The 112,310-nt window shown below is 62.9% G+C and carries 106 protein-coding genes, 4 tRNA genes and 1 pseudogene (1 of these 111 running past the window's edge); 54 read left to right on the forward strand and 57 right to left on the reverse strand.

All coding sequences use genetic code 11. The features are described from left to right. The first annotated feature begins 87 nt into the window (after positions 1-87). From glpX to HYN69_RS04155, 3 genes are all read left to right on the forward strand, one after another. Positions 88-1,053: a class II fructose-bisphosphatase gene (glpX, locus tag HYN69_RS04145; RefSeq protein WP_108434633.1), complete on the forward strand. Its 966-nt coding sequence runs from the start codon at positions 88-90 to the stop codon at positions 1,051-1,053. 276 nt (positions 1,054-1,329) lie between these two features. Continuing rightward, positions 1,330-3,081 carry a single-stranded-DNA-specific exonuclease RecJ gene (recJ, locus tag HYN69_RS04150; protein WP_108434634.1) on the forward strand — a complete coding sequence of 584 codons (1,752 nt, stop codon included), beginning with the start codon at positions 1,330-1,332 and terminating at the stop codon, positions 3,079-3,081. A 124-nt stretch (positions 3,082-3,205) separates the two neighbouring features. Next, positions 3,206-3,280: transfer RNA gene (locus HYN69_RS04155), tRNA-Glu, on the forward strand. A 358-nt stretch (positions 3,281-3,638) separates the two neighbouring features. Here the strand turns inward: HYN69_RS04155 and HYN69_RS04160 are convergent. From HYN69_RS04160 to HYN69_RS04180, 5 genes are read right to left on the reverse strand one after another with little or no spacing between them, the layout of a single operon-like run. Then, complete coding sequence (locus HYN69_RS04160; RefSeq protein ID WP_108434635.1) at positions 3,639-4,403, reverse strand: SDR family NAD(P)-dependent oxidoreductase; 765 nt, start codon at positions 4,401-4,403, stop codon at positions 3,639-3,641. 13 nt (positions 4,404-4,416) lie between these two features. Then, positions 4,417-5,223: an ABC transporter permease gene (locus tag HYN69_RS04165; RefSeq protein ID WP_108434636.1), complete on the reverse strand. Its 807-nt coding sequence runs from the start codon at positions 5,221-5,223 to the stop codon at positions 4,417-4,419. 9 nt (positions 5,224-5,232) lie between these two features. Beyond that, on the reverse strand, positions 5,233-6,090 hold the full coding sequence (locus tag HYN69_RS04170; protein WP_108434637.1) for an ABC transporter permease: 858 nt from the start codon (positions 6,088-6,090) through the stop codon (positions 5,233-5,235). Between the two features lie 19 nt (positions 6,091-6,109). After that, complete coding sequence (locus HYN69_RS04175; RefSeq protein WP_108434638.1) at positions 6,110-7,258, reverse strand: ABC transporter substrate-binding protein; 1,149 nt, start codon at positions 7,256-7,258, stop codon at positions 6,110-6,112. 24 nt (positions 7,259-7,282) lie between these two features. Further along, on the reverse strand, positions 7,283-8,416 hold the full coding sequence (locus HYN69_RS04180; RefSeq protein ID WP_108434639.1) for an ABC transporter ATP-binding protein: 1,134 nt from the start codon (positions 8,414-8,416) through the stop codon (positions 7,283-7,285). Positions 8,417-8,540: 124 nt separating this feature from the next. Between HYN69_RS04180 and HYN69_RS04185 the strand changes: the two genes are divergently transcribed. After that, positions 8,541-9,332 (forward strand): helix-turn-helix transcriptional regulator, encoded by a 792-nt coding sequence (locus HYN69_RS04185; RefSeq protein WP_108434640.1) that lies wholly within the window; start codon positions 8,541-8,543, stop codon positions 9,330-9,332. Positions 9,333-9,553: 221 nt separating this feature from the next. Here the strand turns inward: HYN69_RS04185 and HYN69_RS04190 are convergent, their stop codons facing one another. The 3 genes from HYN69_RS04190 to HYN69_RS04200 form a co-directional block, all read right to left on the reverse strand. Beyond that, complete coding sequence (locus HYN69_RS04190) at positions 9,554-10,489, reverse strand: glycosyltransferase (RefSeq protein ID WP_159082353.1); 936 nt, start codon at positions 10,487-10,489, stop codon at positions 9,554-9,556. A gap of 107 nt (positions 10,490-10,596) precedes the next feature. Continuing rightward, on the reverse strand, positions 10,597-10,809 hold the full coding sequence (locus HYN69_RS04195; protein ID WP_108434642.1) for a hypothetical protein: 213 nt from the start codon (positions 10,807-10,809) through the stop codon (positions 10,597-10,599). Between the two features lie 151 nt (positions 10,810-10,960). Next, positions 10,961-11,878 (reverse strand): LysR substrate-binding domain-containing protein, encoded by a 918-nt coding sequence (locus HYN69_RS04200; RefSeq protein WP_230426480.1) that lies wholly within the window; start codon positions 11,876-11,878, stop codon positions 10,961-10,963. A gap of 110 nt (positions 11,879-11,988) precedes the next feature. On the opposite strand from HYN69_RS04200, the gene HYN69_RS04205 reads away from it, so the two are divergent. Continuing rightward, positions 11,989-13,221 carry an aminopeptidase P family protein gene (locus HYN69_RS04205; protein ID WP_108434644.1) on the forward strand — a complete coding sequence of 411 codons (1,233 nt, stop codon included), beginning with the start codon at positions 11,989-11,991 and terminating at the stop codon, positions 13,219-13,221. Between the two features lie 543 nt (positions 13,222-13,764). Continuing rightward, entirely contained in the window at positions 13,765-14,190 is a 426-nt protein-coding gene (locus HYN69_RS04210) for a CoA-binding protein (RefSeq protein ID WP_108434645.1), read from the forward strand. A gap of 12 nt (positions 14,191-14,202) precedes the next feature. On the opposite strand, the gene HYN69_RS04215 is transcribed toward HYN69_RS04210, so the two are convergent. The 5 genes from HYN69_RS04215 to HYN69_RS04235 all read right to left on the reverse strand — a co-directional run bounded on the left by HYN69_RS04215 (position 14,203) and on the right by HYN69_RS04235 (position 16,941). Continuing rightward, positions 14,203-15,123 carry a DUF4231 domain-containing protein gene (locus tag HYN69_RS04215; RefSeq protein ID WP_216824646.1) on the reverse strand — a complete coding sequence of 307 codons (921 nt, stop codon included), beginning with the start codon at positions 15,121-15,123 and terminating at the stop codon, positions 14,203-14,205. After that, positions 15,075-15,485 (reverse strand): TIR domain-containing protein, encoded by a 411-nt coding sequence (locus HYN69_RS21880; RefSeq protein WP_108434646.1) that lies wholly within the window; start codon positions 15,483-15,485, stop codon positions 15,075-15,077. The genes HYN69_RS04215 and HYN69_RS21880 overlap by 49 nt, the downstream gene beginning before the upstream one ends. An 86-nt stretch (positions 15,486-15,571) precedes the next feature. Next, positions 15,572-15,880 (reverse strand): phosphoribosyl-ATP diphosphatase, encoded by a 309-nt coding sequence (locus HYN69_RS04225; RefSeq protein WP_108434647.1) that lies wholly within the window; start codon positions 15,878-15,880, stop codon positions 15,572-15,574. Continuing rightward, the gene (gene hisF / locus HYN69_RS04230; protein WP_108434648.1) at positions 15,877-16,638 is read right to left on the reverse strand and encodes an imidazole glycerol phosphate synthase subunit HisF; all 762 of its coding nucleotides are present in this window, start codon (positions 16,636-16,638) and stop codon (positions 15,877-15,879) included. The genes HYN69_RS04225 and hisF overlap by 4 nt, the downstream gene beginning before the upstream one ends. A gap of 3 nt (positions 16,639-16,641) precedes the next feature. Then, complete coding sequence (locus HYN69_RS04235; protein WP_108434649.1) at positions 16,642-16,941, reverse strand: hypothetical protein; 300 nt, start codon at positions 16,939-16,941, stop codon at positions 16,642-16,644. Between the two features lie 133 nt (positions 16,942-17,074). Between HYN69_RS04235 and HYN69_RS04240 the strand changes: the two genes are divergently transcribed. Continuing rightward, a complete protein-coding gene (locus HYN69_RS04240; RefSeq protein ID WP_108434650.1) occupies positions 17,075-17,992 on the forward strand; it encodes an HNH endonuclease in 918 nt (305 codons plus the stop codon). A gap of 1,083 nt (positions 17,993-19,075) precedes the next feature. On the opposite strand, the gene hisA is transcribed toward HYN69_RS04240, so the two are convergent. Further along, positions 19,076-19,795, reverse strand: coding sequence for a 1-(5-phosphoribosyl)-5-[(5-phosphoribosylamino)methylideneamino]imidazole-4-carboxamide isomerase (hisA, locus tag HYN69_RS04250; RefSeq protein ID WP_108434651.1), 720 nt, complete (start codon positions 19,793-19,795; stop codon positions 19,076-19,078). 136 nt (positions 19,796-19,931) lie between these two features. Between hisA and HYN69_RS04255 the strand changes: the two genes are divergently transcribed. Continuing rightward, a complete protein-coding gene (locus tag HYN69_RS04255; RefSeq protein ID WP_108437029.1) occupies positions 19,932-20,327 on the forward strand; it encodes a DUF2147 domain-containing protein in 396 nt (131 codons plus the stop codon). A gap of 80 nt (positions 20,328-20,407) precedes the next feature. After that, positions 20,408-21,301 carry a DMT family transporter gene (locus HYN69_RS04260; protein WP_108434652.1) on the forward strand — a complete coding sequence of 298 codons (894 nt, stop codon included), beginning with the start codon at positions 20,408-20,410 and terminating at the stop codon, positions 21,299-21,301. Positions 21,302-21,412: 111 nt separating this feature from the next. On the opposite strand, the gene hisH is transcribed toward HYN69_RS04260, so the two are convergent. The 6 genes from hisH to HYN69_RS04290 form a co-directional block, all read right to left on the reverse strand. Further along, positions 21,413-22,051 (reverse strand): imidazole glycerol phosphate synthase subunit HisH, encoded by a 639-nt coding sequence (gene hisH / locus HYN69_RS04265; RefSeq protein ID WP_108434653.1) that lies wholly within the window; start codon positions 22,049-22,051, stop codon positions 21,413-21,415. 74 nt (positions 22,052-22,125) lie between these two features. Continuing rightward, positions 22,126-22,713: an imidazoleglycerol-phosphate dehydratase HisB gene (hisB, locus tag HYN69_RS04270; protein WP_108434654.1), complete on the reverse strand. Its 588-nt coding sequence runs from the start codon at positions 22,711-22,713 to the stop codon at positions 22,126-22,128. An 82-nt stretch (positions 22,714-22,795) separates the two neighbouring features. Beyond that, positions 22,796-23,719 carry a metal ABC transporter permease gene (locus HYN69_RS04275; RefSeq protein WP_108434655.1) on the reverse strand — a complete coding sequence of 308 codons (924 nt, stop codon included), beginning with the start codon at positions 23,717-23,719 and terminating at the stop codon, positions 22,796-22,798. Between the two features lie 60 nt (positions 23,720-23,779). Further along, entirely contained in the window at positions 23,780-24,688 is a 909-nt protein-coding gene (locus tag HYN69_RS04280; RefSeq protein WP_108434656.1) for a metal ABC transporter permease, read from the reverse strand. Positions 24,689-25,104: 416 nt separating this feature from the next. Further along, on the reverse strand, positions 25,105-25,860 hold the full coding sequence (locus HYN69_RS04285) for a metal ABC transporter ATP-binding protein (RefSeq protein WP_230426481.1): 756 nt from the start codon (positions 25,858-25,860) through the stop codon (positions 25,105-25,107). Between the two features lie 105 nt (positions 25,861-25,965). Further along, positions 25,966-26,970, reverse strand: a complete 1,005-nt coding sequence (locus HYN69_RS04290) for a metal ABC transporter solute-binding protein, Zn/Mn family (RefSeq protein WP_108434658.1) — start codon at positions 26,968-26,970, stop codon at positions 25,966-25,968. Between the two features lie 431 nt (positions 26,971-27,401). Here HYN69_RS04290 and HYN69_RS04300 point away from each other — a divergent pair, with 431 nt between their 5' ends. Continuing rightward, a complete protein-coding gene (locus tag HYN69_RS04300) occupies positions 27,402-28,121 on the forward strand; it encodes a helix-turn-helix domain-containing protein (protein ID WP_108434660.1) in 720 nt (239 codons plus the stop codon). An 88-nt stretch (positions 28,122-28,209) separates the two neighbouring features. Beyond that, complete coding sequence (locus tag HYN69_RS04305) at positions 28,210-28,467, forward strand: hypothetical protein (RefSeq protein ID WP_216824647.1); 258 nt, start codon at positions 28,210-28,212, stop codon at positions 28,465-28,467. 1,129 nt (positions 28,468-29,596) lie between these two features. Here the strand turns inward: HYN69_RS04305 and HYN69_RS04310 are convergent. The 3 genes from HYN69_RS04310 to HYN69_RS04320 all read right to left on the reverse strand — a co-directional run bounded on the left by HYN69_RS04310 (position 29,597) and on the right by HYN69_RS04320 (position 30,689). Further along, positions 29,597-29,671 (reverse strand) — tRNA-Gly (locus tag HYN69_RS04310). 188 nt (positions 29,672-29,859) lie between these two features. Further along, on the reverse strand, positions 29,860-30,489 hold the full coding sequence (locus HYN69_RS04315) for an FMN-binding negative transcriptional regulator (protein WP_108434662.1): 630 nt from the start codon (positions 30,487-30,489) through the stop codon (positions 29,860-29,862). A gap of 125 nt (positions 30,490-30,614) precedes the next feature. Then, positions 30,615-30,689 (reverse strand) — tRNA-Gly (locus tag HYN69_RS04320). Between the two features lie 125 nt (positions 30,690-30,814). Here HYN69_RS04320 and HYN69_RS04325 point away from each other — a divergent pair. Then, positions 30,815-31,357, forward strand: a complete 543-nt coding sequence (locus HYN69_RS04325) for an alkylphosphonate utilization protein (RefSeq protein ID WP_108434663.1) — start codon at positions 30,815-30,817, stop codon at positions 31,355-31,357. A 98-nt stretch (positions 31,358-31,455) separates the two neighbouring features. Here HYN69_RS04325 and HYN69_RS04330 read toward each other — a convergent pair whose 3' ends face one another. Next, a complete protein-coding gene (locus HYN69_RS04330) occupies positions 31,456-31,926 on the reverse strand; it encodes a BLUF domain-containing protein (protein WP_108434664.1) in 471 nt (156 codons plus the stop codon). 174 nt (positions 31,927-32,100) lie between these two features. After that, positions 32,101-35,544, reverse strand: a complete 3,444-nt coding sequence (locus HYN69_RS04335; RefSeq protein WP_108434665.1) for a pyruvate carboxylase — start codon at positions 35,542-35,544, stop codon at positions 32,101-32,103. Positions 35,545-35,807: 263 nt separating this feature from the next. On the opposite strand from HYN69_RS04335, the gene HYN69_RS04340 reads away from it, so the two are divergent. Continuing rightward, complete coding sequence (locus HYN69_RS04340) at positions 35,808-38,246, forward strand: ATP-dependent helicase (protein ID WP_108434666.1); 2,439 nt, start codon at positions 35,808-35,810, stop codon at positions 38,244-38,246. Positions 38,247-38,350: 104 nt separating this feature from the next. Here HYN69_RS04340 and HYN69_RS04345 read toward each other — a convergent pair whose 3' ends face one another. After that, positions 38,351-39,499 carry a benzoate/H(+) symporter BenE family transporter gene (locus tag HYN69_RS04345; protein ID WP_108434667.1) on the reverse strand — a complete coding sequence of 383 codons (1,149 nt, stop codon included), beginning with the start codon at positions 39,497-39,499 and terminating at the stop codon, positions 38,351-38,353. 631 nt (positions 39,500-40,130) lie between these two features. Continuing rightward, positions 40,131-40,349 carry a DUF1127 domain-containing protein gene (locus HYN69_RS04350; protein WP_174213647.1) on the reverse strand — a complete coding sequence of 73 codons (219 nt, stop codon included), beginning with the start codon at positions 40,347-40,349 and terminating at the stop codon, positions 40,131-40,133. A 269-nt stretch (positions 40,350-40,618) separates the two neighbouring features. Between HYN69_RS04350 and HYN69_RS04355 the strand changes: the two genes are divergently transcribed. The 14 genes from HYN69_RS04355 (at position 40,619) to murD (ending at position 53,674) form a co-directional block, all read left to right on the forward strand. Next, complete coding sequence (locus HYN69_RS04355) at positions 40,619-41,692, forward strand: Mrp/NBP35 family ATP-binding protein (protein ID WP_108434668.1); 1,074 nt, start codon at positions 40,619-40,621, stop codon at positions 41,690-41,692. Positions 41,693-42,361: 669 nt separating this feature from the next. Beyond that, positions 42,362-42,877: a division/cell wall cluster transcriptional repressor MraZ gene (mraZ, locus tag HYN69_RS04365; RefSeq protein ID WP_108434669.1), complete on the forward strand. Its 516-nt coding sequence runs from the start codon at positions 42,362-42,364 to the stop codon at positions 42,875-42,877. Positions 42,878-42,880: 3 nt separating this feature from the next. Continuing rightward, complete coding sequence (rsmH, locus tag HYN69_RS04370; protein ID WP_108434670.1) at positions 42,881-43,882, forward strand: 16S rRNA (cytosine(1402)-N(4))-methyltransferase RsmH; 1,002 nt, start codon at positions 42,881-42,883, stop codon at positions 43,880-43,882. Then, positions 43,882-44,301 carry a cell division protein FtsL gene (gene ftsL / locus HYN69_RS04375; RefSeq protein ID WP_108434671.1) on the forward strand — a complete coding sequence of 140 codons (420 nt, stop codon included), beginning with the start codon at positions 43,882-43,884 and terminating at the stop codon, positions 44,299-44,301. Before rsmH ends, ftsL begins: the two co-directional genes overlap by 1 nt. Beyond that, positions 44,298-46,085 carry a peptidoglycan D,D-transpeptidase FtsI family protein gene (locus tag HYN69_RS04380; protein ID WP_108434672.1) on the forward strand — a complete coding sequence of 596 codons (1,788 nt, stop codon included), beginning with the start codon at positions 44,298-44,300 and terminating at the stop codon, positions 46,083-46,085. Before ftsL ends, HYN69_RS04380 begins: the two co-directional genes overlap by 4 nt. Before the next feature lie 12 nt (positions 46,086-46,097). Then, the gene (locus HYN69_RS04385) at positions 46,098-47,591 is read left to right on the forward strand and encodes a UDP-N-acetylmuramoyl-L-alanyl-D-glutamate--2,6-diaminopimelate ligase (RefSeq protein WP_108434673.1); all 1,494 of its coding nucleotides are present in this window, start codon (positions 46,098-46,100) and stop codon (positions 47,589-47,591) included. Further along, positions 47,591-49,060: a UDP-N-acetylmuramoyl-tripeptide--D-alanyl-D-alanine ligase gene (locus HYN69_RS04390; RefSeq protein WP_108434674.1), complete on the forward strand. Its 1,470-nt coding sequence runs from the start codon at positions 47,591-47,593 to the stop codon at positions 49,058-49,060. Before HYN69_RS04385 ends, HYN69_RS04390 begins: the two co-directional genes overlap by 1 nt. 1 nt (position 49,061) lies before the next feature. Continuing rightward, positions 49,062-50,144, forward strand: a complete 1,083-nt coding sequence (gene mraY / locus HYN69_RS04395; protein WP_108434675.1) for a phospho-N-acetylmuramoyl-pentapeptide-transferase — start codon at positions 49,062-49,064, stop codon at positions 50,142-50,144. A 74-nt stretch (positions 50,145-50,218) separates the two neighbouring features. Continuing rightward, positions 50,219-50,776 (forward strand): DedA family protein, encoded by a 558-nt coding sequence (locus HYN69_RS04400; RefSeq protein ID WP_108434676.1) that lies wholly within the window; start codon positions 50,219-50,221, stop codon positions 50,774-50,776. 33 nt (positions 50,777-50,809) lie between these two features. Further along, a complete protein-coding gene (locus tag HYN69_RS21135; RefSeq protein ID WP_216824648.1) occupies positions 50,810-50,980 on the forward strand; it encodes a hypothetical protein in 171 nt (56 codons plus the stop codon). A 232-nt stretch (positions 50,981-51,212) separates the two neighbouring features. Next, positions 51,213-51,347: a hypothetical protein gene (locus HYN69_RS21665; protein WP_268902875.1), complete on the forward strand. Its 135-nt coding sequence runs from the start codon at positions 51,213-51,215 to the stop codon at positions 51,345-51,347. 178 nt (positions 51,348-51,525) lie between these two features. Continuing rightward, positions 51,526-51,987: an SDR family NAD(P)-dependent oxidoreductase gene (locus HYN69_RS04405; protein WP_216824649.1), complete on the forward strand. Its 462-nt coding sequence runs from the start codon at positions 51,526-51,528 to the stop codon at positions 51,985-51,987. Continuing rightward, positions 51,969-52,196 carry an SDR family oxidoreductase gene (locus tag HYN69_RS21670; RefSeq protein ID WP_216824650.1) on the forward strand — a complete coding sequence of 76 codons (228 nt, stop codon included), beginning with the start codon at positions 51,969-51,971 and terminating at the stop codon, positions 52,194-52,196. Before HYN69_RS04405 ends, HYN69_RS21670 begins: the two co-directional genes overlap by 19 nt. A 74-nt stretch (positions 52,197-52,270) precedes the next feature. Next, positions 52,271-53,674, forward strand: a complete 1,404-nt coding sequence (gene murD / locus HYN69_RS04410; protein ID WP_108434677.1) for a UDP-N-acetylmuramoyl-L-alanine--D-glutamate ligase — start codon at positions 52,271-52,273, stop codon at positions 53,672-53,674. Positions 53,675-53,908: 234 nt separating this feature from the next. Here the strand turns inward: murD and purD are convergent, their stop codons facing one another. Next, positions 53,909-55,171: a phosphoribosylamine--glycine ligase gene (gene purD / locus HYN69_RS04415; RefSeq protein WP_108434678.1), complete on the reverse strand. Its 1,263-nt coding sequence runs from the start codon at positions 55,169-55,171 to the stop codon at positions 53,909-53,911. 253 nt (positions 55,172-55,424) lie between these two features. Here purD and xseA point away from each other — a divergent pair, with 253 nt between their 5' ends. Beyond that, on the forward strand, positions 55,425-56,984 hold the full coding sequence (gene xseA, locus HYN69_RS04420) for an exodeoxyribonuclease VII large subunit (RefSeq protein ID WP_108434679.1): 1,560 nt from the start codon (positions 55,425-55,427) through the stop codon (positions 56,982-56,984). Positions 56,985-57,004: 20 nt separating this feature from the next. On the opposite strand, the gene HYN69_RS04425 is transcribed toward xseA, so the two are convergent. The 5 genes from HYN69_RS04425 to HYN69_RS04445 form a co-directional block, all read right to left on the reverse strand. Continuing rightward, a complete protein-coding gene (locus HYN69_RS04425) occupies positions 57,005-57,433 on the reverse strand; it encodes a hypothetical protein (protein WP_108434680.1) in 429 nt (142 codons plus the stop codon). 121 nt (positions 57,434-57,554) lie between these two features. Beyond that, a complete protein-coding gene (locus HYN69_RS04430; RefSeq protein ID WP_108434681.1) occupies positions 57,555-58,583 on the reverse strand; it encodes an alkane 1-monooxygenase in 1,029 nt (342 codons plus the stop codon). Beyond that, the gene (locus tag HYN69_RS21145) at positions 58,580-58,744 is read right to left on the reverse strand and encodes a hypothetical protein (RefSeq protein WP_216824651.1); all 165 of its coding nucleotides are present in this window, start codon (positions 58,742-58,744) and stop codon (positions 58,580-58,582) included. Before HYN69_RS21145 ends, HYN69_RS04430 begins: the two co-directional genes overlap by 4 nt. A 336-nt stretch (positions 58,745-59,080) precedes the next feature. Continuing rightward, the gene (locus HYN69_RS04440) at positions 59,081-60,013 is read right to left on the reverse strand and encodes a glycoside hydrolase family protein (protein ID WP_108434683.1); all 933 of its coding nucleotides are present in this window, start codon (positions 60,011-60,013) and stop codon (positions 59,081-59,083) included. A gap of 197 nt (positions 60,014-60,210) precedes the next feature. Beyond that, positions 60,211-60,636, reverse strand: a complete 426-nt coding sequence (locus HYN69_RS04445) for an SRPBCC domain-containing protein (protein WP_216824652.1) — start codon at positions 60,634-60,636, stop codon at positions 60,211-60,213. Between the two features lie 260 nt (positions 60,637-60,896). Between HYN69_RS04445 and ftsW the strand changes: the two genes are divergently transcribed. The 13 genes and pseudogenes from ftsW to HYN69_RS04510 all read left to right on the forward strand — a co-directional run bounded on the left by ftsW (position 60,897) and on the right by HYN69_RS04510 (position 75,149). Then, positions 60,897-62,063 (forward strand): putative lipid II flippase FtsW, encoded by a 1,167-nt coding sequence (gene ftsW / locus HYN69_RS04450; protein ID WP_108434685.1) that lies wholly within the window; start codon positions 60,897-60,899, stop codon positions 62,061-62,063. Then, the gene (locus tag HYN69_RS04455) at positions 62,063-63,160 is read left to right on the forward strand and encodes a UDP-N-acetylglucosamine--N-acetylmuramyl-(pentapeptide) pyrophosphoryl-undecaprenol N-acetylglucosamine transferase (RefSeq protein WP_108434686.1); all 1,098 of its coding nucleotides are present in this window, start codon (positions 62,063-62,065) and stop codon (positions 63,158-63,160) included. Before ftsW ends, HYN69_RS04455 begins: the two co-directional genes overlap by 1 nt. Further along, complete coding sequence (murC, locus tag HYN69_RS04460) at positions 63,157-64,581, forward strand: UDP-N-acetylmuramate--L-alanine ligase (protein WP_108434687.1); 1,425 nt, start codon at positions 63,157-63,159, stop codon at positions 64,579-64,581. The genes HYN69_RS04455 and murC overlap by 4 nt, the downstream gene beginning before the upstream one ends. Positions 64,582-64,708: 127 nt before the next feature. Beyond that, on the forward strand, positions 64,709-64,963 hold the full coding sequence (locus HYN69_RS04465; protein WP_108434688.1) for a DUF2484 family protein: 255 nt from the start codon (positions 64,709-64,711) through the stop codon (positions 64,961-64,963). Next, positions 64,960-65,889: a UDP-N-acetylmuramate dehydrogenase gene (gene murB, locus HYN69_RS04470; protein WP_108434689.1), complete on the forward strand. Its 930-nt coding sequence runs from the start codon at positions 64,960-64,962 to the stop codon at positions 65,887-65,889. Before HYN69_RS04465 ends, murB begins: the two co-directional genes overlap by 4 nt. 38 nt (positions 65,890-65,927) lie before the next feature. Beyond that, a pseudogene (locus HYN69_RS04475) lies at positions 65,928-66,847 on the forward strand (D-alanine--D-alanine ligase). Further along, on the forward strand, positions 66,835-67,773 hold the full coding sequence (locus HYN69_RS04480; RefSeq protein WP_230426483.1) for a cell division protein FtsQ/DivIB: 939 nt from the start codon (positions 66,835-66,837) through the stop codon (positions 67,771-67,773). Before HYN69_RS04475 ends, HYN69_RS04480 begins: the two are co-directional and overlap by 13 nt. Then, positions 67,770-69,104 (forward strand): cell division protein FtsA, encoded by a 1,335-nt coding sequence (ftsA, locus tag HYN69_RS04485; protein ID WP_108434691.1) that lies wholly within the window; start codon positions 67,770-67,772, stop codon positions 69,102-69,104. Before HYN69_RS04480 ends, ftsA begins: the two co-directional genes overlap by 4 nt. 208 nt (positions 69,105-69,312) lie before the next feature. After that, the gene (ftsZ, locus tag HYN69_RS04490; RefSeq protein WP_108434692.1) at positions 69,313-70,950 is read left to right on the forward strand and encodes a cell division protein FtsZ; all 1,638 of its coding nucleotides are present in this window, start codon (positions 69,313-69,315) and stop codon (positions 70,948-70,950) included. 227 nt (positions 70,951-71,177) lie between these two features. Continuing rightward, positions 71,178-72,086 carry a UDP-3-O-acyl-N-acetylglucosamine deacetylase gene (gene lpxC / locus HYN69_RS04495; protein ID WP_108434693.1) on the forward strand — a complete coding sequence of 303 codons (909 nt, stop codon included), beginning with the start codon at positions 71,178-71,180 and terminating at the stop codon, positions 72,084-72,086. 118 nt (positions 72,087-72,204) lie between these two features. After that, the gene (locus HYN69_RS04500; protein ID WP_108434694.1) at positions 72,205-73,050 is read left to right on the forward strand and encodes an outer membrane protein assembly factor BamD; all 846 of its coding nucleotides are present in this window, start codon (positions 72,205-72,207) and stop codon (positions 73,048-73,050) included. Positions 73,051-73,080: 30 nt separating this feature from the next. Beyond that, complete coding sequence (recN, locus tag HYN69_RS04505; protein ID WP_108434695.1) at positions 73,081-74,724, forward strand: DNA repair protein RecN; 1,644 nt, start codon at positions 73,081-73,083, stop codon at positions 74,722-74,724. Between the two features lie 275 nt (positions 74,725-74,999). Then, positions 75,000-75,149: a DUF3563 family protein gene (locus HYN69_RS04510; protein ID WP_108434696.1), complete on the forward strand. Its 150-nt coding sequence runs from the start codon at positions 75,000-75,002 to the stop codon at positions 75,147-75,149. A gap of 5 nt (positions 75,150-75,154) precedes the next feature. On the opposite strand, the gene HYN69_RS04515 is transcribed toward HYN69_RS04510, so the two are convergent. The 4 genes from HYN69_RS04515 to HYN69_RS04525 form a co-directional block, all read right to left on the reverse strand. Beyond that, on the reverse strand, positions 75,155-75,535 hold the full coding sequence (locus tag HYN69_RS04515) for a nuclear transport factor 2 family protein (RefSeq protein ID WP_159082355.1): 381 nt from the start codon (positions 75,533-75,535) through the stop codon (positions 75,155-75,157). Beyond that, on the reverse strand, positions 75,532-76,206 hold the full coding sequence (locus HYN69_RS04520; RefSeq protein ID WP_407925247.1) for a DUF1638 domain-containing protein: 675 nt from the start codon (positions 76,204-76,206) through the stop codon (positions 75,532-75,534). Before HYN69_RS04520 ends, HYN69_RS04515 begins: the two co-directional genes overlap by 4 nt. Continuing rightward, positions 76,197-76,352: a hypothetical protein gene (locus HYN69_RS20955; RefSeq protein ID WP_174213598.1), complete on the reverse strand. Its 156-nt coding sequence runs from the start codon at positions 76,350-76,352 to the stop codon at positions 76,197-76,199. Before HYN69_RS20955 ends, HYN69_RS04520 begins: the two co-directional genes overlap by 10 nt. 111 nt (positions 76,353-76,463) lie before the next feature. Then, the gene (locus HYN69_RS04525) at positions 76,464-77,162 is read right to left on the reverse strand and encodes a corrinoid protein (protein WP_108434698.1); all 699 of its coding nucleotides are present in this window, start codon (positions 77,160-77,162) and stop codon (positions 76,464-76,466) included. A gap of 140 nt (positions 77,163-77,302) precedes the next feature. On the opposite strand from HYN69_RS04525, the gene HYN69_RS04530 reads away from it, so the two are divergent. Continuing rightward, positions 77,303-78,412, forward strand: coding sequence for a PA0069 family radical SAM protein (locus HYN69_RS04530; protein WP_108434699.1), 1,110 nt, complete (start codon positions 77,303-77,305; stop codon positions 78,410-78,412). A 115-nt stretch (positions 78,413-78,527) separates the two neighbouring features. On the opposite strand, the gene bmt is transcribed toward HYN69_RS04530, so the two are convergent. The 3 genes from bmt to HYN69_RS04545 all read right to left on the reverse strand — a co-directional run bounded on the left by bmt (position 78,528) and on the right by HYN69_RS04545 (position 82,006). Further along, positions 78,528-79,541: a betaine--homocysteine S-methyltransferase gene (bmt, locus tag HYN69_RS04535; protein WP_108434700.1), complete on the reverse strand. Its 1,014-nt coding sequence runs from the start codon at positions 79,539-79,541 to the stop codon at positions 78,528-78,530. A 25-nt stretch (positions 79,542-79,566) separates the two neighbouring features. Continuing rightward, positions 79,567-81,438: a phosphatidylglycerol lysyltransferase domain-containing protein gene (locus HYN69_RS04540; RefSeq protein WP_108434701.1), complete on the reverse strand. Its 1,872-nt coding sequence runs from the start codon at positions 81,436-81,438 to the stop codon at positions 79,567-79,569. 253 nt (positions 81,439-81,691) lie between these two features. Next, positions 81,692-82,006: a DUF1476 domain-containing protein gene (locus tag HYN69_RS04545; protein WP_108434702.1), complete on the reverse strand. Its 315-nt coding sequence runs from the start codon at positions 82,004-82,006 to the stop codon at positions 81,692-81,694. Positions 82,007-82,258: 252 nt separating this feature from the next. Here HYN69_RS04545 and HYN69_RS04550 point away from each other — a divergent pair, with 252 nt between their 5' ends. The 6 genes from HYN69_RS04550 (at position 82,259) to HYN69_RS04575 (ending at position 87,220) form a co-directional block, all read left to right on the forward strand. After that, complete coding sequence (locus HYN69_RS04550; protein WP_108437033.1) at positions 82,259-83,026, forward strand: phosphoribosylaminoimidazolesuccinocarboxamide synthase; 768 nt, start codon at positions 82,259-82,261, stop codon at positions 83,024-83,026. Between the two features lie 182 nt (positions 83,027-83,208). Then, a complete protein-coding gene (purS, locus tag HYN69_RS04555) occupies positions 83,209-83,448 on the forward strand; it encodes a phosphoribosylformylglycinamidine synthase subunit PurS (protein WP_108434703.1) in 240 nt (79 codons plus the stop codon). Positions 83,449-83,698: 250 nt separating this feature from the next. Then, a complete protein-coding gene (locus tag HYN69_RS04560; protein WP_108434704.1) occupies positions 83,699-84,736 on the forward strand; it encodes an alcohol dehydrogenase catalytic domain-containing protein in 1,038 nt (345 codons plus the stop codon). A 253-nt stretch (positions 84,737-84,989) separates the two neighbouring features. Beyond that, positions 84,990-86,255, forward strand: coding sequence for a site-specific integrase (locus HYN69_RS04565; RefSeq protein ID WP_108434705.1), 1,266 nt, complete (start codon positions 84,990-84,992; stop codon positions 86,253-86,255). A 76-nt stretch (positions 86,256-86,331) separates the two neighbouring features. Beyond that, positions 86,332-86,407 (forward strand) — tRNA-Thr (locus HYN69_RS04570). A gap of 24 nt (positions 86,408-86,431) precedes the next feature. After that, positions 86,432-87,220 carry an AbiJ-NTD4 domain-containing protein gene (locus tag HYN69_RS04575; protein ID WP_230426484.1) on the forward strand — a complete coding sequence of 263 codons (789 nt, stop codon included), beginning with the start codon at positions 86,432-86,434 and terminating at the stop codon, positions 87,218-87,220. 234 nt (positions 87,221-87,454) lie between these two features. On the opposite strand, the gene HYN69_RS04580 is transcribed toward HYN69_RS04575, so the two are convergent. From HYN69_RS04580 to HYN69_RS21885, 3 genes are all read right to left on the reverse strand, one after another. Next, a complete protein-coding gene (locus HYN69_RS04580) occupies positions 87,455-88,303 on the reverse strand; it encodes a hypothetical protein (protein WP_108434707.1) in 849 nt (282 codons plus the stop codon). 345 nt (positions 88,304-88,648) lie between these two features. Then, a complete protein-coding gene (locus HYN69_RS04585) occupies positions 88,649-89,227 on the reverse strand; it encodes a tyrosine-type recombinase/integrase (RefSeq protein ID WP_108434708.1) in 579 nt (192 codons plus the stop codon). A 188-nt stretch (positions 89,228-89,415) separates the two neighbouring features. Further along, the gene (locus HYN69_RS21885) at positions 89,416-89,745 is read right to left on the reverse strand and encodes a MarR family transcriptional regulator (protein ID WP_108434709.1); all 330 of its coding nucleotides are present in this window, start codon (positions 89,743-89,745) and stop codon (positions 89,416-89,418) included. Between the two features lie 147 nt (positions 89,746-89,892). Here HYN69_RS21885 and HYN69_RS20455 point away from each other — a divergent pair, with 147 nt between their 5' ends. Next, entirely contained in the window at positions 89,893-90,324 is a 432-nt protein-coding gene (locus HYN69_RS20455) for a hypothetical protein (protein ID WP_159082357.1), read from the forward strand. A 99-nt stretch (positions 90,325-90,423) separates the two neighbouring features. Further along, positions 90,424-90,744, forward strand: coding sequence for a DUF3768 domain-containing protein (locus tag HYN69_RS04595; protein WP_108434710.1), 321 nt, complete (start codon positions 90,424-90,426; stop codon positions 90,742-90,744). Between the two features lie 2 nt (positions 90,745-90,746). Here the strand turns inward: HYN69_RS04595 and HYN69_RS04600 are convergent, their stop codons facing one another. The 9 genes from HYN69_RS04600 to HYN69_RS04640 all read right to left on the reverse strand — a co-directional run bounded on the left by HYN69_RS04600 (position 90,747) and on the right by HYN69_RS04640 (position 104,527). After that, positions 90,747-93,584, reverse strand: coding sequence for a DEAD/DEAH box helicase family protein (locus tag HYN69_RS04600; RefSeq protein WP_108437034.1), 2,838 nt, complete (start codon positions 93,582-93,584; stop codon positions 90,747-90,749). Between the two features lie 2 nt (positions 93,585-93,586). Next, complete coding sequence (locus HYN69_RS04605) at positions 93,587-95,254, reverse strand: site-specific DNA-methyltransferase (protein WP_108434711.1); 1,668 nt, start codon at positions 95,252-95,254, stop codon at positions 93,587-93,589. Next, complete coding sequence (locus HYN69_RS04610) at positions 95,254-98,175, reverse strand: SNF2-related protein (protein WP_216824653.1); 2,922 nt, start codon at positions 98,173-98,175, stop codon at positions 95,254-95,256. Before HYN69_RS04610 ends, HYN69_RS04605 begins: the two co-directional genes overlap by 1 nt. 156 nt (positions 98,176-98,331) lie before the next feature. Further along, on the reverse strand, positions 98,332-99,684 hold the full coding sequence (locus HYN69_RS04615; RefSeq protein ID WP_108434712.1) for a hypothetical protein: 1,353 nt from the start codon (positions 99,682-99,684) through the stop codon (positions 98,332-98,334). A gap of 63 nt (positions 99,685-99,747) precedes the next feature. After that, entirely contained in the window at positions 99,748-100,299 is a 552-nt protein-coding gene (locus HYN69_RS04620; protein ID WP_108434713.1) for a hypothetical protein, read from the reverse strand. A 39-nt stretch (positions 100,300-100,338) separates the two neighbouring features. Beyond that, complete coding sequence (istB, locus tag HYN69_RS04625; protein WP_108434714.1) at positions 100,339-101,097, reverse strand: IS21-like element helper ATPase IstB; 759 nt, start codon at positions 101,095-101,097, stop codon at positions 100,339-100,341. A gap of 14 nt (positions 101,098-101,111) precedes the next feature. Beyond that, a complete protein-coding gene (istA, locus tag HYN69_RS04630; protein WP_108434414.1) occupies positions 101,112-102,650 on the reverse strand; it encodes an IS21 family transposase in 1,539 nt (512 codons plus the stop codon). A gap of 156 nt (positions 102,651-102,806) precedes the next feature. After that, on the reverse strand, positions 102,807-103,829 hold the full coding sequence (locus HYN69_RS04635) for a hypothetical protein (RefSeq protein WP_108434715.1): 1,023 nt from the start codon (positions 103,827-103,829) through the stop codon (positions 102,807-102,809). After that, the gene (locus HYN69_RS04640; protein WP_108434716.1) at positions 103,730-104,527 is read right to left on the reverse strand and encodes a hypothetical protein; all 798 of its coding nucleotides are present in this window, start codon (positions 104,525-104,527) and stop codon (positions 103,730-103,732) included. Before HYN69_RS04640 ends, HYN69_RS04635 begins: the two co-directional genes overlap by 100 nt. A gap of 147 nt (positions 104,528-104,674) precedes the next feature. Between HYN69_RS04640 and HYN69_RS20460 the strand changes: the two genes are divergently transcribed. Further along, positions 104,675-105,691, forward strand: coding sequence for a hypothetical protein (locus tag HYN69_RS20460; RefSeq protein ID WP_159082359.1), 1,017 nt, complete (start codon positions 104,675-104,677; stop codon positions 105,689-105,691). 674 nt (positions 105,692-106,365) lie between these two features. Here HYN69_RS20460 and HYN69_RS20465 read toward each other — a convergent pair. Beyond that, positions 106,366-106,569, reverse strand: a complete 204-nt coding sequence (locus HYN69_RS20465) for a hypothetical protein (protein ID WP_159082360.1) — start codon at positions 106,567-106,569, stop codon at positions 106,366-106,368. Between the two features lie 108 nt (positions 106,570-106,677). Between HYN69_RS20465 and HYN69_RS04655 the strand changes: the two genes are divergently transcribed. Continuing rightward, entirely contained in the window at positions 106,678-107,124 is a 447-nt protein-coding gene (locus tag HYN69_RS04655) for a DUF6626 family protein (RefSeq protein ID WP_108434719.1), read from the forward strand. A gap of 179 nt (positions 107,125-107,303) precedes the next feature. Further along, positions 107,304-108,362: an alginate lyase family protein gene (locus HYN69_RS04660; RefSeq protein WP_108434720.1), complete on the forward strand. Its 1,059-nt coding sequence runs from the start codon at positions 107,304-107,306 to the stop codon at positions 108,360-108,362. 146 nt (positions 108,363-108,508) lie between these two features. On the opposite strand, the gene HYN69_RS20470 is transcribed toward HYN69_RS04660, so the two are convergent. The 3 genes from HYN69_RS20470 to HYN69_RS20475 form a co-directional block, all read right to left on the reverse strand. Next, positions 108,509-109,624 (reverse strand): ankyrin repeat domain-containing protein, encoded by a 1,116-nt coding sequence (locus HYN69_RS20470; protein WP_159082362.1) that lies wholly within the window; start codon positions 109,622-109,624, stop codon positions 108,509-108,511. Between the two features lie 62 nt (positions 109,625-109,686). Then, positions 109,687-110,514, reverse strand: a complete 828-nt coding sequence (locus HYN69_RS04665; protein ID WP_108434721.1) for a tetratricopeptide repeat protein — start codon at positions 110,512-110,514, stop codon at positions 109,687-109,689. Next, complete coding sequence (locus HYN69_RS20475) at positions 110,511-111,023, reverse strand: hypothetical protein (RefSeq protein WP_216824654.1); 513 nt, start codon at positions 111,021-111,023, stop codon at positions 110,511-110,513. The genes HYN69_RS04665 and HYN69_RS20475 overlap by 4 nt, the downstream gene beginning before the upstream one ends. A gap of 67 nt (positions 111,024-111,090) precedes the next feature. Between HYN69_RS20475 and HYN69_RS04670 the strand changes: the two genes are divergently transcribed. Further along, positions 111,091-111,537, forward strand: coding sequence for a DUF6641 family protein (locus HYN69_RS04670; protein ID WP_108434722.1), 447 nt, complete (start codon positions 111,091-111,093; stop codon positions 111,535-111,537). A 326-nt stretch (positions 111,538-111,863) separates the two neighbouring features. Here HYN69_RS04670 and HYN69_RS04675 read toward each other — a convergent pair whose 3' ends face one another. Beyond that, positions 111,864-112,310, reverse strand: the 3' portion of a protein-coding gene (locus HYN69_RS04675; protein WP_108434723.1) for a hypothetical protein. 156 nt of this gene lie beyond the right edge of the window; 447 of the gene's 603 nt are visible here — the last part of the coding sequence; its start codon lies off the right edge, out of view; its stop codon occupies positions 111,864-111,866.

The following is a 112,310-nucleotide window of genomic DNA, read 5'->3' on the forward strand; positions in this document are numbered from 1 at the left end:
GAGGGGCTGTTAGCGCCAACAAACTTGCCGCCCCGATGGCCCTTGGCTAAGGGGGCTGCAACCGAACCCAAAGGACAAGCACCGATCATGGCCGACAAGCAGGAATTTCAGGACCGTCTTCTTTCGCTGGGCCTTGCCCGTGTGTCCGAGGCGGCGGCGCTGGCATCGGCGCGGTTGATCGGGCGTGGCGACGAGAAGGCGGCCGATCAGGCGGCGGTGAATGCGATGCGCGACCAGTTGAACCTGCTGGAGATCGCCGGAGTGGTGGTGATCGGCGAGGGCGAGCGCGACGAGGCGCCGATGCTGTTCATCGGCGAGGAGGTCGGCACGGGGCAGGGGCCTGCGGTGGACATAGCACTCGACCCCTTGGAGGGGACGACGCTGACCGCCAAAGACATGCCCAACGCGCTGACCGTGATCGCCATGGCGCCGCGCGGCACGCTGCTGCATGCGCCGGATGTGTATATGGAGAAGCTGGCGATCGGGCCGGGGTTCAAGACGGGGACGGTGACGCTGGCGATGACGCCTTCGGAGCGGGTGAACGCGCTGGCGGCGGCCAAGGGCTGCTCGACGACCGATATCACGGTGTGCGTGCTGGAGCGCCCGCGCCACGAGGAGATGATCGCCGAATTGCGCGCCACGGGGGCGGCGATCCGGCTGATCACCGATGGCGATGTGGCGGGTGTGATGCATTGCGCCGAGCCCGAGGTGACGGGGATCGACATGTATATGGGATCGGGGGGTGCGCCCGAGGGGGTGCTGGCCGCCGCCGCGCTGAAATGCATGGGCGGGCAGTTCTACGGCAAGCTGTTGTTCCGCAACGACGACGAACGCGCCCGCGCCCGCAAGGCGGGGATCACCAACTTTGACCGTGTCTATACCCGCGACGATCTGGTGCGCGGCGACGTGATCTTTGCCGCGACCGGCGTGACCGATGGGTCGCTGCTTGCTGGCATCAAGCGCGAGCCGGGCTGGATCACCACGGAAACCATCCTGATGCGCTCGAAAACCGGATCGGTGCGCCGGATGAGCTATCGCAGCCCTGCCAAGTGACCCCCACCCCGACCCTCCCCCGAGGCGGGGGAGGGAGTGCGGCAGCCTTGCACCGCAGCAGCTGACGCAGGCGTTGCAGGAGGGCTGTCTGCCCTCCTCGCCGCAAGCGGCTCACCTCCCGAGGATATTTGGACGAGTGTGAAAGCAGCGCCGTTTTGGCCTTTCATGCTCGTTCAAATATCCTCGGGGTGAGGCGCGCAGCGCCGAGGGGGTGAAACCCCCTTGCAGCACTTCCGCCCTTGCGACGCGCGCCGCTTTGCGCCATCCCATTGCGCCATGACGGGACGCGCTTTTCTGAATGTCGAAGCCTCGCTGACCGGACGCCGCTGGATCGGCCCGTCCGAGGATGAGGCGCGTCTGGCCGAGGCCATGGCGCAGCAGACGCGCCTTCCGATGGCGCTGTGTCATACGCTGGTCAAGCGCGGGGTAGCACCTGCCGATGCGGCGGCCTATCTGGCGCCCGCGCTGCGCGATCTTTTGCCGGACCCGCTGTCGTTGCGCGATATGGCCAAGGCTGCGGCGCGGTTTCTCGCGGCGCTGAAGGCGCGGCAAAGGGTTGCCGTCTTTGCCGATTACGATGTCGACGGGGGCACTTCGGCTGCTTTGGTGATCCTGTGGCTGCGGGCGATGGGGCATGATGCCACGCTGTATATCCCTGACCGGATCGATGAGGGGTATGGTCCGAACGTGCCTGCGATGCGGGCGCTTGCGGGGACGCATGATCTGGTCATCTGCGTCGATTGCGGCACCCTTTCGCATGAACCGATTGCCGCCGCCGTGGCTGCGGGGGCGGATGTGGTGGTGCTGGACCATCACCTTGGCGCCGACACGCTGCCGCCCGCTTTGGCCGTGGTGAACCCCAACCGGCAGGACGAGGATGGCGCGCTGGGCCATTTATGCGCGGCCTCGGTGGTGTTTTTGATGCTGGTCGAGGCCAACCGGCTGTTGCGGGGCGAGGGCGTGACGGGGCCTGACCTGATGGGGATGCTCGATCTGGTGGCGCTGGCGACGGTGGCGGATGTGGCGCCGTTGGTCGGGGTGAACCGGGCGCTGGTGCGGCAAGGGCTTAAGGTGATGGCGCGGCGCGAGCGCGTGGGGTTGCGGGCGCTGGCCGATATCTCGCGGCTCGACACTGCGCCGACCTGCCATTCGCTGGGGTTTCTACTGGGTCCGCGGGTCAATGCAGGCGGGCGGATCGGGCAGGCGGATCTGGGCGCGCGGCTTTTGTGCTGCGGCGACGAGCACGAGGCCAAGGCGCTGGCCGAGCGGCTGGACGAGTTGAACACCGAGCGCCGCGATATCGAGGCCCGCGTGCGCGAGGAAGCCATGGCGCAGGCCGAAGCGCGGGGCTTTGATGCGCCCTTGGTCTGGGCGGCGGCCGAGGGGTGGCACCCCGGTGTCGTCGGCATCGTCGCGAGCCGCCTGAAAGAGGCGACGAACCGCCCCGCGATTGTCATCGGGTTCGAAGGCGGCATCGGCAAAGGGTCGGGGCGATCGGTTTCCGGTGTCGATCTGGGCGCGTCGATCCACCGGCTGGCCGAGGAGGGGTTGCTGGTCAAGGGCGGCGGGCACCGCATGGCGGCAGGGCTGACCGTGGCGCAAGACAAGGTGGAGGCCGCGATGGCGCGCCTGTCGGAATTGCTTGCCCGTCAGGGTGCGGGGGCAGGCGGGCCTGCGGACCTGAAGCTTGACGGGTTGTTGATGCCTTCCGGCGCAGACCTTGCGCTGGTCGAGCGGTTGGAGGAGGCCGGACCCTTTGGCGCATCGTCGCCCGCGCCGCGCTTTGCCTTTGCCGACATGGCAGTGACTGCGCGTCGCATCGGCGAAAGCCACCTGCGGCTGACGATCAAGGACGGCATGGGCGGGAGCCTTGAAGGGGTGGCCTTCGGGGCGTTCGATACGGCGCTTGGGCCTGCGCTGTTCGAGGGGGGGCATACCCGGTTTCACATTGCCGGGCGGCTGGAGTTGAACACCTGGAACGGCCGGACCAAGGTGCAGTTGCGCGTCGAGGACGCCGCCCGCGCCTGACCTGTGGCGGGCTGCCGTGCCGAGGCAAGCCTTTGGTCCGGTTTCGAAACCCGCGCGTGCTGTCCGGTGCATTTTTCCTCTTGCGAGTCACCCCGCCGCCGATTAGACACCGCCCACCAACCGCGGCCCGTTCGTCTATCGGTTAGGACACCTGGTTTTCAACCAGGTAAGAGGGGTTCGACTCCCCTACGGGCTGCCAAAATTTCTTATGAAATCGTCGGAGACTGACAGCTTGTCTGCAAGGTTCGACGCCGCTGTTGGTCGGGTTGGTCAAACGGGGTGCAGGCAATGTTTGCGGGCTTGGGCATTTTGTTTGTCGCCACTATCGCCCTGTTAGCCCCTGTCACATAGGGTTCGGCGGTCTTGGTGGTGCGGTGTGCGGGGAGGCTTGCGCTCTCGCACAGGGTCGCGCCCGCTTCGGCAAGGCGTTTCGTGCCGGCCTTTCGACGGATCAATCCGTCCGTCACCACCGCAGAAAGCGATAGCCGCGCCATGCGCCGATGACGGAGATTTCAAGCCCATACCACGCCCGATCGACATGGGGGATTTCTGCGCGGTCAGAGGATCTCGCCGCCGTCGATCACCAAGGCGAGGCCGGTGACGAAGGACGATCTGTCGGAGGCGAGGAAGACGATCCCGTCGGCCACTTCTTCGGGCGTGGCCCAACGGCCCATCGGGATGGTGTCGCGCACGTAGCTTTCGAGTTGGCTGCGCCCGCCCATCTGGCGTTCGAAGCCTGCGTTGAAGGGGGTGTCGACGAAGCCGGGGCAAAGCGCGTTGAAACGGATATTCTCGCGCGCGTAGTCGGCGGCCATCTGGCGGACCATGGCGACGGCGGCATGTTTGGTGGTGGCATAGGAGATCATGCCGCGGTCATACTGGCAGCCCGAATTCGAGGCGGTCACGATGACAGAACCGCCCCCCTGCGACCGCATGGCGGGCAGCACGGCGCGGGCAAGCACGAAATGCGCCCTTACGTTCAACTGCCATGCAAGGTCCATCTGGTCGGGTGTCACGTCTTCGAGGCGGCCAGCGATCTGGATGCCGGCGTGCGAGTGCAGAACGTCGATCCGGCCGTGCCGTGCAAGGGTTGCTGCGACACAGGCGGCCATGGCCGCATCGTCGCGCACGTCGAGCGCGAGGGGTTGGGCCTTGCCGCCCGAGGCGAAGATCGCATCACAGGTTGCCTGTGACAGGGCGGGGTCTAGGTCGGTTGCGACCACGGTGGCACCTTCGCGGGCCATGGCGATTGCGCCTGCCCGCCCGATGCCGGAGCCTGCGCCGGTTACCAGCACGATCCTGCCGTCGAGACAGCCTGTCATCGCATCCCCCGCTTCATGTCCGTTCTGCCTTGGTCGAGCGGCGCAACAGAACCTGCGCCATGACGAGCAGCAGGAGAGATGCCCCCATGACCATGGTTCCGATGGCGTTGATTTCCGGCGTCACGCCGCGCCGGATGGAAGAGAAGATGTAGATCGGCAGGGTCGTTTCGGAGCCTGCGACGAAGAAGGCGATGATGAAATCGTCAAAGCTGAAGGTGAAGCTGAGAAGGAAGCCTGCAAGGATCGCCGGGGCGAGCAGGGGGAGCGTCACCTGCCAGAAGGTGGCCAGCGGTCCTGCGCCCAGATCGCCGGACGCTTCGATCAGGGTGCGGTCCAGCGCCTCGATCCGGGCGCGGACAATGACGATGACGAGCGACATGGTGAAAAGGACATGCGCCGCGGTCAGGCTGGCAAAGCCCATCGACAGCCGGTAGCCGGTCAGGGATTCGAGCCACGGGTTGACGGTGTCAAACAGGGTGACGAGCGCGATCAGCGTGGCGATGCCGATGACGATGCCGGGGATCATGATCGCGACATAGACCATCGCATCGAAGAGCACGCGGATGCGTCCGGTCATGCCGGTCAGGGCGAGTGCGGCCATGGTGCCGAAGACCGAGGCCAGCACGGCCGAGACGAAGGCGACCGAGGCCGAGGTTTGCAGCGCATCGACCACGAAGGGGTTTGAGAGAGCCTTGCCATACCATTGCAGGGAAAAGCCCTGCATCTGGCTGGCCGAGCGCCCCGCCGAAAAGCTGAACAGCGCGATGATCCCGATGGGGAGATAGAGGAAGATATAGACGAGCGTGGCGTAGATGCGCATTCCGGCCCCCTACATCAGGCCGACATCGTCGCGTGCCGCCCCGATGCGACGCAAGAACCGCATGTAGAGCGTGACAACGACAAGCATCGTGGCGACCAGTGTCACCGCCATGGCCGAGCCAAAGGCCCAGTTGCGCGATTGCAGGAAAAGATCGACCAGCGCGTTGCCGACGAAGAACACCTTTCCGCCGCCGAGCATCTGCGGGATCAGGTATTCGCCCATCAGCAGGATCAGGACGAGCATCGACCCCGTGGCAATTCCGGGCAGGGACAGCGGCAGGGTGATCTGCATGAAGCGCCGCCATGGCGGGGCGCCAAGATCGGAGGCGGCCTCGAGCAGGCGTTTGTCGAGCTTTTCCAGACTGACGTAGATGGGAAAGACCATCAGCGGAAGGTAGCCGTAGACGATGCCCAAGAGCACGGCGAAGGGTGTGTTGATCAGCCGCAAGTCGCCCAGACCGAGGTCGGCCAGCAGTTGCGGTATGCCGCGCCCGCCCAAGAGGAAGATCCACGCATAGGAGCGGATCAGGATCGAGGTCCAGAACGGCACGATCACGAGGACCAGAAGCACGGTGCGCCATCGGGCGGTGACGCGGACGGCGAGGAAATAGGCCAGCGGATAGGCGATCAGCAGGGCCGCGAGCGTTCCGGCGGGGGCCAGCATGAAGGTGTTCTTGAACGCTGCCCAGCGGCTGCCCAGATTGGCGTATTGGGCAAGGGTGAAGGCGGGGGCGTAACCGCCCGCCGCCGCGCGTTCGCCGAAGGAATAGACGAGGACGACGGCCAAGGGCAGCACCAGAAGCGCCGCATACCAGAGCCCCGCAGGACCCAACAGCAGATAGCGCGTCTTTTGCCGCGTCATGGCCATCGTCCGGTCCGTTCCCGCCTTATGCCGACTTGAACCGTGCCATGACCTCGGCGCGGTTCGGGTCGGTCAGGGTTACCGCCGCGCCGAATTCCTGCGCGTTCAGAAGGTCTGCCGCAGGATAGAGGATCGGGTCGGACAGCACTTCGGGTGGCAAGAGGGCGTTCACGCGGGAATCCGCGACGGGGAAGCCGTGGGCCATCGCCTCGCGCGCGTTGACCTCGGGGGTGATCAGGTAGTTGATCAGGGCGTAGGCGGCTTCGCGGTTCGGCGCGTTTTTCGGGATGGCGTAGTAGTCGGACCAGATCTCGCCGCCATCCTTGCCAAGGGCGAAGTGGATTTCGGGGATGTCGCGGTTCATCTGCTTGCCTTCGCCGGTCCAGCACATGGTCAGCCAAGCATCGCCGTTTCGCATGGCGGGCTGGTAATCGGAGGTGATCGCGAAGAGGTGGGGCTTTACCTCGATCAGCAGCTTTTCGGCATCGGCGAGTTCGGCCGGATCGACCGAATTGAAGGAATGGCCGAAGTATTTCAGCGCGCTGCCGATGGTGGTCAGCTGGTAGTCATGCACCATGGTCCGGCCCGAGAAATCGGTCTTGGTGATGTCGAAGAAGTCCTTCCAGCTGGTGAAGGGCGCCTTTGCCTTGGTGCTGTCCCATGCCATGCCGGTGGTGCCCCAGTTCTTGGGCACGGCATAGAGTTTGCCGCGGACGCTGCCTGCTTCGGCAAAGCGTGCCTCGAATGTCGTGGCGTCGTAATTGGGCAGCTTGGACAGGTCGAGCGGTTCGATCAGGTCGGCTTCGACATAGGTGGTGATGGTATAGTTCGTGGGCACGAACACATCCCAGCCCGAGCCGCCCGCCTGCAACTTGGCCAGCATCTCTTCGTTGGAGCCGAAGACATTGACCTGCACCGCCGCACCGGTTTCGGCGGCGAATGTGTCGAAGTTGGCCGGATCGTGATAGTTCGGCCATGTCGCCAGAACCACCTGATCGCCGATGCCTTGGGCAAAGGCGCGCGACGGGCGCAGGAGCGGCACGCCCATCACGGCCATGGCGGTGCCAAGCCCCGTCACGCCCAGAAAGTGGCGGCGGCTGACCGAGCCTTTCTTGTAACGTAGCAACTCTTCGATAAACTTCTGCCGAGTGATCGGAGCCTTGTCGTCTTGCATGGATCCATTCCCTTGTTGGAGGTGTCAGTCTTGACCGAGGATCAGGCCTTCGCCGTGATCCCACAGAACGTGGACGGTCGTCCCCACGTCGGCACCCGACAGGCTTCTTTCGGCCTGTCTGGGCAAAGTCACCTGCACCTGCCCCAGAAGGGGATGGTGCAGCAGGCATTCGATATGTTCGCCGAGAAACGTCTTGTGCGTGATCTGCGCGGCGATCGCGAGGCCAGAGGCATCTGCGGGCGGGATGGCCGAGAGGCGCAGCGCCTCGGGGCGGATCGAGATGTGGACCTGCTGGCCCGCCGTTACGGCAAAGGGGGCTTGTACCGTCACATCTAGCCCGTCGCCCAGCGATACCTGCGCGTCCTGTCCGGTTTGCGACCGCACCTTTGCGGGCAGGATGTTCGCGCGACCGACGAAACCCGCGACGTAGCGGTTGGCGGGGCGGTCGTAGAGTTCGCGCGGCGTGCCGATCTGGGCGATGCGCCCCTGACCCATGATGCAGATGCGATCGGACATCGACAGTGCTTCCTGCTGGTCATGCGTGACCAGAACGAAAGTGATGCCGAGCGAGCGTTGCAGCGAAAGCAGTTCCATTTGCATCTCGGCGCGGAGTTTGGCGTCGAGGGCTGCCATGGGTTCGTCGAGGAGCAGCATCTTGGGTTCGTTCACGATGGCCCGAGCCAGCGCCACGCGCTGTTGCTGGCCGCCCGACATCTGCCAGATGCGGCGCGGCCCGAATTCGGGCAAGCGGACCGTTTCAAGTGCGCGATCCACGCGGCGCGCGATTTCAGCCGCGGCAAGGCGCGGGCGGCGCTGGCGCAGGCCGTAGCCGACATTTTCGGCCGCTGTCATATGCGGGAACAGGGCGTATTGCTGGAACACCATGTTGACGGGGCGCTGGTGCGCGGGCGAGCCGGACATATCCTGCCCGTCGATCAGGATGCGGCCTTCGGTCGGGGACTCGAGCCCTGCGAGCATGCGTAGCGCGGTCGTCTTGCCGCAGCCGGACGGGCCGAGGAAGGACAGGAACTCGCCCCGCCGGATTTGCAGGTTCAGGCGGTCTGCGGCCAGAACGGTCCCGTAGCGTTTCGTGGTCGCCACGAATTCCGCGATGATCGGGGCTGTCTGCAAGTGCTGGCTTTGGGGCGGGCCCGACATCTGATCCCTGCGGTTGCTGCGCGGTGCTTTCCGTTCCGATTATGCCTGTAGCCTATGAAGGGGGGGAAAGACTGTATATATCCCAAAAGGCATAGAGGACGGCAAAAGGGGGCAAGCGCGGGGGATGGGCTGGCACAAGGCAAGCGCCGGTGTGGTCGACGCGCTGCACGGGCCGGAGTTCGCGCCTGCGCTGATTGCGGCGTTGCGGACGCTTGCGCCGTTCGAACATAGCGTGACCTTTGCCTATCATGGCGATCGGCGGCCTTTGGCGCTGCATGACGAGTTTCCCGACTGGAAGCGCAAGGTGATGGTGGCCGATTATCAGGCCGGGCCCTATCTGCTCGATCCGTTCTACCTGCATGCCACGGTGCAGCCCCTGACCGTGCCGCGTCTGGTGCGTCTGCGCGACCTTGCGCCCGACCGGTTCTATCAGGGCGAGTATTTCCGCAATTACTATGTTCGCACCGAACTGGCCGAAGAGATCGGTTTCATGGTCGATGCGGGGCAGGGCGTGCGCGTGGTGATTTCGGCAATGCGCAGCCTGCGGGTGTTTTCAGCGCGGGAATTCCGCGATCTGGAGGCGGCGCTGCCCTTTGTGGCGGCTGTGGTGCGGCGGAACTGGGGGGATCTGCTGGCGCAGTTTGGCGAGGTGCCGCGCGAGGGGCAAGGGCCGGCGCTGACATCGCTGATCGACCGCGCTTTCCGCAGCGTGGGGCGCAACCTGCTGACCGCGCGCGAGACGGAAGTGGTGGAGTATACGTTGAAAGGCTATTCCGCCGAGGCGACGGGTCAGGCCATGGGCATTACGCCCGGCACGGTGCGTATCCACAAGCGCAACATCTACGCCAAGCTGCAGATCGGGTCGCAGGGCGAGTTGTTCTCGCGGTTCATTTCGACCCTGTCGGCAATAAAATAGCTTCGGGATGCTTGCGGCGGAGCGGGATGATGCGGTCTGGCACGCCACGGCACGGCACGGGCTGCGGCGCATACCGGGACCATCGACACCATCGCGACGAGGCCGGGCCTGTGACAGGACCAGTCGCTTGGAGGGGCGCAGTCTGATGGGCGCAGTCTGGGGGGGCGCAGTCTGGCACCCTTTGGCCCCGAGGTGGCGCCGTGCTTTAGCCGACCGGACGTTCAGAAGGGGTAGCCGACCCAGGCGTCCTGAAGTCTCAGGCGTTTTCCGACCCAGTTCACCAGTGCATCCAGCCGGTTCGTCGCCCCGATGCGGACGCCGTAGTCGCTTAGTCGCCGCAGGTGCAGCGCGCGGACGTCTGCCGGCCATGTCAGCATCCGCCGGACGTAATGGCGCAGGTATGTCCGGCGGAGTTCGCGGAAGCGGTCGGGGGGATAGACGTTCGGCCCGTAGCGGTCCATGTAGATCAGCCATTCGAGGAAGTGCAGTTTCCGCCTCGAAATGACGTCGCGGCTGATGGCGGCGTCGTGTTCGCGGGTGAAACCGAGCGGTTCGGGATCGAAGGCGAAGGCCGCATCCTGCAACACGCGCAGGCACATGTCATTGTCGGCGAGGACCAGCGTTTCGTCGAAGGGGCGGCCCTTGGCGTAGACGAGATCGCGCCGGACGAGCATGTGGGGCCCCATCAGGCTGCCCTGGTATTCGAAATATCTGCGGCAGGCTTCGTGGCCGTCGAGAACGAGCGGTTCTGCGCCCCAGCGCATGTTCTCGATGGTCTCGTTGCGGAACTGGCCGCATCCGACCAAGCCGATTGCAGGATTGCTTTCGCCCAAGGCTGTGGCGCGGGCGATGGTGTCGGGGCGGATGCGGTCATCGGCGCAGAGCAACCTGACCCACCGCGCCTGATGTGGCGCAAGGTCCAGCGCGCGGTTCCAGTTGGCCATCTGCGGCAGCACGACAGCCGCGCGCGAGGTCACGACCGGGACGCGGGCGTTGCGGTAACGGGCGAGGATTTCGGCGGTTTCGTCGGTCGAGGCGTTGTCGCTGACGACGTGGACGAGGTTCGGGTAGGTCTGTGCCTGCACGGAGTCGAGTGCTTCCTTTAGATATTGGGCACCGTTGAGGACCGGTGTGCAGATCGCCACGAGAATATACAAGGCAGACCTCTTCCGGATTAGGTCGGCATAAACTTGCCAGAGACCGGGTGGATGTTGCGCGGGAAACTGCCGTCGGCGGAGATTTGTTCCCTTGGCATGAAGGGCGGTCAGCGGGCCTGCGGGGCGCGTCGGGATCGGGGGATCGTCACCTTGCCGGATGTTTGGTCTACAGACACGCCCAGTTCGGCCAGTTCGTCGTTGAGCTGGGCGATCCCGCGCGACGACAGGGTGCGGAGCGCTGCGGCAAGGGCGGCCGAGGGGGCCACTTCGGGTGTGGCCGCGTAAGCGATCCTTAGCGAATGAAGCGTGTCGACCGGCACAGGCTTTCTCCTACGTTTGGCCGAATTTGCGCGCTTTGATGGATGGTTCCAACCTGTCCTATGGTCTGACCGACCCATTCCGAGACGCACAGGAGGCGGGGGGTGCCTTTGGCTGGGGAAGGCGGCCCCGGGGTCGGGCGGTTGCCCTGTCCTATCGGGATTGATCGGTCTGCCAGTCTTGCAGCGAGCGTTCGGCGAAGGCCCAGTCGCGAAAGGCGCGGGCCTGTTCGAGCAGGGCGGCCGAGCCGAGGGGCCCCCAGAGCAGGTAGTAGCCGGTATCGTCGAGTACGGTAACGTCGGAAAGGCGCGTCAGGCGGTTGGCCTCGATATCGGGGCGGACCATGGCGAGTGGGCAGAGGGCGACGCCCTGACCGGAGAGCGCGGCGGCGCGCAGGAGGTTGAAATCTTCGAAGATCGGGCCTGCGGCGGCAGGGCGGTGGGCGGCGCCCGCGCGGTCGAACCATTCCTGCCAGCCCGTGTGGTCGGTGTCGTGCAGGAGGGGGAGGGAGAGGATCGTTTCGACCGGCGGGGCGGCGGGGTCGATCGTCGCGGCGAGGGCGGGGCTGCAGACGGGGACCGAATGGCCGGGCAGGAAGGGTTCGATCCGCGATCCGGGAAGCGAGACGCTGCCACGCGAGAAGACGAAGGCGAGGTGGACATTGGCAAAGTCGATGTCGCGGCCGTGCATGGCGTAGATGATGCGTATGTCGATGTCGGGCCTTGCTGCGCGGAAGCCGGCGAGGCGGGGGATCAGCCAGCAAATGGCGACCGAAGGGATCGCCGCGATCACGAGGGTTTGCCGTGTGGAGGCATCGCGGGCGCGCTGGCAGGCGGTGGCGATCTGGCCGAAGGAGAGCGAGAGGTTGCGGGCCAGTTCCTCGGCGAAGGGAAGGGGTTTGGGGCGGTTGCCTTCACGCAGGAAGAGGGGGGTGCCGAACCAGTCCTCGAGGTGCTTGATCTGGTGGCTGACGGCGCTTTGCGTGACGAAGAGCTGGTCTGCGGCAGCGGTGAACGAGCCGGTGCGGACGACGGCCTCGAAGGCGCGAAGGGCGTTGAGGGGGAGGAGCACGGGGCGGGCCTTTGTATGAGTTTTTCTAATGTTTTTATGAGAAAGGCTCTTTTGACAAGGGCTTTCGTCTTGATGGATCATGAACGCAGATCAGGACAGGAGTGCGCCCCATGCAACGCGAGAGACTTCAGAACTATGTCGGCAACGGCACGCCCGTTGCGCCCACGTTTTCGGCGACCGAGATGCAGCGGCGTCTGGATGCGATCCGGGGTGTGATGGCCAGGGAAGGCATCGATGCGGCGCTGTTCACCAGCTACCATTGCATCAACTACTACTCGGATTTCATGTTCTGCCAGTTCGGGCGGCGCTACGGGTTTCTGGTGGACCATTCGGTCGCCACGTCGATTTCTGCGGGCATCGACGGCGGGCAGCCGTGGCGGCGGACCTTCGGTGGCAAGAATGTCACCTATACCGACTGGCAAAAGGACAACTATTTCCACGCGATCCGCCAGCTGACCGGCGGCGTCAAGCGGCTGGGGATCGAGTTCGACCACATCACCATCGACACGCTGAACCTGCTCAAGTCCGAATTCCCCGGCGTGGAATTCGTCGACATCGCAGGCCATTCGATGAAGCTGCGGATGATCAAATCGGCCGAGGAAATCGCCCATATCGAAAAGATGACCCGCATCGCCGATATCGGCGGCGGCGCCGTGGTGGAAGCCATCGCGGTCGGCGCCCCCGAGCACGAGGTCGCGCTGCATTCCACCGCCACCATGGTGCGCGAGATCGCCCGCATCTGGCCGCAGGGCGAGCTTTTGGACACCTGGACGTGGTTCCAGTCGGGCATCAACACCGACGGCGCGCATAACCCGGTGACCAGCCGCAAGATCGAGGCGGGCGACATCCTGTCGCTCAACTGCTTCCCGATGGTGGCCGGCTACTATGTGGCGCTGGAGCGCACGCTGTTTGCGGAACACGCGAGTGACGAGCATATCCGGCTGTGGGACTTCAACTGCAAGGTCCATGACAAGGGCAAGGAGCTGCTGGTTCCGGGCAACAAGTGCAGCGATATCGCCAAGGAATTGAACGAGATGTATGCGGCCGAGAACCTGCTGCAATACCGCTCGTTCGGCTATGGCCATTCGTTCGGCGTGCTGTGCCACTACTACGGCCGCGAGGCGGGGCTTGAGCTGCGCGAGGATTGCGACACGGTTCTGGAGCCGGGCATGGTGGTGTCGATGGAGCCGATGATCACCATTCCGGACCACATGGCAGGCGCGGGCGGCTACCGCGAGCATGACATCCTGGTGATCACCGACAAGGGCAACCGCAATATCACCGGCTTCCCCTACGGACCCGAGCACCTGATCGTCAAAGGCAAGCGCAAGGCCGCGCAGTAACACCACCCTTGCCGCAGCGTTCCGGCGCTGCGGCAAGCGTTCGAGGCGCAGAATAAAGCAGACCATCACCTGAGCGTCGGGCGGAATCTTGAAGGTCAAAGCGTCCCCCCCGACCTTGGCGGCCACATCACCGCCCACCTGACCGCTGCACCTTGGCTGGTTCTTGTTCCCTGGTCGAAGGCTTGCGCTGTCTCAGCGTCAATCTCAAACCGGATGAGGCGAAGGGGGCAACGCCAGCGCGGTTCACCCCAAAGTCAGCTGCAAGGTCGGTCGCAGGGATGGTGCAACTGCGCTTTGCCCCTGTCCTGATCGTCGGTCTGTCGGGGTTTGGTTGCTGCCCGTTTGCGGTCACGTTCCGTTGATGGGAACTTTAATTCGGCTTTGCGGTTTCTAAGTCACAGCAGAGGGGCGGGCCCGGAACTCCCGTCCTTTCTATTCACTGTCCCTCGTTCCGCGACTGGCGCCCGGCCCGCAAGGCTCGGGCGTCTTTTTCTTTTGCGGGTGGGGCGCTAGGCTGCGGACGGCTGGATAAGGGGATCTGCGATGGATGGCAGCGACGGGGATGCGGTGATCCGCGATGTGCTGGGGCGGGTGAAGACGATTGCCGTGGTCGGCTGGTCGCCCAAGCCCGAGCGGGCAAGCCACGGGGTGGCGGCGTTTTTGCACCGGCGCGGGTACCGGGTTGTTCCGGTCAACCCCGGACAGGCCGGGCAGGTGGCGCTGGGCGAGGTGGTGCGGGCGTCACTGTCCGAAATCGATGGGCCGGTGGATATGGTCGACATCTTCCGCCGGTCCGAGGAGGCAGGCGCGGTGGTGGACGAGGCGCTGCGCGTGCTGCCGGGGCTGGTGGCGGTCTGGATGCAGCTTGGCGTGGTGGACGAGGCGGCTGCGGCGCGGGCACGGGCGGCGGGGGTGGCGGTGGTGATGGACCGCTGTCCGGCGATAGAGATGGGGAGGTTGGGGTTGTGAGGGGGGGGGCGGCTATTGAAACGATTGACGAGCGACCCATTGCGTATGCTCGCGAGAGAAAGCTTGTTCAGCTTCTAATACAAATTTGGCGAGTTGCTCTTCATTCTTAACTTGTCTTAATGGGCCGAATGTAAGGCCGATTTCGTGTGCGGTTAAAGTATACGATGAGGCTAATTCATTAAATTTCTTGATTTGTGTCCAGCCAACTATAGTTGATGCGGCAAGAATAAACGTGTCGACTGGAATAATGCCGATTTCAAGGTGCGCAATGCGCATGAGGCTTGCAGCGATGGCGAACAAATAAATTATGATTGCTGTTCCTACCCAGAGCGTGCTCCTGTTCTTGTTCTCTTCGGCGCGCTTTGTGTACCATCTAAGCTGTTCATTAACTCGATGCTCCCGATAAAACTTTAATCTTTCCATCCAGTCCGAGGCGCGAATCTCTCCCATTCGAGAGGTAATTTGATCTTCTGCCGCTCTGTCAGCAGGTATCTTGTCGCCAATGGACCTATTGGCATCCAAAATCAGTCGTAAATGCTGCTGAAACTCTTCGCGGGTCTCGGCTTCGTCGTTCTCGTTCCCAAAAGGAGCGGAGCGCATGGCATACCGCCAAGAAGAAGTCTTTATCGATTCCGCAAGAGCCCTCCCCTTGTACCAATCTTGCTCAGGTTTTAACCAGTTGCGCGTAGCAGCGACCATCATGGTAATAAGGAAAATGAGGGCTGAACCTGCATAATACGTTCGGTCTTCATAAGCATTCGCTGAGACGAATGACGCAACTATCAACAAGGCATATTCAAGGATTATGAGTCTAAAATAACGTTGCTGCGATTTATCTGAAAAGTCTCCAGCTGCATGGTAAATTGGGGGGTAGGAAAAACTTTTCACGGTACAAGCCTTCTTATGGCCGACACAATTGATGCGGAATTCCAAGAAACCATTTCATCTGCCGCTGTTTCAACTGCAACTGGCGTACGTTGTTCGCCCCACCTTCGAATGCCCAATATGGGTTTCCCCAGATCCTTAGCGAAATCCATTTCGAACTGGATCCAATCACTATGGTTTACATACATTCCAGAAACAATAACGACGCACTGTACAGGTCTAATTTGGTTCCGTATTGCTTCGGTGAGTTGTGCAGAACTCATCCTCGGGAATGCGTCATCAACAGGTACAGAGTAGTTAGACCATCTAAAATTGGGCGCTTCATTTAGGAAACGCACAGCTCGGTTGTATCTTTCACTGTATGACCAAGCATGGCTGATGAACAGGCGATAATTGTGCAATGCCGGCATCTGCTTTGGCTCACTCTTAAAATTACAACCTTAAGAAGTAGACACTAATTGGGCTTGTAGAGTCAACACTCTTGTTAGGACATCCCCTACCGCCCCGCCTTCTCCGCAATCCCTGATACCCCTTCCCGCCGCTCCAATTCCGCCAGCACCTCGTCGAGCGTCACGTCGCGGGACGTGAGCATGACGAGGAGGTGGTAGAGGACGTCGGCGGCCTCTGCCGTCAGTTTGGTGCGGTCGCCTTTGACGGCTTCGATGATCGCCTCGACGGCTTCCTCGCCGAATTTCTCGGCGCATTTTTCCGGGCCTTTGGACAGGAGTTTGGCGGTCCAGCTGCTGTCGGGGTCGGCGGTCTTGCGGGCTTCTATCGTGGCGGCGAGGCGGTGGAGGGGTGTCATGCGAGCCTCATGGGGATGCCGGCGGCGGCCATGTGGGCCTTTGCCTGTTCAATCGTGAATTCGCCGAAGTGGAAGATCGAGGCGGCAAGGACGGCGGAGGCGCCGCCTTTGGTGACGCCTTGGACGAGGTGGTCGAGGGTGCCGACACCGCCCGATGCGATGACGGGGACCGAGACGGCGTCACTGACCGCGCGGGTGAGGGGCAGGTTGTAGCCGCCCTTGGTGCCGTCACGGTCCATCGAGGTGAGCAGGATCTCGCCCGCGCCTTTGGCGGCGACGGTGCGGGCGAAGTCGATGGCGTCTATGCCGGTGGCTTTGCGCCCCCCGTGGGTGAAGATCTCCCATTTGCCGGGGGATACGGTCTTGGCGTCGATGGCCACGACGATGCATTGCGAGCCGAAGCGGTCGGCGGCGCGGGCCACGACATCGGGGTCGGCCACGGCTGCGGAGTTGAACGAGACCTTGTCGGCCCCCGCCAGAAGCAGGGCGCGTACGTCTTCGGGGGTGCGGACGCCGCCGCCCACGGTGAGCGGCATGAAGCATTGTTCGGCGGTGCGGGTGACGAGGTCGAACATGGTGCCACGGTTTTCGTGGGTAGCGTGGATGTCGAGAAAGCACAGCTCGTCTGCGCCTGCCGCGTCATAGGCGCGGGCGGCTTCGACCGGATCGCCCGCGTCGCGCAGAGAGACGAAGTTCACGCCCTTGACCACGCGGCCATCGGCCACGTCGAGGCAGGGGATGAGGCGGGTTTTGAGCATGGATCACCTGTGGCGGGTTCGGCGCCAGAGGTAACGGATCAGGTCGGAAAGTGCCAGAAGCGAGATGAGCAGGCCGGAGAGGGCCGCGGCGGGCAGGGTGGCGAGGGCGAGCCAGCCCAGCATGGCGGCGGTGTAGAGGGCCGGGCCGATGTCGGTTCCGAAGGCGGGGCAGGGGTGGATGGAGCCTTCGTCGAGTTGGCAGCCGAGGGTTGAGGCGGTGGCGTAGGCGGCGAGCGTCGACAGGACGGGGAGGAGACAGACGGCGATGATCGCGGCGAGGATGATATAGGCGGCGCGTTTCATCGGCGCGGGACGGGGGGCTGGAACATGGGGCACCTTGGACTGTCGGACAGGGGAAAGCTGAACCTGCGGGGGGACGGGCGTCAAGCCCGATGTGGCGGTTGCAAAGCGGTGCGGGACGGGCTTTTCTGGTGCAATGGCAAAGCTGGTTTTACTCCATAAGGCGGGTTCGATCTACGATGACGAGCCGGACCGCGTTTACGACTTTCCGAAAGCCTATCTGAAGGCGGTTCGGGAAGGGGTCGGGGATTGGGCGATCTATTACGAACCCGCCAAGGCGGGGCAGCGGGGGTATTTCGCCGTGGCGCGGATCGGCGAGGTGGTGCCCAAGCCGGATGTGCCCGACCGCTATCTGGCGCGGATCGTGCCGGGCAGTTTCCTGCCCTTTGACCGCGAGGTGCCGCGATTGCTGGACGGGCGCGTGCTGGAGGCGGCCTTGGCCGGGGCGGATGGCAGCCCCAAGAAGGGCGGCGCGGTGCAACTGGCCGTGCGGCGCGTGACCGAGGCCGATTTCGCGCGGATCGTCGGGCTGGGCCTGCCGCAGGATCTGGAGGCCGAGGAGGCGCGGCGGTACGATCCCGCAGTCGAAATTGATGACGGGGCCGGGGTTTTCGAGCGGCCTGTGATCGAGCGGTTGACGAGCAGGCCCTACCGCGACGTGGCATTCCGGCGGAAGGTGCGCGCGGCCTATGACTACCGCTGCGCCATTTCGGGGTTACGGCTGCGCAACGGTGGCGGGCGGCCCGAGGTGCAGGCGGCCCATATCCGCCCCGTCGAGAGACTGGGAAGCGATTCCGTGAGGAACGGGCTGGCGCTTTCGGGCACGCTGCACTGGATGTTCGACCGCGGATTGCTGTCGGTGGCGGATGACATGAGCATCCTCGTGTCTCGCAACAAGGTGCCGCACGAGGTGTCGGACCGGCTGATCGCAGCGGAGGGGAGGTTGCGCCTGCCCGCCGATGCGCGGGACTGGCCACATCCCGAGAACCTGCGCTGGCACCGCGAGAACGTCTTTGGCCAGATGGCATTCGACGAGCCCGCGCCCTGGGGGTGACGTGTCGGTTTTGCGCAAAGCGCCGGGGGGCTTGGCGCCCCCCGGACCCCCTGCGGGATATTCGGGCGCGTGTGAAAGCGGGAGGGACGGTGCGTTTCGGGCGTCTTCGTGGAGCGTGGCTGTAGCAAGAGCAGGGGAGCGCAAGCGGCGGGATTGCGCGGCGGGGGCTGGTGGCCGGAGGCTATCCTTTGGTGGGTTCGGGGATCACGGTGGCGTGCCTTGTCCGATCTTTGCGGGGCGTTCGGCCAAGGGGGCGGGAAGGGGCGTTCTGCTGCGGATTGCGGATGGGGAAGCGTAGCGGGGGGCTTCGCGCCCCCCGGACCCCCTGCGGGATATTTGGGCGAGTGTGAAAGCGGGAGGGACGGTGCGTTTCGGCATTTCAGGGCTGTTGCAGGCGGTGGGGAGCGCTGGCCAAGGGTTTGCGGCTGGGGCTGCTGTCTGGACTTGGGGGAGGTGTCGTGGGTCGTCCGGGGCAAGGTGCGGGCAGTGGCAAGGCTGGCGGGTCGGGGCGGAGGAGGTTGGGACGGGGGAGGTTGGGACGGGGGAGGTTGGGGGAGGTGCCGGGGTGGGGCGGCTGGTGGGCGGTGTGCTTTGGTCTGGTCTTTGGCTGGTCGCGTGGGGCCGGTGGCGGGGGTGCTTGGTTGCGTCAGGCTGTGGCAGTGCAAGTTGGAGGTCGGGTGTGATGGTGGCTGGCTTGGGTCGGATCGTTATCTGTACAAATAAGATCGACGAGATGGCGGCGTTTTAACTGTGCCATTTCGGCTTTTCCGTCAGACGCGGGACCGGTGACCGCATCGTGGAACTGGTGCCTGCCACCTTTGGCGTGACGATACTTTTGCACCCTGCGGCCGTGTCGCAGAGGGAAGGGCAGGTGTTGGTCAAGCTGGTCTTCGATGTCGAGGATGTCGAAGCGTTCTGCGCCAGGGCGAGGGCGGAGGGCTGGAGTTCGGGACCGTCCAGCGCGGTGAAGGGTATGTCTTTGCCAATGCGAAAGACCCGTCTCAGAACCCAATCCAGGTGTCGGGGGCCGGTGTTTTCCCGCGGGTGAGGACGTCGGGGCCGGTCTGGTGAGGGGCGTCGACCTTAGATGTCCAGCGTCTTGATCGCCGCGGCGAGGTCGATTGCGCCGTCGTAGAGGGCGCGGCCTGATATGGCGCCTGCGATGACGCCGGTGGCCTTGAGCGCGATCAGGTCTTGCATACGGCTGACCCCTCCGCTTGCGATGACGGGGATGGTGACGGCGCGGGCGAGGGATTCTGTTGCCTCGATGTTGGGGCCGGCCATTGCGCCGTCGCGGTCGATGTCGGTGTAGATGATTGCGGCGACGCCTGCATCTTCGAAGCTGCGGGCAAGGTCGGTGGCCTGCACGGTGGTCTCATGCGCCCAGCCTTTGGTCGCGACGAACCCCTTGCGGGCGTCGATGCCGACGGCCACCTTGCCGGGGAAGGCGCGGGCGGCTTGGCGCACGAGGGCCGGGTTTTCGACGGCGACGGTGCCGAGGATCACGCGGGCGAGGCCCTTTTCGAGCCACATCGCGATGGTCGCCATATCACGTATGCCGCCGCCGAGCTGGGCGGGGACGGTGACGGCTTTCAGGATCGCCTCGACCGCTGCGGCGTTGACGGGCGCGCCCGCAAAGGCACCGTTCAGGTCGACGAGGTGGAGCCACTGGCAGCCCGCGCTCTGGAACTTTAGTGCCTGTGCCGCCGGATCGTCGCCGAAGACGGTGGCGGCGGACATCTCGCCACGCAACAGGCGCACGCATTGGCCGTCTTTGAGGTCGATCGCGGGATAGAGGATCATGGGCTGCATCCGGCTGGTTGGGATGGGTGCGCTTTGCCATGCGGGCAAAGGGCGGGCAAGGGCGGAACGTGGCGTCAGGCTTGAACGGGGGCGCGGATCGGGGGAAGGTGGCGGTAACGACACGGGAGGTGATGTCATGGTGCGGTTAACCACAGTGGTGCTGGCAGGAATTTTTGCAGCTGGAGCGGCCTTTGCGGCCGATCCGGTCGAAGGGGTGTGGAAGACATCCCCGGATGACAACGGGCATTATGGCCAAATCGAGGTCAAGCCGTGCGGTGCGGCCTTTTGCGGCACGCTGGTGCGGGCCTTTGACCAGACGGGGGCCGAGGTCGAAAGCCCTAACATCGGCAAACAGATCATCTGGGATATGGTGGCCGAGGGTGACGGATTCTACGATGGCGGCATGATCTGGTCGCCGGACCGCGACAAGACTTACAAGTCGAAGATGACGCTGACAGGTGACGGGCTGGCGGTCGAGGGTTGCGTGCTGTTCGTCTGCCGCGATGGCGGGGCCTGGGCAAGGGTGAAGTGAAAAACGCAGGATTCGGGTTGCGGCGGGCGGCGTAGCGACCGAGACAAGGGCAGGCCTGCACAACTCCGGAGAGCCGCCCGATGTCGAAAGCCGATTGGCTGCGCCTGATCGTCCTGTCCCTGCTTTGGGGCGGGTCGTTTCTTTTCGTCAGTATCGCCCTTGCCGGCGGGGTACCGCCGCTGGTGCTTGTCTGGTGCCGTGTCGGATTCGGCGCGGCGGTGCTGGCAGCCGTGCTCATGCTGATGCGGACGGGGTTTCCGCACCGGAACCTTTGGCCTGCGCTTGTCGTGATGGGGCTTTTGAACAATGTCATCCCGTTTACGCTGTTCGCCTTTGCCCAAGGCCAGATCGGGGCGGGTCTGGCGGCCATCCTGAACGCGATGACCCCGCTTTTCACCGTTCTCGTCGGGCATCTGCTGCTGGCCGAAGAGCGGATGACGGGGCCGCGTGTGACAGGTGTGGTGCTTGGCTTTGCGGGCGTGATGGTGATGATGCGGGGCGAGGGGTTCGGCGGCACGGTGCTGGCAAAGCTCGCCTGTCTGGGGGCGGCGCTGTCCTATGCCTTTGCCGGGGTCTGGGGGCGGCGGTTCAAGCGGTCGGGGCTGCCACCGATGGCCGTTGCCTTCGGGCAATGCGCCTCGGCTGCGGTGATCCTCGGGCCGGTGATGCTGGTGGTGGACCGGCCCTGGCTGTTGCCGGTACCGGAGACGGGTGCGGTTGTCGCCATTGCGGGGCTGGTGTTCCTGTCTACCGCGCTGGCGTATCTGTTGTTTTTCGGGCTGCTGGCTTCGGCGGGCGCACTGAACGTGCAGCTTGTGACCTTTCTCATCCCGGTCAGCGCAGTGCTGCTGGGCGTGCTGTTTCTGGGCGAGGTGCTTGAGACAAAGCATCTGGCCGGTGCCGCGCTGATTGCGGCGGGGCTGGTTGCGATCGACGGGCGGTTCTGGCAGCGGTTGCGCGCGGGCGCCCGATAATTTTCGACGAAAATTATCGGGCGGGGCGCGGAAATCTTTCTGCGAAAGATTTCCGTGCGGCGGGGGTGGCGCCAAGAATTTTCTGGGAAAATTCTTGGCGCGGCGGGGCGGTCAGGGGGCCCAGCGCAGGAAGTTCGCGATCAGGCGCAGGCCGGTGGCTTGCGATTTCTCGGGGTGGAACTGGGTGCCGATCACGCTGCCCTGGCCGACGATGGCGGTAACGGGGCCAGCGTAATCCACATGGGCCAGCAGGTGGTCGGGGTCGCTGACCCTGAAATGGTAGGAATGGACGAAATAGGCGTGATCGCCGGTTTCTATTCCTTCGAGCACGGGGTGCGCCTGATCGATCACCAGATCGTTCCAGCCCATATGCGGTACTTTCAGCGCGGGGTCGGCGGGGGTGATACGAACCACCTCGCCCCCGATCCAGTCAAAGCCCCGCGTGTCGTGATATTCGCGCCCCCATGTCGCAAGCATCTGCATGCCCACGCAAATGCCGAGGAAGGGTTTTCCTTGGGCCACGCCTTCCGAAATCGCCTCGAACAGGCCGCCGTAAGCCCCGAGCGCAAGGCGGCAGGCGGGGAAAGCGCCGTCACCGGGCAGCACGATGCGAGTGGCACGGGCGACGTCTTCGGGGTGCGAGGAGACCAGCACTTCGCCCGCGCCGGTTTCGGCTGCCATGCGCTGAAAGGCCTTTTCGGCGGAATGCAGGTTGCCGCTGTCATAATCGACGAGGACGGTGAGGGACATGGCGGCGGCTCCGGTCGGGTAGGGCCAAGGATTTTGACCAAAATCCTTGGCAAATTTCTTTTCGAGAAATTTGGTCAGAGCGCGCCTTTGGTCGAGGGCAGGACGCCTGCCATGCGCGGGTCGGGTTCAGCCGCCTGGCGCAGGGCGCGGGCGACCGATTTGAAGGCGGCTTCCGCGATGTGGTGGCTGTTGATGCCGTGGACCATGTCGACATGGAGCGTGATGCCGCCATGGGTCGCCAAGGCCTGGAAGAATTCGCGCACCAGTTCGGTGTCGAAACTGCCGATCTTCTGGGTGGGGAAGGTCACGTTCCACACAAGGAACGGCCGCCCCGACAGGTCGAGCGCGCAGGCGACCTGTGCGTCGTCCATGGCAAGGTTGAAATGGCCGTAGCGGCGGATGCCCTTCTTGTCGCCCAGCGCGCGGGTCAGGGCTTGTCCGAGCGCGATGCCGCAATCCTCAACCGTGTGGTGGTCGTCGATATGCAGGTCGCCGTCGGCCTTTACGGTAATGTCGATCAGGGAATGGCGGGCCAGTTGGTCGAGCATGTGGTCAAAGAAGCCGACGCCGGTGTGATTGTCGTAAGCGCCCGTGCCGTCGAGGTTGACGGTTACGGCGATCTCGGTCTCGGACGTGCTGCGGTGGATTTCGGCCTGACGCATGGGGCGGCTCCTGTCTGACGGGGGCGTTATAGGCGCGGGGGGGCTGCTTGGGAAGGGGCGGTTGGATTGTTGAATAGGGGGGTCAGACCCTTGGCGCGTGGCCGTGGCGGCGGGGCGACAGAGTGGCGGCGAGGGCGAGAAAAACGCCCGAGACGGTTGCGATCATCCCCGAGGCCGAGACGGTGAACGAAAGGCCCAAGAGCGGCGGGCCGTAGCCTGCGGCCAGTGTGCCGAGGGTCGCTGCGGCGGTGGCGATGCCGAGGGACAAGCGGATTTGCCTGCCCAGATCATCGGTCAGCAGGCGGGCGGTGGCGGGCGGGCAAATCAGCATGGCGATGGTCAGGATCGAGCCGACCGCCGAAAAGGCCGCGACCGCCGCCAGCGCCGTGAGGGCCACCAGACCGGCCGAGATCAGCCGCACCGGCAGGCCGAGGCTGCACGCGAAGCCTTCGTCGAAGGTGGCGATGGCAAGCGGGCGGCTTGCCAGTTTCAGCGCAAGCAGGATCGCCAGCGCGACCAACCCGAGGGCGGGCAGTTCCGGCGGCAGGCCTGCCAGTGCTGCGGGGTCGAGCAGCGAGGCCCAGCCGGTTGCGTCGATCCAGATCAATCCTTCCAGATTGCCGTAAAGCGCGTGTTCCACATCCAGATGCACCGAAGCAGCGCCCGAGAGTTCGAGCATCAGCACCCCTGCGGCGAACATGGCGGTGAAGGTGATGCCCATCGCCGCCCCCGGATCGGTGCCGCCAAGGCGGCGGATCACCTCGATCAGCCCTGCCGACAGCGCAGCGGCACAAAGCGCCCCGGCCAGCAGGATCGGAGGCGCGGCACTCCCCGACAGAAGGAAGGCCGCGACGATGCCGGGCAGGACGACATGGCTCATGGCGTCCCCGAGCATGGCCTGCCGCCGCAGGATCAGGTAATTGCCCGGCCCCGCGCAGGCCAGTGCGGCAAGGATCGCGATGACAAGGGGCGGCAGCGTCAGGGGGACGAATTCAGAGCCGTACATGGCTGGACCTGTGGCGTTGTTCTTGGCGGACATACCCGGGGGCGGGAAAGGGGCTGGCCATCACCGCGCCATCCGGTGGCGCAGGCCGCGGCGCATCAGGCTGCGGGACACGATGCCCCGCTGTGGCGCAAACAGCGCCGAGGCGAGGAAGGCGGCAAAGGCCAGCAGCACGATGACCGGACCGGTCGGCACATCGGGCAGCGAGGCCGAGATCGCGGCCCCTACATAACCGCAGACCGCGCCGATCCCGCCGCCGACCAGCGCGACGAGGCCGGCGCGGTCGGTCCAGTAGCGGGCGGCGGTGGCAGGGGTGATCAAGAGCGCCACGATCAGGATCAGCCCCACCACGCGCAGGCCCAGAAGCACGACCGCCAGCGTCAAGAGCATCAGGAGCGCGTCGAGCAGGCGGGGCGAGAGGCCCATCATGCGGGCATGGCCGGGGTCGAAGGCAGTGATTGTGAGCGGGCGGCGCAGCGCCCAGAGCAGAGCAAGCACGACCGCCCCGCCCGCCGCGATCAGGATCGCATCGGCGCGCAACATGCCTGCGGTCGAGCCGAGCAGGAAGCCTTCCAGCCCCGCAGGGCGGCCAAGCGACAGGTTCTGGATCACGGTCAGGATCACGATCCCCGCCCCGTAGAAGGTGGAAAGCACCGCGCCGATGGCGGTGTCTTCGGGCAGGCGCGTGCGGATCAGGCGTTGCACCGCCCAGAGGCCGAGGGCTGCGGAAACGGCGGCCCCGGCGAGCAGCCCTGCGAGATTGCGCCCCTCGCCCCCCAGTGCGGCCATGACGAGGAAGGCCAGTCCGACGCCCGGCAGGGTTGCATGGGCCATGGCATCCGACACGAGGGCGCGGCGGCGCAGGTTGACGAAGGCCCCCACGCATCCGGCCGCAAAGCCGAGCAGCCCCGCGCCGACCGAAACGAGGGCCGCGTTGTATCCGGCTTGCAGGGTCAGGGCGGTCAGGAACATAGGGCGTTGCCTTTGGGTGCGGCGGCTTGTGGTGCATCACCCCGTGTCGCATCGCCCCGTATCGTATAGTCCAGTGCCGCGCTGCGGGCATGGGGCGCGCTGCCGGTCGGGGGCGGGGTGGTGGTTCGGGCTGCGGGTCGTGCCGGTCGAGCCTTTGCCCCACGCGCCGAGAATGCCGTGGATGCGGCGGGCGGCGCAGAGGGGAGCGCGTAGCCGGGTGGGTTTGTGCGTCCTGCGCGGAGGCAACGGGGCTTTCGGGGGTATGTCATCGGGTCGCGCAGCCCTGTTTGGCGGCCTTGGCGTCCGGACGCAGCGGGCGGGGCGTGCAGGGTGCGGGGGCGCTGGCCTGTGCCGGACGCGCAAGGGGGGCGGTCTTGCCCCCCGGACGAGTTGCAGGATCGCGGCAGAGGGGTGCATCATGCGGGGATCGCGCCGGGAAGGGTGCTGCCGTAAGTGCGGGCCACGATCTCGCGGCGGAAGGTGGTGGCGACCGGGCCTGCGGCGATGACGCTGCGGTTGAGGAGGAGCACATGATCGAAATAGGCGGGCACGGTTGCAAGGTCGTGGTGGACGGCGACGATGCTGCGGCCTTCGTCGCGGAGGGACTTGAGGACCGCGATGATTGCGCTTTCGGTCGCCGCATCGACGCCTGCGAAGGGTTCGTCGAGCAGGTATAGATCGGCCCCTTGGGCAAGGGCGCGGGCGAGGAAGACGCGTTGTTGCTGGCCGCCGGAGAGGGCGCCGATCTGGCGCTGGGCAAAGGGTTCCATGCCGACGCGGGCGAGGCAATCGCGGGCCAGCGCTGTTTCGGCGGTGCCGATGCGCCTGAACAGGCCGGTCTGGCGGAAGCGGCCCATCAGCACGACATCTATAGCGCGGGCGGGGAAATCCCAGTCGACCGAGGCGCGTTGCGGGACATAGGCGATGCGGGGCAAGGCCTTGGCGAGGGGCTGGCCGAACACCCGCACCTCGCCCTGTACGGGCGGGATCAGGCCGAGGGCGGCTTTCAGCAGGGTGGATTTGCCCGCGCCGTTCGGGCCGATGATCGCGGTCATCGCGCCTGTGGCGAAGCGGGCGGTCACGTTCTCGACCGCCGGTGCGCCGCTGTAGGCCACGGTCAGGCCGGTGACGGCGAGGGCGGTTTCGGGCAGGATCGGGGTCGGGTCAACCATGGGGGTCATCCTGCGGCGAAGGGGCGGGGAACAGGCACGGTCTGGCGTGCCGCGCGGGCGTTGTGGCGGGGGCCGGTCCGTGACGGTCGGGGTGCGGGGGCTGCATCAGCCTGCCACCATCAGTTTTCCGGCCATGCCACGGTCGGGCACTGTGCCGCCGAGGGCGCGGGCGATGGTGGTGATGTTGTGGTCGAGCATGCCGAGGTAGGTGCCTTCATAGCTGCCATCGGCGCCCATCGCGTCGGAATAGAGCTCGCCGCCGATGGTGACTTCGTGGCCCTGTGCCGCAGCACCCTCGATCAGGGCGCGGATCGAGCGGTCGGAGACCGAGCTTTCGACAAAGACCGCGCCGATGTTGCGGCTGACGAGCAGGTTGACCAGATCGCCCACGCGGGCAAGGCCGGCTTCGGATTCGGTCGAGATGCCCTGTATGCCCTGCACCTCGAACCCGTAGGCGCGGCCGAAATAGCTGAAGGCATCATGCGCGGTGAAAAGCACGCGCGACGAGGGCGGCACGGTGGAAAGCACCGATTGGCCATAGCTGTCGAGTGCCGCGAGTTCGGCAAGATAGGCCGGCAGGGTGGCCGAGGTGTCGAGACCTGCCGCTGCAAGGGGGGCAGCCATGCCCGCGACCACCTCGGCCCAGAGCGAGGGGACCATCCACACGTGCGGATCGGGGCGGTCGGGATAATCGGGATGGAAGATGAGACGGTCGTGCGGCAGGGTTTCGGCCACGGCGATGACCGTCTTCTTGCGGGCGAGGTCTTCGAGCACCTCGGCAAATTGCGCTTCGAGATGCAGGCCGTGCCACAGGATGATGTCGGCCCGCGACAGGGCGAGGATGTCGCCCCTGGTCGGGCGGTAGGTGTGCGGGTCAATGCCCGGACCCATCAGCGCCTGCGCCTGACCTGCGGTCAACACGCGCGCGGCATCGGCGATCATGCCGGTGGTGGCAATGACCGAAGGCGTCGCGGCGCGGGCCGCCGTGGCCATAAAAGGCGTGGCCATAAGAGACGTGGCCAGAAAAGACGTGGCCAGAAAGGGTGATGCGGCAACGAGGCCGAGGAGACGGCGGCGGGCGAGGGTCGGCGGATCGTCAGGGTCGGACATCGGACACGAGCCTTTCATACTGGCCTTTGGCGGGATGCGCTTTTGCGGCATCGGACCGTATTGTGCGGCCGGAAGGAGGGTGGTGCGAATGGTTCTCAATGTCAAATGGAATGAGAATGGGTCGCAAAACTGTGAGGGTGTGGGGGAGGTGGTGGTGATCGCACAGTCGATGTGTGCGCGGGCCACGCCAAGTCTGCGGGCCAGTTCGCATCGAACCACGACATCACCCGCTGATAGGTCCGCAGGGTGCAGCCGCCACCCGTCCGAAGCGTTGCGAACAGCCGCGCCTGTCCGGCGGCACGCGCCGAAATGGTCGCTTCAGCCCGCTGGACGTGGGCGCAGTAGATCGTGGCAAGGGTGATGATGTCGGCGCTGGTCATGCCTCTTTATGAGCAATTTACACCGACTATGCAATATCATTTTACACTGAAATGGAAACAGACCCTATCCAAATCGTTAACTTGTGCCCGCATGGGGTTTTGGTGCAAATTTACACCGTGATGAGGACCGATCAGATTTATGAGCTATTGGAGGCGCGACGCCTCGAACTGGGGCTGTCGCAGCTTCAGGTCGGTCAGCTTGCGTTCGGTCGTGCCGACAGTTCGGCGATACAGAACCTGAAGCGCGGTTCATCGCCAACATTCGATCGATTGCAGGCGATAGCCAGCGCCCTCGGCTTAGAGCTTTACCTCGGCCCAAAAAGGGTCGACGGCACCGGCTTCAGCGAGGTGCCACCAGTCGCGACAATCAACGCCCCAAGTAAAGGGATTTATCTCCCTTTGCCTTGGCACCCGATGACAAGAAAGCCCGGCGCGACGCCTGTTGCGTTTCATGGTGAATGGCTGGAAACTGCAAAGCTCGATCCGGAGCGTCTCGCCCTGGTCGATCCTGTCCATATCTATCTCGATCGAAAAGACACGCGAGACCTGCTTTTGGTCGTCGATGTCCACTCAAGACGGTCAGCCCAGCCCGAGCCATGGGCGTTCATAGATCATGGTCAAGTTGCCGTCGGCCTCGTCCAGTTTAGCAAAGAAGTGGCACTGCTTCTGCCCTCGACGATTGGTAGCGCGGCTAGAGTAATTTCCGGCAAAGATCAAGACGAGCTGGTGTTTCTGGGCCGCGTCGTTTGGCAATGCTACAGGCAGAAGTGAACGGAACAGTTTTCACCAGTAAGAGGAGTTTGTCGTGTCTAAGAAATCTCTCTCCGCTATTTTCGTATGCGCCCTTCTCGATGGAGGCATGGCGCGGGCCGAAGACATCGACTGCAAGAAGATCGCGTGGCATGCCCAGCTCGTCATGTCGGCTCGACAGATGAACGCGGACATTAACAAGGCCATGGAGATGACGATCAAGCGGGACTGGCCGTTTGGGCGCAGCATGGTGCTGGAAGCATACGAGCTGCCTTTAGCCCCAAAGGATGGCCGGTCAGGCACCGCGGCGTCCGTCGGTTTCGCGAACGAATGGGGCCGCCGTTGCCTCGCTGGCGAGCTGGACTAGCAAAAATCAGTTCCATGTTCGCGGCGCTCCGCCGCTGCCGCCGCGACAGGCAATCCTACATCTTTTCAGGCACTTATGCCGAACATGGAACTGGCGTATGAACTTTACGCACGATTTCCATGTTCCGCCTTCACGCGCAGCTCGGTTTTGCCCGCCAAACGACCGATAAGTCGGCCTTTAAACCCTGTTTTACTTGGCTTTAAAGGCCTCTTTTGGCGCGGCTGGAAAAGCTTCATGCAGCCGCCCGCCCAGCACGCCTCGGCCCCTTATGCAATTTATGCACCCATCGTCTCACACGCCGCGCAAACCCGCCCAACCCCTTGAAGTCACGCGCGTTTTCACACGTTCCCACCCATTACCGCTTATTCCCGCTTACTGCAGATATGTCTGTCAACGCACAATGCGTGTGGCTCGCCACGCAAATCTGCAGTGATTGACAGCCATATTTGCAGCAGAACGTTTCGGAAGCTCACATCGCTTCCCGACTACAGTTTCCGCCTTTGTGCCTGTGCTGGGTGAACAAGCGTGTATGCAGCACTTTCTAAAGCAGTGCTGCGGTATGGTTCAGCCTAACTGCTTTCAGTTTGAAAAGCTCCGCCGGTGCAAGCTGTGTCGAAGCGATTTATCGCAACATGCATCACTCTCAGGCAGTCAACATTCGGCTCGTACAATACGTCAACCGTCAAGCTGAGGAACTGCAGCCGACCAAGGATAGAACCTTCGTCCGTCTCCCGACGGCCGGCCGAATTGCTTGTCCCCATGTCGGCCTCCTAGCCTCAAAGTTAGGGGGCAAAGCGTCTACAAATCCAGGGGCACCTCAGTCGTCGATCTGGTGAACCGGCTCGAGACCGAGACCCGTGGCGGCAGAGGGCTGACCCGCCTACACTCTGTGATCAGTTCCGTCGGCTCAGGCCCTGACTTCGATGTCGCAAGGGGGGGTCAATTCTGGACGCCGATAGGGGGTCGGTCTTGCGTGCCCATTGGCACTGCACAGGGGCGTTGGCCTGCCTGGAGGGCCACTGAACGAGACTTTTCAGGCCACGCCAAATGAGGCCTTCAAGCCAAGGTAAAACGAGGGTTTCGAAGGCGCGGAATGACAAAGGGCGCCCTCGGGCGCCCTTTGGTCGACTGGAGCGGGCGATGAGATTCGAACTCACGACCCTAACCTTGGCAAGGTTATGCTCTACCCCTGAGCTACGCCCGCACTCCGTGAAGCGGGTATTAGTGCGCCTCACGGCGGGGCGCAAGGGGATTTTTCGCGGGATGTCGAGGATGGTTGCGACGGGGTGATGGCCCGCGCAATCCGGATAGGCGGGTGCGGCGGGTCGGCCTTCTGCGGCAGCCCGGTCGAGCGGGGGCTCGATGCCCCCCGAGGGCGGGGCGGTCGGCTGGTCAGCCTTGCGGGGGGAGGCTTCGTGCCATTTTCGCGGCGATGCCGGTCCGGCCCTGTGCGTTCAAGCCGTCGACGGCGCCTTGCAGGTCGCCGGGGGTGCGGTTCTGGCCCAGTTTGGATTTGGCGAGCACGGCTGTCACGGCGATCCGGAAGGCTACGATGTTTTGCAGCATCGTCTCCATGTAATCGGCGGGCGCGTCGGCCATTTTCCAGGCGGCACCGCCGTTGACGCGGCGTTCGTGCAGGCGGGTGAGCAGGCCCACGGCGGCGCGTTTGGCATGGGTGTCGTGCTGGAAGGTGATCGTGCCGTGGATATGGACCGCCTGATAGTTCCATGTCGGCACATGGCGGTGATGCTCGGCCTTGGACGGGTAGGTGTTGGGCGAGATATAGGCATCCTCTGCGCGGAAGATGGCGAGCACGGGATGCCCGTCGGGGACCATGCGGTGCAAGTCGTTGGCAAGGGCTGCGTGGCCGATCAGGCTGCAATCGGGGGCGGCGAGAAGCGGGATATGGTTGGCCAGCAGACCTTGTGACGTGTGCACGACGAGGCAGGCGAGCGGGGCTTCGGTCAGGATCGCCGCGATTTCGGCCTTGTCGGTTTCGTGGAAATGCGGCGGGATGTACATGGCGCGGGTCCGGGTGGCTGTGCGGCGTCGTCGGGCGAGGATGGCAGCGCAGGTAAAGCAGGGCAAGCGGGGCCTGAAATGCGAAACGGCCGCCCGTTGCAGAGGCGGCCGTTCGGCGATCCGGTTGGAGCGGGCGAGGCGATTCGAACGCCCGACCCTAACCTTGGCAAGGTTATGCTCTACCCCTGAGCTACGCCCGCACCGTCCGGATGGGGCGGATGTATAAAAGCCTTGCGCGGGCCGCAAGGGGGGCAAAGCAAAAAAGCGCGGGATTTTGCGTTTGGCGGGGGAAGGGGTTAGGGGAAGGCGAGAACATAAGGAAACGATGATGGATGACGATCGGCTGCGGGCGGTGACGGCTTGCGAGTTTTGCGGGACGGTGGCGGAGTTTGGGGCGGAGTTTGGGGCGGGGCTGGAGGCGGTCGGTGTGCCGCCTGCAGGGGATGTGGCGCTGTGTGCGGCCTGTCGGGGCGATGCGCCGGCGGGCGAGGGCCATTGGCGTTGCCTAGAGGGGGCGGCGTGGTCGGATGTGCCTGCGGTGCAGCTTGCCGTCTGGCGTAAACTGGGGACGCTCGATGCGCCATGGGCTGTCGAGGCGCGGGAAAACATGGTGCTGGAGGGGGCGGTGCTGGGCTGGACCGAGGTCTTGGCAGGCGTGGTCCATCGCGACAGCAACGGGGCGGTTCTCGCGCAGGGCGATACGGTCGTGCTGATCAAGGACCTTGTGGTGAAGGGCGCGAACTTTACCGCCAAACGCGGGACTGCGGTGCGCGGTATCGCCTTGGTTGCCGACAACGCCGCCCAGATCGAAGGGCGGGTCGAGGGGCAGCGGATCGTGATCCTGACGGAATTCGTGAAGAAACGCTGAGGGTAGCGGGTGGCGCGTCTGTCGCCGAAAGGGCGGGACGGACGCGCGGCTTGGACGGGCCGCAATTCCGCAGATGACGGCGTGCTGCGGCGGTCGGGTCAGGCCGCGGTTTCGGCGACCGCTTCGTCGGCTGGTTCGCCCATACGGAACAGGCCGTTGCGGAAGGCCGCGATCAGCAGCGTGGCGCGGCCTGCATCGATGGCGGTGAAATCGGCGGCGCGGTCGAAGGCATCGGTCAGGCCCGGCTGGCGGGTGATATCGTCGATGGTGACGCCGGAAAAGCCCATGGACCAGTCGGCAAAGGCGCGGTCATCGACCGCTGCCGTCAGGATGCGGAGGACGCTGCCGTGACGGGTGTCGGCGGCGATGCGCGAGAAGGTGGCCTCGACCGCGTCGGCGGGGCCTTCCAGCACCTGAAAATACGAGCCTTTGTCATGCAGCAAGAGGCCGGTGATGCCCTTGGCGGCGTTGGCGCTGCGCGAATGGGCAAGGATGCGGTCCAGCATTTCGGGCGTCGCCGGATCGCTGGCTGCGCTGGCATAGACGAGCTGGATAAGATTGCAGGACATTGGCACCCCTGAACGCAGCGCGCTGTTTTTCGCGCCTGCGCACAAGCAGTAACGGCAGGGTCCGCGCGATTTTAGCCGTGCGTCGGGCTGCGGCCATGCGAGGAAAGGCAGGGTGTCATCCCCGCTTTCGCGGAGATGACGGGACGAGGTGGCCCCGCGCAGGCGGGGACCGGGTCATTCCAGTTCGATGAGCAGGTCTTTCGCCTCGATCTGGCTGCCGGGGTGGATGTGGACGGCTTTCACGGTCGCCTCGCGGTCGGCGTGGAGGCCGGTTTCCATCTTCATCGCCTCGATGGTCAGCAAAAGGTCGCCGGCGCGGACCTTTTGGCCGACCGAGACGGCGACCGAGGCGATGGAACCGGGCATGGGCGCGCCGATATGGGCGGGGTTGCCATCGGCGGCTTTGGGTTTCACCGCCGCTTTGGCCTTGATCGCACGGTTGGCGACGCGGATCACGCGGGGTTGGCCGTTGAGTTCGAAGAACACTTTGACGTCGCCGTCTTCGGAGGTCTCGCCCACGGCTTGCAGGCGGATTTCGAGCTGCTTGCCGGGGTCGATTTCGGGGGTGATCTCTTCGCCCGGTTCCATGCCGTAGAAGAAGGTCTTGGTCGGCAGGGCGCGGACGGGGCCGTAAAGCCGGTGGCGGCCCATGTAGTCGAGGAAGACGCGTGGATACATCAGGTAGCCGTTGAGGTCTTCGTCATCCACCGTGTAGCCGCTGAGTTCGGCGGAAAGCTTGGCGCGGGTGTCTTCGATATCGACGGGCGGCAGGGTGGCACCCGGGCGTTCGGTGAGCGGGGTGTCGCCCTTGAGCACCTTTTGCTGGATGCCTGCGGGCCAGCCGCCGTGGGGGTGGCCGAGGTTGCCGCGCAGCATGTCGACGACCGAATCGGGGAAGGCCACGTCCATGTTGGGGTCTTCGACTTCGGCGCGCGTCAGGCCTTGGGCCACCATCATCAGGGCCATGTCGCCCACGACTTTGGACGAGGGCGTGACCTTGACGATATCGCCGAACATCTGGTTGGCATCGGCATAGGCTTGGGCGACTTCGGGCCAGCGGTCTTCGAGGCCGAGCGAGCGGGCTTGCGCCTTGAGGTTGGTGAACTGGCCGCCGGGCATTTCGTGGAGATAGACTTCGGACGCGGGGGCGGGCAGGCCGGATTCGAAGGCCGCGTATTGGCGGCGGACGGCTTCCCAGTAGTTCGAGATGTCGCGGATCGCGGCGATGTCGAGACCGGTGTCGCGGTCGGTGTGGCGCAGGGCTTCGACGATGGAGCCGAGGCAGGGCTGCGAGGTGCCGCCCGAGAAAGCGTCCATCGCGGCGTCTACCGCGTCGACGCCAGCGTCGCAGGCGGCGAGGATGGTGGCGGCCCCTGCGCCCGATGTGTCATGCGTGTGGAAGTGGATCGGCAGGCCGATTTCCTGCTTCAAGGTCTTGACCAGAAGGCGGGCGCCTGCGGGTTTCAGGAGGCCCGCCATATCCTTGAGGCCGAGGACGTGGGCACCTGCGGCTTTGAGTTCTTTCGCGCGGTCGACGTAATATTTCAGGTCATATTTGGCGCGGGCGGGGTCGAGGATGTCGCCGGTGTAGCAGATCGTGCCTTCGCAGACCTTGTTGGCTTCCAGAACTGCATCCATGGCGACGCGCATGTTTTCGACCCAGTTGAGGCTGTCGAACACGCGGAAGACGTCGACGCCGGTTTCGGCCGCCTGTTTGACGAAGAATTTGACCACGTTGTCGGGGTAGTTGGTGTAGCCGACGCCGTTGGAAGCGCGCAGCAGCATCTGCGTCATCACGTTGGGCATATGGGCGCGCAGGTCGCGCAGGCGTTGCCACGGACATTCCTGCAAGAAGCGGTAGGCGACGTCGAAGGTGGCCCCGCCCCAGCATTCGACGCTGAACAGTTGCGGCAAGTTCGCCGCATAGGCGGGGGCGACGCGGATCATGTCGACCGAGCGCATGCGGGTGGCCAGAAGCGACTGGTGACCGTCACGCATCGTGGTGTCGGTCAGCAGCACCTTTTTCTGGGCCTTCATCCAGTCGGCGACGGCTTGGGGGCCTTTTTGTTCCAGAAGGTTGCGGGTGCCGGTGCCGGGCTGTTCGGTCAACAGGCGCGGCGGCTTGGGTTGCCGTGCCTCGGCCGGGGGTTTCGGGCGGCCTGCGGTTTCGGGGTGACCGTTGACCGTGATGTCGGCGATGTAGGTGAGGATTTTCGTGGCGCGGTCGCGGCGCTTTTTGAACACGAAAAGGTCGGGCGTCGTGTCGATGAATTTGGTGGTGTAGGTGTCATCAAGGAAGGTGGGGTGTTTCAGTAGGTTGATGACGAAATCGATGTTGGTCGCAACGCCACGGATGCGGAATTCGCGCAAGGCGCGGTCCATGCGGGCGATGGCCTTTTCGGGCGTTTGCGCGTGGGCGGTGACCTTGACCAGAAGCGAGTCGTAATAGCGGGTGATGACGCCGCCCGCGTAAGCCGTGCCGCCGTCGAGCCGGATGCCGTTGCCGGTGGCCGAGCGGTAGGCGGTGAGGCGGCCGTAATCGGGGATGAAATTGTTGAGCGGGTCTTCGGTCGTCACGCGGCATTGCAGGGCGTGGCCGTTCAGCTTGACGCCTTCCTGGCTGGCGATGCCGGTGGCTTCGGCAAGGGTCTTGCCTTCCTCGATCAGGATTTGCGCCTGCACGATGTCGATGCCGGTGACTTCTTCGGTCACGGTGTGTTCGACCTGCACGCGGGGGTTCACCTCGATGAAGTAGAACTTGCCAGAGTCCATATCCATGAGGAATTCGACGGTGCCCGCACATTCGTAATCGACATGGGCGCAGATGCGGCGGCCCATTTCGCAGACTTCGGCGCGCTGTTCGGGGGTCAGGTAGGGGGCAGGGGCGCGTTCGACGACTTTCTGGTTGCGGCGCTGCACGGTGCAGTCGCGTTCCCAGAGGTGGTAGATGTTGCCGTGCTTGTCGCCCAGTATCTGCACCTCGACGTGGCGGGCGCGGATGATCATCTTTTCAAGGTAGCCCTCGCCGTTGCCAAAGGCGGCTTCGGCTTCGCGGCGGCCTTCGCGGACCTTTGCCTCAAGCTCGTCTTCCGACAGGATCGGGCGCATGCCGCGACCGCCGCCGCCCCATGACGCTTTCAGCATCAGGGGATAGCCGACTTCGGCGGCCTGTTTCTTGATCAGCGCCATGTCGTCGCCCAAAACCTCGGTCGCGGGGATGACGGGGACGCCTGCGGCCATGGCCACGTGGCGGGCGCTGGCTTTGTCGCCCAAGGCGCGCATGGTTTCGGCGCGGGGACCGATGAAGGTGATGCCCGCATTGTCGCAGGCTTCGACGAAATCGGGGTTTTCGGACAAGAGGCCGTAACCGGGGTGGATGGCATCGGCGCCGGCCATCTTGGCGACGCGGATGATTTCGGGGATGGAGAGGTAGGCGCCGACGGGCGAGAGCCCTTCGCCGATGCGGTAGGCTTCGTCTGCCTTGAAGCGGTGGAGCGAGAGTTTGTCTTCCTCGGCGAAGACCGCCACGGTTTTCTTGCCCATCTCGTTTGCGGCCCGCATCACGCGGATGGCGATCTCGCCACGGTTGGCGACGAGGATCTTGCGGAATTCGGGCATGGGCATGTCCTTTGGACCGAGAGGGCAGACTGCGTAAACTTGACGCACTGTAGGGATGCCGCAACGCAGCGCAAGGGGCGGATGCGCTATGATACGAAGGATTTGCGACAGGGCGGGTTTGTGGAAACGGACGGGCGAAGCGGCGGTTGCCGGCCATTGTGGCGGGCGGTTTGCGGGGCGGGCGGGAATCGGGGGTTGCACTTTGCGAACATTAGGGGAACATCGGGCTTTTCCTTTGGGAGCGCCCGCGCTAGGATGGCTCTATGAGCCAATTCGACGAACATGACGCTTTCGAGGCTGCGGCCGTTCCCCCGACGATCCCCCTGTCGCAACGGGCGGTGGCGGCGCGGCCTGCGCCCTATATGGACGACCTGAACCCCGCGCAGCGGGCGGCGGTCGAGGCGTTGGACGGACCCGTGCTGATGCTGGCCGGTGCGGGGACGGGCAAGACCAAGGCGCTGACGTCACGCATCGTGCATCTGATGCGGATGGGGCGGGCGCGGCCGAACGAGATCTTGGCGGTGACTTTTACCAACAAGGCCGCCCGCGAGATGAAGGAGCGGGTGGGGCGCTTGCTGGGCGAAGCGGCCGAGGGGATGCCGTGGATGGGCACCTTTCATTCGCTTTCCGTCAAGATATTGCGTCGGCATGCGGAACTGGCGGGGCTGAAGTCGAACTTTACCATTCTGGATACGGATGACCAGATCCGGTTGCTAAAGCAGTTGATCGTGGCAGCCAACATCGACGAGAAGCGATGGCCCGCGCGGATGCTGGCCGGAATGATCGACGGCTGGAAGAACCGCGCGCTGACGCCCGACCGCGTGCCTGCCGCCGAGGCGGGGGGCTACAACAACCGCGGGACCGAGATTTACGAGCAGTATCAAGAGCGGCTTCGCACGCTGAACGCGGTCGATTTCGGCGATCTGCTGCTGCATGTGGTGACGATCTTCCAGAAGCACGGCGATGTTCTGGCGCAGTATCAGCGCTGGCTGAAATACATTCTGGTGGACGAGTACCAAGACACCAATATCTGCCAGTATCTGTGGCTGCGCCTGCTGGCGCAGGGGCACCGCAACATCTGCTGCGTGGGCGATGACGACCAGTCGATCTATGGCTGGCGGGGGGCCGAGGTCGGCAACATCCTGCGGTTCGAGAAGGATTTTCCCGGCGCGGTGGTGATCAAGCTGGAGCAGAATTACCGCAGCACGCCGCATATTCTGGCCGCCGCTTCGGGGGTGATCGCGGGGAACGCGGGGCGCTTGGGCAAGACGCTGTGGACCGAGGCCGAGGTGGGCGAGAAGGTGCGGCTGATCGGCCATTGGGACGGCGACGAGGAAGCGCGCTGGACCGGTGAGGAGATCGAGGCCTTGCAGCGCGGCACGCGGGGGATGCGGAAATACGGGCCGGAGGATATGGCCATACTGGTGCGGGCCAGCCACCAGATGCGGGCGTTCGAGGACCGGTTTCTGACGATCGGGATGCCGTATCGCGTGATCGGGGGGCCTCGGTTCTATGAGCGGCAGGAAATCCGCGATGCGATGGCCTATTTCCGGCTGGCGGTTTCGCCCGAGGATGATCTGGCCTTTGAACGGGTGGTGAACCTGCCCAAGCGCGGGCTTGGCGACAAAGCGCAGGCCGATATCCAGCGCATGGCGCGGCTGTCGGGGATGAGCTTGCTTGAGGGCGCGCGCGAGTTGGTCGCATCGGGCGGGATCGGCGGCAAGGGCGCGGGGCAGTTGCGCGGCTTTGTCGAGGGGATCGACCGTTGGCACGGGCTGACGTTGCAGACGGTGCCGGTGATTGGCGATGATGATGTGATCGAAGGTGTCGCTGCCTTTGGCACGGCACCCAAGACCATGGACCATGTGCGGCTGGCCGAGACGATCCTGGAAGAATCGGGCTACACGGCCATGTGGCAGAACGACAAGACGCCCGAGGCTCCGGGGCGCCTGGAGAACCTGAAGGAACTGGTCAAGGCGCTGGAACAGTTCGACAATTTGCAGGGGTTTCTGGAACACGTCTCGCTGATCATGGAGAACGAGACGGAAGAGGCGCTGGAAAAGGTGTCGATCATGACGCTGCATGCGGCCAAGGGACTGGAGTTTCCGGTGGTGTTCCTGCCGGGCTGGGAGGACGGGCTGTTCCCGAGCCAGCGCAGCATGGACGAGAGCGGGCTGAAGGGGCTGGAGGAGGAGCGGCGGCTGGCCTATGTGGGGATCACGCGGGCCGAGGAGGTCTGCACGGTGTCTTTTGCGTCGAACCGGCGGGTTTACGGGCAGTGGCAAAGCCAATTGCCCAGTCGCTTCATCGATGAGCTGCCGCCCGCGCATGTCGAGGTGCTGACGCCGCCGGGGTTGTATGGCGGCGGATACGGGGCTGCGGCGACGTTTGGCGCTTCGGCTTTCGACGAGAGGGTGGGCAAGGCGGATGTCTACAACTCGCCCGGCTGGCGGCGGATGCAGGACCGTTCGGCGACCCGCCCCGTGGCCCAGCCGCGCGAGGCGCGGGGGGTGGTGATCGACGCGACCGCTGTTTCGGCCTTTGCCGAAGGGGACCGCGTTTTCCACCAGAAGTTCGGCTATGGTCTGGTGATCGGGATCGAGGGCGACAAGCTGGAGGTCGATTTCAGCAAGGCGGGCGTCAAGCGCGTGGTGGCGGGGTTCGTGGTGGACGCCGACGCTGTGGATGACGTGCCGTTCTGAAGGACCAAAGAAGGGGGGCTTTCCGCCCCCCTCGGCTTCGCCTCACCCCCCGAGGATATTTGGGCCAGCGTGAATGGGATTGCGGTTCACCCTTGCTCAAATACTCAAATCCGCGCCTTGAGGCGGTCGAGGCCGTAGACGAGGAGTCCCGCCAGAAGGCCCCAGAAGGCGGCACCTATGCCGAAGAAAGCGGTGCCCGAGGCGGTGGTGGCCAGCGTGATGGTGGCGGCGAATCGCTGGTCGGGGGTGGCGAAGGCGCCAGTTAGCGCGCCCATCAGCGGGCCGAGCAGGGCGAGGGCTACGAGGGCGGTCATCAGCGCGGGGGGCAGGGCCGTGAGCAGCGCGATGATGACGGGGCCGGTGAGGCCCAGTACCACCCAGACGGCGGCGTAGGCGAGGCCGACCTTCCAGCGTTGGCTGCGGTCGGGGTGGACATCATCGCCCATGCAGATCGCGGCTGTGATGGCGGCCATGTTGACGGTATGGGCGCCGAACAGCGCGGCGAGGGCCGAGATGGCTCCGGTCAGGCCGAGGGCAGAGCGGACGGGGGGAGTGTAGCCTGCGGCGCGCATGGTGGCGAAACCGGGCAGGTTTTGCGAGGCCATGGTGACGAGGTAGAGCGGCAGGCCGAGCCCGATGAGCGCGGGCCAGTGGAAGGCAGGCGCGATCACGACCGGCGCGGGGGGGATAGGCGGCAGCGGGGGCAGCGTGGCGGCGCCCGTGGCGAAGGCCAGCGCGAGGCCGAGGGCGAGGGCGGCCAGCACGGCCATGGCGGGGTTTTTCAGCCGGACCGCGAGGAAGACGGCGATCATCGGGAAGATCAGGGCGGGGGCGCTTTGCGCGGCGCCTGCGCCCTTGAGGCAGAAGGGCAGAAGGACGCCTGCGAGCATTGCGCCTGCGATGCCGTCGGGGATGCGGGCGACCAGCGCGTTGAGCGGCTTTAACGCTCCGGTCGCGGCGATGAGGAGGGCGGCGAGGAGGAAGGCGCCGACACCTTCGGACATGGTGAAGCCCGAGGAGGCGGCGATCAGGGCGGCGCCGGGGGTGCTCCACGCCAGAACGACGGGGACGCGGTGCCATGTGGAGAGGATCGCGGTGCCTGCGGCCTTGGCAAAGCAGACGGCCATGACCCAGCTTGCGGTTGCGGCCGGTGACGCGCCGAGGGCGGCGGCGGCGGCAAGCACGAGGGCGATGGTCGAGCCGTAGCCGACGAGTGCCGCGACAAGGGCTGCGGACAGAAGCGATGCACGCATGACGACCCCTTTGCTTGCAAGCGGGGCGGACTATCGGGGCTGGGCCGCGCAGGCGCAAGCCTTTGGTCCTTCTCCTTGGCGCAAATATCCTCAGGGGGGAGTCGCGGGAACCGCGACGGGGGGCGGAACGCCCCCGCCCGAGCCGGAGCGCGCAGGCGCGCAGGCGAGACAAGGGAATGCGGCGGCACGCCGCGCGATTTGGCAAAGAAAAGGGAAGGGTGCGGCGACGCCAGGGAGGAGGTTGGCAGCGCCGCCTTCACGATCGGCCCCGGGAGGAGGAGGGGCCGCTCGGTCCGTTTGGCCTGCGCTGTGCGCTGGCCTGAGAGGGTCGCGGCGGACGCGGGGAGGAGGTCGCGCCCGCCGCTTTCACGATCAGCCCAGGGAGGAGGAAGGGGCCTTTCGGTTCGGTTTGGCCCTGTGTGCGGGCCGTAAAGGGTCGCGGCGGTTGCAGGGAGGAGGTTGCAGCCGCCGCTTTCACGATCGGCCCCAGGGAGGAGGAGGGGGCCTTTCGGTTCGTCTCCGCCGGGGCATCAGCCTTGGGGCGGTATAAAGTGCGGCGACGTCAGGGAGGAGGAGGACGCCGCCGCTTTTGCTATGGACCCCGGGAGGAGGTGGGGTCGAGCAAAGGCCCTTACTTGCCGTAGGCCGCTTCGCGGGCCACGGTTTCGATGTCATAGCGCGACAGGCCCAGATCGGCGAGTTCGCGGTTGGTCAGGACGTTCAGCTCGCGCACGGTCTGGTTATAGACGGCGCGGCGGGCGATCATCGTTTTGACCTGGGCCAGAAGGCCGGAAAAACGGTCTGCCAGCGTCACGTTGGCGGCACGGGAGGTAAGGTTTACATAAGCCATTTCATCAGCCTCAGTTTGCGGTTCCATTGAACGACGTTCTTGGTTGCGTCGCTGTTCGGGGTAACATGGGGCAAATGCTGCAGTTGCACAATGGAGCACGGCCGCAATGCTGCCATGCAGCAAGTGCATGGCTGGGGCGCATAAAAATGTCATGATTAACAAGGGTATCGCTGAAAATATATGCGTTTGGCGAAGGCTGACTTGCACTTTCCGCCCAAGATGCGGACTTAGGCACGGTAACGTTCACACATCCGACCCCGAGGTGGCCCATGACCCTGACCCGTGACGACATCCTGCGCCAGCTTTCGGGCGTTGCCTTGCCCGGTGGTGGCGATCTTGTGTCGCGCGATCTGATTCGTGCCGTGGGAATCGACGGCGGCACGGTGCGGTTCGTCATCGAGGCTGCGACGCCCGAGGAGGCGCGCGTGCTGGCACCCTATCAGGCCGAGGCCGAGGCGGCGGTCAAGCGTCTGGCCGGGGTCGATGCGGTGCAGGTGGTGCTGACGGCGCATGGTCCGGCGGCAAAGCCCGCCGCGCCCAGTTTGAAGATCGGCCAGCATCCCACGCCGCAGGCGGGCGGGCCGCAAAAGGTTTCGGGTGTGGACCGGATCATCGTGGTGGCCAGCGGCAAGGGCGGGGTGGGCAAATCGACGGTGTCGTCGAACCTTGCGGTGGCTTTGGCGCGGCAGGGGCGGAAGGTGGGGCTGCTGGATGCCGATATATATGGTCCTAGCCAGCCGCGCATGATGGGGGTGAACCGCCGCCCTGCCAGCCCTGATGGCAAGATCATCGAGCCTATCGTCGCGCATGGGGTCACCATGATGTCGATCGGGCTGATGCTGAAAGAGGACGAGGCGGTGATCTGGCGCGGGCCGATGATCATGGGGGCGTTGCAGCAGTTGTTGACGCAGGTGGCCTGGGGCAAGCTTGACGTGCTGATCGTCGATTTGCCGCCGGGGACGGGGGATATCCAGTTGACGCTGTGCCAGCGGACGCAGTTGACGGGGGCGATCGTGGTTTCTACGCCGCAGGATGTGGCGCTGCTCGATGCGCGGAAGGCTTTGGATATGTTCCAGAAGCTGAAGACGCCGGTGCTGGGGCTGGTCGAGAACATGTCGACCTATATCTGCCCCAACTGCGGGCACGAGGCGCATATCTTCGGCCATGGCGGGGTGGCCGAGGAGGCGCGCAAGCTGGACCTGCCGTTCCTTGGGGAATTGCCGCTGTCTCTGGACGTGCGGGTCGCCGGTGATGCCGGAACGCCCATCGCGGCGGGCGAAGGGCCGATGGCTGACGCCTATGCGCGGTTGGCGCACCGGCTGGTTGCGGGCGGGATGGCCTGACCGGGTGGCCCGTAGGGTGGGTGCTTTGCACCCACCTTCGGGGCGGCGATCACGGCGAATCACTTTGACGGGAAAAGGTGGGAAATCCGGGGCGCTGCCCCGGATTTTTGCGTTCCCGGGTCTGGAGTGGCTACCTTTGGCAGGTTTTCCCGGCCTCCAAAGGGATGGGTAAAAGAATATTGGGATAATATGGGATCGAAAGGTCACCTGTCGCAATCACAAGATATTGTGTGCATGGCGGGCTGCGCTTCCATATCTGTGCGGCCACATGGGTCTTGGTTGGTCGGGCGTTGTTTGAGAGGGTGCCTCTCTATTGGTTTGCGGAGGGTTGACCCAAAAATTTCCGTTGCTTCCCACGATTTCCCATGGCATCCCTTGGTCATTCGATGACGGCGTGACAAACAAAGCTGGGGCGGCTTCAAGACCCCGAACAGGCGATAGTCAGGCTCATACAGGCACCCGCTTTCATCGAACCAAAAGAGATCCGGCGCGCGAGCGAGCAGACATCTCCCCCAGGTGGCACGCGTAGCTGGACGCCCAGCGATGGGACAGGCGGCGGATCGAGCAGTGGCAGCAGCTCGGTCCGCCGTTCCCGTTTCTTGCCCCCGTATCGGGGTCAGGACGGGGCGAGAATCTTCACCGCTGCCATGTAGAGGGAACGGACGAGCGATGTCCGAGGCGTTCAGAGGCGAGTTCACCCAAAGGGTGGATGGCAAGGCGCGGGTCTCGATCCCGGCAGCCTTTCGCCGTGTCCTCGAGGCTGGCGATCCCGAAGGCCCCCGCAAGCGCATTGTCATGGTTTACGGCGACACGCGGCGCAAATACACAGAATGTTACACAATGGCGGGCGCGGCTGCGCTGGAGGCGAAGATCAAACTTCTGCCGCTGGGGTCGGACCGCCGCCGCATCCTCGAGCGCAACATGATCACGCTGTCGGTCACGGTCGAGATCGATGACGACGGGCGGATCGTGCTGCCGCCCAAGGTGCGCGAGAAGGTCGGGATCACGCCTGACGATGTGACCAAGGGTGCCGAGGCGGTGTTTGCCGGTGCGCTGGATACGTTCCAGATCTGGAAGTCGGACGTTTACGATGCCGAGATCCTGCGGGCTGCCGAGGAAGATATGGCAAGCCTGCCCGAAGGCGTGGATATCCTGTCGCTGCTGAGCGACGACGCAGGGGTCTGAGCCTTGGCCCCCAGCGATCAGAGTACCGGTCGCGCCCCCCATGTTCCGGTGCTGTTGCGGCCTTTGCTGGCCGCTGTTGCGCCCGTGGCGGGCATCTGGCTGGACGGCACCTTTGGCGCGGGCGGTTATGCGCGGGGCTTGCTGGAGGCCGGGGCCGAACGGGTGATCGGGGTGGACCGTGACCCGTTGGCGTTGCAGATGGCGGCTGCTTGGGCGGGGGAATATGGCGACCGGCTGGCGCTGGTCGCGGGCGAGTTTTCCGCGTTGGACGTGCATGCGGGCGTGCCCTTGGACGGGGTGGTGCTGGACCTTGGCGTGTCGTCGATGCAGCTTGACCAAGCGGAGCGGGGGTTTTCGTTCCAGAAGGACGGGCCGCTCGACATGCGGATGAGCCAGTCGGGCGAGAGTGCCGCCGATCTGGTCAATGGCGCCTCGGAAGAGGTGATCGCCGATATCCTGTATCATTACGGCGAGGAGCGGGCGTCGCGGCGCATCGCGCGGGCGATTGTCGCGCAGCGCGAGGTGGAGCCGATCACCACCACGCTGCGCTTGGCCGAGATCGTGTCGAAATGCCTGCCGCGGCCGAAACCGGGGCAAAGCCATCCGGCAACGCGGAGTTTTCAGGCGATACGGATCGCGGTGAATACGGAATTCGACCAGTTGGCCGAGGGGTTGGCTGCGGCCGAGCGGGCGTTGAAACCCGGCGGGATGCTGGCGGTGGTGACGTTCCATTCGCTGGAGGACCGGATCGTGAAGCGGTACTTGCAGCTTGCCAGCGGGGCCGAGGCCAACACCAACCGCTACGTGCCCGCGCGGGCCGAGGTGACGGCGCGGTTCGAGTTGGTGACGAAAAAGGCCGTGGGGCCGGATGCGGAGGAGCTTGAGGCGAATCCGAGATCGCGCAGTGCCAAGTTGCGGGTGGCGCGGCGGACGTCTGTGCCTGCCGCACGGATCGACGGGGCGGCACTTGGCTTGCCGGAATTCAAGAAGAAAGGACGCCGCTGATGCGCCCTGTGCTTTACGTGCTGAGCTTTGTCGCCGTGATGGGTCTGGCATTCTGGGCATACCGCGAGAATTACGCCACGCAGCACCAGTTGAAGGACATGGCGCGGCTGCAGGACGAGATCGCGTCCTTGCGCGAGGCGCTGGTGTTGCAGCGGGCGGAATGGGCCTATCTGAACCGGCCCGAGCGGCTGCGTGACCTTGCCACGGCGAATTTTGACCGGCTGGGGCTGTTGCCGCTGGAGCCCACGCAATTCGGGGCGGCGGCGGAAGTGACCTATCCGATGACCGCTCCGCTTCCCGAGGTCGGGGCGGACGGACTGCCCGTGATAACCGATCCGGTCGAGGTGTCGGGGCAGGTGTCGGTTAATCCTGACGGCGAGGGCATCGCCACGAAACCGGAGGATAAGGAGTTTCCGTGATCCGCACGCCGCTTCGCCCGCTTGCCCGAATCCTGTCGGCCCGCCAGAAGGGCGAGAACCCCGACAGCATCGAACGAGAAAACCTGCGCCTGCGGCACGAGGCGATCCGCGACAAGAGCCGGATGCGGGCCGAGGGGCGGTTGCTGATTCTCGGGCTCGGGTTTCTGGCGGCCTTTTCGACCATCGGGGCGCGGATGGGGCTTTTGGCCGCGACCGAGCCGATGGAGCCGAGGGCAGCGGCGTTAGGCACCGCGATCACCGCCCAGCGGGCCGATATCACCGATCGCAACGGCCGGATACTGGCGACCAACATGCAGACCTATGCGCTTTACGCGCAGCCCAAGGACATGGTCGATCCGGCCCGCGTGTCCAAGGAATTGGCGGCGATCTTTCCCGAGATCGAGCCTGTCGCACTGGAGCGGCGGTTGACGGACGGACGGTCTTTCCTGTGGATCAGGAAGGTGATGAGCCCCGAGCAGATGCAGAAGGTGCATGAAATCGGCGATCCGGGGCTGTTGTTTGGGCCGCGCGAGATGCGCTTGTATCCCAACGGGACGTTGGCCGCGCATGTGCTGGGCGGCGCGAGTTTCGGGGCCGAGGGCGTGCAATCGGCCGAAGTGATCGGCACGGCGGGGATCGAGAAGGCGCTGGATGTGCGCTTGCGCGACCCCGCGCAGGCGGGCACGCCGTTGCAGCTTTCGATCGATCTGACCTTGCAGGCGGCGATCGAGGAAATCCTCGGGACCGGGATGAACATGCTGAACGCCAAGGGCGCGGCGGCGATCCTGATGGATGTGCATACGGGCGAGATCCTGTCGCTGGCGAGTTTGCCTGCGTTCGATCCGAACGACCGGCCCAATCCGCTGGTAAAGGGGGATGCGGGGGATAGCCCGCTGTTCAACCGTGCGGTGCAGGGGGTTTACGAGCTTGGCTCGACCTTCAAGATTTTTACCGTGGCCAATGCGATGAACCTGGGGCTTGTGACGCCCGAGACGCTGATCGATGCCAATGCGCCGATGCGGGTGGGGCGGTTCCTGATCAAGGAGTTCCGCAATCACAATTACGGACCGCAGCTGTCGGTCGAGCAGGTGATCGTGAAATCGTCGAACGTGGGGACGGCCAATCTGGCGATGATCGTCGGGGCCGAGCGGCAGGCGGCGTTCATGAAGGCCCTGGGGCTGTTCGATCCGACGCCGGTGGAACTGGTCGAGGCGCCGGGGGCCAGGCCCATCGTGCCGAAGAAATGGCCCGAGATCACGGTGATGACGACAAGCTACGGGCATGGCATCGCGGCGAGCCCGATGCATCTGGCGGCGGCCTATGCGACGATTGCCAATGGCGGGGTGAAGGTGACGCCGACGCTGCTGCATGGCGGCGTGCCGCAGAACGGGCCGCGCATCATGAGCGAGCAGGTCGCGCATGATGCGATCCGGATGTTGCGCGGTGTGGTTTCCGAAGGCACCGCCACGCTGGCCGATGTGCCGGGCTATCAGGTGGCGGGCAAGACGGGGACGGCGGAAAAGCCGAACAAGGCGGGCGGTTACGACACGGACAAGGTGGTGAACACCTTTGCCAGCATGTTCCCGGCGGACAACCCGAAATACGTGCTGGTGGTGACGCTGGACGAGCCTGTCGAGACGACGGGGCCGACGCCGCGCCGCACCGCGGGCTGGACGGCGGTTCCTGTCGCAGCCGAGGTGATCCGGCGGGTCGCGCCCTTGCTCGGGATGCGCCCCGTGGTTGAACCTGCCCCCGTGGATGAGCTAACAGCCGTCTCGAACTGAGGGAGACGGGCAATGGCGGGATCGGTCGAGACGGGACGGGGGCGGCTGTCGGCGCTTGGGCTTTCGGGGCGGGGCGGGCGCGATCCGGTTTTGACGGGGATCACGGCGGACAGTCGGGCGGTGCGGGCGGGAATGCTGTTTGCGGCCTTGCCCGGGGTGGCGGCGCATGGCGCGGCTTTCGTGGAGCAGGCTTTGGCGGCTGGGGCGGCGGCGGTGTTGACCGATGCCGAAGGGGCGAAGATTTGCGCCGGTGTCATGGCGGGGTCGGAGGCGGCTTTGGTCGTGGCCGAAGACCCGCGTGCGGCTTTGGCGGGCGCTGCGGCGCTGTGGTTCGGGGCGCAGCCCGAGGTGATGGTTGCGGTGACCGGGACCAACGGCAAGACATCCGTCGCGACCTTTGCGCGGCAGATCTGGATGGCGCTGGGCCATGCTGCCATCAATATCGGCACCACGGGTGTCGAGGGGGCATGGGCCGCGCCGTCGAGCCATACGACGCCGGATGCGATCACGCTGCACCGGATGCTTTCGCAGGCGGCGGTTGCGGGGGTAAGCCATGCGGCGATGGAGGCATCATCCCACGGGTTGGACCAGCGGCGGCTGGACGGGGTGCGGCTGGCGGCTGCGGGGTTCACCAATTTCACGCAGGACCATCTGGATTATCACGGTACGATGGAGGCCTATTTCGCGGCCAAGATGGCGCTGTTTGACCGTGTGTTGCCCGGCGACGGGGTGGCGGTGGTCAATCTGAACGATGCCTACGGCGCGCGGGTGGCCGAAATTGCGCGGGCGCGCGGGTGCCGTGTGCTGACCGTGGGCCATGGTGCGGGCTGTGACCTGCGCTTGCTGGGGCAGCGCTATGATGCGACGGGGCAAGAGGTGCGGTTTTCGTGGGGCGGGCAGCCCTATCAGGTGCGGCTGGGTCTGATCGGGGGGTTTCAGGCCGAGAACGTGGCGCTGGCGGCGGGGCTGGTGATCGGCGCGGGCGAGGATGCGGGGACGGTGTTTCGCGCCTTGCCGGAGCTGACAGGCGTGCGCGGGCGGATGCAACTTGCTGCGACGCGGACGAATGGGGCTGCGGTTTTCGTCGATTACGCGCATACGCCCGATGCGATTGCGACGGCTTTGAAGGCCTTGCGCCCGCATGTGATGGGGCGGCTGGTGGTGGTGTTCGGCGCGGGGGGAGACCGTGACCGGACGAAGCGCCCCTTGATGGGGGCTGCGGCGGCTGAACATGCGGATGTCGTGTTTGTGACGGATGACAACCCGAGATCCGAGGTGCCGGCGGCCATTCGTGCAGAAATATTGCAAGCCTGCCCCGAGGCGACCGAGGTGGGCGACCGCGCCGAGGCGATCTTGCGCGGGGTCGATGCGCTGGGGCCGGGGGATGCCTTGCTGATTGCGGGCAAGGGGCACGAGACGGGGCAGACCATCGGGGGGCAGGTGTTTCCCTTTGACGATGTGGAACAGGCGAGCATTGCGGTTGCCGCGCTCGACGGGGTGATCTGATGGCTCAAGGAAACAAACCCCTTTGGACAAGGGACGAGGCGGTTGCCGCGACGGGCGGCGTCTGTGCTGCCGATTGGGCGGCGGATGGGGTTTCCATCGACACGCGGACGATTGCGGCGGGTGATCTGTTCGTGGCGTTGAAGGACGTGCGCGACGGGCATGATTTCGTGGCGCAGGCGCTGGCCAAGGGGGCGGCTGCCGCTTTGGTGAGCCGTGTGCCCGAGGGCGTGCCTGCGGATGCGCCGCTTTTGGTGGTGCCCGATGTGCTGGCGGCCTTGGAGCGGTTGGGTGTTGCTGCGCGGGCGCGGACACGGGCGCGGGTCGTGGGGGTGACGGGATCGGTCGGCAAAACCTCGACCAAGGAGATGCTGCGGGCAATCTTGGGCGGGCAGGGGCGGGTTCATGCCGCCGAGGCGAGCTATAACAACCATTGGGGCGTGCCGCTGACGCTGGCGCGCATGCCTGCGGATGCCGATTTCGCGGTGATCGAGATCGGGATGAACCATCCCGGCGAGATCGCGCCACTTGCCCGCATGGCGCGGCTGGATGTGGCGATGGTGACGACCGTGGCGCCCGCGCATCTGGAGGCTTTCGAGAGTGTCGAGGGGATCGCGCAGGAGAAGGCGTCGATCATGGACGGGCTGGTTTCGGGCGGCGTGGCCGTGCTGAACGCCGATGTGGCGACAAGCGGCATATTGCGGGCGCGGGCAGATGCGGCGGGGGCGCGTGCGGTGATGTTCGGGGCCGATGCGGGGGCCGACTGGCGCCTGCAATCGGTCACGATCCGTGACGAGGCGACCGTGGTTCAGGCGGTGCGGAACGGTGCGCCGCTGCTGTTCAAGGTGCTGTCGCCGGGGCGGCATTTCGCGGCCAATGCGCTGGGGGCGCTGGCGGTGGCGGAAGCCATGGGCTGTGACGCTGCGATTGCGGCCTGCGATATCGGGCGCTGGTCGCCCCCCACGGGGCGCGGCACGCGCGAGCGGATCGAGATGGACCCGCTGGAGGACCGTGGCTTCGACCTGATCGACGATGCCTTCAACGCCAATCCGGCGAGCATGGCGGCGGCGCTCGATCTGTTGATCGGGGCGGTGCCCGAAAACGGTGTGGGCCGTGTGGCCAAGGGGCGGCGGATCGCCATTTTGGGCGACATGCTGGAACTGGGGCCGACGGAAAGTGCGCTGCATGCGGCGATTGCTGCCCATCCGGGGCTGGAGGCGGTGGACCGTATCCATTGCGTGGGGCCAAGGATGCAGGCGCTGTGGCAGGCGCTGCCACGGGCGCAGCGTGGCGAATGGGCACTGACGGCGACCGAGTTGCTGCCACGGGTGCGCGGGCTGATCGATCCGGGGGATGTGATCCTTGTGAAAGGATCGAAAGGCATAAAGGTCAGCGCAATCGTTGACGCCTTGCGCAAATTGGGGCAGTCGGGCCCGACGAAAGCCGCGACAAAGCACATGGGGACAGAGTGACATGTTTTACTGGCTGACCGCCTTTTCGGACGGGGGCGACGTGTTCAACCTGTTCCGCTACATCACATTCCGCGCGGGGGCTGCTTTCGTCACCGCGCTGGTCTTCGGTTTCGTCTTCGGGCGGCCCTTGATCGACCTTTTGCGCCGCAAGCAGAAGAAGGGTCAGCCGATCCGCGAGGATGGCCCGCAGACGCATTTCGTCAAGGCGGGAACCCCGACGATGGGGGGGCTTCTGATCCTGTCGGCGCTCGTCGTGTCGACCCTGCTCTGGGCGCGGCTGGACAACCCCTATGTCTGGATCGTGCTGCTGGTGACGCTGGCATTCGGACTGATCGGCTTTGCCGATGACTATGCCAAGGTGACCAAGCAGAACACCAAGGGCGTGTCGGGCAAGGTTCGTTTTGGCGCCGGGTTGGCTATCGCGGCGCTGGCGAGTTTTGCGGCGGCGAGTTTCCATCCGGCGGAATTGACCAACCAGTTGGCGCTGCCGTTCTTCAAGGATGCGCTGATCAACCTTGGCATCCTGTTCGTGCCCTTTGGCATGATCGTGATCGTGGGGGCGGCCAATGCGGTGAACCTGACGGACGGTCTGGACGGGCTGGCGATCATGCCCGTGATGATCGCGGCGGGGACGTTGGGGGTGATTTCCTATGTGGTGGGCAACTACAATTTCACCGAATATCTGGGCGTGCATTTCGTGCCCGGTACGGGGGAGTTGCTGATCTTTGCCGCGGCCCTGTTCGGCGGGGGCTTGGGGTTCTTGTGGTATAACGCGCCGCCTGCTGCCGTGTTTATGGGGGATACCGGGTCGCTGGCGTTGGGCGGGGCACTGGGGGCGATTGCGGTCTGCACCAAGCACGAGATCGTGCTGGCCATCGTGGGCGGGCTGTTCGTGGTCGAGGCGCTGTCGGTCATCATACAGGTGCTTTACTTCAAGCGCACGGGGCGGCGGGTGTTCCTGATGGCGCCGATCCACCACCACTTTGAAAAGAAGGGCTGGGCCGAGCCGCAGATCGTGATCCGGTTCTGGATCATCTCGCTCATTCTGGCGCTGGCAGGCTTGGCAACGCTGAAGGTGCGCTGAGGCGCGCGGGGAAGGTTTCGGGGCCGGACTGCCGGAGGGCGGTCCGGCTTCGTGTTTGAGGGGATGGGAAAGCCATGACGATGGAAGCGCTGATCGCGGCCTGGGGGCTGCCTGCGCTGACGCTGGGGTCGCTGTTCGAGGGCGACGCTGTGGCCTTTATCGGCGGGCTGATGGCGCATCGCGGGCTGATTTCGGCCGTGGGCGCCTGGGCTGCGGTGACGGTGGGGGCAATGGGAGTGGACAACGTGCTGTTCCATCTGGGGCGCCATTCGGGGCGGGTGCCTTTGGTGGCGCGGCTTTTGCGCAACCCGGTCGCGGTGCGGGTGACGGCTGCGGCTGCGGCGCATCCGGTGAAGATCATCCTCGGGTTCCGCTTCGTCTGGGGGACACGGACCTTTACGCCGCCGGTGCTGGGCGCGGCGGGGGTGAACGGGCTTTTGTTCCTTGCGCTGGACGCGGTTTCGGTGTCGCTTTGGGCGGCGCTTTACGTCGGCCTCGGCTTCGGGTTGGGGTTGACGGTCGAGCGGCTTTGGGGCGCGCTGAGCTGGGGGCAGCATGTGGCGCTGTCGGTCGGGGCGGGCGTGCTGCTGGCGGGCGGGCTTTACGCGCTGTGGCGGCGGCGGGCGCGGTAGCGGAATTTTGCAGAAAAATTCCGCGCAAATTTCTTGAGGAAGAAATTTGGGTTGCGCCTGTGCCAAATGGCGCAAGGAACGGTCCGGCGGGTGGTCGCGTCTGGTATGTGCCAAAGGAATGACGCACTGACGCGGCCTTTGCATCCGACCGTGCTGGTGACGGGTGGCAGCCGTGGCATCGGTCTTGCGATCTGCATCGCATGAGCCGTTCGTGAGTGAGTGATCATCCGCGCGCGATGTCGAGGGTTCACCATGGCTTGGGCCATGACGCTGGACAACGGCTTGGGGGATCGTTTCCCGAAGGAAGTTTTTCACGGCGGAATAGAGCGACCCAGACGCGTCGGGACAGGCGGACTACAAGAACTTTCTAGTTTCTGCGCGGCGCGGCGTCCGAGAGTTTTTCAGACACCGCTTTTGACGCCAAGGTGATCGGTGCATGACATCTCTGGCGGAGCGAAAGCTGCTTACCATCGGTCATTTTCTGTCCGGCACGCTCTGGTCGCGGATCGATGCGGCAAAGCTGCGACTTCCCAAATCGCGCAGGATCGAAGTCTTGCGCCAGGGGTTTTAGGTGTTTACTCCCGCAGTTTGAGGGTGCCTGAGGTGCGCTTGGGCCGGAATGAACGAGCGTGGCGTCTTGCCGGGGCCAGTGAATTTTCTGCGAAAATTCAGGCCCAAGGGTTTGGCTGCGGGATTTGGCGGCTGTCGGGGAGGGTATCGGGAATGGTCTGGTCGGGAGAGTTCGGAACATGACGCGGCCTTTGCATCCGACGGCGCTGGTGACGGGTGGCAACCGTGGCATAGGGCTTGCGATCTGCAAGGCGCTGGTGGCGCGGGGGTGCCGTGTCACGCTTGGCGCGCGGGACGAGGAGCGCGGGCGCAGGGCGGCGGCCGAGGCGGGTTGTGCCTATGCGCGGCTGGATCTTGCTGACCCCGATACATGCTTTGACGCCGTAGTGCAGGCAGGCGGGTTCGACATTCTGGTCAACAATGCGGGGGTTCTGAACGAGGTGTCGCTTTTGTCGCCGAAGTCGGATTTTGCGGAAGCCATGGAGGTGATGGTGCAGGCGCCGCTCGATCTGATCCGGCTGAACCTGCCGCATTGGCGCGAGACGGGTTGGGGCCGGATCGTCAACCTGTCGTCGGGGCTGGGTGCCCATGCCGAGGGGTTGGGGGGCCGGGCGCTTACGGGGTGGCCAAGGCGGCGCTGAACGCGCTGACGCGGGCGCTGCCGCGCGATCTGCCCAAGGGGGTGAAGGTGAACGCCTGTTGTCCGGGCTGGGTTGCCACGCGGATGGGCGGGGCGGGTGCGCCTTTGACGGTGGAGGAAGGTGCGGATACGCCGGTGTGGCTGGCGCTGCTGCCCGAGGACGGGCCGACGGGCGGGTTCTTCCGCCAGCGCCAGCCGATTGGCTGGTAGGGGCGGATGGTTGGGGCTATTCGGGCGGGGCGGGATCGCCTATCCGCTTGGTCAGGGTTTCGGGGGGCTGCGGGATGATACCGGTTCGGGGATATGCGGGGGCGAAGGTGGCGGTGCTGGGTTTGGGCCGGTCGGGTCTGGCCACGGCGCGGGCGCTGGTTGCGGGCGGGGCCGAGGCGTTGCTTTGGGATGACAGCCCCGAGGCGCGGGCAGCGGCCGAGGCCGAGGGTTTTGTGCTGACCGATCTGGGCCGCGCCGGCGCGCTGGAGGGCGTGGTGGTGCTGGTCACGTCTCCGGGTATTCCGCATCTTTACCCCGCGCCGCATCGCATCATCAGGGCGGCGATGGAGGCGGGCGTGCCGGTCGACAATGACATCGGGTTGTTCTTCCGCAGTTTCGCCGCCGAGGATTGGGACGGGTTCGACGTGACGCCGCGTGTCATCGCGGTGACGGGGTCGAACGGGAAATCGACCACCACCGCGCTGATCGCGCATATTCTGGCCGAGGCGGGGCGACCCGTGCAAATGGCGGGCAATATCGGGCGCGGGGTTCTCGACATCGATCCTGCGGTGGATGGCGAGGTGGTGGTGCTGGAGTTGTCGTCCTATCAGACGGAACTCGCGCGGGCGCTGACGCCGGATGTGGCGGTGTTCACCAACCTGTCGCCCGACCACCTTGATCGCCACAACGGGATGGGCGGCTATTTCGCGGCCAAGCGGCGGCTTTTTGCCGAGGGCGGGCCGGACCGTGCGGTGATCGGGGTCGACGAGGTGGAGGGCGTGTTTCTGGCGGGGCAGCTTGCCGAGGGGGCTGCGGATGACCGCGTGATCCGCATCTCGTCGGGGCAGAAGCTGGACGGGTTCGGCTGGTCGGTCTTTGCGCGCAAGGGGTTTCTGGCGGAATGGCGCAAGGGGCGGCAGGTGGCGTCGATCGACCTGCGCGAGGTGGCGGGCCTGCCGGGCGCGCATAACCACCAGAATGCCTGTGCCGCCTATGCCGCTTGCCGGACGCTGGGTTTGGCCCCGCGCGAGATCGAGGCGGGTTTGCGCAGTTTTGCAGGGCTGCCGCACCGGAGCCAGCTGGTGGGCGAACGTGGCGGGGTGCGGTTCGTGAACGACAGCAAGGCGACGAACGTGGATTCGGCGGCCAAGGCCTTGCAGGCATTTGCGCGCATCCGCTGGATTGCGGGGGGTATGGGCAAGGAGGGCGGGATCGCGGCCTTGCAGCCCTTGCTCGGGTCGGTGGCGAAGGCCTATCTGATCGGTCATTCGGCGCGGGATTTCGCGCTGCAACTGGGCGACACGCCGTACGAGATTTGCGAGACGATGGCGCGGGCGGTCGAGCGGGCGGCCGCCGAGGCCGAGGCGGGGGATGTGGTGCTGCTGGCCCCTGCCGCGGCGAGTTTCGACCAGTATCCGAATTTCGAAAAGCGCGGCGAGGATTTCACCGCGCGGGTTCAGGCCCTAGCTATCGCGTGACCGTGGCTGGCGCCGGGGAGGGTTTTCCACCCTCCCCGGACCCCTCCCGAGGATATTTGAGCGAGTGTGAAAGAGACACCGGGTTGTCAGCCGTGACGGGTGCGTCGGGCTGACTGCGTTCTTTCCATTCACGCTGGCCCAAATATCCTCGGGGGAGGGGGAGGGGTCGGGGGAGGGGCAGAAGGGCCCCTCCCCGGGGCGGGCGTGATCGCAGCGGCGGGGCCTATGCGCTTGTCAGAGGGCGCGCCAGCCGATGTCGCGGCGGCAGAAGCCTTGGGGCCAGTCGAGGGCGTCGACCATGGCATAGGCGCGGGCGCGGGCCTCGGCCAGGGTCGTGCCACGGGCGGTGACGTTCAGCACGCGGCCGCCGTTGGCGGTTAGGGTGCCGTTGGTGGTGGTGGTTCCGGCGTGGAACACCATCTGCGACGAGGTTTCGGGCAGGGCGTCGATGCCCTTGATGGGGGTGCCTTTTTCGTAGGCGGCGGGGTAGCCCTTTGCTGCCATGACCACGGTCAGGGCGTGGTCGTCGGCCCATGTGACCTGCGCCTGATCGAGGCGGGTTTCGGCACAGGCGAGCAGAAGGTCGAGCGCCTGTGCGCCGAGGCGCATCATGAGCACCTGCGTTTCGGGGTCGCCGAAGCGGGCGTTGTATTCGACAAGGCGGCCCTGGCCATTTTCGATCATCAGGCCGGCGTAGAGCACGCCTTGGTAGGGCGTGCCGCGGCGGGCCATTTCGCGGATGGTGGGCAGGACGATTTCACGCATGGCGCGGTCGGCGATTTCGTCGGTCAGCACGGGGGCGGGCGAATAGGCGCCCATGCCGCCGGTGTTGGGGCCGGTGTCGCCATCGCCCACGCGCTTGTGGTCTTGGGCCGTGCCGATGGGCAGGGCGTTCACGCCGTCGGTGAGGATGAAGAACGAGGCTTCCTCGCCGGTCATGAATTCCTCGATCACCACCTCGGCGCCTGCCGCGCCGAATTCGCCGCCGAACATGTCGTCGATGGCGGCGAGGGCTTCGTCAAGGGTCATGGCGACGATGACGCCTTTGCCTGCGGCGAGGCCATCGGCTTTCACCACGATGGGGGCGCCCATGGCGTGCACATAGGCGCGGGCGGGTTCTGCGGCGGTGAAGCGGGCATAGGCGGCGGTGGGGGCGGCGCAGGCGTCGCAGATTTCCTTGGTGAAGGCTTTGGAGGCTTCGAGTTTGGCGGCTGCTGCCGAGGGGCCGAAGGTGAGGATGCCTGCGGCGCGGGTGGCATCGGCCACGCCTGCGGCCAGCGGGGCTTCGGGGCCTATGATGACGAAGTCGATGGCGTTTTCTTCGCAGAAGGCGACGACCGTGCTGCCAGACAGGATGTCTATGTCGGCGGTTTCTGCAAGCCGGGCGATGCCCGCATTGCCGGGGGCCACGATCAGGCGGTCGGTTTTCGGGTTTTGCTTGACGGCCCATGCGAGGGCATGTTCGCGGCCGCCTGCGCCGAGGATGAGGATGTTCATGGGCCGGTGTCCCCCTTTGGTTGCCGTTCGGCTATAGGGGCGGAACAGGGGGGCGTGCAAGCGGGGCGGGCACAGGGAGCGAAATCTGACGCAGATTTCGCGGCGATTTCTGACGCAGAAATCGGGGGCGCGCCTGTCGGGGCGGGCGCGGAATTTGCGTCAAATTCCGGCGCGGTTTCTTTGTGAGAAACCGCTTTGCGGTTTTCCTTTGGCGTCGGGCGGCTTACCATCGATGGGCACCACGGAGAGCACGATGGACCTGTTCGAAGACGCAGCCCCTGCGCCGCAAGGCAACCAGCCGGAATACACCGTGTCGGAACTGTCCGGCGCGGTGAAGCGGGTGATCGAGGGCGAGTTCGGGCTTGTCCGCGTGCGGGGCGAGGTGGGGCGGGTGTCGCGTCCGGCCTCGGGGCATCTGTATTTCGACCTCAAGGATGATCGCAGCGTCATTGCGGCGATCAGCTGGAAGGGGCAGGTCGCCAAGATGCAGGTGCGCCCCGAAGAGGGGATGGAAGTGATCGCCACGGGGCGGATGACCACCTTTCCGGGGCAGTCGAAATACCAGTTGATCGTCGAGGATGTGGCCCCTGCGGGGGCGGGTGCCTTGATGGCGATGCTGGAAAAGCGCCGTGCGGCGTTGGCTGCGGAAGGGTTGTTCGATGCGGGGCGCAAGCAGGCGATTCCGTTTTTGCCGGAGGTGATCGGGGTTGTCACCTCGCCTTCGGGGGCGGTGATACGGGACATCTTGCACCGCGTGCGCGACCGTTTTCCGCGCCATGTGCTGATATGGCCGGTGGCAGTGCAGGGGCAGGCTTGTGCCGCCGAGGTGGCGGCGGCCATTCGCGGGTTCAACGCGATCGAGCCGGGCGGGACTGTGCCGCGGCCCGATGTGATCATCGTGGCGCGGGGGGGCGGGTCGCTGGAAGACCTGTGGGGGTTCAACGAGGAGATCGTGGTTCGGGCGGCAGCAGAGAGCCGGATTCCGCTGATCTCGGCGGTGGGGCACGAGACGGATACGACGCTGATCGATTACGCATCCGACAGGCGGGCGCCCACCCCCACGGCGGCTGCCGAAATGGCGGTGCCGGTGCGGCTGGAGTTGCTGGCGGCGGTCGACGGCTTAGGCGCGCGGTCGGTTCGGGCGGTCGTGGCCGGCGTTGGCGCGCGGGGGCAGCGGTTGCGCGATATGGGCCGCGCCTTGCCACGGCTGGAGGCATTGACGGGTGGTGCGGCGCAGCGGCTGGACCTGTGGGCGGGCAAGCTGGGGGCGGCGCTGGGCATGGCTGCGGCCAAGAAGCGGCAGGTGTTCGGGGCGCGGGCGGGGCTGGTGCGGCCCGAGTTGCTGCTGGGGCTTGTGGCGCATCGACGGCGCGATGTGGCCGAGCGGGCGCGGGGGCTGGATATCGCTTTCGAGCGGCGGCGCGAGCGGGTGGGGGTGCGGGTCGAGGCGCTGGCGGCGCGGCTGGTTCCGGCGCTAGAGCGGCTGTTGGGCGATGCCGAGCGGGACGTGGTGCGCGGGCGCGAGAAGCTGGCAGGGCTTGAGGGGCGGCTGGAAGGCGCTGCGGCGCAGCGGTTCGTGCAGCTTGGCCAGCGGCTTGACGCGCTGGACCGCACGCGGGCGACGCTGGGCTATGCCGAGACGCTGAAGCGCGGTTTTGCCGTGGTGCGGGGCGACGGGGCTGTCGTTACGACAAAGGCGGGTGCCGAGAGGGCTGGCGTGCTGGAGATAGAATTTGCCGACGGGCGCATCGTGGCGGGCGGGCGCAAGCCGAAGAAGGGCGAAAGCGGGAACGGGCAAGGGTCGCTGTTCTGAGCTTTTCTTGGGGATAATTATCAGACGCCGACGTCGGGGCCTTTGCATTGCAAGGGGTCTGCGCTTTGGCTGACCTCGGACAATTTGGTGCCTGCGGGGTCTTCGACCAGTTCGGCGCGCAGGCCTGCGCTTTCCCTGAAAAAGCGCCAGCATTGCGGGACTGGATCGTTGTCGTAGACGAAGCAGATGTTGCCCGCATCCTCGAACCAGATGCCGTATTGGCAATCGGTCTTGTCGAAGGCCCAGATCACCTGACGGTTTTCCAGATACTGTTCGGCTCCCCAGAGGGTGGACCCCATGGCGTAGGACAGGGTCTTGCCGGTGGCGTAGGCTTCGAATTCGGCCGCGGTCATGGGGGTTTCTGCGGGGGCGGCGATGCCCGGGACCGAAATGAGCGCAAGCCCGAGCGAGAGGGTGAGGAACAGGGCAGATCGGGGGGGCAGGGTCATGGAAAGCCTCGGACTATCGGGGGAGGGTGGCAGAGGCGGGCGCTAAAGGCCAGTCATCCGGAAAGGCCAGTCGTCCGGAAAGGCCAGTCATCCGGAAAGGCCAGTCATCCGGAAAGACCAGTCATCCGGCTGGGGGCAGGCGCGAGAGGTGGCGGGACAGTTCTGGAGCCATGAGGCGGCGCCAGAGCGGCGGGACCAGAGCGATCAGCGCGGCGAGAGGGAGCGGCCATGGCAGGCGGGGGGCCGTATCGGGCAAGCGCAAGCCGGGATAGGGGCGCTGCGGGTTGGTGTGGTGATCGGAATGGCGCGGTGCGTTCAAGAGGAGCGCCGATGTTGCCCAATGCGCCGAGTTCCACGAATGGGCGGGGCCGACGGGTTCGGGCTTGCCGTCGGGCAGGATGCGGCGGGTCAGGCCGTAGTGCTGGACATAGTCGGACAGGTGGATTTGCAGTTGCGCGTGGCAGGCGAGAAGCACCCACAGGGCTGCGCCCATGGGGCCTGCGACCAGTGCGGCAGCGGTCAGCGTTGCGGCAGAGAGGGCGGTGTAGACGGCGTAGGGATGGATGCGGCGGGAGCGGGCGGATTCGGCGGCGAAGCCCGCGCGGTAGCCTTGCCAGCTTGCGCGCAAGAGAAAGCGCCAGAAGCCTTCGCCCCTGCGGGCGGTGGCGGGGTCGTCGGGGGTGGCGACGAAGCGGTGATGGATCAGGCGATGGCTGCTTGCGTGGTGGCCCACGAGGAGGGCGGAGTAGACCGCGACGCCCAGCCAGTAGAGGCGGCGGTCGGTGCGGTGGATCAGCTCGTGCGCGGCGGGGTGGGCGATCTGGCCGAGCCAGAGGCCGGTTGCGATGAGGAGCGCTGCTTTATGTGCGGGGCCGGTGGAGGGGCTGGTGGCGCCGTGGATCGCGGCGAGCGGCAGGGCAAAGGCTGTGAGCGCGAGGAGGACGAGGAGACCGTTTCCGGCGGGGAATTCCGCGCCCTGCGGATCGGCGGCACGGGCGAGGAGGTGGTCGAGGGCGATCGGCAGCAGGAAGAGAGTAACAAGCGCTATGGCGGGCCACGGGCCTGCAAGCGCCGCGCCTGTGGCGATCAGGGCTGCGGGCAGCAGCGAGGCGGCTGCAAAGGCGGAAAGGGGGATCGGGCGCGCTGTCATGACCGGGGCAGGATAGCAGGGCTGTTGCGGGCGGTCGACGGGGGTTTCGCGGGTGCCAGTGCCAGTGCCGGTGCCAGTGCCGGTGCCAGTGCCGGTGCCAGTGCCAGTGCCGGTGCGGGTGCGGGGGTGGGGGGCTTGCGGGACGAGAGAGTGGCCGCCATGGGGCGCGGTGGGGTTCGAAGGTCAACAGGGGGCACGAGGCGGTCGGGATTGGCGCAGCCGTGCGGGGAGCGCGTGGACGGTAGCGGGTTGGCGCGGTGGCCGGTTGTTGGCGGACCTGTGCGGGCGCAAGACATCATTCGCGGTCGGCGCGGGCAAAGGTGCAGGATTGGTGGCCGTTTGCGGTGGGAGCTATCGCCGGAAAAGCCCCTCTGGCGGACCCGAGCAAGGAACGCGGCATGTTTCGCGGCCGGTGCGCGGGGGCGGGTGTGGCGGCCCGTGTTGCTGCGGGCCGGCCTGCGAGGTTTGGTGGGCTTGGTGGTCGGGTCTGGTAAACTTCAGAGCGACACACGCGGGGCGGGGGCCGTAAAGGCGTCCATCAGCATACGCAGGATGCCGTAGCGCCAGCGGTGGCCGGTGGTGGCGACCCGGCTTTGGTAAAAGAGCGTCAACTCGTTGCCTTGCACCATCACTGTGGAATGGCCGTTTTCGCCGGGTTCGGTCGGGTCCATCACGGGGCCGAGGCTGCGGTAGGGGCCTTGGATGCTGTCGGCGATAGCGAAGAACACGCGCTGGCGGCTGCCGCGGGGGCCACTTGGCAGGAAGCAGGTGGCATTCAGAAGCACCTTGCCGTCGTCGAGTTGCACGAGCTGCGGGCCTTCGAGCCCCCATTCGTAATCGGGGTGATGGCGCGGGTTGTGGTGGGGGATGTCCTCGTGGTCGAGGATCTTGCCCAGACGCTCCCACGGGCCGAACCATGTGCCGCCGGTCGAACGTGCAAGGTAGACATCGGGCTGCGGCACGCGCTGGAAATCGGGCATGGCGGAGTAGACGATGTATTTTTGGCCCTGCACCTCGGCGGGGTGGGGGTCGTAGATGCCGTGTTCGGCGGTGCCGGTGATCGCCGCAAAGCAGGTGGTGGCATGGGTCCAGCCGTAGCCGTCATGGCTGGTGAGGTGTTCGACCTTGCCGCCCGGTTTCATGAACTCGGTCTGGATGAACATGTGGAACAGACCATCCGCAAACACCACGCCGGGGGCTGCGACGCCCGATCCGGTGAGCGGCAGGTCGATCAGGGGGGCCTGGGTCCACGGGCCTTCGAGCGCGGGGGCGGTGGCGTGGTAGACCTGCCACGTCTCGGAGGTGACGGTGCCGCCCGAGCCATACATATGCCAGACGCAGCCATCGAAGACGGGGCAGGGGTCTTTCACGTCGTCCAGACCTGTCGGCTGGAACATCGGGAACTGGTTCGAGGCGATGGAAAGTTTCATGGTTCTACTGCCCGTGGGTTGTTGGCCGCGACCCCGTGTGTTCGGAGCCGTGAAGCGTCTTGGGCAGCTTCTTCACATATAGTACGGTCTGGCCGCAATTGCTACTTTTGGTTGTAATATCCCCATCCGTTACCAATTAAATCAACGTCTTGCGAGGCGAGCCGCAGCGGTCAGGAAGGGGGGGCAAAGCGGGGCGGTCAGTCTTGCAAAAGCGCGTCGAGGCGGCTGTAGGCGCGGTCCAGCGTCGCGGCGAGCGAACCGTTCAGGGCGGCGTCGCGGGTGGTGCGGTCGGCAAAGCGGAGCGAGAGCGTAAGGCGGGTGCCATGCGCCTCGGCTTCGATTTCGAGGGTGATCTGGACCGGACGCGGGGCGATGCCCGCGAAGATGCCGGTATCAAGGCGGGCTTCGAGGCGGATGCGGGTTTCGGCGAGGTCGACGAACTGGCCCGAGGCGACGCTGCGGGGGCCTTCGGGAAAACGGGCCTCGATGTCGAAGCGGCCACCGGGACGGGGGTCGACATGGCCGACAGACAGGGACAGGTCGGGGGTGCCGAGCCAGCGGGGCAGGATGTCGGGGTCGATATGCGCGCGCAACAGACGCTGGCCGGGACTGGCGAATCCCATCGTGACGGTCACGCTGCGGTCGCCCGTTTTGGCGAGGTGGAAAGGGCTGGGATCGGGGTCCATCGAGGTCTTTCGGCTTAGGGACCGGCGCCCTGCGGCGCGGGGCAGAAAGGGCGCGAAGGGGCGGCGGGTTCCTGCCTGTCCGTTGCGGTGGAAGGTCCGGTTTATACTGGCACGAACGGGGAAATCCGGTTAGAGTTCCGCTCAAGCCCGGTCGATAAGCGGGCAATGGCAGAGCAAGGCGACAGGCGGATACACCCATGACCGAGATGGTTTATGGCTCGATGCCCTCACGGGTGAGCGAGCCTGTTCTTCCCCGTTGGTGGCGGACGATCGACAAATGGTCGATGAGTTGCGTCATGGTGCTGTTCGGGATCGGGCTGCTTCTGGGGCTTGCGGCTTCGGTGCCCTTGGCCACGAGGAACGGGCTGGACCCGTTCTATTACGTGCAGCGGCAGGCGTTTTTCGGCGGGCTGGGGATCGTCGCGATGCTGGGCGTGTCGATGATGTCGCCCTATACGGTGCGGCGTGTCGGCGTGGTCGGTTTCGTGCTGGCGATGGTGGCCCTGTGCCTGTTGCCGGTCTTTGGTACCGATTTCGGCAAGGGCGCCGTGCGCTGGTTCTCGTTCGGCTTTGCGTCCTTCCAGCCGTCGGAATTCCTGAAGCCGGGGTTCATCGTGGTCTGCGCCTGGATGATGGCGGCGAGCTTCGATCTGAACGGGCCGCCCGGAAAGCTGGTGTCGTTCCTGTTGTCCTTTGCTGTGGTGATGATTCTGGCGATGCAGCCCGATTTCGGTCAGGCGGCGCTGGTGCTGTTCGGCTGGGGGGTGATGTATTTCGTGGCTGGTGCGCCGATGATGCTGATTGCGGGGATCATCGGGATCGTGACCGTGGGCGGTTTTCTGGCCTATGAGAGTTCCGAGCATTTTGCCCGCCGGATCGACGGGTTCATGACGCCCGACATCGACCCGCGCACGCAGCTTGGCTATGCGACGAACGCCATTCAGGAAGGCGGGTTCTTCGGGGTCGGCGTGGGCGAGGGGCAGGTGAAGTGGTCGCTGCCGGACGCGCATACCGATTTCATCATCGCGGTGGCAGCCGAGGAATACGGGCTGATTCTGGTGCTGGTCATCATCGCGCTTTACACCACTGTGGTGGTGCGCTCGCTGTTTCGGCTGATGAAGGAGCGTGATCCGTTCATCCGGCTGGCGGGGACGGGGCTGGCCTGTATCTTTGGCGTGCAGGCGATGATCAACATGGGGGTGGCGGTGCGGCTGCTGCCATCGAAGGGGATGACCTTGCCCTTTGTCAGCTATGGCGGGTCGTCGGTGATCGCCGCCGGAATCACGGCGGGGGCACTGCTGGCGATGACGCGGGCGCGTCCGCAGGGGACCATGGGCGACATCTTCCAGCGGCGGGGGCGCTGATGGCTGCGCCGCTGCTCTTGATCGCGGCAGGTGGCACGGGGGGGCATATGTTCCCCGCGCAGGCGCTGGCCGAGGTGATGGTGCGCAAGGGCTGGCGGGTGAAGCTGTCGACCGACGCGCGCGGTGCGCGTTATGCGGGGGGATTTCCGCATGTGGTGAAGGTCGAGCAGGTGAGTTCGGCCACCTTCGCGCGGGGCGGGGCGCTGGCCAAGGTGTTGGTGCCGCTGCGGATTGCGGGCGGCGTGCTGGCGGCGGTGGCAGGGATGCTGCGCGACCGGCCTGCGGTGGTGGTGGGGTTCGGCGGCTATCCGACGATTCCGGCGCTGGGGGCGGCGTGGCTGCTGCGTCGGCCGCGGATGATCCATGAACAAAACGGCGTGCTGGGCCGCGTCAACCGGCTTTTCGCGCCGCGTGTGGACAAGGTGGCTTGCGGCACCTGGCCCACCGCGTTGCCCGACGGGGTGACGGGCTATCACACGGGAAACCCCGTGCGGGGCGCGGTGTTGGAACGGTCGGGGGCGGGGTATATTCCGCCCGGAGATTACCCGATGAGCGTGGTGGTGATCGGCGGAAGCCAAGGCGCGCGTATCCTGTCGGATGTGGTGCCTGCGGCGATGGCCGCGCTGCCCGAAGGGCTGCGGCTGCGGTTGCGCGTGGCGCAGCAGGCGCGGGACGAGGATATGGCGCGGGTGGTTGCGGCCTATGACGCGGCGGGGATGCTGGCCGAGGTCAAGCCGTTCTTTGCCGACATCCCCAAACGGCTGGCCGAGGCGCAGCTTGTCATTTCACGCTCGGGCGCGTCTTCGGTGGCCGATATATCGGTGATCGGGCGGCCGTCGATCCTGATCCCCTTTGCGGCGGCGACGGGGGACCATCAGACCGCGAATGCGCGCGGGCTGGTCGATGCGGGGGCGGCGGTGCTGATCCCGGAAAAGGCGCTTGACGCTGCCAGCCTTGCCGCGCAATTGGAGGCGGTGTTGACGCAAAGCGATGCCGCCATGACCATGGCGCGGCATGCTCTGGGGCAGGCGCGGCCCGATGCGACAGAGCGTCTGGTGGCGCTGGTCGAGGAACTGGCAAAGGAAAAGACGGCATGAATGCTGCGACGAAACTGCCCGGAGAGTTGGGGCCGATCCATTTCGTGGGGATCGGCGGGATCGGCATGTCGGGGATCGCCGAAGTGCTGATGACGCTGGGCTATAGCGTGCAGGGGTCGGATGCCAAGGCATCCAGGATCACCGACCGGCTGGTGTCGCTGGGTGCGACGGTGTTCGAGGGGCAGAGCGCCGCGAACATCGGGGACGCGGCGGTGGTGGTGATTTCCAGCGCCATCAAGAAGGGCAATCCGGAACTGGAAGAGGCGCGGCGGCGCAAGCTGCCGGTGGTGCGGCGGGCCGAGATGCTGGCCGAGTTGATGCGGCTGAAATCGAACATCGCCATTGCCGGAACCCATGGCAAGACGACGACGACGACGATGGTGGCGACGCTGCTCGACAAGGGCGGGTTCGACCCTACGGTGATCAACGGGGGCGTGATCCACGCCTACGGATCGAACGCGCGGGCGGGGGCTGGCGAGTGGATGGTGGTCGAGGCGGATGAGTCGGACGGGTCGTTCAACCGTCTGCCCGCGACGATTGCCATCGTGACCAATATCGACCCCGAGCATATGGAGCATTGGGGAACCTTTGACGCGCTGCGGAAGGGGTTCTTCGATTTCGTGTCGAACATCCCGTTCTACGGGCTGGCGGTGTGCTGCACCGACCACGCGGAAGTGCAGGCGCTGGTGGGGCGGGTGACCGACCGGCGGTTCGTGACCTTCGGTTTCAACGCGCAGGCCGATGTGCGGGCGGTCAACCTGCGCTTCGAGGGTGGCAAGGCGCATTTCGACGTGGCCTTGCAGGGCGAAGGTGACGGCGCGGTGATCGAGGGTTGCGTGCTGCCGATGCCGGGGGATCACAATGTGTCGAACGCCTTGGCGGCGGTTGCAGTGGCGCGGCATCTGGGCATGAAGAAAGACGAAATCCGCGAGGCCTTGGCAGGCTTTGCCGGCGTGAACCGGCGGTTTACCAAGGTGGCCGAGGTGAACGGTGTCACCATCATCGACGATTACGGCCATCATCCGGTGGAAATCGCCGCCGTGCTGAAGGCGGCGCGGCAGGCGATTGCGGGCAAGCCGGGGGCGCGTGTGATCGCGGTGCACCAGCCGCACCGCTTCACGCGGCTGTCGAGCCTGTTCGAGGATTTCTGCACCTGCTTCAACGAGGCCGATGTGGTCGGCATCGCCGATATCTATGCCGCGGGGGAGGACCCCATCGCGGGTGCCAGCCGCGACGATCTGGTTGCGGGGCTGATCGCCCATGGTCACCGCCACGCCCGTGCCGTGCAGGACGAGGCCGATCTTGCACGTCTGGTGCGCGAGCAGGCGCGGCCGGGGGATATGGTCGTCTGTCTGGGGGCAGGATCGATCAGCGCCTGGGCCAATGCGCTGCCTGCAAAGCTGATGGGGGCTGCGGCGTGACGGAACCGGAATTTTTCGACGAAAAATTCCGGGGCCGGGGACGGCGAATTTTCGGCGAAAATTCGGCGGCCGGCGCGGTGGGAAGAGGATTTTTTGTGGAAAAATCCTCGGGCCGTGGGGTGGGCGCATGAACTGGGCGCTGGTGGCGGCTTTCGGGTGGCTGATCGTGGCCAATGTGATGGCCATGCTGCCGACGCGGGATCAGCACTGGACTGCAGCCTATGTGCTGATTGCGGCGGGTATCCCGATCCTCGGCTGGGTGACATGGGCCAACGGGCCGGTCTGGGGGATTGCGATCTTGCTTATGGGATGCAGTGTGCTGCGCTGGCCGCTCGTGTTCCTGTTCCGCTGGCTGCGACGCAAGGCGGCGGGAACGCCATGAGTCGCGATCTGCCCATGCTGCGCGGCACGCTTACCCCGCATCGCCCGCTGGCCGAGTTGACATGGCTGCGCGTGGGCGGGCCTGCCGATCTGTTTTTCCAGCCTGCGGACGAGGCCGATCTGGTGGCGTTTCTGACGGCGCTCGATCCGGCCGAGACGGTGTTTCCAATGGGGGTCGGGTCGAACCTGATCGTGCGGGACGGCGGGATACGGGCTGTCGTGATCCGCTTGGGGCGTGGGTTCAACGGGATTTCGGCGCAAGACGGGCTTGTGGTGGCCGGGGCTGCGGCACTGGATGCCCATGTGGCGCGGCGGGCGGCAGAGGCTGGGTTGGACCTGACCTTTCTTCGCACGATACCGGGCAGTATCGGCGGCGCGGTTCGGATGAACGCGGGCTGCTACGGCAGCTATGTGGCCGATCATCTGGTATCGGTGCGGGCGGTGACGCGGGCGGGCGACGTGGTGACGCTTCCGGCGGCGGATTTGCGGCTGGCTTACCGCCAATCGCATCTGCCCGAGGGTTGGGTGATTGTCGACGCGACCTTTCGGGCCGAGGCGGGCGATCCGGCAAAGCTCGAGGCGAAGATGGCCGAGCAGATCGCCAAACGCGATGCGAGCCAGCCGACCAAGGAGCGGTCGGCGGGGTCGACGTTCCGCAATCCGGTGGGTCATTCCTCGACCGGAAAAGCCGATGACAGGCACGACTTGAAGGCGTGGAAGGTCATAGACGAGGCCGGAATGCGCGGGGCGAGCCGTGGCGGGGCGCAGATGTCGCCGATGCATTCCAATTTCCTCATCAACACCGGAGGGGCGACTGCCGCCGATCTGGAAGGATTGGGGGAAGATGTGCGAAAAAGGGTTTTCCAAGCGAGCGGGATCACGCTAGAGTGGGAAATTATGCGCGTCGGTGAACCGGCGGCAAAATAACTACAAAAACGGGCAGCAGACCCGGTTTGAGGCGGAACATGGCGGGCGGTTCGGGCAGAAGCGTCCCCCTCGTGGCGGTGTTGATGGGGGGCCTTCCGCAGAGCGGGAGGTGTCTCTTGTCACAGGGCGGGCTTGTGCCCGTGCGTTGACCGAGGCGGGATATGACGTTGTCGAGGTCGATTGCGGCCCCGATCTTCCTGCACGCTTGACCGAAATCGCGCCCGACATCTGCTTCAACGCGCTGCATGGTCGCTGGGGCGAGGATGGCTGCGTGCAGGGCATTCTTGAATGGATGCGGATTCCCTATACCCATTCCGGCGTGCTGGCGTCTTCGCTTGCGATGGACAAGAGCCGGGCCAAGGACGTGTATCGCGCCGCCGGTCTGCCTGTGGTGGACAGCGTGATCGCCACGCGCGAGGCCGTCGAGGCGGGGCATGTGTTGCCGCTGCCCTATGTGGTCAAGCCCAACAACGAAGGCTCGTCGGTGGGTGTCTATATCGTGCGCGCGGGCGGCAATGCGCCGCGCCTTTCCGCCGAGATGCCCGCGAGCGTGATGGTCGAGACCTATGCGCCGGGGCGCGAGTTGACGGTTTCGGTGATGGGCGACCGCGCTTTGTGCGTCACCGATATCGTGACCGATGGCTGGTACGATTATGACGCGAAATACAAGGCCGGTGGCAGCCGCCATGTGGTGCCTGCAGCCCTGCCAGACGAGATAACCGCCGCCTGTCTGGACTATGCCTTGCGGGCGCATCGGGCGCTGGGGTGCCGGGGGCTAAGCCGGACCGATCTGCGCTGGGACGAGGCGCGGGGGCTGGACGGGCTGGTGCTTCTGGAGACGAACACGCAGCCGGGGATGACGCCGACCTCGCTTTCGCCGGAACAGGCGGGGCATCTGGGTATCAGCTTTCCCGAGCTCTGCCGCTGGATCGTGGAGGATGCATCGTGCAATCGGTAGGCAGGCAGGGCGCGCTGGGCAGGCAGGGGGCGCTGGGCGGCCATCGCGTCTATCAGCGCGGCCTGCGGCGCGATCCGGCGCCGTCGCGCTGGCAATACCGGATGCAGCGGCTGTGGCTGACGCCGCTGTTCCGCGTGCTGTTCCGCGTTGGTCTGCCGCTTCTGGTGATCGGCGGGGTGACGGCGGTCTATGTGGCGAACGATGCGCGTCGGGCGGCGCTGGTGCAGGGCTATGCCGATCTGAAGGAAAAGTTCCAGAACCGGCCCGAGTTCATGGTCGGCCTGATTTCGGTTGAAGGCGCTTCGCCCGAACTGGCCGAGGCGATCCGCGGTCGGGCCGGGTTGACTCTGCCTGCGTCTTCCTTCGACCTCGACCTCGATCTGGCGCGGCAGCGGATCGAGGATCTGGACGCGGTGGCCTCGGCCGAGTTGCGGGTGCGGTCTGGCGGGGTGCTGCAGATGCTGATCACCGAGCGGATGCCGGTGATGGTGTGGCGCACCGGCGAGCGGATCGAGATGCTGGACGAGACGGGGCACCGCGTGGCGAGCCTGTCGTCGCGCACCGACCGCGCCGATTTGCCGCTGGTGGCGGGTGACGGGGCCGATCTGGTGGCGGGCGAGGCTTTGGAGATTTTCGCGGCGGCGCAACCGATATTGCCGCGGGTGCGCGGGCTGGTGCGGATGGGCGAGCGGCGGTGGGATCTGGTTCTGGACCGGAACCAGAAGATCATGCTGCCCGAACACAATGCCGTTTCGGCGCTGGAGCGGTTGATCGCGCTGGATCGGGCCGAGGATTTGCTGGCGCGTGATCTGTTGACGGTGGATTTGAGAAACGAAGAACGACCCGTGCTGCGGCTTGCTCCGAACGCCATGAACGAACGCCGCAAAGCACAGGGCATCGATGTGAGCGAGGGCAACAACCTATGACCGACCTTTACCAATCGCAAAGAGCGATGCGCCATATGCGCCGGGCCGCGATGCAGCGGGGTGTCATCGCCATTCTGGACGTGGGCACCAGCAAGATCGCCTGCCTGATCCTGCGCTTCGACGGGCCCGAGCGCCTGCGCGAGGCTGACGGGGTGGGGCCGATGGCGGGGCAGTCTTCGTTCCGCGTCATCGGGGCCGCGACGACGCGGTCGCGTGGGGTGAAGTTCGGTGAAATCGCCCAGATGAACGAGACCGAGCGGGCGATCCGCACCGCCGTGCAGGCGGCGCAGAAGATGGCCAATGTGCGGGTCGATCATGTGATCGCGAGCTTCAGCGGCGCCGAGCCGCGCAGCTATGGCCTTGCGGGCGAGTGGGAATTGCAGGATTCGGTCGTGACCGAGCAGGATGTGGCCCGCGCTCTGGCATCGTGTGACGTGCCCGATATCGGCGTGGGGCGCGAGGTGTTGCACGCGCATCCGGTGAACTTTGCGCTGGACCATCGCACGGGGCTGGGTGATCCGCGCGGGCAGATCGGCAACCGGCTGGCCTGCGACATGCATCTTTTGTCGGTCGACGGGTCGGTGGTGCAGAACCTGCTGTACTGCATCAAGCGCTGTGATCTGGAACTGGCGGGGATTGCGTCATCGGCTTACGTGTCGGGCGTGTCATCACTGGTGGAAGACGAGCAAGAGTTGGGGGCCGCCTGCATCGACATGGGCGGCGGGACCACGGGCATTTCGATCTTCATGAAAAAGCACATGATCTATGCGGATTCGGTTCGCATGGGCGGGGATCATGTCACCTCGGACATCTCGAAGGGGTTGCAGATTCCGCTGGCGGTGGCCGAGAAGATCAAGACGAAGCATGGCGGCGTCTATGCCACCGGCATGGATGACCGCGAGATGATCGAGACCGGCGGCGAGAGCGGCGATTGGGAAAAGGACCGTCGCCAGATCAGCCGGACCGAGTTGATCGGGATCATGCGGCCGCGGGTCGAGGAGATTCTGGAAGAGGCGCGGTCGCGTCTGGATGCGGCGGGCTTTGACAGCCTGCCGAGCCAGTCGATCGTGCTGACGGGCGGGGCGAGCCAGATTCCGGGGCTTGACGGGTTGGCCGCGCGTATTCTTGGGCAGCAGGTCCGGTTGGGCCGTCCGCTGCGTGTTCAGGGCCTGCCGCAAGCCGCGACGGGTGCCGCTTTTGCCAGTGCCGTGGGCCTTTGCCTGTTTGCCGCGCATCCTCAGGACGAATGGTGGGATTTCGAAATACCTTCGGAGCGATACCCTGCACGTTCGATAAAGCGGGCCTTCAAATGGTTCAAAGATAACTGGTAACCGCTATATCCTGCCAAAACGGCAAAATACCGCTGATCGACGCGCTTATCGGCCCATATTTTGTGGGCTGGTGACGTTTTTTACGTGACCTCTGACCTCCTTTGTGGATAGAATCGTGGATAAATTCGGATTCCTGCGCCCGGGACCGGCGCGAAAGCAAGCCGATCAGCAAAAGACGGCACAACGAACAGCAGCAGGCGGAGTGGCTATGACCCTGAACCTTTCGATGACCTCGCAGCGCGAAGAGCTGAAGCCGCGTATCACCGTCTTCGGTGTTGGCGGCGCGGGCGGCAATGCTGTCAACAACATGATCGACAAGCAGCTTGAGGGGGTCGAGTTCGTCGTGGCGAACACCGACGCGCAGGCCTTGCAGCAGTCGAAGGCGCATTCGCGGATCCAGATGGGTCTGAAGGTCACGGAAGGCTTGGGCGCAGGGGCGCGTCCGGCGGTTGGCGCTGCGGCGGCGGAAGAGACGATCGAGGAGATCGTCGATCATCTGGCCGGCGCGCATATGTGTTTCATCACCGCTGGCATGGGGGGCGGCACGGGCACGGGGGCAGCACCCATCATCGCGCAGGCGGCGCGTGAGCTGGGTGTGCTGACCGTTGGCGTGGTCACCAAGCCGTTCCAGTTCGAGGGCGGCAAGCGGATGAAGCAGGCCGAGGAGGGCATCGAGGCCCTGCAAAAGGTCGTCGATACGCTGATCATCATTCCCAACCAGAACCTTTTCCGGCTGGCCAACGAGCGCACGACTTTCACCGAAGCCTTCGCGATGGCCGACGACGTGCTGTATCAGGGTGTCAAGGGCGTGACCGACCTGATGGTGCGCCCCGGCCTGATCAACCTCGACTTTGCCGACGTGCGCGCGGTGATGGACGAGATGGGCAAGGCGATGATGGGCACGGGCGAGGCTTCGGGAGAAGACCGCGCGGTGCAGGCGGCTGAAAAGGCGATTGCCAACCCGCTGCTGGACGAGATCAGCCTGAACGGCGCGCGCGGCGTGCTGATCAACATCACCGGCGGCTATGACCTGACGCTGTTCGAGTTGGACGAGGCCGCGAATATCATCCGCGAAAAGGTCGATCCCGATGCGAATATCATCGTGGGGTCAACGCTGGATACCAGCATGGAAGGGGCTATCCGCGTGTCGGTCGTGGCGACCGGTATCGATGTGAGCCAGTCCAACCGTGCGTCCGATCCGGTGGCGCGGCGTCCGATGTCGGCGCCGTTGCAGCCTGCGCCGCAGACAGCCCCGCAGACTGGGCCGTTGACGGTGCAGGTGGTGCAGCCCGCCTATCAGCCCGCACCGCCGCCGGCCTATAAGCAGCCGGTGCAGCAGCCCGCAGCGCAGGCCTATGCGCCGCAGCCGCAGCAGGCCCAGCCGCAGCAAGACCGGTCGCTGTTCGACGCACCGCCCGCCTATGAGGCGGAAGCGGATGACGGCTACGAGGTTCCGGCGCCGGCTTACCGCCCGCAGCCTGCGGCGCGCCCGACCGCGCAGATGGACCTTTCGGCCGCCGAGTTCGTGGCACCGCGCCCGCCGGGAACGCCCTCGCCCGAGGCATTGCAGCGGTTGCAGACGGCTGTGAGCAAAGCTCCGGCAGGCCAGACCCCGCGCGGGATGGCGGCACCGCAGCGCGCCGCCGCTCCGGCACCGAAACCGGCCGAACAGCGCCCGCGCTTTGGCATCGGGTCGCTGATCAACCGCATGGCGGGGGGAACGGGCGAGTCGCAGGCCGCAGCCCGCCACCAGCCGCCGGTCACGTCCTATGACGACGAGCCGGAACTGAACGCGGATCAGGAGAAGATCGAGATTCCGGCATTCTTGCGGCGCCAGGCGAATTGACGGGCCGCAACGCACTGTAACAATCGGGGAAAACCGGGCCTGTTGGTCCGGTTTTTTCTTTTATAAATCAGTGGGTTTCGTGATGTTTCACGCTGTCACGAAGTGTCATAAAAGGTGAGTTGAGTTTGCACGTGCAGCATCTTACCTAAGTTCAGACGCGGGATGAACCCGCGCTTCGCTTGTCAGGAAACCCTTGGCGGCGGAATTGATCGAACCGGGGGCGACCTTTGCAAAACACTCTGCACTCCGCTGCGACCTTTGTGGGTCTGGGCCTGCATGGCGGCGCCGAGGTTCGGATGGTGGTCAAGCCTGCGGATGTGGGTCACGGCATCGTCTTTCTGCGGACCGACCTGAATGAGCGGATTGTTGCCCGTTGGGATGCCGTTGTGCCGTCGCGTCTGTGCACGCTGGTGGCCAATGCAGCGGGCGCTTCGGTTTCGACCATCGAACATATCATGGCCGCTTTGGCCGGCTGCGCCGTGCATAACGCGCTGATCGAGATCGACGGGCCGGAAGTGCCGATCCTTGACGGGTCGGCGGCACCTTTTGTTGCAGGTTTGCTGGCGGCCGGGATCGTCGGACAGGGTGCGCCTTCGCGGGCGATCCGCGTCTTGAAGCGGGTGGAAGTGCGCGAGGGCGAGGCCATCGCGCGGCTTGAGCCTGCGGAAATGCTGGAGATGGATTTCAGCATCGAATTCGCCGAAGCGGCCATCGGACGGCAGGAAAAGAGCCTGAACCTTGCCAATGGCGCTTTCGTGCGTGAACTGTCGGACAGCCGCACCTTTTGCCGTCAGTCAGATGTCGACGCGATGCGGGCCAACGGGCTGGCGCTGGGCGGGACGCTGGAAAATGCGGTGGTGTTCGAAGGCGACCGCGTGCTGAGCCCCGGGGGCTTGCGCTATGCCGATGAACCCGTGCGCCACAAGATGCTGGATGCGGTGGGCGATCTGTTCCTTGCCGGTGCGCCGATTCTGGGGCGCTACACAGGCGTGCGGGCGGGCCATGCGCTGACCAACAGGTTGCTGCGGGCCTTGTTTGCCGATCCGACAGCCTATTGCTTTGTCGAGGTCGGAGCGCAAACCGGGCGCAAGCTGCCCGGCGTGGGTGTGATCGCGGCGGACCTGCCCGCGCATTGAGTGCGCGGGGGAGCGAAAGCCGTTTTGCGCCCCGGAATTTTCTGTGCTAGGACGACGCTTAAGCATGCATCGGCGGCTGTTCGGCCGGATGTTGAAAATGTCGTGGGGTAGGCGGAAGATGGCAGGGGTGAAGTCGGGCGCGCGGTTCCTAGGCATGGCGCTCGTGGCCGCATCGCTGGCAGGATGTGCCGGTTTTGGTGGCAGCAACGAGAAGCCGCTGGAATCCTATACCGCCGAGGAAATCTACAAGCAGGGCGAGCTGAAGCTGGAAACCGAGCGCAAGCCGGATGAGGGCATCAGGTATTTCCAAGAGGTCGAGCGGCTTTATCCCTATTCGGAATATGCCAAGCGTGCCTTGATCATGCAGGCCTTCGGCTATCACAAGGGCAAGAAATACGAAGAGGCGCGGGCGGCTTCGCAGCGTTTCCTCGATTTGTATCCCGGTGACGAGGATGCGCCCTATGCGCTGTATCTGATGGCGCTGTCGTTCTATGACCAGATCGACGAGGTCGGGCGTGACCAGGGCGTCACCTTCCAGGCGCTGACCGGCATGCGCGATGTGATCGAGACCTATCCCGACAGCGATTATGCGCGGTCGGCGATGCTGAAGTTCGATCTTGCCTTCGACCATCTGGCGGCGAAGGAAATGGAGATCGGGCGCTATTACCTGAAGCGTGGCAATTACACGGCGGCGATCAACCGCTTCCGGACCGTGGTGCAGGATTACCAGACCACCAGCCACACCGCCGAGGCATTGCACCGGCTGACCGAATCCTATCTGGCGCTTGGCTTTACCGACGAGGCGCAGACTTCGGCGGCGATCCTTGGTTTCAACTATCAATCCAGCCCGTTCTACGATGACAGTTTCCGCCTGCTGAAAGGCAAGGGGCTGGCACCCGAGGCCAAGGGTGATGGTTGGCTGGCGCGGATCTATCGGCAGATGTTGCGCGGCGACTGGATTTGACGCGGCCGGGGCGCTGACGGGGGCGGGCTTTTGCTGCGATCGCTTGAAATCCGCGATGTTTTGATCATCGACCGGCTGGACCTCGAGTTCCGGTCGGGGCTGAATGTGTTGACCGGCGAGACAGGGGCGGGCAAGTCGATCTTGCTGGATGCTTTGGGTTTCGTTCTGGGCTGGCGGGGGCGTGCCGAGCTGGTGCGGGCCGGTGCCGAGCAGGGCGTGGTCACGGCGGTGTTCGACCTGCCTGACGGTCATGCTGCGCGCGCCGTGCTGGCCGAGGCGGGGATCGAGGCCGGGGACGAGCTGATCATGCGGCGGGTCAATACGGTGGACGGGCGCAAGACCGCCTGGGTCAACGACCGCCGCGTGTCGGGCGAGGTGTTGCGCGACCTGTCGGATACGCTGGTGGAATTGCACGGGCAGCAGGATGACCGCGGGCTGTTGAACCCGCGCGGACACCGTGTGCTGCTTGATACCTTTGCCGGGATCGATCTGGCCCCCGTGCGGGCGGCATGGCGGGCGCAATCGGCGGCGCGGGCGCGGTTGGCCGAGGCCGAGGCGGCGCTGGTCGCGGCGCGCAAGGAAGAGGATTTCCTGCGCCATGCGGTGGCCGAATTGGACAAGCTGGACCCCGAACCCGGCGAGGAAGCCACGCTTGATGCCCGCCGCCGGATGATGCAGGGGGCCGAGAAGATACGGTCGGACGTGGCGCGTGCCTATCAGGCGATGTCGGAACAGGCCGCCGAGGGCATGATGCGCGACGCGTTGCGCTGGCTCGAGGGGGCGGCGGATAAGGCCGATGGGGCGCTCGAGGGGGCCTTGGCGTCGCTGAACCGCGCGCTGATCGAGTTGGGCGAGGCGCAGGCTGGCGTCGAGGGGGCGCTGGCGGCGCTGGATTTCAACCCGTCCGAGTTGGAGGCGATCGAGGAGCGGCTGTTCGCCATTCGGGCGCTGGCGCGCAAACATGGTGTCTTGGCCGACGATCTGGGCCGCTTTGCCGGAGACTTGCGCGGGCGGCTGGCGGCGCTGGACAGTGGCGAGGCCGGAATTGCAGGGCTGGCCAAGGCGGTGGTGCAGGCAGAAGCCGCCTATGCCGAGGAGGCGGGCTGGATCACGCGGGCGCGTGGCGCCGCGTCGGCGCGGCTGGACCTTGCGATGGCGGCGGAACTGGCACCTCTCAAGATGGAGCGGGCGGTGTTCGTGACCGGGGTCACGCCGGCCGATGCCGGGCCGGACGGTGTGGACGCGGTGACATTCACCGTGGCGACCAATCCGGGGGCTCCGGCGGGGGCCTTGAACAAGATCGCCTCGGGCGGGGAATTGTCGCGGTTTCTGCTGGCGCTGAAGGTTTGCCTGACGGGGAATACGCCGGGGCTGACGATGATCTTTGACGAAATCGACCGTGGTGTGGGCGGGGCGACCGCCGATGCGGTGGGACGGCGGTTGAAGGCGCTGGCCGAAGGAAGCCAAGTGCTGGTCGTGACGCATTCGCCGCAGGTGGCGGCTTTGGGCGGGGCGCATTGGCGGGTGGAAAAGCGGGTGGTCGATGACATGACGCTGTCCACCGTGCTGGCGCTGTCGGAGGGCGAGCGGGTCGAAGAGATCGCGCGGATGCTGGCGGGCGACACGATCACCCAAGCGGCGCGCGAGGCGGCACGGGCGCTTTTGTCGACCTGAGGGCGTGCCGGTTCGGGGCAAGATTTTTCTGCGAAAAATCTGGCGCTTGTGCTTGCTTGCGTTGCGCGGGCGGCTGGCGGTGCTGTGAGTATTTGCGCAAGGGTGACAGCGCAGGTGTTTCAGGACTGGCGGGATTTTTCGCAGAAAAATCGGGGTGGGGGCGAAAAATGCGGCGTTGACCGTTGCGCTGGGTGCATAGCGGGTTCCACCGGTGCAGGGCTGGAATGCTGCGGTGCAGCAATCTATCTTCGGGACGTAACCGAAGGAGAAGCACCATGTTCGAACAAGTGAAGACCGTGTTCCGGTCGTTCCGTTTCCCGACCGTCGCCGAGCGCGAGTTGGCCTATCTGAACGAGGCGGTGAGCCGCTATGACCTTGAAATGCGCGAGCGGGCGATCGACGCGGGGCTGTTTCGCCGCCGCTGAGTCTTTCAGGTGAGCGCCGTGATGTGGCAGGTGAGCGCCTGCCAGCCATCGGGGCGCATGATGATGCAAGCCGACAGAAGCAGCGCGCAGCGCGGCAGGTCGGTGCCGTCGGGGCCGGTGGCGCCTGCAAGGACGTAGCGCTGCGACAAAAGCGCGGCTCCGGGGCCTACGGGACGCAGTTTGGCGCGGCCTGACACGAGGCGGGCGCTGCGGAAGGTGCCTTCGAATTCCGCCATGAAGGCGAGGCGGGCTGCTTCGCGCCCATCGCAATGCTGGCCGGTGGCGGTGACCACCTCGGCATCGTCGGAAAGCAGCCGCACGAGGCTGTCGGCGTCTTGCGTGGAAAATGCGGTGGCGAAGGCGCGGGTATAGCTGTCGGCGTTCATGCCACCGGATGTGCCACGGCGGCGAGGGCGGGGGCAAGGTCTCCGTAGCCGGTGAGCCGCCGTTCGTAGGCAAGACCCAGCCTGTCGGCGCATTCCCGCGCTTTTACATCAAGGGCGGGGTCGTCAAGTTGGGCCTGATACACGAGTTTCGTGTAATTGCCGAAATACATGTCGCGCAGTTCGGGGTGCCGGTCGAGGCCCATGGGACGCCAGACGAAGGCATCGAACTGCCGCACGAGGAAATCGGTCAGGTAGAAGGCGGTGAATTCGGTTTCGGATTTTGCGGCGAAGGCGGCGTTGCCTTCGAAGAAGGAATAGCAATGCGGGCCAGCGACCATTTCGACGCCGAGTTCGGCGCATTTGGCTTGCAAAAGGCCCCCCGTGCCGCAATCGGCGTAGACCACGAAGAAGCGGTCATAGGCGGCGCGATGGGCCGCTATGGCGGACTCAACCGCGGCGGGAATGCGGTCGGGCCAAAGGTGCAGGTTGGCGGGCAGGCATTGCAGGTCGAGGTGGTCCCAGCCGTTCGCGCGTTTCAGCGCGAGAATTTCATGGGCGAGGGCACCGCAGGCGATCAGCAGGATTTTCCCCCGGTCTGCCGAGGGGGCGGTGACGGTAAGGCCCTGTTCGGTCAGCGTGGCGTCGTCGAGGGGGGGCGCGGTCAGCGCCACTGGCGTGCGCCGACGATCAGGGTGCCGGCCAATGCGGCGAAGCCGAGGGCTGCAAGTGGCAGATCGGCCCAGACGGCGAGGCCGAGGGTGAGGCCCGCAGCGAGGATGACGAAGGCGATCAGCGACAGGAAATGGGTAAGCGGCATGGCGTTTCCTTTCCCTTTACAATCTGGCGCGGATGGGGAGCGAATCCAAGGGGTGTGCAAGAAAAAGCCCCGCAAGCCGATGGGCTGCGGGGCTTTTTGCCGAAGGTGTGATCAGGCGCCGAGCTGGTTGTGCTTGCGCGCTACGAATTGCTTGGCGGTTTCCACCGCAACCGCTGCATCGCGGCAATAGGCGTCTGCGCCGATGGCGCGGCCGAATTCCTCGTTCAACGGTGCGCCGCCGACGAGGACGATGTAGTCGTCGCGCAGGCCCTTTTCCTTCATCGTGTCGATCACGACTTTCATATAGGGCATGGTCGTTGTCAGCAGGGCAGACATGCCGAGGATGTCGGGCTTTTCGGATTCGAGCGCCTCGAGGTATTTTTCGACCGAGTTGTTGATGCCGAGGTCGAGCACTTCGAAGCCCGCGCCTTCCATCATCATCGCGACGAGGTTCTTGCCGATGTCGTGGATGTCGCCCTTGACCGTGCCGATCACCATCTTGCCCATGCGCGGCGCGCCGGTTTCGACCAGAAGCGGTTTGAGGATGAACATGCCCGATTTCATCGCGTTTGCGGCAAGCAGCACTTCGGGGACGAAGAGGATGCCATCGCGGAAGTCTGCACCGACGATGGTCATGCCCGCGACGAGGGCCTTGGTCAGGACATCGTAGGGGGTCCAGCCGCGGGCGATCAGGATGTTGACCGCTTCTTCGATCTCTTCCTTGAGCCCGTCGTAAAGGTCGTCATGCATTTGCAGAACGAGTTCGTCATCGGACAGTTCGGACAGGATGATTTCGTCTTCGTCGGCCATCGGTCGGCACTCCCACAAGGGTTTCGTCACTGGTGCATGGGCGATAAGCGGCATGTGCACTTTTCGTTTAGCGACATGCCCCGGATGAAAGCCGACAGCAAGGGGTCGGTTGTGGAAAGACGGTGGTACTTGTTCATGGTATGTTCTATATTTGCCGCATGGAAGAGGAAAAGCGAAGGGCGCTGATGCCGGGCCAGCGGGTGCGGGCGCGGGGTGTGGGCAGCAATGCCACGGGCCGGTTCGAGCCGAGGGCGGTCGAGGCGGCGGCAGACGGCTGGGACATGGCCGAAGAAGAGCGGCTGGTGGCGACCGAGGTTCGAGTGGAGCGGGCACGGTCGGCGCTGAGTTTCAACAAGAGCCCGGACATTCCGTTTGACCGGTCGATCAACCCCTATCGGGGGTGCGAGCATGGCTGCGTCTATTGCTTCGCGCGGCCGAGCCATGCGTTTTTGAACCTGTCGCCTGCGCTGGATTTCGAGACACGGCTGATTGCGCGGCCGGGAATCGGGGCGGTGCTGGAGCGCGAGTTGCGAAAGCCCGGCTATCGGGTCGGGACGGTGGCGATCGGCACCAATACCGACCCCTACCAGCCCTGCGAGGCGGAGCACCGCGTGATGCGCGAGGTGGTCGAGGTGCTGGCGGCCTTTGACCATCCGCTGGCGATCACGACGAAGGGGACGCTGATCGAGCGCGATCTGGACCTGCTGGCGCCGATGGCGGCCAAGGGGCTGTTGCGTGTGGGGATTTCGGTGACGACGCTGGATGCGGGGCTGTCGCGCAGCATGGAGCCGAGGGCGGCTGCGCCTGCGCGGCGGCTCGAGGTGATCCGGCGGTTGACGGCGGCGGGGGTGACGGTTCGGGTGATGGTGGCGCCTGTGGTGCCGGGGCTGACGGATCACGAGATGGAGCCGATACTGGCGGCGGCGGCCGAGGCGGGGGCAAAGGGGGCGAGCTGGATCATGCTGCGGCTGCCGCTGGAAGTGGCCGGGCTGTGGCGCGACTGGCTGGAGGCGCATCAACCCCTGCGGGCGGCCAAGGTGATGGCGCGGGTGCGCGAGGCGCGAGGTGGAAAGGATTACGATGCCGAATGGGGCAAGCGGATGCGGGGCGAGGGGGTGTTTGCCGAGCTGATCGGGCAGCGCTTCAAGCTGGCGGTGGCGCGCTATGGGTTGGCGCAGGATCTGCCTGCGTTGCGCTGCGATCTGTTTGCCGCCCCGCCGAGGGCGGGGGACCAGTTGGCGCTGTTTTGAAAAGCGGAATTTCGCGAAAATTCCGCGCCGAATTCTGGCGCAGAATTCGGGTTTACCACGGCGGGCACCGGAATTTGCGTCAAATTCCGGCGCGAAGTCTGTGTCAGACTTCGGCTTAGCCGCGGCGGCCGCGGCGTTCGCGTTTGGGGTCGCCCGAGGTGTCGCCCGTGCCGTCGGAGGCCGAGGAGAAGCCGCCGAGTGCCGCGCTGATCGTATCGAGCGACGGGCGCGGGCCGGGGGGCGTTTCTTCCAGTGCGCGGCGCATGGATTTGAGGTGTTCGGGCATGGTGCCGCAGCAGCCGCCGATGATGCGTACGCCAGCGTCGCGGGCGAGCACGGCGTATTGGCCCATCAACTCGGGTGTGCCGTCATAATGGATGTGGCCGTCGTGGTATTTCGGGATGCCCGCATTGCCCTTGGCGATCAGCGGGCGGTCGGTTCCGGTCGAGGCAAAGCCAAGGACCGTACGCATCAGGTCGGACGCGCCGACGCCGCAATTGGCGCCAAAGGCGAGCGGCGGGTTCGGGAGTTTCTCGACCATCTCGGCCATGGCGGCCGAGGTCACGCCCATCATGGTGCGGCCTGCGGTGTCAAAGCTCATGGTGCCGCACCACGGCATGCCGGACAGGCGGCAGGCTTCGGCGGCGGCCTTGTATTCTTCGGGGGCCGAGATGGTTTCGACCCAGATGACGTCGACGCCGCCTTCCTTCATGCCTTCGATCTGCTCGTGGAAGATTTCGACGGCAAGCGCGTGGGTCATGGTGCCCATGGGTTCGAAGATGTCACCCGTTGGGCCGACCGAGCCTGCCACGACGACGGGGCGGCCTGCTGCATCGGCTATCTCGCGGCCAAGCGCCACGCCGGTGCGGTTGAGTTCGCGCACGCGGCCCTGCAGGCTGTGCAGTTTCAGGCGCGAGGCGTTGCCGCCGAAGGTGTTGGTCAGGAAGATGTCGGACCCTGCCTCGACCGCGCCGCGGTAGAGTGTACGGATGTTGTCGGGCTGTTCCACGTTCCACATCTCGGGCGGTTCGCCCGAGGAGAGGCCCATGTTGAACAGGTTTGTTCCTGTGGCCCCGTCGGCCATGAGCCAGTCGCGGGTGGCAAGCAGTTTGGACAGGGCGTCAGACATCAGGGCACCTTGGTTGGAAAAAAGGTCACCCCTTCCTCTGCCATGACGCGGGGGCGGTGGCAAATTCATAATCTGCATCTTCATCATGAAGCGGGGACTCGGATGGGTCATCCGTAGGTTGCAGCCTGTCGGGGTGGTGGATGGCGCGGGAGAGCTCGAATCCTGCGAGGGCGAGTGTGGCGAGGTTCGCGGCGCAGATGTAGCGAGGTTCCCATTTTGGTGCGAAGCCTTGCTTGAAGCGGGCAAGCCCCGCCGCGCGGGGTGTGGCGAGGCGCGCGAGGCGGGCTGGCAGGGCGGGGACAGCGGCGAGGGACAGGCGGGGTATGCCCTGTGCTGCGGCGTCGTGGATTGCCGTGGCGACAAGGGCTTGCATGGTGCCATCAGGCAGGGTTTCGCCGTGTCGCATGAGGTCGAGCGTCCATTCCGCGGGGGCGGTATGAAAACTGGCGAAGGCCACGGGGGTTTCGCCCTGCCATGCGACGTAGAGCCTTTGCCGCGCAAGATGGGCGGGGCAGAAGCGCCCCATGGAAAAGCCGCGTTCACCGCCGTGCAGGCTGGCCCATTCGCGGTTAAGGCGGGCGAGGGCGGGGCAGTGCGGATCGTGCCCGCGCGTGACGGTGATGCCCGCCGCCGTCGCCTTGCGGAGCTTCCGGCGCAGCGTGGCGAGGGCCGGTTTGGCAAGATCGAAGCCGCGCGGGGAAATGACAGCCTCGGCCGCGATGCGAAGGGGGCGCAGACCGTGGCGGCGCGCAGTCGCGGCAAGGCGGGCATCGGCCTTGTACAATGCGGGCAGGCGGTTTTCGGCGCGGGCGGCTGCGGTCAGGGCGGACAGGGTTGCGGGGTCCGGCGGGCCGGGGAAGGGGTTAAGCATCGCGGCGAGGATGTGGGGCGTGCGGCCTGCGAGGCAGGATTGCGGACCGAGGCGCAGCAAGCATGTGTCGCCCTGCCGGTGAAGTGCGGTTTCGGCGCGCGGCGCAAGCTGCGGCGAATGGGGCTGTCCGGGCGGCTGCGGCGTTGCGTTGCGCGGGGCGAAGACGGCCCAGAGCGCGCCTGCCACTGCGGGCAGGGCGTAAAACACCGCCCGCCACGCGAGAACCGCGACCATGAGGGGACCGTCCGGAACCTGTGGCAAAAGGAAAAGCACCGTCATCTCGAAGGCGCCGACACCTGCGGGCGCGCCCGAGGCGAGGCCCGCGCCGAGCGCAAGCAGGACCACGGGCAGTAGCGTGGTGAACGGCGGCTGATGGGGGGCGGGGAACAGCGCCCAGAGCGCAAGGCCGAGGGCGACGAGGTCGATCGTGGCCCAGAACAGGAAGGCGAGCATCGTTACCGCGTTGGGCCAATGGCGGCGGAGCGGCAGCCATGTCGGGCGCAAGGCACCGAGCAGGAGGGAAAGGCATGCGACCGCCAGCACGGCATGGGCGAGTGGCGCGTAGGGGGTGGTCTGCATGGTGGACAGAACCAGTGCGGCGAGGGTGGCGAGCGAGGCCAGGAAGCCGACGGTCATTGCCAGTGACAGGCGCGTGGCCTGCCAGAGCGTCAGGCCGGGCAGCAGCCGCCAGCGGATCAGGGCGCCTGTCACGGGGCCGAAGCCTGCGGTCTGGCTGACCGCGCCAGCAGCCATGCCGGCCCGAAAGGCGTTCAGGCCGGTCATTCCGGTGCCGAGATGGCGGTGCAGCACACGTTCCTGACCGCCGACCGCAAGGAAGCCGACCGCGACCGCAGCGAGCGAAAGCGCCCATTGCAAGGCCGATACGTCATAGACCGCGTCCCTGATCGCTGCGGGGTCGAGATGGTCCAGCCGCGAGACGACCAGCCAGACGAGGCAGGCAGCGACGGTCAGGCTGAGGGCAGGCTTTGCCAGTTGTAGCGCCTGCCGCCGGTACGATTTCGCCATATGTCCCCGCACCTGCACAAGCACCTCACCCGTGCCGACTGTCGCAGTACGAGTTTACTGTCCGATTAACGGCAACGGCGCGCCGTGATTTAGCTGTCGGAGGAAGCGGCAGACGGGGAGGCAGACGGGGAGGCAGACGGGGAGGCAGACGGGGAGGGGCCCGAGCAGGTGCGGTCGAGCGCAAGGCGGCCCATGCGAAAGGGGCAGCCGATGGCTGCCCCTGTGCGACCCGGCAAGGGCGCGTCTGTCGCGGTCAGAGTTCCTGCATCAGTTGCGATTTTGCGACCGGCAGCAGTTCTGCCATCTTGGCGCGTACGGTATCTGCGCTTGCCAGCGCGCCGAGGTCGGCGGCGACCTTGCGGACCACGTCCTCTATGCCTGCCTCCTCGAAATCGGCCGAGACGACCGACATCGCATAGGCTGCGGCATCGTCGCCGGATTTGCCGAGCAGGCCCGCAGCCCAGAGGCCGACGAGCTTGTTGCGCCGCGCCTCGGCACGGAACTGCATGTCGGCGTCATGGGCGAATTTGGATTCGAAGGCGTTTTCGCGGTCGTCGAACGTGGTCATGAGGAGGCCCCTGGGTGATCGTTCCTGTCGGCTTGACATATGCCCCTGCCGGACCTGCGCTGCAAGGGGGGCCGCGTTGCCGCTGCGCTGCGGTTCAAGCGCGGCATGCACTGCTGCACGGACGGGGGCCAGAACGGGACAGGAAGGGCGGCGGACCTGCGCCTTGCCAGTTTGCCCTGTCGCGGCTATAGCGCAGGGAAGCAGGCGGGGGACCCTTGGGGTTGCCCCGTTGCTGCATTTGGCGGGGTTGGAATGGCACGGCGCAAGAAGGTTTACGAGGGCAAGGCGAAAATCCTGTACGAAGGCCCCGAGCCGGGCACCTTGATCCAGTATTTCAAGGACGATTCCGCGCCGACCGCCGCAGTGCCTGCCCCCGCCGCCGTGGAAGGCAAGGGCGTGCTGAACAACCGCCTGTCGGAGTTCTTCATGGCCGGGCTGAATTCGGTCGGCGTGCCGACGCATTTCATCCGTCGCCTGAACATGCGCGAGCAGCTGGTCCGGATGGCCGAGATCATTCCGGTCGAGGTGGTGGTGCGGAACTTTGCCGCAGGCGACATCTCGACCCGTCTGGGCATTCCCGAGGGCACGCCGCTGCCCCGCCCGATCGTGGAATACTACTACAAGGACGAACGTCTGGGCACTCCGCTGGTGTCGGAAGAGCACGTGATCGCGTTCAACTGGGCATCGCAGCAAGACCTTGACGACATGGTCGCGCTGGCCCTGCGGGTGAACGATTTCCTGTCGGGTGTGATGATGGGCGTGGGCATCCGGCTGGCCGATTTCCGGCTGGAGGTGGGTCGCGTCTGGGAGGGCGATTACATGCGCCTGATCGTGGCCGACGAGATCAGCCCGGATTCGTGCAGGCTCTGGGACATGCGTGGCCTTCAGGACGGGCAGGACCGCGAGGGCACGCCGCGAGAGCCGGGGCCTTTGGCGGATGTCTATACCGAACTGGCGCGGCGGTTGGGTGTGATGCCGTCGAATGTGACCCATACGACAAAGCCGACACTGATCAACTGAGGGGCGCGGGGGGTGCGCGGTGAACGCGCACCCTACGGGGTTCATCGGGGCGGAATGCTATCGGGGGTGAGGCGCTTGCGCCGAGGGGGCCGAGGCCCCCTTTGCTTTGGCGGCTCGGGCCTTGCCCATGGGGGCGAGGTTCGGTAAGGCACGGGAAAGCTGAACTGTTCGGGGGTTTCGTCATGAAAGCGCGTGTGACCGTCATGTTGAAGACTGGCGTTCTGGACCCTCAGGGCGAGGCGGTGCGCCATGCGCTGGGCACGCTGGGGTTTGCCGGTGTGACCGGGGTGCGGCAGGGCAAGGTGATCGAGCTCGATCTGGCCCAGACCGATGCGGCGGCGGCCGAGACCGAGGTCAAGGCGATGTGCGAGAAGCTGCTCGCCAATACGGTGATCGAGAGCTACCGCGTCGAGATCCTCTGAACCGGGCGCCGGCTTGGGGGGCATCGAGCCCCCGCGCGCCGGCTTTGGCGCGGGTTTGGCGGTTGCGGTTTTTCTGGCAAGGTTGGGGCGGATGCCGGGGCGGGAGCCTTCGGCGAGGATATTTGGGCGAGCGTGAATGGGCAGGGCGGGCTTTGGCCTGCCTTTTTCGTATTTGGCGACAGGGGCGGTCGCTGGCGGGCGAGAGCTGGCGGGTCTGGCGGTCTTTGCTTTTGGAAAAACGGGGGGTGTCATGCGTGCAGCGGTGTTGCGGGCGTATCGCGAGGATCTGGCCATAGAGACGGTGGCCGATCCGGTCTGCGAGGCGGATGGGGTCGTGGTGCGGGTGCTGGCCTGCGGCGTGTGCCGCAGCGACTGGCACGGCTGGGTGGGCGAGCATCCCCGCGTGAAGCCGGGGGCGATTCCGGGGCATGAATATTGCGGCGAGGTGGTCGAGGTCGGACCGCTTGCCCGTTGGTCGGTGGGCGACAGGATCATAGCACCGTTCATTCTGGCCTGCGGCGCCTGCCCTGACTGCCAGTCGGGCAATTCCAACATCTGCAAGACGCAGCGGGTGCCGGGGTTCGGCGAGCCGGGGGCCTATGCCGAATACATCAGCGTGCCGCATGCGCATAATCTGGCGCGGCTGCCCGACGGGATGACGCCGGTGCTGGCGGCGGGGCTGGGGTGTCGGGTCACGACGGCCTGGCATGCGCTGACGGGGCGGGCCGCAATACAGGCGGGCGAGTGGCTGGCGGTGCACGGGACCGGCGGGATCGGGCTATCGGCGCTGCTGTTGGGGCGGGCATTGGGCGCGCGGGTCGTCGTTGTCGATGTGGTGCCCGAAAAGCTGGCCCATGCCGTGGCGCTGGGGGCCGAAGCGGCGTTTGATGCGCGCGAGGGCGATGTTGCGGCGAGAATCGTCGAGGCGACGGGCGGCGGGGCGCATGTGTCGATCGAGGCGCTAGGCATCGAGGCGACGGCCAATGCGTCGATCGAATGTCTGCGCGCCTTGGGGCGGCATGTGCAGGTGGGCCTGCCGGTGGGCCATACCGCGCGGATGGAGATCAACATGAACGCGGTCTATATCAAGCAGCTGGCGCTTTATGGCACGCGTGGGATGCCTGCGTGGAAGTATCCGCGCCTGCTGGACATGATCACGCGGGGGGCGGTCGATATGTCGCCCCTGATCGCCCGTACGGTGCCCCTGTCGGGGGCGTCGCACGAACTGCGGGCCTTTGACGGGCCGATGCCACCCGGTGTGGCGGTGATCGACGATCTGACGCGGTGAAGCGGCCGCTTTCGCGGTTTTGTCGGGTTGACTTCATTTTGCGGGGGCCGTAGGAGATCCGCACCAGAAAGTGCCGCTGTAGCTCAGCTGGTAGAGCACGTCATTCGTAATGCTGTGCGCACTTCCAAAAATAATCAAAAAGCCCCATATTTTATTGGATAATGCGCAAAAATTTGTTGTATAACGAAAACTATACAACAGAGTGTAAGTGAAAGTATGCTCTAGCCAACACGCCAGCCAGCAAGGTGCAGTCATGGCTCATCGCACGGTGCCCATTCCCGAGACTGTTGAGAAGGTCAAAGGCTATGGAACGCTGACCATTTTCCAGATGGAGGCGTCACCCTATTGGTATGCGCGGTTCTTCGAGGATGGCAAAATCCGCAAGAAGAGCACCAAGAAAATCCACAAAGTCGAGGCTATCGCAGAGGCCAAAAAGTTCTTTGGTGAACTTCAGGGACTGAAGTTCGGCGAAGCGCCGGGCAGCAAGAAGCACACCTTTGCCTACGTCGCCCGAAGCCACTTCGAAGAGACCAAGGCACGCCAGCAGCGGGACGAAATTTCCCGAAGCAAACTGAACTTCGACGAGGTGCGGCTTGAGAAGGACATCCTGCCTGCGCTTGGCAAGCAGCTGGCGGAAGACGTCGACTACATGGCGATAAGCCGTTACCTCAACAAGCTGTCAGCGCCGCCGCGCAACCTCAGTTCCGCCTCGCTGAAAATCCATCTGTCGCACATCAAGACGATCCTGAAACATGCCCAGCAACTGCGGGTGATTGCGCACCTGCCTGCGTTCCCTAAGCTGAGCACAGTGGACAGTCCTCGGGCTTGGTTCACAGCGCATGAATACAACGTGCTGCACAACACGGCCAAAGCCAACATCGGCAGGACGTTCCCGCAGGTGGCCACCACAGGTGAGCAGCTGCGCAACATCACGCTGACGGCAGAGCTTTACGATCTGATCATCTTCATGGTGAACACGTTCATCCGCCCGACGGACATCCGTGTGCTGAAACACAAGGACATCACCATCAAGAAAGGCGATAGCCCCTACCTGCGCCTCGCGCACGGGAAGACCAAGGGCCACAGCGACCCGATGGTGTCCATGCCCGCAGCGGTAAAGGTCTACGAGCGTCTGTTGGCACGGCAGAAGGAAGAGGGCTTTGGACGGCCCGACGACTATGTGTTCCAGCCCGAATTCAACGAAGAGCGCCAGCGCAGCTATGCCCTGCGCAGCCTGCATCGCCAGTTCGACCAACTGTTGATCCTCACCAAGCTCAAGACCAACAACCAGAACAAGCCGCGCAGCCTTTACAGCCTTCGGCACACCTCGATCATGCTGCGCTTGGTCAACGGGGATGGCATCGACTCACTCGTGCTTGCCCGCAACGCCCGCACGTCAGTCGAGATGATCGACCGCTTCTACGCTCGCCCGCTGACCGGCGAGATGAAGGTCGACATGCTACACAGCAGAAAGAAAAAGAAAAAAGTGGTGGAAGAGGGCTACGATGACGTGGGCTGACCTAGCCGAAATTTCCGCCGAAGCCTGCGTCTAGGGTCTAGAATTCGGCGTCAGCATGTAGTAGTTCCCCTGCAACGCCGCATTAGCTCAGCTGGTAGAGCACCTCATTCGTAATGAGGGGGCCGGGGGTTCGAATCCCTCATGCGGCACCATCTTCCACACATTTGATCATGCTTATGACGTTCTCGAAACGCCACAACTTTTCGAAAACTCCGCCGATTACGATCCGAACAGATGCTCCGAACGGCCTTCGTTACGCTGTTGTTCAGAACGCTTACGACTGTGGGCCAAGTTATAGTGCGATACGCTCCGTGGTCTGCCGGGTATTGCTCGACGCACCCGACCCTAATAGCTGGACAGAAATCCCGAACATTCGTGATGAGGTTCTTCAGCATATTAGGTTCTGCGATTGGTTTAAGGTGTATGATGTTGCAGAAGCCTTGCTCTCGTACATTGAGACGACCCAAGGCTACGCAAGCGCGGTTCAGTACTCAAATTCTATGAATGATTTCTTCATCGGTGCTGGAATTGGATGGCAGTTCGCGCCGAACGAAGGAATTGTATATCGTGGTGATGAGACCTTTGATGTCGCTACGGCTGAGGCTGCGAAGGCTCTTTCCGTTACCGGTCGGAAAAACGCTGCAAACGAGATCGAGGAAGCCATCAGAGATATTTCACGTCGTCCTGATCCCGACATCACTGGAGCGGTTACGCACTCAATGGCGGCGGTGGAGTGTGTCGCTCAAGACATTCTAGGTAGTAAGCAGACACTCGGCCAGATGGTCGGAGCTTTGAACCTGCCGAAGCCGTTAGATGAGGCTGTCAGCAAACTATATGGTTTTGCCTCACAGCACGGTCGACACGTTAGTGAGCAGAGCAGGCCCGCGCCTGAAGATGCCGAATTGCTCGTGCAAATCTCATGCGCAATCTGCACGTACCTCGCAAAGCGGGCTTCGCCCAACTGACCCTTATTGCAATATCTGCGGGCTTCGTCATGGGGCTTACAGAAAGCAACTGTGGCTCAGCTACGACTGAAATCAAGAGTCACGAATAGATTGCCGAGCTCTTGTCGCTTTGGTTCGACAGTACGAACAACACTAACTCCTTCAGGCTGCTGTAACTGCACCATGGGAGGAATTTCCAAGTCTTTGCGGGGCTGTGGATCGATGGAGAGTTTAGACAGAGGCTTCAACTGAATGTCATGCATGGTCTGTCTCCAGAGGGTTTAGTGACGCCGAATAGAAATGTTTTCGGGCCACCCATTTGAAGTTTTCGTGCTTGGTTATGGTAGCTATGTCGATACTGCCGCCGACTGAATTACTGCCGGGTAAGAAACGAACAAACTGTTTAGTTGTTTCGGCCAAGAAGCGGGCAAGTTCGACCGCATCGACAGTTGGCATTGCGGGATGAGCTAATTCAGCTTGAGTGTAACGACCGATTTCAGCGATAGCTTGCGGTAAGTTTTCTGCTGGAACACCGCCCGCTACCAAGGCCTGTCCTAAGCCTTGACCGTAACCTAGTATCAGACGGTTGATGGCTTCAGGTGCGCCTCCCCAGCCAAGACTTGACGGAACATCTTTGGGTGCGTCACAGATCGGATCCCCGCAAACACCATGGTCGATCTGGAACCTCCACACTTCTCCAAGGTCTTCGCCCGACGAGTAACCTCCGATCCAGTATTGGAAGGTACCCGACGGCGCCGGGTTCAGTTTCTGGAAGCGATCCTCAAAAAAGTACTTCCTTGCGTTGGCTACAACCTGCTCGATCGAGTAGTTGTGCGGGTCTATGTAGTAAGCACCGCCCTGCTGCCCCAGTAACGCTCTGAAATCCTTGGTGATAGTCGATATGGATGAGGGGCCGAAGTTGCCTATGCCAGCAGTCATTGCCGCGATGGGTAAGCCCTTGCGAAGATTGAATACCTTGTTGGCGTGGTCATACGTATTGATGGTTATGGGCCTACCGTCGGTCAAGACCGTTTGCAGGGACGAAGTACTATCCGCTGCGAACACAATGCAGTCTTGGACTTTGACGGAAACACAAATCGTCATGCTTTGGTCCCTTAGGCACCTTGACTTGAATCAGAAAAATGCACCTGCCTCAACAAGTTAAATGAATTCGTTTTCAGTGGTTTGCGAGAAGCGCACAGAGGCCAACAGCCTTCTTGGGCGAATCAAATGGAATGTTCGCTCTTCGTTCGCGCAGAGGTGCCCATTGGCTTCGGCCACTTCTGAGTGTCTGCGTGAGCCGTACGACAATGATGCCGTTCACAGATAGGGTTTGCGTAACGCTGCTTTCTGCATCAAAGCACCGCTGCATGTTAATGCGAGATAAGCGTTACATCAAACTTTATAACCGGCATTTGATCATTGGTGCCGCTTGCAAGTTGGGAAAACTTAAATCTCAACCATTTCAATCGCTTTGCGAAGCTTCGCTTCGCCAGCGTCGATGTAAACCATCGTTGTTTGAAGTGACCTGTGGCGAACGAGGAGTTGGATCACGCGAGGATTGATGCCCTTTTCGGCCATTGAGGTAACGAACTGGCGTCGCCCAGAATGACTGCTGGCACCCGTGATGCCCGCAGCTTCGTACAGCACCGCAAACAGGTTCACGATGGTCTGCGCTGAGAAGCCGCCGCCCTTGCCGCTGAAGATCAGTGCCGCGTCAGGCTTGCCACAGTGCTTGGGGTAACGCTCAGCGTATCGTTTCAGCGCAGCTGCCAGCTTCTTGTTCACCAGCACCGTGCTGCCCTCGCCGCCCTTGGTCTGCTCAGCCTGCAAGTAGAAGCTGTCGCGCACAGTTCCGTTGGCTTCATAAACGTTCCCAACGTGTAGACCCGCGATCTCGCAGGCCCTCAATCCTGCATAGAAGCTCAGCGCGACCACAGTGTGATTTCGCACTGCGTGACGCTTGCTGTCGATCACAGCAGCAAGACGCTTGAACTCCTGTGCGTTTAACAGCTTGGCCTGTTTCATGTCAAAAGCCCCCGTAATGTGTGGTTTTGTGAAATGCAGTTTAAAGTCGCATATATCGCAGAGCTACCAAAGAGAATTGGTGCAGCAAGTCATTGATCTCTATTGGGTTAAATGCGGAATATTATAGATTGTGTATTGTATAACATTCTGCGGGATGTCGTGATTTTGACGCTGGCCTCTCTGCGCGGTCAGATTTTTGAAGCGGCAGTTGCAAGAAGTTTCACGAGACGATCAGAAGGGTACAAACGTCGTATCCTTTTGTCTCGCGGGCACTGTGTGCTGATTATCCATCCAGCTTCGACTAGCTGCCGTAACAAGTCGCTCACTCGCGCCTCACTGTAGCCTAGTTCGAGGTACAGCTCTTTGACAGACGCTGGCTCTTCTGCGGCCCTAGCTGAAACCAAGTATATGATTTCACAGGAAACAGGTGAGCTTGGAAATGGCATGTGCAGGCGCTCCCAGCGCCTTATCGTCAGCAGCTTCTGTGCGATGTTCGCAGACTGCACCCATGCCCCCATTTGCAGGTGCACAGTTTTTTCATTCTGCAAAATGAGCAATCAGAATTGGCTCTAACAGTTAGGGCTAATTTCGTTAGGCCAGTGATGTCTTTTTTGCTAGTGCGCAGGCTTGGACGGCCATCAATGGCAAGAAAGGGTATAGTGGAAATGCGTCTGCTCGGTAAAATCTTCGTTGGCTTTCTTGTGCTCGCCTTTTTAGGTATGCTCTTTGATGACACGCCATCTTTAAACAATCGCCTTGCCGAAGCGATTATAACGGGCAAGGCAACTGATGCGCAGTGGGAAGAATATAACAAGGTTCTCAATCACGAAGCTGAGCTTTGTGTTATTGTAGCTGCAAATGAGAGAGCCAAGTCAGGTGCTTGGAACCCAGACGGCATTGCGATTGACTACACTTCTGCTTATGCGGCTGGTGACTACGTCACGTCGAAGAACAGAAACGCAAACCCATCATACTCAGGATCAGTTGCAATTTCAGGAACGAATGCATTTGGCGCCACTGTAAAGTCAAGAGTTGACGGCTTTGGTACGATGCGGCTTGAAAAAGATGGATCAAATTACGATATTAGGTGCCGTTAATACCAGATGATTAAAGATCACGAAACAACGATTTTTGATCCAATCTGGTAGGAATTAAGTTTCGCTGACTGCAAGCTCTGCTTCTATGGGAGGCATTGCATGCAGTCAGCACAAAAGATCAGAGAACTTAACGACACAGCGCGGCAGACATTTACGGGGTGTCGTGTTATGGTCACTCGTGGTGTTGCTGCGTTGGACTGTGTTGATGCGGTTATAGCGGCAGTGCGCAGCTACAGCACGTTCAACGCTGACAACGATCCATACGGCGAGCATGACTTTGGCAGCTTCGCTGTTGCTGGCGAGCGGCTGTTTTGGAAGTTCGACTATTATGACAGCGACATGCAGATGGCATCGCTTGATCCAGCAGACGACACCATAACGGTGCGTGTGCTGACGATCATGCTGGCCGAGGAATACTAACCCTACCCGTTCGCCAAGTCGTATCGGGCGCGAAGGTCTGTATCGGCAATCCGTGTATGGCTTGCCTGCAAACCCTTGACCGTTGCGTTCTCCCGCACAGCGTCTTCGGGCACGAGCAGATAACTCCACGGCTTGTCGGATACCGTCTTGCCGTGAAATTCCGTCGCGATGAATGCCCACAGGCTTGCAGCATCACCTTTGCGCTTGACCAGCACGTCGTTCATTTCGCTTTGCCGCTTGGTTTCGATGATCAGCTTGTCGGTTTCCGTTTCGACAACGAAGTCAGGCTGATACGGCAGTCCGTCTGCATCGTAGACCTTGAACTGGTTGGGACCGGGCTTCATCCACAGCTGCACGGTATCATCATGCTCTAGCAGCACGGCCATCTTGCGTTCAGTGTCGGAGTCGAACTTGGCCATTTGGTAGCAGCATTTCTTGAAGCCACCGAAGATAAACCGCTTGATCTCGCTCAGTCGTTCCGGCGCTTGGCGGAAGTCGCGCACTGTGGCTTGGCTCGACCCGTCAAACGTCTGCGGCTTCAGATTTTCGAAGGCAGCTGTCACTGTGACACGGTAATTCGCTTGGTCGCGCCACATGTTGGCCTTCATCTGTGCGAACATTGCCTCGGCCATTTGCTTGGCATGGCCCTGCAGCACTGTGCGCAGCTGCTCCTCGTCAGGATATTTGGCCCGGAAGTGTGCGACCACCTGTCCTGCCAAGTCATAGAGCGTTGCCGCATGAGCATCGTAGTCAATTTCGGGGAAGTCGATCAGCTTGGTGACGAGGTAATCCTCCAAGCGTTCAGGGCGTTCACCGCCTGCTTCGCCCGATATGGTCCGCTTGGTTTCTGTCCGCAGAACTTGGATCATCAGTTCTTTGGACAGCGGCTGGTAGTTCCATGACTGAAGCGCCAGCGTGAACGGCTTAAAGCCGAACGACACCTGCTGCTTGGGCGTGATGGTCAGCGTGGGGATCGCGATGGTCCGCTGCACAAACTGCTTGCAGACCTCTTCGGTCACTGCTGTCGCCTGTTCGATGGTCATGGTCGAGAACAAACCTTGATCGAACTTCTGCGCCGCCACCGCAGCGCTTGCAATCCGTGCGATGACCTTGGGGTCCTGCAAGTCCTTGATGGACGACACTTCCTTGCTGATCTGCGGCAGCACTACTGACAGGACCGTCCGTGCAATGTTCAGCTCTTCCGGCTTGCTATATTTAAAGGCTGGCGCAGGGGGCGCTGCAAAGCCGGGGGTCGGCTGTGTTGCTGTTCCGGCTTGTGCAGCTGCTACTGGCGAAACAGCGCCTTCCTGCGGTGCTGCTGCAGGCGCTGCAGGTGGCGGCGCAAGCATCTGCTCGATCACAGAGGGTGCGGGCACGACGACAGGCTTTGCGGCAGGCACGTCACCGCCATCGCCGATCAGCACTGCCTTCAGCTTGCGGGTGACGCCGTTCTCTTCCTTGGCCTTGCTGATCAGCTCGTCAAAGCGTTCGTGGGCAATAACCGTCAGGGTATCCACGACCTCAACACCCGTCCGCTTGCCATAAGGCAAGCGCAAGCCGCGACCCAGCGTCTGTTCGGTCAGGATGTCGGATGCCGAAGCTCGCAGCGGGACGATGGTAAAGAGGTTTGAGACGTCCCATCCCTCTTTCAGCTTGTTCACGTGGATGACGATATCCGTATCGCCATCCTTCTCGATGTTCAGCAGGCGTTGGGCATTCTCGTCGCTTTCCTCGCCCGTTAGCTTGGAGTGGATTTCCGCCACGCGGCCTTTGTAGTTCCCGCCAAAAAAGCCGTCGCTTTCGATGAATTCCCGCACCTGCCGTGCATGGGTTGTGTCCTGCGTCACAACCAGCATGAAGGGCCGAACGACCTTCTCGTCGTGCTGCCGAGCATAGGTTTCCAGCGCGACCCGCACGTGCTCGTGGTAGCTGACCCCGTCTTCCAACTTCATCCGCTGCAGCGTTTCTGCATCGACCGATTTTGGGTCAAAGTTTGCCCGTGTGCCGACCGCAGGCTCTTTCACATAGCCGTCTTCCATCGCGTCGGGCAGCTCGTAGCGATAGACGACATTGCGGAAGTCTTGGCTCTTTGACCCGACCGTCTTGGGAGTGGCGGTGACTTCTAGGCCCAGGATCGGCTTCAGTTCGGCAATCGCCTTCGCACCAGCAGACCCACGATAGCGGTGCGCCTCGTCCATGAGCAGCACAAGGTCATCCAGCCCCGACAGATAGGCGAAATAGCTGTCGCCGATGTATTCCTGCAGCCGCTTGATGCGGGGGGAGTTGCCGCCCCTCACCTCGGAATTGATCTTCGAGATGTTGAAGATGTTGATGATCGCCCCTTCGCGCCCGAAGAGGTCAGTGCCGCGCACACCGCGCCCTTCCTCATAGTTCTCGGCGTTCACGATCAGGGGGGCGTTGTGGGCAAACGCTTCAATCCCACGGAACACATATTTCGGGCTGGTGGGCTGAAAGTCGGCCAACAGCTTTTCGTAGATGGTTAGGTTCGGGGCCAGCACAAAGAAATTCCGGCTTTTGCCGATCATGTAGAGATAGCTGATGAAGGCCCCCATCAGCCGCGTCTTGCCCACCCCTGTTGCGAGCGCGAAGCAGATGCTGGGGAAGTCGCGTTCGAAGTCGTCAAAGGTCGCGTCGCTCAGCTTTTGATCGCCGTAGACTTGGCGCACGGCAGCACGGGCGGCGGCAACATCTGTGTCCTTGGACGGGGAAATCAGATCAACGATGTCATCCAGCCTGCGCAGCGCCTCGGCTTGTGGCTTGCGCAGGGACAGACGTTGGGTGATCTGTGTGACGGCACGCTTGGGATCAACGGGCTGCATGATCACTCCCCATCATCGAACAGATCACCATCAGCGCCAGCCTTGGTCTTCTTTGCGGCAGGCGCTTCGTCCTCTTCCTCATCGGCCATCATCGGCAGGGCGCTGATCTTCAGCGAATAGTCGTCCTTACCCCATTCGCAGCGATCCAGCACAGCGCCGGGGATTTTGCGCAAGGTCAGGTTAGGCAGGCTTTCGCCCTTTGCTTCATAGGCCGTGCAGCAGATCAGCAGACTGCGGTTTTCGCCCACCTCGTCCGAGATAGCCCGCAGTTGCTCAAAGGTCAGACTGCTGGTTGTGACATAGATGAACGAGGTTTCCGACGATGACCCGTGCATCCAGTAATGTTCGGTCGACGGGGCATAGGCATAGTTGAAATGCTTGCACATCGCCTCGGCCAGCATGGCAGGGTTGTATTCCTTGCGGATCACCCAATTGCCCCATGCGTCCTTTTCCAGCAGCGAGGGCGCAAGGCGACAGAAGCGATAGCCGCCGCCGCCCTTCCAGCCTGCAGCCTCGGTCACGCCGCCCTTGTCTGTGCCGTCGATCACCTTCTGCATGCGCGGCACGATATGAGTTTTTGCGTGTTCGCCCAGTTCAACCATGATCCAGCGGCGGCCCATCTTGTGGGCCACTGCGCCAGTGGTGCCGGAACCTGCGAAGCTGTCGAGAACGAGTTCGCCGGGGTTGGTGGCGATTTCCAGAATACGGGCAAGCAAGAGTTCAGGCTTGGGCGTCGCGAAGGGGTTCTTGGAGAGTGCTTTCTGCTCATTCATCGACACTTGAGTGCTGCCAACCTCATCACTTGGCCAAATGCTGCGTGGCACGACAAGTCCGGCATCAGACAAGAACATCTTCATCCGTGGGATGCGAGAGTTCCCGTCCTTTCCCCAATATAACCTCTTATCTGCTTCATTAGCGTTATGAGTTTCTACGCCATAGCGCCACGTCAAGCCATCAGGCGGAAAAATGTCTTCACCAGTGTTTGGTTGCTTAATCGCATAGTAAAGGTTTGGCCGTTCATTTCTGTTCTTGTTGCCTGTGTAGGTAACAGAGTTCCACGGGCCTCGGGAGTCATTGTCCGGGTTCTTGTAAAACGTATTCTGCTTTTCTGTCCGGGACAGCCTGTTCAATTTCCAGTCCGCTAGCGATTTTGCAAAAACTAGGATATTGTCGTGATCGGTCGAGAAATACTTTGCATCATTGGCTGGCGAAGTCCTCTTCGCCCAGATCACATTACTAACAAAATTACCTCTACCAAAAACTTCATCACAAATGATTTTCAGATAGTGGGCTTCGTTGTCGTCAATTGTTATCCAAATCGAACCATCATCCGACAGCAGGTTACGCAGTATTTCCAGCCGATCCCGCATCATTCCCAACCAAAGGGAATGCTCCAAGCCGTCATCATAATGCTCGAAGGCCGAGCCCGTATTATAAGGAGGATCAATGAAGATGCACTTTACCTTGCCCCGAACCGCAGGGTCAGTCTCCAACGCCTTTAGCGCCAACAAGTTATCCCCGTGGATCAGCAGGTTCTCAAAGCTATCCCCCTCGCGCCGCGCCTTGGCATGATAGGAAAACTCCGGCTCTTCGATGAGGATGCGTGGTTCCAGCCGGGGGCGGATGTCTTTGCCGATCCAAGTGAGTTCGAGTTTGGTCTTTGCGGCCATCAGACAAGGCTCCAGCGGATCGTGAACAGGTCGTTCATTTCGGGGGTAAGGGACAGTTTTTCGGCGATTTCGTCGAGCATGGCTTCTCGTTCGGCATCAATCTCTCGCAGCCGTGTGTAAAGCTGGTGTTGCAGGTCATCAACCTTGGCTTGCAGGGTCTTGGCCTCGCGCTGCAACTCTAGCTTGGCTTGCAGGTTCGATGTGGCACGGGCCAGCTTTTTCTTCTCGTTGGCGTCCTTGGTCAGCGCCTTGATCTGTTGATCATAGGACACCTTGGCATCATCGCGCCAAGCGTCGAGCCGTTCTTCCTCTTCATTCAGAAACTCGCCCAGCCGTTCCTGCGCCTTGCCGACAATCTCGACCTGCCGCTCTTCCAGCACCGCCGACAGGGTTCCTGCCTGTCCCGCAACTTCAACGCCGCCAAGTTCCGTCGCCGGAATTTGCAGCATGCGTTCGGCCACTTCAGGATGCAGGGCGGTGCCGTCATCCGTGATCGCCGCACAAACGATTTCGTCATAGGTTCGCGCCGGGGTGTGCAGCGTCAGGCGGGCGACACGCATCCACCCAGACTGCCCCCGCAACGGGCGCACACTAGACAGATTGCCCTCATAAGCATCGTAGGTGAACTGCAGATGGGCAGGGCCAACAGCGCGGTCTTTGGCTTGCCGCAACAGTTGGTCAGCCAGTCCTTGATCGCCGATGCGGAAAAACCGCCAGCCCTTTTCGTCAGCCTCGGGCCATTCGGTGGACCAAGTTTCGCCAGCATGATCAAACCGCTGCACGTGGTTCATATGAAACTCAGCCTGCGGCAGTTCTGCGCGAACGAGACCCAGCAGCGCCCGCTTGAAGTCACCGATGGCAGAGTTGACCGCTTCCTTACGGCCCAGCAGGCGTTCAATGACCTTATCGTCCATCTCGGCCAGCAGCTTGTTGCGGGCGTCCTTCTTGGCCTCGTCAATCTCGACGCTGAATTCCGACTGCAACTGATCGAAGGCGGCATTGATTTCGTCGTTGGTGCGGCAGCTTTGCACGATGTCGAGGATGCGGCGTTCGATATCAACCCCGCTCTCAATCGCGCCCAGCACTTCATCGGATGAGCCAAACACGCCGTCGAACAGCTTGAACTTCTCTTCGAGCAGCTGGTGGATACGGGCTTCGGCTTGGTTTTTGCGGTTCAGGAAGTTGATGACGGTCACGTCGATCTTCTGCCCGTAGCGATGGCAGCGTCCAATCCGCTGTTCGACCCGCTGCGGGTTCCACGGCAGGTCATAGTTGATCAGCAGCGAGCAGAACTGAAGGTTGATGCCCTCAGCACCGGACTCTGTCGCGATGAGAATTTCACGGTCATTGCGGAAGGCATCCACAATGGCTGCCTTCATGTCAGCGGTCTTTGACCCCGACACGACATCGGTGCCGCGATGCTTTTCTAGCCATGCCTTGTAGATCGCGTTGCTGTCCTTGTCAGAGTTCGATCCGTTCAGGATCACCGTCTGCCCACGGAAGCCGCTGCCTTCAAGCATGTCGCGCAGATAGGCTTGGGTGCGAACGGACTCCGTGAAGATCACCGCCTTGCGCTGTCCACCCTTGCCCGTGATTTCCGCAAGCACCCCCGGCAAACACTCAAGCAGGGCACGACCCTTGGCATTGTCCGAGATGGAGAGCGCCAAGTCGCGGTAGTAGCGCAACTCGTTGATTTCCGCCTGCAGCTGCTTGGGGTCGATCTTTTCGGCCTCATAGTCGCGGCCATCATCCAGCGCATCAGCCTCGTCGCCCCTGCCAGCTTCACGCCAGTCGTCAGCTTCTTCGGCAAAGCCGTCGATGTCATCCAGCGTGGTCGCGTTGACGATCTGCTTGGCCTCTAGGCGGTGCAGCATCTTTTCCAGTGTCTGCGCGATGGCAAAGGACGACGAGCCAAGGATTTTGCGCAGCATTAGCGTGACGAGGTGGCGACCGTTGTTGCCCATCGCCAGCGTGTCCTGCCGCTGCAGGTAGGTGGACATCAGCTCGTAGAGGTCTGTCTCAAGCTTTTCCGGCGTAAAATCAAAGGTCTTGGGCAGACGGTTGGTATAGTTGATCAAGCCCGCCTTCTGCACCTGCCGCCGCAACGTGCGCTTGCAGATGGGTTCTAACCTGCGGGCCAGCATCGCCTGCGATGCCAGCTCTTCGCGCCCCCCGAATTCGGCTTTGAACGCCTGTTCCGAACCGAAGTACGTCTCGTCAATGATGGTGATGAGGCCAAACAACTCCATCAGGTTGTTCTGCAGGGGTGTGGCTGTCAGTAACAGCTTCTGCCTGCCTGCCAGTGCCTGCTTCAGCACAGATGCACGGGAGGTTTCCGCTGACTTGTAGACGTTGCGCAGCTTGTGGGCTTCGTCAAAGACCACGAGGTCCCAGCTGATTTTTCGCAGTGTGTCCGCAATGCGGGCCGCGAATTCATAGGACAGGATGATGATGCCTTCGCCCCGACCGATAGGACTGGATCGGCCGTCGGCCATGATTTCCTTAAGGCGTTTTGCATCCAAGATGATGGAGGGCAGCGTGAACTTCTCGCGCAACTCCGTGGACCACTGTTTGCGCAAGGATGCAGGCACGATCAGCAGCAGGTTGCGCTGCCGTTCCCACCATCTCTGGCTGAGAACGAGCGCCGCTTCGATTGTTTTGCCAAGGCCAACCTCATCGGCCAGCAGCACGCCTTTAGAAATCGGCGAGCGCAGCGCAAAAAGGGCAGCATCTACTTGGTGGGGGTTCAGGTCAACGCGAGCGGACGACAGCGACTGCGCAAGCGCATCAGCTTCATCAATGCCTTCACAAGTCAGAAAATGCGCAAAATACTTAGAATGATGATGCGTGAAGCCGATTTCACTGGTGCTAGAAGCCTGTTGCAATGATTGTTCGCGCCCTCTGCCCTTGGATTGTTCCAAGGATCATAGTCGTGAACCACAGGCCACGACAAGGCGTGCGGACGGGATACAGGGCCATCTTCAGTAACTGAAGTTGAAGATGGGTAGCTCACCCATCAAAAAAACCCGCCGCATTGCTGCGACGGGGTGACAGTCTTTCTGGTGAAGGTCGACCCGTTACGCGACGTCGAACGGGTCGACCTCATCACGTTCGTCAGGTTCCGTCTGTGCCATCGGGAAGGAGCTCCGCGCCAGATCGTTGAAGATGTGGCTGTGGGCGGCCAGAACATCATGGCTGCCACCAGACTTGAACACTGCCTTGATCGCCCCGATGGCACGATCAAGCTTCAGGGCCAGCTGGGGCGCACCATCGGTCCGTTGCACATCCATCACGCGGTTGGCCATTTTGACGCCATTGCAAAGAGCGGCAATGTTGTGGTGGGCGAGAATGTCATAGCTCAACTTGTCGAAGTAATAACCCGAACCGCCGTTGTGCTGGACGCAGACGTCTTTCAGCTGAAGGCGATCTCCCAGCGGGCTCGGCCACGGCCAGTCAAGGTTAGAAGTGACAGATCCGAACGAGCGCGGTGCAGGCTGTGCCGACAGTTTCAGGGTATCGGCGGTGAAGTTCGGAAGGGTATAGACGTTGCCCATCGCCATCATTTTGAACGGGGACGCAGTATCGTACGTGATGCGGAGGTTGCAGCCGTTCTGGTTCAGCTCGCGCTGCAATGTGGTCAACATACACGCGATAGGCAATTCTGCCGTTCCGAGCATATGAATGTGGCGTTTCTGCTGCAAGTTGCCGTCTTCCAGCATGCGCAGGATCAGGCTGAGGACGTAGTTGAAGTTCTTGCGTTGGGCACCCGCAATTGCCCATCCGCTGCAGAAATCAAAGTGCTTGACCGCATTATACCACGCATACCCTTCGGCAGGCCGCCGTGCCTGCACGACATTAAGCCAGCAGACTTGGCTGTTTTTGCCGCGCTTCTCTTCAAAGTAGCGCAAGTGATCCAACGTCGTATCGAGGCACTGCTTGAAGGACTTGTAGGCATAGCCGGGCTTGCCCACAGGGCCCACAGGCACATCGAGGGTCATGGCGAAGTCAGCGTGATCCTGCATCCAGCCCAGGATCATTGCACGATGCTTGTAGCCATCAATGCCGGCGGTCTGCTGGGCAATGGCGTAACCGCCAGAATCGCAGATCAGGGAGGTAGCAGCGCGGTCGCGTTCGGTGATGATGCAGCGTTTCTTCTGGCGAAATGCTTGCCCTGCACTCGACATCACATAGCCGATGCGGAACAGATCGTGCTGGGGTGACAGGAAGTTCAGGTCACCCACATTCAACCCGCCCGGCATCGCCCGGTCATAGTTGTCTTCGTAAACGTTGATCGCGTAGCTGGGCGAAACGCTCACGATGTACAGGGCTTCATCGGTGGGCGACGGGTCGCTTGCGAGGATTTTCGGACCGAGGATTTGGGGTTTCGCATCAGCATGCGGAACAATGGCATTGGCCATGATGGTCTCCATTAAGATGTAGGGGGTTTGTCAGTTTCCGCAGGGGCGACGGTTGCCGCCCCTGCGTTCGGCGCCTTAGGAGGTCGTGACCGCGTTTTTGCGGACGGTCACTTTCTTGTTTGCGTTACGGATATGGCCGACCACGTCGAAGTGCTTTTCGGTGGACAGGCCGTTTACCGCGAGATGGCCGATACGCTTGTTGTTAAGGCGGCCATCGTCCTTGCACAGCGGCTGGAAGATCGCGAAGTAGCCGACATTGTCACGGAAGCGCACCGCAAGCAGGCCGGTCGGATCGATTTGCAGCATGAAGCTGTCGGTGTTCTGGGCGACCAGAACTTTCAGAAGTGCGTACACGTCCTGCGGGCGAAGGGTCACAGCAAAGGGTTCTGCAATAAGGGACGACACCGAAACCGTGACGGTGGGAATGCCCTCAATCACCAGCGACAGATTTCCACCCTCAAAGCTCAAGGTCATGCACTTGACCGTCTTGTTCGGCGTGGGAGCGGAGCCCCACTTGGCGGCACCTTCTGCATAGAGCAGCTTCATCTGTTCTGCGGATTTCGCGCGATTGGGGCAGTGATTTCGCGCGATCGCGGGCGCTTGTTTCACGGCATCGCGGGCAGCCATTTCGCGGTCGCGGGCAGGCTGATCGACGGCTTCATGGAGTCAGGCCTGATGGCCGAGGTCAAGGGGTTTCGTGACTTTTCGGCGCATGCTTTCGCCTGAGAGCTGAAGGCGATGAGCGTTGTGGACGAGGCGGTCCAGGATGGCGTCAGCCAGGGTGGGATCTCCAATGGCTTCATGCCAGTGCTCAACCGGGAGTTGGCTCGTGACGATGGTAGAACCACGGCCGTGGCGATCTTCGAGGATTTCCAGCAGATCGCGTCGCTCCGATGGGGCGAGGATGGCCAGACCCCAGTCATCGAGGATCAGCACGTCCAGTTTGGCGATGGCTTTGAGCATGCGGGCGTGACGCCCGTCTCCTCTGGCCAGGGCGAGGGCCTCGAAGAGGCGCGGGACGCGGTGGTAGACGACGCTGCGTCCGTCACGGCAGGCTTTGTGACCGAGGGCACAGGCGATCCAACTTTTGCCGAGGCCGGTCTGGCCGGTGATCAGCAGGTTCTCATGCCGAAGGGTCCACCCCCCGTCGATCAGATGCGCCATGACGGCGCGGTCGAGGCCACGCGGTGTGCGCAGGTCGAGATCCTCGACGCTGGCGGTCTGCCGGAGGGCCGCGAACTTCAGGCGGGCGGTCAGGCGTTTGGTGTCGCGCTCGGCGGCCTCGCGATCGACCAGAAGGCCGAGACGCTCCTCGAAGCCGAGTGCTTCATAGGTGGGGCCGGCACGGCGCTGCTCATCCAGCGCGCGTGCCATTCCGGCCAGGCCGAGCGCGGTGAGGCGCTCGGAAGTGGGGTGGGTCAACATCAGTCTTCTCCTTCTCAGTGGTAATAACCCTGCCCACGGATATTGGCGTGGTGCAGGGGGCGGTCTTCGGGTCGGTCCTCAAGGAAGGCCCGGTCGAGCCCGTTCTTCAGGATCGACCTGATCGAGGCGACAGATCGGGTCTGGATGGTCAGGCCGCGCCGACAGGCGGCATCCAGGCGCGTGGCGTCGTAGCTTTTGGCCAGGGCCAGAACCCCGAGACAGGTTCGAAAGCCCTGCTCGGGATGTGGCCTGGCGGTCATGACCGCCTCGCAAAAGGCGGTGACCGACGGTCCCAGCTTGGCGGCCTGCGCCAGCATCCGGGCCGGGGTCCATTCGGCGTGCCGCCGATGGGCCGAGGGCATATGATCGGGCAGCGTCACATGGCTGCGGCGTCCGGGGCAGCGGAGGTGGCTGGCAACCCTCTGACCTTTATGGAAGATCTCCACGATGTCGCCACTGATGCGAACATCCACCTCTTCCCGGATCAGGCCGAAGGGCACGGAATACCAGGAACTGTCCACCTCGACATGATAGTCCAACGCCACTCGGGCGCGTTTCCATCGCGCGAAGGTATAAGCGGCCTGCGGCAACGGCTGGAGATGCGGCCGATCGAGCGTCGCGAAGAGATCGGCCCGGCTGGCGCCGTAGCCGCGCATGACCCGCATGTTCAACTCATCCAACAACTGCCGGATCGCGGCATTCAGCTCCGCCAGAGAGAAGAAGCGCCGGTTGCGCAGCCGCGCCAGGATCCAGCGTTGCGCCACCTGCACCGCAACCTCGACTTTTGCCTTGTCGCGGGGCTTGCGAGGCCGGGCTGGCAGGATCGCCGTGCCATAATGCTCCGCCATCTCGGCATAGGTCCGGTTCAGTCCGGGATCGTAGCGGTCCGGCTTCAGCACGGCCGACTTCAGGTTGTCGGGCACGACCACCTTGGGCACGCCACCCAAGAAGGTGAACAGCCTCACATGGGCACCGATCCAGTCTTCAAGGCCCTCCGAGGCGACCGCTTCGGCATAGGTGTAGTTCGATGCGCCCATCGCGGCGACGAACAGCTTCATGGGCTGCACTTCACCGCTTGCCGGGTCTATGACGTCGATCGTGTCGCCGGCAAAGTCGACGAAGACCTTCTCGCCGCCAACATGGGTCTGCCGCATCGTCGGGCGAACCCGCCCTTTCCAGGCGTCGAAATGGGTGCAGAACCATGTGTAGCCAAAGCCTGCCGGATGGGCCGCACGGTATTCTTCCCACAGCAGCATCCGGGTCACCCCGGGACGGCGCAGCTCTCGGTCGATGCTGATCCAATCCGGAAACGGCCGCTCGGGGGCGGGCACGGTTGGCGCTGCGGGAAACAGCAAAAGCTCCAGCCCGTCATCGTCGAGACCCTGTGGCAAAGGCCAGGTCAGACCCGCCTGCCGCGCCCGGTGCAGGTAAGTTCCAACGCTTGTCTTGCTCAGCCCCAGAGAGGCGGCAACCTGCCGCTCGCTCAGGCCCTGGCCAAACTTCAATCGTAAAACATCGCGTATCCGCCGCATGTTCAGTCGTCCCGTCGGCATCCTGCCCCCCTCTCTTCAAGGAGCGCAGCTCTATCCTCTCTTTGCCGACCAGGCCTGCCCGCGATGACGCGAAATCGCTGCCCGCGATCGCGTGAAATAGCTGCCCGTCATCGCGCGAAACGGGTGCCCGCCATCATCTGAAATCAGTGCCCGCCATCACGCGAAACACGCAATCTGTTCCTTGCGGACGATCAAAGTTGCCTTCACCTTGGTTGCGAAGTCGGGTTCCACGTCCAGCGTCTTGTGCTGCGAGTTAGTGACATTCGACCACGTCATCAGGCGCTGGTGCTCGGGGACTTCATTATTGTCCAACATCCATTGCGGGTTTCCCTCCGGATGGGACAGAGGCGTCACATCAAGCGAGCTGAAGTAGCGAAGCAACGGGTCGTTCAACGTGTTCTTGACGTCCAGATGGGCTTCCTGCAGGAGCGAGAAGCAGCCGGAAATCGGACGCAACGTCAGGATCGAGGCGTGCGGCGTTGCGTGGATAACGGGGGCAACATCAGTCCCCTTTGCGGACACAACAAGCTGCGTCACGCCTTTTTCGTCGGGGCGCATCGACAACTTGCGGACGACCGCCTTATTGCCCTTTTCGTAGGATGCATTGCCTTTTGCAACGGTGCCGCCCACCAGTTCACCCAAGTTAAACACGCGGTTCAAGAAGTTGATGCCGGGGTTCGCGATATCGGCTGCGCTGACTTGGTGGCGTTCGACGAACTTCTGGACATCCTTGCCATCAGCTTCCGCTTCGCCAACAACGGTGACATTCGAGCCGTCGGAATGCGCAAGCAGCAACACAAAGCCCTTGTGAGCATGTGCGGGCTGAAGTGCGATCTGCGTTGCATCAACCACGTTCGCCGCCGCCGCTGCCGCATCAGCGATAAGCTGCGCCCCCAGCTTCTTCTTCACTTCCTCCGACAAGCGCGGTTTCTTTTCCAACTGCGGTTTAGTGTAGGCCGCAATCGCCGATTCAAATCCACCGAGTTTGACCAGATAGTCCACAGCGACCTCGTGGGTCACATCTGCTTTGCCCTTGAAATGCCCGTGCAGCACCGAAAGCACCGTGGCGTAGCGCGAGATCAGCGAAGCCTCCGAAGGCTTTTCGAAGCAGAAAACGAACTTGACGATTTCGGTGAAGGGGTTTGCACCCGGCTTCGCCTCGACCAGAAGCTTGCGCATCGACTTCCATTCTGCGGGGGACGGCCTGCATCCGCCTCATACTTCGCTTTATGCGCCGCAATCTGTTTCGCATGGACTTCATCGTAGGCGACTTCGTTTGCGAGGTCCGATGCGGGCAGCTTGTTATTCTTGTACTGATCGGCTTTGCGCATGCGTTCGTCGATCTCGCCATTGTCCGACTTGATCAGCTTGTTGCGGGCCTCAACCGCGCCCGCATACCATTTTGCAGCGTCAGCCGACTGGGTGCGAAGCCAGAAACGGAAACAGTAAACAGCCGCTTGGATCGCGCTGTCCTTGGCATTGCGCATGGAGGACTGGGCGTTGGTCACCAGATCGCCAAGTTCTTGTTCAAGCGCCTTCTTCGACGCCTTAGCGGTGCCACCGACGATTGCGTTGGAAGCAGCCATCTGGACCGCCATATCAACAGCGGCGTTCGCGCTGTGCGCAGTTTTCGAAGAAGTGCGGCGTTTGGTGGGGGTCTTTGCAGTGGTCTCTTTCGAAGCGACAGTAGCAATGGCCTGTTCCATCGAAGCATCAGCCACATTCGAACCTTTCTTGCGGCGCGACTTCGACGCTGCAATCACGTCAGTAACGGCCTGCACAGGTGCGGCCTTGGTCGTCTTTGCAGAGGTCGTCTTGGAACCGTGGGAAAGCTCGGAGTTTGCCGAGGTAGCGGTGGGATCAATAGGCTGAGCCATGATGTGTGCCTTTTGGTTGGGTTGCCGGTGCTTTGCGCATCGGTGCCCCTCACATAGAAAGTGAACACTTAAAGCGAAATTTGATAGAAGAATGTGTTTGTTAAGTGTTAACTAATTTTCCTTGTCGGTGCTTTGGGGGATCGAAAAATGACGGAACGCCTCGGGGATCGCACAGGCCCCCGCTACGAGAGACCAGTCGGCCCAAAGTTCTGGGTTCGTAAGGCTGCCGTATATCGGCTGTGGTTTGACTATCTGGCCATCAGCCCAAGCTACGAAGCGGTAAGGAGGGAGGTACTCGGCATCGCTGGGGCCTGCCCGCCATTTGCGCTGCCAAATGATGCAGACAGCGTTCGCGCAGTCTACAAGCAGCTGGGCGATGTGCAGAGAAGCACATTTAGCAGCTGGTTCAATGATCGCACTGTCGAGTACTTCGGTCGCCCGGGGGAGAAGCCAGAGGTTCGGAAGCTCGGTGTGATTGGTGATGGCATCCGTGATCTGCAACACTTCAGAATAGCTGAAAGGAATATTCGCCAGATGATGCAGGATGCGGGTGGTAATCCTGCTCGGCTCGTCGCCCTGCCGATTGAACTCAGTCGCACGGAAATCCTGAAACAAGTCGATAGCTTGCTCAAGCGAGAGAAGCCCACGAAGGAGTGGGAACAGACCGTACATACTCCGATGTACCCGCTCGTCGGTGATCGTCATCGCGTCGCCTCACTGCGACGCTTCCTTGATATTGCCAAGCTGCGTGCTGTCTTTTTAGATGATCCAGCATGGAAAATCGGACTGAGGTTTGGTCTCGGTGCCAATCATGCAGCTGTCTTCGGTCCGATTGAGGCTGCGCGACCTACAGCGGCTAACGAGGGACCCCGTGTGTCGCTGAACGTGATCGTCACGCGAATGCTGACGAAAGCGCGGTACATTGCGGAAAACGCGGCCCGTGGTCGCTTTCCACTGCACAATAAGCTGGATACCGCACTGCCGTTGGACTTCGAATGGATCGCTACGTCATCCAAAGAGCGCGACGCATGGATGACCGCGGAAGAAAAGAGGATTGAACAGCTTGATGCCTACTGGCGAGTGTTGCCGATCAATTTTCTTTCAAGGCAATGGCTTAATTTTGAACTTCAGCACAGTGATGCGATGGGGTACTGTGATCTTTAGTTACTGAAGATCAATGAACAGTAAATGGGAGAAAACGCATGGCTGGGTTGATTGGCTCTCTCAGTGATCAGATCTATCCTTAAAAGATAGTATATGAGCCAGCTGCTTCGCAGCCGTCTGCTGACGGCAGTAACATTTCGCACTTTCGTGCTCATGTTACTTTGTCAGCGTTGATCTAATTTTGATTTCTTTGAAAGATAAGCGAAGCTTATCTTGATTGCATTCGCTAGATCTAACGCCACACGACGACATATCATTGTCATCGTGTGGCTGATTGCTTTCGCTGAGTCTATTAGCCGGTTCGTCTATTCACAACCCAGCTGCTGCTGGGAAAGGGGCTGTTACGATTGCCTCCCTTTTACGCTAAGTGCCTGCTCATCTCTGCCAGTGACTTACGAACTTCCACTACCACTGGCTGTCATCGATGTGGGGTTACCGTCGTCATACCCCAAGTGCTATTTTCATAGCTTCTACCGTTTTTTGCTTATCGCGCTGATACCCAGGAGGTTTTATTTTTTTTAGAACGGAACCACATAGGTGGACCCCTCGCTTTGTGAGTGAGTATCAGCCGTGCTACCGCCCACAAGCATCCGTCCTATCCTGAACGTGAGCTGCCCACTTCAACCGTCTGGGCCCGACTATCGGTAGTGATATGCGCTTTTCGCGCTCGTAGTTTATTTATGCCGATTGATCGGTCTGCGTGTATTAATTTTGAGGTAATCTAAATTTTCTTTGACCCATGCGATGATCTCATCATCGCTAAAGCTGCGGCATGAACTTGCTGCGCCAAAGGTGCCCTGTCGTGTTGTCCTTGCTCGTTTGGTCTTCTGCGCGGCGGTCTTGTCAATGCGTTTCTGTTCTTCTGATTTATTGCTCATTATGCTCCTTTTCTGTATAAATACATTACACAATACATTATGTGGCCGTGTTTATTTATTTCCAAATTGAAAGGTGAAGAATTGAAAATAACAGAATTAGAGAAAGCAATGATCAAGATGGGTTTGATCGAAAGCAGTGTCGATCTCAGCATTGAATGGTTTGGCAGAGAAAAGAGCTATGTTCGTGGACTGAAAAGCGGTGGCAGAGAACCCAGCGCGACTGTGTTGGCACGCTGCGCTGCCAAGCTGCGGATGACGGCACGTCGCCTTGAACGCAGCAAGCGTCCAGAGGCGGCAGCGTTGTTGCCCAAGATCACGCGACTGGCGGACCTTTGCACTGCCCACCTGTTCAGGATCGAGAACATACGTCTGCCGTCAAAGGTGGAAGAGCTGGCGACTGGAAAGCCCAATGATCCTTTCGCGGCAAGAAAGGCCAACATCACAGCGCAGCAGAAACAGCTGACCTTGAAGAAGAAGCAGATCGCAGCGCAGCAGGCACAGCAGAAGAACAATGCAGCACAGGCTGCGCTGAGCAAGGCACGCAGCAAGCCTTAGTGGCGTCAACGAAGGTCTAGCAGCGTCATACAGGCGGTGGACGGGTCAGTGCCGCTAGTCATGGTGCGACCCAAGCCAAGCAGCACTCTGCAACGCTCGTTGACCTGCCCGACGTTTGCCCTGTTGAAGGAATATCAAATCGACACTAGCGTTCATGAGGGTCCGCTAGGGAGTTGTAGATGGCATACTTTTACAGGTTGCTCTTGTCGGCAGTTGTTACGCTGGCACCACTTCACTGTGCCGCCTCGGAAACTGGCACGATCATGCAGCCCACCCCTAAAGCTGCATTCTGTAATGCGATGACGTTGCAATACCCGGGTGCGTTGCCTGAGTACCTCGACATCAATCAAGATTACGCCAAAGCTTACCAAAGCAGAGCAGATGATTACTATCATAACTACGCAATATATCTAACGAGCCTTACCTCACGTGCGTTGCTTTCAAAGGAGCAACGCAACCGCTTGATCGCCGAGTTGGTGAAGGTCGCCACTGAAAAGCCTATTAAGTGGCCACCTCAGAATGACCCACCCGTTTTTTATGAAATGCTGGTTCTCATGCCATACACAGTTGCGTATGCACATTCACGATCGTTCATGGACGATGACCAAAAATCACGTGTGGAGAAATGGATCAGGTCGCGCATTAAGCTACTGTCCAAAGGTGAAGAGAAGCGAACAAACAACCGAGCCTATCACTTTGGCGCAGTTCTTGCAGCATATGGTTATGCTTCAGGAGATGAGTCTTATACAAAGCGAGCACTGGCAGTTTACAAAAACGCGATAAAGAAGCAGCGTGATGATGGGTCTCTGAAAGAAGATAGTGAGCGAGGCGGATCAGCTCTGCATTACACGAACCAAGCTATAGGCAATTTGGTCGCGATGGCTGAAATATTGCAGAGCAGTGGCATTGACGCCTACGGTTATGAAGTCAATGGAAAGTCTCTGCATACCGCAGTCAAGTTCCTACTGGATGCGAGGAGAGATCCTTCATTGATTGTTGATTATGCAAAAGATAACCCAAAGTTCAGCGTCTTTCAATTTCCCGGCAGCTCACCTGAAAATCAGGATATGGGCTGGAAGAAATTTGATACGATTTCATGGGGATATTTTTATATGGCAAGATTTCCAGAACATGCCAACACGAAGCGTTTGCTGTCGATCTCGCCGTTTCTCCGCAGCGGACAAGTGGGTAACCCCGATATAGCTGTTGGCAACGCTAGGTGTTACTTGGGGCGCTAACAGTATTCCTGAGCAGGAAAGTGTGGAGTTGCGGGCATCAGCGAAGGTCTAGCAGCGCCGTACAGGCTGGACCCGGGCCAGCGCCGCTAATCAGGGTGCGGCACTAACTAAGTGGAGCCGCTACAACATCGTTACAATATCTAGATTCAACGAAGAAGTGTCCCTAGAAACGCTATCTTTCTTTGTCTGTCTGGATCTTTAATAAACGGGCTAAACTCTGCCTGCTTAAGGCTTTCCATTAATGATCGCGGAGCGCTCTGGTGAGTACGCAGAAACTGGGCGTACCTATCGTCTAGCCGGGAGCGCGAGAAGTTTGATCGAAGCAATGCCTCCTCTAAGCGCTGACTATGATCGCGACACCCAATCACCGCATGCAAAACTGTCCGTCCATTGGTGTCAACACTGTACGGATCAGCTCCATAATCGAGCAATATAGCTATCTGCTCTGACCATTTACAAATATGAAGTGTATTTCCACTAAATGGGCTTTGATCACGGCCCTGCCCATAAGAAATACTTGGGTTCGCTCCATTTCTCAAAAGTAAATTCAATTTTCTTGCTTGAAAGTCCCCATCAGATTGCTGGATCGCATTTCCCCGCAAGTTCCAATCGTGGATAACAGCATCGAGCATGGTCGCCTTGCGGAAGTTATGTTCAATACTGTCGTTGATCTGCAGACCACCTTCAATTAGTCTGTTTAGGCATCTTTCTAAAAGACGATCATCTTTCAAATAGCTATGAAAATTAGATTTATATTTAAGTGCACCATTCCAACCCGTCGAGGACCAACCCGCCGCAGCGGCACCGCTTCCAGCCGCTAAAGAAGCTCCGCTTTGAAGAAGGGCCACAATGCCCTGTTCGTTGAGGTTCATTGCTGCAAGGCCAAGCGCTGTATTAGAGCTTTCTTCGCCCATGGGCTCGTCAATATTCGGTGTACGCTTTATGGCGAATTCAAGAATCTCAATAAATTCTTGGCTCTTCGCCGCCGCGTGAAGCGTAGTGAAACCAAACACGCCCCGTTGCCATGCATTTTTAGATGCGGCGAATATTATCTTTGCAATCTCAGGCTCACATGTATCACAGTCAAGTGCAAGCAGCAACGGCGTGAGCAGGGATTTATCGTCAAAGAATGCAAGATCATATCCCAACGACACAATGCGCTCAACTTCACGGCAAGCTTCTTGATCGCGCCCCTTCTGACATAAAAAGATAAGAAGCCTTTTCGTGTCGTCCGGCATTTTCTTTTTGGCATTGAACCACATCGCAAGATCCACTCATAGCTAAAAATTGATTACTAAAGGCCATATTCTTCGCAAACAATAAATCAGCAATTCTTATACTGTGAAGAAATGCATGTCGCTGCGGCATTTTTGAGTTCGGAAAAAATTTTAGGGTCAGCGCCAGCCTCAATCTTATGCCAGAGCTCAAGCGCTTGTGGATGCTGATTTAAGGCTGCAACGGCCATCCATAGATAAGCTTCATCGCGCATCTCTTTTTCCTCCATGTCCAGTAGAAGTTCAGACAAAAAGAACTGAGCCCCACGGTGCCCCAATCGCGCAGACTGCTCATAGTACAATCGTGCGCGATCTATGCTCGATCCTTCACCAGAACCATCGTAACCGTTCTTGAACATCCCACCCACTTGGAAGTGAGCATCACCAACTTTTTCACCTTGCCGCGTTTCTAGGAGTGCAATTGCGGCCTTCTCATCGGCACTTACTCCAATACCAAACACAAAGAGCTGTGCCAGTCTGTACTTCGACGCCTCAGAGCCAGCCTTGATTGCTGCCTCGTGAAGCGCAATTGAGCGATCGGTGTCTGCTTGTAGCCCAAGTAGTCCTTTTTCATAGTAATACGCCAAATTACTCAACGCCAACCAACTTCCCTGTGTCGCAGCTGCCTCAGTCCATCGTAGCGCCAGATCAGGATCTTCGAGACCGGACTGTGGAAGTGCGTAAAGCCCGCCAAGAAGTGATTGCGCCTCTGGATTTTGAGCCTCAGCGCAGGGCTTCAGAATATTTTCAGCCTCCACCCATTTGCCTTCATTTATCGCCCTTTCCCCGTCACTCGCGCAGTCTGCAAAAGCAAATGACCCTGAGGTTGACACACCAAAAATTACGTACATCACAAACAAAGACCTTGAAAAACTCATTTTGACCTCATGCTCCCTACTATAAATGCAAGTTCGTTGCTTAGCTCTGCCAAAGTTTTCTTTTCACTGCGAGCCTCCGCATAGATAGTTACATAGTTTCTCTTAACGGGCGCCAGCACCACTCTAGTTTCCGCTTCCGTCTTTTCAATTAACTTCTCAATCACGACGATTTCAAAGGCTGGATCAATGGCGATTATTTTTTCACTTTCGGAGAATTCTCTTGGCGCCTCGCGGACTAAGCTGCCGTAAACTCGTATCTCCAATCCCTCTGCTTCAGATCGCAGTAATATACCATCACCATTATCCGCTTCGATGACGGAATCAAATCGGTCGAAGTAGTCGCAAGGCGCTTTAATAGCAAATTCAAAGCGCGAATTTTCATATGTGCAGGTTTTTTCGCCTGCGCTTACATCATGAATAGAAAATAAAAGAAAACATGCCGCAATGAAAGTTTTTGCGAAGTGCAGTTTTGGCTGCTGCCGGTTTCTGGAATGCCCCATCGCTCTCATCTCTTCGGTAGGAATGATTTTCCGTTGACCACATGCTCGCAGCAGTTGAACCCGATAGGAGACTGCGATGGGCGTTTTGGATAAGATTAAACTGGTGGAGATGTCGCGCAAAATCAAGCCGAACGCGACACAGCAACGGCGAGCCAAGCTGGTCGAACAGCTGCAGGAACAGCTGAAGATGGCCGAGGCCCTGCTGAACGGCACGACACACGAGCGGACCAAGAGCACGTGGGCCAAGGATGCCGAAGGCAATCGTGTGCGAGTGCAGAAGCCAGTCCGTGTTCGTGCTTGGTGGGAAGTCGCTGGTAACGCTGTGCAGTTCGGCTTGCGATACGGCGCTGTGCCGTTGCAGCTGCAACCCGGCAAGAGCGCGGTCGAAGTAGCCAAGCTGGCGGAATTGCCCGCCGTGATCAAGCTGTTGATCGCCGCAGCTGAAGCTGGCGAGATGGATGCTGCTATAGCTGGCATGATGGCTAAGCGTGGTCCGAAGGAAAAGGCCGTCGCTGCCCAGTAGGGCAGCGACTAGCTGCACTGCGAGCTTCTTCAGTTACTGAAGTTGGTGGACGCCAGTGCGGAACAACTTGGCCTACAACCGAACAGCTGTGTTTGCGGCAGAGCGAGTGGTAGTCAAAACTACTTGACTATACTATAATATTATACAATTTGTGTATAAACCATTGTTAAAAAACAAAAAACATATGCTTCGTAATGATGGGGTCGGGAGTTCGAGTCTCTTCAGCGGCACCACTGTCTACTTATCCGATAGAGCCGATTTTGATAACTTACCCTTGAGGGGTAAGGGGTTAACCGGCCTTTGGAAGTCGTTTGGCGGCGCTGCGGTCAGGCTGGATCGCCCTGACGCTGGCCTGTGGCGTCGATCCACCATGAACAGAGGCTGGCTTCGCTGCGGATGCGCGTGCTGTCCTGTGGCGGGGCGGGGCGCAAGGTCCGGTGGCAGGGGATGCCCGCGATTTCCAGCGTGCCCGTGGCCGTATGGCCGAGGCGGGCCGAGATGACCTTGTCCACCAGATAGGCCGACAGTTCTTCGGGGCGGGCGCAGGCGGGGTCGGAGATGATTTCGGCGAGGCGCTGGCGTTTGGCGGCATCGGCGGCGAGCAGGCGGGCGACTTCGGCGCGGAAGGCGGGTTCGGTGGCGATATAGGCATCGAGCGCGGGGAGAGTTTTGGCGGGCGGTTTCTTCAGCTTCAGATGGCCGCCATCGTGCAGGATCCGCAGGATGCGCGCGCCGACGGGCGAGGTGAGTTGCACATGGGCATCGTGAAAGGC

This window comes from Gemmobacter aquarius (assembly GCF_003060865.1).
GTDB classification, from domain to species: Bacteria; Pseudomonadota; Alphaproteobacteria; order Rhodobacterales; family Rhodobacteraceae; genus Paragemmobacter; species Paragemmobacter aquarius.

Excerpts from the sequence above, each read along its gene's own strand:
- xseA (WP_108434679.1), top strand. The coding sequence starts at position 55,425 with ATGGACCTGTTCGAAGACGCAGCCCCTGCGCCGCAAGGCAACCAGCCG.
- HYN69_RS04180 (WP_108434639.1), bottom strand. The coding sequence starts at position 8,416 with ATGTCGGGCCCGCCCCAAAGCCAGCACTTGCAGACAGCCCCGATCATC.
- ftsL (WP_108434671.1), top strand. The coding sequence starts at position 43,882 with ATGCGCCCTGTGCTTTACGTGCTGAGCTTTGTCGCCGTGATGGGTCTG.
- hisH (WP_108434653.1), bottom strand. The coding sequence starts at position 22,051 with ATGTCCCTCACCGTCCTCGTCGATTATGACAGCGGCAACCTGCATTCC.
- HYN69_RS04235 (WP_108434649.1), bottom strand. The coding sequence starts at position 16,941 with ATGAAACGCGCCGCCTATATCATCCTCGCCGCGATCATCGCCGTCTGT.
- HYN69_RS04550 (WP_108437033.1), top strand. The coding sequence starts at position 82,259 with ATGGCACGGCGCAAGAAGGTTTACGAGGGCAAGGCGAAAATCCTGTAC.
- murC (WP_108434687.1), top strand. The coding sequence starts at position 63,157 with ATGAATGCTGCGACGAAACTGCCCGGAGAGTTGGGGCCGATCCATTTC.
- HYN69_RS04325 (WP_108434663.1), top strand. The coding sequence starts at position 30,815 with ATGATGGATGACGATCGGCTGCGGGCGGTGACGGCTTGCGAGTTTTGC.
- HYN69_RS21885 (WP_108434709.1), bottom strand. The coding sequence starts at position 89,745 with ATGGGGGCATGGGTGCAGTCTGCGAACATCGCACAGAAGCTGCTGACG.
- HYN69_RS04655 (WP_108434719.1), top strand. The coding sequence starts at position 106,678 with ATGATCAAGATGGGTTTGATCGAAAGCAGTGTCGATCTCAGCATTGAA.
- HYN69_RS21145 (WP_216824651.1), bottom strand. The coding sequence starts at position 58,744 with ATGGCGGCCACTCTCTCGTCCCGCAAGCCCCCCACCCCCGCACCCGCA.
- istB (WP_108434714.1), bottom strand. The coding sequence starts at position 101,097 with ATGTTGACCCACCCCACTTCCGAGCGCCTCACCGCGCTCGGCCTGGCC.
- HYN69_RS04345 (WP_108434667.1), bottom strand. The coding sequence starts at position 39,499 with ATGCGTGCATCGCTTCTGTCCGCAGCCCTTGTCGCGGCACTCGTCGGC.
- murD (WP_108434677.1), top strand. The coding sequence starts at position 52,271 with ATGATACCGGTTCGGGGATATGCGGGGGCGAAGGTGGCGGTGCTGGGT.
- HYN69_RS04255 (WP_108437029.1), top strand. The coding sequence starts at position 19,932 with ATGGTGCGGTTAACCACAGTGGTGCTGGCAGGAATTTTTGCAGCTGGA.
- HYN69_RS04160 (WP_108434635.1), bottom strand. The coding sequence starts at position 4,403 with ATGACAGGCTGTCTCGACGGCAGGATCGTGCTGGTAACCGGCGCAGGC.
- mraZ (WP_108434669.1), top strand. The coding sequence starts at position 42,362 with ATGTCCGAGGCGTTCAGAGGCGAGTTCACCCAAAGGGTGGATGGCAAG.
- bmt (WP_108434700.1), bottom strand. The coding sequence starts at position 79,541 with ATGTCTGACGCCCTGTCCAAACTGCTTGCCACCCGCGACTGGCTCATG.
- HYN69_RS04175 (WP_108434638.1), bottom strand. The coding sequence starts at position 7,258 with ATGCAAGACGACAAGGCTCCGATCACTCGGCAGAAGTTTATCGAAGAG.
- HYN69_RS04400 (WP_108434676.1), top strand. The coding sequence starts at position 50,219 with ATGACGATGGAAGCGCTGATCGCGGCCTGGGGGCTGCCTGCGCTGACG.
- HYN69_RS20465 (WP_159082360.1), bottom strand. The coding sequence starts at position 106,569 with ATGAGCAATAAATCAGAAGAACAGAAACGCATTGACAAGACCGCCGCG.
- HYN69_RS04635 (WP_108434715.1), bottom strand. The coding sequence starts at position 103,829 with ATGCGCAAGCTTCTGGTCGAGGCGAAGCCGGGTGCAAACCCCTTCACC.
- HYN69_RS04305 (WP_216824647.1), top strand. The coding sequence starts at position 28,210 with ATGGCGCGGGCCGAAGACATCGACTGCAAGAAGATCGCGTGGCATGCC.
- HYN69_RS04510 (WP_108434696.1), top strand. The coding sequence starts at position 75,000 with ATGTTCGAACAAGTGAAGACCGTGTTCCGGTCGTTCCGTTTCCCGACC.
- ftsZ (WP_108434692.1), top strand. The coding sequence starts at position 69,313 with ATGACCCTGAACCTTTCGATGACCTCGCAGCGCGAAGAGCTGAAGCCG.
- HYN69_RS04540 (WP_108434701.1), bottom strand. The coding sequence starts at position 81,438 with ATGGCGAAATCGTACCGGCGGCAGGCGCTACAACTGGCAAAGCCTGCC.
- HYN69_RS04240 (WP_108434650.1), top strand. The coding sequence starts at position 17,075 with ATGGCAAAGCTGGTTTTACTCCATAAGGCGGGTTCGATCTACGATGAC.
- HYN69_RS20475 (WP_216824654.1), bottom strand. The coding sequence starts at position 111,023 with ATGAGAGCGATGGGGCATTCCAGAAACCGGCAGCAGCCAAAACTGCAC.
- HYN69_RS04280 (WP_108434656.1), bottom strand. The coding sequence starts at position 24,688 with ATGTTCCTGACCGCCCTGACCCTGCAAGCCGGATACAACGCGGCCCTC.
- HYN69_RS04455 (WP_108434686.1), top strand. The coding sequence starts at position 62,063 with ATGGCTGCGCCGCTGCTCTTGATCGCGGCAGGTGGCACGGGGGGGCAT.
- HYN69_RS04665 (WP_108434721.1), bottom strand. The coding sequence starts at position 110,514 with ATGAGTTTTTCAAGGTCTTTGTTTGTGATGTACGTAATTTTTGGTGTG.
- HYN69_RS04660 (WP_108434720.1), top strand. The coding sequence starts at position 107,304 with ATGGCATACTTTTACAGGTTGCTCTTGTCGGCAGTTGTTACGCTGGCA.
- recJ (WP_108434634.1), top strand. The coding sequence starts at position 1,330 with ATGACGGGACGCGCTTTTCTGAATGTCGAAGCCTCGCTGACCGGACGC.
- mraY (WP_108434675.1), top strand. The coding sequence starts at position 49,062 with ATGTTTTACTGGCTGACCGCCTTTTCGGACGGGGGCGACGTGTTCAAC.
- HYN69_RS04670 (WP_108434722.1), top strand. The coding sequence starts at position 111,091 with ATGGGCGTTTTGGATAAGATTAAACTGGTGGAGATGTCGCGCAAAATC.
- HYN69_RS04300 (WP_108434660.1), top strand. The coding sequence starts at position 27,402 with ATGGAAACAGACCCTATCCAAATCGTTAACTTGTGCCCGCATGGGGTT.
- HYN69_RS21880 (WP_108434646.1), bottom strand. The coding sequence starts at position 15,485 with ATGCCGGCATTGCACAATTATCGCCTGTTCATCAGCCATGCTTGGTCA.
- HYN69_RS04525 (WP_108434698.1), bottom strand. The coding sequence starts at position 77,162 with ATGGCCGACGAAGACGAAATCATCCTGTCCGAACTGTCCGATGACGAA.
- HYN69_RS04600 (WP_108437034.1), bottom strand. The coding sequence starts at position 93,584 with ATGCAGCCCGTTGATCCCAAGCGTGCCGTCACACAGATCACCCAACGT.
- HYN69_RS04355 (WP_108434668.1), top strand. The coding sequence starts at position 40,619 with ATGACCCTGACCCGTGACGACATCCTGCGCCAGCTTTCGGGCGTTGCC.
- HYN69_RS04620 (WP_108434713.1), bottom strand. The coding sequence starts at position 100,299 with ATGGCTGCCCGCGATGCCGTGAAACAAGCGCCCGCGATCGCGCGAAAT.
- HYN69_RS04425 (WP_108434680.1), bottom strand. The coding sequence starts at position 57,433 with ATGACCCTGCCCCCCCGATCTGCCCTGTTCCTCACCCTCTCGCTCGGG.
- HYN69_RS04260 (WP_108434652.1), top strand. The coding sequence starts at position 20,408 with ATGTCGAAAGCCGATTGGCTGCGCCTGATCGTCCTGTCCCTGCTTTGG.
- HYN69_RS04580 (WP_108434707.1), bottom strand. The coding sequence starts at position 88,303 with ATGACGATTTGTGTTTCCGTCAAAGTCCAAGACTGCATTGTGTTCGCA.
- ftsW (WP_108434685.1), top strand. The coding sequence starts at position 60,897 with ATGACCGAGATGGTTTATGGCTCGATGCCCTCACGGGTGAGCGAGCCT.
- HYN69_RS04430 (WP_108434681.1), bottom strand. The coding sequence starts at position 58,583 with ATGACAGCGCGCCCGATCCCCCTTTCCGCCTTTGCAGCCGCCTCGCTG.
- HYN69_RS20455 (WP_159082357.1), top strand. The coding sequence starts at position 89,893 with ATGCGTCTGCTCGGTAAAATCTTCGTTGGCTTTCTTGTGCTCGCCTTT.
- HYN69_RS04405 (WP_216824649.1), top strand. The coding sequence starts at position 51,526 with ATGACGCGGCCTTTGCATCCGACGGCGCTGGTGACGGGTGGCAACCGT.
- HYN69_RS04445 (WP_216824652.1), bottom strand. The coding sequence starts at position 60,636 with ATGGGATTCGCCAGTCCCGGCCAGCGTCTGTTGCGCGCGCATATCGAC.
- HYN69_RS04515 (WP_159082355.1), bottom strand. The coding sequence starts at position 75,535 with ATGAACGCCGACAGCTATACCCGCGCCTTCGCCACCGCATTTTCCACG.
- HYN69_RS04350 (WP_174213647.1), bottom strand. The coding sequence starts at position 40,349 with ATGGCTTATGTAAACCTTACCTCCCGTGCCGCCAACGTGACGCTGGCA.
- HYN69_RS04290 (WP_108434658.1), bottom strand. The coding sequence starts at position 26,970 with ATGTCCGACCCTGACGATCCGCCGACCCTCGCCCGCCGCCGTCTCCTC.
- hisA (WP_108434651.1), bottom strand. The coding sequence starts at position 19,795 with ATGATCCTCTATCCCGCGATCGACCTCAAAGACGGCCAATGCGTGCGC.
- HYN69_RS04170 (WP_108434637.1), bottom strand. The coding sequence starts at position 6,090 with ATGGCCATGACGCGGCAAAAGACGCGCTATCTGCTGTTGGGTCCTGCG.
- HYN69_RS21665 (WP_268902875.1), top strand. The coding sequence starts at position 51,213 with ATGACATCTCTGGCGGAGCGAAAGCTGCTTACCATCGGTCATTTTCTG.
- HYN69_RS20460 (WP_159082359.1), top strand. The coding sequence starts at position 104,675 with ATGACGGAACGCCTCGGGGATCGCACAGGCCCCCGCTACGAGAGACCA.
- HYN69_RS04210 (WP_108434645.1), top strand. The coding sequence starts at position 13,765 with ATGGATGGCAGCGACGGGGATGCGGTGATCCGCGATGTGCTGGGGCGG.
- purD (WP_108434678.1), bottom strand. The coding sequence starts at position 55,171 with ATGAACATCCTCATCCTCGGCGCAGGCGGCCGCGAACATGCCCTCGCA.
- HYN69_RS04585 (WP_108434708.1), bottom strand. The coding sequence starts at position 89,227 with ATGAAACAGGCCAAGCTGTTAAACGCACAGGAGTTCAAGCGTCTTGCT.
- HYN69_RS04640 (WP_108434716.1), bottom strand. The coding sequence starts at position 104,527 with ATGGCTCAGCCTATTGATCCCACCGCTACCTCGGCAAACTCCGAGCTT.
- hisB (WP_108434654.1), bottom strand. The coding sequence starts at position 22,713 with ATGCGTCAGGCCGAAATCCACCGCAGCACGTCCGAGACCGAGATCGCC.
- ftsA (WP_108434691.1), top strand. The coding sequence starts at position 67,770 with ATGACCGACCTTTACCAATCGCAAAGAGCGATGCGCCATATGCGCCGG.
- HYN69_RS20470 (WP_159082362.1), bottom strand. The coding sequence starts at position 109,624 with ATGTGGTTCAATGCCAAAAAGAAAATGCCGGACGACACGAAAAGGCTT.
- HYN69_RS04575 (WP_230426484.1), top strand. The coding sequence starts at position 86,432 with ATGACGTTCTCGAAACGCCACAACTTTTCGAAAACTCCGCCGATTACG.
- HYN69_RS04165 (WP_108434636.1), bottom strand. The coding sequence starts at position 5,223 with ATGCGCATCTACGCCACGCTCGTCTATATCTTCCTCTATCTCCCCATC.
- purS (WP_108434703.1), top strand. The coding sequence starts at position 83,209 with ATGAAAGCGCGTGTGACCGTCATGTTGAAGACTGGCGTTCTGGACCCT.
- HYN69_RS04605 (WP_108434711.1), bottom strand. The coding sequence starts at position 95,254 with ATGGCCGCAAAGACCAAACTCGAACTCACTTGGATCGGCAAAGACATC.
- HYN69_RS04545 (WP_108434702.1), bottom strand. The coding sequence starts at position 82,006 with ATGACCACGTTCGACGACCGCGAAAACGCCTTCGAATCCAAATTCGCC.
- HYN69_RS04275 (WP_108434655.1), bottom strand. The coding sequence starts at position 23,719 with ATGTACGGCTCTGAATTCGTCCCCCTGACGCTGCCGCCCCTTGTCATC.
- HYN69_RS04440 (WP_108434683.1), bottom strand. The coding sequence starts at position 60,013 with ATGAAACTTTCCATCGCCTCGAACCAGTTCCCGATGTTCCAGCCGACA.
- HYN69_RS04390 (WP_108434674.1), top strand. The coding sequence starts at position 47,591 with ATGGCTCAAGGAAACAAACCCCTTTGGACAAGGGACGAGGCGGTTGCC.
- HYN69_RS04340 (WP_108434666.1), top strand. The coding sequence starts at position 35,808 with ATGAGCCAATTCGACGAACATGACGCTTTCGAGGCTGCGGCCGTTCCC.
- HYN69_RS04185 (WP_108434640.1), top strand. The coding sequence starts at position 8,541 with ATGGGCTGGCACAAGGCAAGCGCCGGTGTGGTCGACGCGCTGCACGGG.
- HYN69_RS04205 (WP_108434644.1), top strand. The coding sequence starts at position 11,989 with ATGCAACGCGAGAGACTTCAGAACTATGTCGGCAACGGCACGCCCGTT.
- HYN69_RS04330 (WP_108434664.1), bottom strand. The coding sequence starts at position 31,926 with ATGTCCTGCAATCTTATCCAGCTCGTCTATGCCAGCGCAGCCAGCGAT.
- glpX (WP_108434633.1), top strand. The coding sequence starts at position 88 with ATGGCCGACAAGCAGGAATTTCAGGACCGTCTTCTTTCGCTGGGCCTT.
- HYN69_RS04285 (WP_230426481.1), bottom strand. The coding sequence starts at position 25,860 with ATGGTTGACCCGACCCCGATCCTGCCCGAAACCGCCCTCGCCGTCACC.
- murB (WP_108434689.1), top strand. The coding sequence starts at position 64,960 with ATGAGTCGCGATCTGCCCATGCTGCGCGGCACGCTTACCCCGCATCGC.
- istA (WP_108434414.1), bottom strand. The coding sequence starts at position 102,650 with ATGCCGACGGGACGACTGAACATGCGGCGGATACGCGATGTTTTACGA.
- HYN69_RS04595 (WP_108434710.1), top strand. The coding sequence starts at position 90,424 with ATGCAGTCAGCACAAAAGATCAGAGAACTTAACGACACAGCGCGGCAG.
- HYN69_RS20955 (WP_174213598.1), bottom strand. The coding sequence starts at position 76,352 with ATGCCGCTTACCCATTTCCTGTCGCTGATCGCCTTCGTCATCCTCGCT.
- HYN69_RS04500 (WP_108434694.1), top strand. The coding sequence starts at position 72,205 with ATGGCAGGGGTGAAGTCGGGCGCGCGGTTCCTAGGCATGGCGCTCGTG.
- HYN69_RS04385 (WP_108434673.1), top strand. The coding sequence starts at position 46,098 with ATGGCGGGATCGGTCGAGACGGGACGGGGGCGGCTGTCGGCGCTTGGG.
- HYN69_RS04225 (WP_108434647.1), bottom strand. The coding sequence starts at position 15,880 with ATGACACCCCTCCACCGCCTCGCCGCCACGATAGAAGCCCGCAAGACC.
- hisF (WP_108434648.1), bottom strand. The coding sequence starts at position 16,638 with ATGCTCAAAACCCGCCTCATCCCCTGCCTCGACGTGGCCGATGGCCGC.
- HYN69_RS04335 (WP_108434665.1), bottom strand. The coding sequence starts at position 35,544 with ATGCCCGAATTCCGCAAGATCCTCGTCGCCAACCGTGGCGAGATCGCC.
- HYN69_RS04565 (WP_108434705.1), top strand. The coding sequence starts at position 84,990 with ATGGCTCATCGCACGGTGCCCATTCCCGAGACTGTTGAGAAGGTCAAA.
- HYN69_RS04615 (WP_108434712.1), bottom strand. The coding sequence starts at position 99,684 with ATGGAGACCATCATGGCCAATGCCATTGTTCCGCATGCTGATGCGAAA.
- HYN69_RS04560 (WP_108434704.1), top strand. The coding sequence starts at position 83,699 with ATGCGTGCAGCGGTGTTGCGGGCGTATCGCGAGGATCTGGCCATAGAG.
- HYN69_RS04530 (WP_108434699.1), top strand. The coding sequence starts at position 77,303 with ATGTTCTATATTTGCCGCATGGAAGAGGAAAAGCGAAGGGCGCTGATG.
- HYN69_RS04465 (WP_108434688.1), top strand. The coding sequence starts at position 64,709 with ATGAACTGGGCGCTGGTGGCGGCTTTCGGGTGGCTGATCGTGGCCAAT.
- HYN69_RS04315 (WP_108434662.1), bottom strand. The coding sequence starts at position 30,489 with ATGTACATCCCGCCGCATTTCCACGAAACCGACAAGGCCGAAATCGCG.